93 protein-coding genes, 5 pseudogenes and 1 riboswitch (2 of these 99 cut by a window edge) are annotated in these 115,343 nt (G+C 38.8%); of the genes and pseudogenes, 68 read left to right on the forward strand and 30 right to left on the reverse strand.

Annotation, left to right across the window (positions count from 1 at the left end; genetic code table 11):
* Window positions 1-78: riboswitch (SAM riboswitch) on the forward strand; it begins 20 nt to the left of the window's first position.
* Between the two features lie 73 nt (window positions 79-151).
* The 7 genes from CZ382_RS18030 to CZ382_RS18060 all read left to right on the forward strand — a co-directional run bounded on the left by CZ382_RS18030 (window position 152) and on the right by CZ382_RS18060 (window position 8,150).
* Window positions 152-1,273, forward strand: a complete 1,122-nt coding sequence (locus CZ382_RS18030) for a 5-methyltetrahydropteroyltriglutamate--homocysteine S-methyltransferase (RefSeq protein WP_088052565.1) — start codon at window positions 152-154, stop codon at window positions 1,271-1,273.
* 483 nt (window positions 1,274-1,756) lie between these two features.
* On the forward strand, window positions 1,757-2,632 hold the full coding sequence (locus tag CZ382_RS18035; protein WP_088052566.1) for an Abi family protein: 876 nt from the start codon (window positions 1,757-1,759) through the stop codon (window positions 2,630-2,632).
* A 500-nt stretch (window positions 2,633-3,132) separates the two neighbouring features.
* Window positions 3,133-5,097, forward strand: a complete 1,965-nt coding sequence (locus CZ382_RS18040; RefSeq protein ID WP_088052567.1) for a BglG family transcription antiterminator — start codon at window positions 3,133-3,135, stop codon at window positions 5,095-5,097.
* A gap of 15 nt (window positions 5,098-5,112) precedes the next feature.
* Window positions 5,113-5,574, forward strand: a complete 462-nt coding sequence (locus CZ382_RS18045; RefSeq protein ID WP_088052568.1) for a PTS sugar transporter subunit IIA — start codon at window positions 5,113-5,115, stop codon at window positions 5,572-5,574.
* 15 nt (window positions 5,575-5,589) lie between these two features.
* Window positions 5,590-5,895, forward strand: a complete 306-nt coding sequence (locus tag CZ382_RS18050; protein ID WP_088052569.1) for a PTS fructose transporter subunit IIB — start codon at window positions 5,590-5,592, stop codon at window positions 5,893-5,895.
* 15 nt (window positions 5,896-5,910) lie between these two features.
* Window positions 5,911-6,924 carry a PTS fructose transporter subunit IIC gene (locus CZ382_RS18055; protein ID WP_088052570.1) on the forward strand — a complete coding sequence of 338 codons (1,014 nt, stop codon included), beginning with the start codon at window positions 5,911-5,913 and terminating at the stop codon, window positions 6,922-6,924.
* Window positions 6,925-6,959: 35 nt separating this feature from the next.
* Complete coding sequence (locus tag CZ382_RS18060; RefSeq protein ID WP_088052571.1) at window positions 6,960-8,150, forward strand: MalY/PatB family protein; 1,191 nt, start codon at window positions 6,960-6,962, stop codon at window positions 8,148-8,150.
* Between the two features lie 331 nt (window positions 8,151-8,481).
* Here the strand turns inward: CZ382_RS18060 and CZ382_RS18065 are convergent, their stop codons facing one another.
* Window positions 8,482-11,139, reverse strand: coding sequence for a M14 family zinc carboxypeptidase (locus CZ382_RS18065; protein ID WP_088052572.1), 2,658 nt, complete (start codon window positions 11,137-11,139; stop codon window positions 8,482-8,484).
* A gap of 632 nt (window positions 11,140-11,771) precedes the next feature.
* On the opposite strand from CZ382_RS18065, the gene CZ382_RS18070 reads away from it, so the two are divergent.
* On the forward strand, window positions 11,772-15,665 hold the full coding sequence (locus CZ382_RS18070) for a beta-N-acetylglucosaminidase domain-containing protein (RefSeq protein WP_088052573.1): 3,894 nt from the start codon (window positions 11,772-11,774) through the stop codon (window positions 15,663-15,665).
* A 48-nt stretch (window positions 15,666-15,713) separates the two neighbouring features.
* Here CZ382_RS18070 and CZ382_RS24885 read toward each other — a convergent pair.
* Together CZ382_RS24885 and CZ382_RS24890 are read right to left on the reverse strand one after the other, a co-directional pair.
* Window positions 15,714-15,863 (reverse strand): annotated as a pseudogene (locus CZ382_RS24885) (glycerate kinase); the annotation flags it as partial.
* Window positions 15,864-16,031: 168 nt separating this feature from the next.
* Window positions 16,032-16,163 (reverse strand): zinc ribbon-containing protein, encoded by a 132-nt coding sequence (locus tag CZ382_RS24890; RefSeq protein WP_088052574.1) that lies wholly within the window; start codon window positions 16,161-16,163, stop codon window positions 16,032-16,034.
* A gap of 626 nt (window positions 16,164-16,789) precedes the next feature.
* Here CZ382_RS24890 and CZ382_RS18085 point away from each other — a divergent pair.
* The 3 genes and pseudogenes from CZ382_RS18085 to CZ382_RS18095 all read left to right on the forward strand — a co-directional run.
* A pseudogene (locus CZ382_RS18085) lies at window positions 16,790-17,215 on the forward strand (carbohydrate ABC transporter permease); the annotation flags it as partial.
* A gap of 18 nt (window positions 17,216-17,233) precedes the next feature.
* Window positions 17,234-18,052: a PfkB family carbohydrate kinase gene (locus tag CZ382_RS18090; protein WP_088052575.1), complete on the forward strand. Its 819-nt coding sequence runs from the start codon at window positions 17,234-17,236 to the stop codon at window positions 18,050-18,052.
* 124 nt (window positions 18,053-18,176) lie between these two features.
* The gene (locus CZ382_RS18095) at window positions 18,177-18,926 is read left to right on the forward strand and encodes a GntR family transcriptional regulator (protein ID WP_088052576.1); all 750 of its coding nucleotides are present in this window, start codon (window positions 18,177-18,179) and stop codon (window positions 18,924-18,926) included.
* A gap of 233 nt (window positions 18,927-19,159) precedes the next feature.
* On the opposite strand, the pseudogene CZ382_RS24990 reads toward CZ382_RS18095, so the two are convergent.
* The 5 genes and pseudogenes from CZ382_RS24990 to CZ382_RS18125 form a co-directional block, all read right to left on the reverse strand.
* Window positions 19,160-20,651, reverse strand: a pseudogene (locus CZ382_RS24990) (IS1634 family transposase).
* Between the two features lie 276 nt (window positions 20,652-20,927).
* Window positions 20,928-22,526 (reverse strand): OPT/YSL family transporter, encoded by a 1,599-nt coding sequence (locus CZ382_RS18110; protein ID WP_088052579.1) that lies wholly within the window; start codon window positions 22,524-22,526, stop codon window positions 20,928-20,930.
* Between the two features lie 24 nt (window positions 22,527-22,550).
* On the reverse strand, window positions 22,551-23,321 hold the full coding sequence (locus tag CZ382_RS18115; RefSeq protein WP_088052580.1) for an IclR family transcriptional regulator: 771 nt from the start codon (window positions 23,319-23,321) through the stop codon (window positions 22,551-22,553).
* A 50-nt stretch (window positions 23,322-23,371) separates the two neighbouring features.
* Window positions 23,372-25,054 (reverse strand): hydantoinase B/oxoprolinase family protein, encoded by a 1,683-nt coding sequence (locus CZ382_RS18120; RefSeq protein ID WP_088052581.1) that lies wholly within the window; start codon window positions 25,052-25,054, stop codon window positions 23,372-23,374.
* Entirely contained in the window at window positions 25,044-27,104 is a 2,061-nt protein-coding gene (locus CZ382_RS18125) for a hydantoinase/oxoprolinase family protein (RefSeq protein ID WP_088052582.1), read from the reverse strand. The genes CZ382_RS18120 and CZ382_RS18125 overlap by 11 nt, the downstream gene beginning before the upstream one ends.
* 394 nt (window positions 27,105-27,498) lie before the next feature.
* Between CZ382_RS18125 and CZ382_RS18130 the strand changes: the two genes are divergently transcribed.
* Window positions 27,499-28,086 carry a DUF2961 domain-containing protein gene (locus tag CZ382_RS18130; RefSeq protein WP_088052583.1) on the forward strand — a complete coding sequence of 196 codons (588 nt, stop codon included), beginning with the start codon at window positions 27,499-27,501 and terminating at the stop codon, window positions 28,084-28,086.
* A gap of 604 nt (window positions 28,087-28,690) precedes the next feature.
* Here CZ382_RS18130 and CZ382_RS24680 read toward each other — a convergent pair.
* The gene (locus tag CZ382_RS24680) at window positions 28,691-30,430 is read right to left on the reverse strand and encodes an ABC transporter ATP-binding protein (protein ID WP_088052584.1); all 1,740 of its coding nucleotides are present in this window, start codon (window positions 30,428-30,430) and stop codon (window positions 28,691-28,693) included.
* A 200-nt stretch (window positions 30,431-30,630) separates the two neighbouring features.
* Here CZ382_RS24680 and CZ382_RS18140 point away from each other — a divergent pair, with 200 nt between their 5' ends.
* The 4 genes from CZ382_RS18140 to CZ382_RS18160 all read left to right on the forward strand — a co-directional run bounded on the left by CZ382_RS18140 (window position 30,631) and on the right by CZ382_RS18160 (window position 37,211).
* Window positions 30,631-32,007 (forward strand): ABC transporter permease, encoded by a 1,377-nt coding sequence (locus CZ382_RS18140; RefSeq protein ID WP_088053534.1) that lies wholly within the window; start codon window positions 30,631-30,633, stop codon window positions 32,005-32,007.
* 13 nt (window positions 32,008-32,020) lie between these two features.
* Entirely contained in the window at window positions 32,021-33,541 is a 1,521-nt protein-coding gene (locus CZ382_RS18145; protein WP_088052585.1) for an ABC transporter permease, read from the forward strand.
* Window positions 33,542-33,564: 23 nt separating this feature from the next.
* Entirely contained in the window at window positions 33,565-35,379 is a 1,815-nt protein-coding gene (locus CZ382_RS18150; protein WP_088052586.1) for an ABC transporter substrate-binding protein, read from the forward strand.
* A gap of 743 nt (window positions 35,380-36,122) precedes the next feature.
* On the forward strand, window positions 36,123-37,211 hold the full coding sequence (locus CZ382_RS18160; RefSeq protein ID WP_088052587.1) for a metallophosphoesterase family protein: 1,089 nt from the start codon (window positions 36,123-36,125) through the stop codon (window positions 37,209-37,211).
* A 244-nt stretch (window positions 37,212-37,455) separates the two neighbouring features.
* Here the strand turns inward: CZ382_RS18160 and tatC are convergent, their stop codons facing one another.
* Both tatC and tatA (CZ382_RS18170) read right to left on the reverse strand, forming a co-directional pair.
* Window positions 37,456-38,229 carry a twin-arginine translocase subunit TatC gene (gene tatC / locus CZ382_RS18165; RefSeq protein WP_088052588.1) on the reverse strand — a complete coding sequence of 258 codons (774 nt, stop codon included), beginning with the start codon at window positions 38,227-38,229 and terminating at the stop codon, window positions 37,456-37,458.
* A 172-nt stretch (window positions 38,230-38,401) separates the two neighbouring features.
* Window positions 38,402-38,602 (reverse strand): twin-arginine translocase TatA/TatE family subunit, encoded by a 201-nt coding sequence (tatA, locus tag CZ382_RS18170; RefSeq protein ID WP_088052589.1) that lies wholly within the window; start codon window positions 38,600-38,602, stop codon window positions 38,402-38,404.
* Window positions 38,603-38,789: 187 nt separating this feature from the next.
* Here tatA (CZ382_RS18170) and CZ382_RS18175 point away from each other — a divergent pair, with 187 nt between their 5' ends.
* From CZ382_RS18175 to CZ382_RS18235, 13 genes are all read left to right on the forward strand, one after another.
* Window positions 38,790-40,235, forward strand: coding sequence for an alkaline phosphatase PhoX (locus tag CZ382_RS18175; protein WP_088052590.1), 1,446 nt, complete (start codon window positions 38,790-38,792; stop codon window positions 40,233-40,235).
* A gap of 73 nt (window positions 40,236-40,308) precedes the next feature.
* On the forward strand, window positions 40,309-40,890 hold the full coding sequence (locus CZ382_RS18180; protein WP_088053535.1) for a TasA family protein: 582 nt from the start codon (window positions 40,309-40,311) through the stop codon (window positions 40,888-40,890).
* A 59-nt stretch (window positions 40,891-40,949) separates the two neighbouring features.
* Window positions 40,950-41,780 carry a TasA family protein gene (locus CZ382_RS18185; RefSeq protein ID WP_268811348.1) on the forward strand — a complete coding sequence of 277 codons (831 nt, stop codon included), beginning with the start codon at window positions 40,950-40,952 and terminating at the stop codon, window positions 41,778-41,780.
* Entirely contained in the window at window positions 41,777-42,349 is a 573-nt protein-coding gene (gene sipW, locus CZ382_RS18190; protein WP_088052592.1) for a signal peptidase I SipW, read from the forward strand. Before CZ382_RS18185 ends, sipW begins: the two co-directional genes overlap by 4 nt.
* A gap of 65 nt (window positions 42,350-42,414) precedes the next feature.
* Window positions 42,415-42,834 (forward strand): Fur family transcriptional regulator, encoded by a 420-nt coding sequence (locus CZ382_RS18195; RefSeq protein ID WP_088052593.1) that lies wholly within the window; start codon window positions 42,415-42,417, stop codon window positions 42,832-42,834.
* A gap of 858 nt (window positions 42,835-43,692) precedes the next feature.
* Window positions 43,693-45,390 (forward strand): alkaline phosphatase D family protein, encoded by a 1,698-nt coding sequence (locus CZ382_RS18200; RefSeq protein ID WP_407701332.1) that lies wholly within the window; start codon window positions 43,693-43,695, stop codon window positions 45,388-45,390.
* Between the two features lie 22 nt (window positions 45,391-45,412).
* Window positions 45,413-45,622 carry a twin-arginine translocase TatA/TatE family subunit gene (gene tatA / locus CZ382_RS18205; protein ID WP_088052595.1) on the forward strand — a complete coding sequence of 70 codons (210 nt, stop codon included), beginning with the start codon at window positions 45,413-45,415 and terminating at the stop codon, window positions 45,620-45,622.
* A 226-nt stretch (window positions 45,623-45,848) separates the two neighbouring features.
* Window positions 45,849-46,034 carry a hypothetical protein gene (locus CZ382_RS23995; protein ID WP_200809544.1) on the forward strand — a complete coding sequence of 62 codons (186 nt, stop codon included), beginning with the start codon at window positions 45,849-45,851 and terminating at the stop codon, window positions 46,032-46,034.
* A gap of 327 nt (window positions 46,035-46,361) precedes the next feature.
* Window positions 46,362-47,882: a BCCT family transporter gene (locus CZ382_RS18215; protein ID WP_088052596.1), complete on the forward strand. Its 1,521-nt coding sequence runs from the start codon at window positions 46,362-46,364 to the stop codon at window positions 47,880-47,882.
* A gap of 45 nt (window positions 47,883-47,927) precedes the next feature.
* On the forward strand, window positions 47,928-48,638 hold the full coding sequence (locus tag CZ382_RS18220) for a TetR/AcrR family transcriptional regulator (RefSeq protein WP_088052597.1): 711 nt from the start codon (window positions 47,928-47,930) through the stop codon (window positions 48,636-48,638).
* Window positions 48,639-48,717: 79 nt separating this feature from the next.
* Window positions 48,718-50,769 (forward strand): CocE/NonD family hydrolase, encoded by a 2,052-nt coding sequence (locus CZ382_RS18225; RefSeq protein WP_140392752.1) that lies wholly within the window; start codon window positions 48,718-48,720, stop codon window positions 50,767-50,769.
* Window positions 50,770-50,890: 121 nt separating this feature from the next.
* Window positions 50,891-52,090, forward strand: a complete 1,200-nt coding sequence (locus CZ382_RS18230; protein ID WP_088052598.1) for a M20 family metallopeptidase — start codon at window positions 50,891-50,893, stop codon at window positions 52,088-52,090.
* Window positions 52,091-52,218: 128 nt separating this feature from the next.
* Window positions 52,219-53,643, forward strand: coding sequence for a YfcC family protein (locus CZ382_RS18235; protein WP_088052599.1), 1,425 nt, complete (start codon window positions 52,219-52,221; stop codon window positions 53,641-53,643).
* A 327-nt stretch (window positions 53,644-53,970) separates the two neighbouring features.
* On the opposite strand, the gene CZ382_RS18240 is transcribed toward CZ382_RS18235, so the two are convergent.
* Complete coding sequence (locus CZ382_RS18240) at window positions 53,971-54,624, reverse strand: SDR family oxidoreductase (protein ID WP_088052600.1); 654 nt, start codon at window positions 54,622-54,624, stop codon at window positions 53,971-53,973.
* A 771-nt stretch (window positions 54,625-55,395) separates the two neighbouring features.
* Window positions 55,396-55,911, reverse strand: coding sequence for a GntR family transcriptional regulator (locus tag CZ382_RS18245; protein WP_088052601.1), 516 nt, complete (start codon window positions 55,909-55,911; stop codon window positions 55,396-55,398).
* Window positions 55,912-55,914: 3 nt separating this feature from the next.
* Between CZ382_RS18245 and CZ382_RS18250 the strand changes: the two are divergent.
* From CZ382_RS18250 to CZ382_RS18280, 7 genes and pseudogenes are all read left to right on the forward strand, one after another.
* Window positions 55,915-56,297 (forward strand): annotated as a pseudogene (locus CZ382_RS18250) (ATP-binding cassette domain-containing protein); the annotation flags it as partial.
* A gap of 225 nt (window positions 56,298-56,522) precedes the next feature.
* On the forward strand, window positions 56,523-57,929 hold the full coding sequence (locus CZ382_RS18255; RefSeq protein WP_088053537.1) for a sigma-54 interaction domain-containing protein: 1,407 nt from the start codon (window positions 56,523-56,525) through the stop codon (window positions 57,927-57,929).
* Window positions 57,930-58,075: 146 nt separating this feature from the next.
* On the forward strand, window positions 58,076-59,029 hold the full coding sequence (speB, locus tag CZ382_RS18260; RefSeq protein ID WP_088052602.1) for an agmatinase: 954 nt from the start codon (window positions 58,076-58,078) through the stop codon (window positions 59,027-59,029).
* A 76-nt stretch (window positions 59,030-59,105) separates the two neighbouring features.
* Window positions 59,106-60,584 (forward strand): aldehyde dehydrogenase family protein, encoded by a 1,479-nt coding sequence (locus CZ382_RS18265; RefSeq protein WP_088052603.1) that lies wholly within the window; start codon window positions 59,106-59,108, stop codon window positions 60,582-60,584.
* A gap of 3 nt (window positions 60,585-60,587) precedes the next feature.
* Complete coding sequence (locus CZ382_RS18270) at window positions 60,588-61,964, forward strand: purine-cytosine permease family protein (RefSeq protein ID WP_088052604.1); 1,377 nt, start codon at window positions 60,588-60,590, stop codon at window positions 61,962-61,964.
* Window positions 61,965-62,072: 108 nt separating this feature from the next.
* Entirely contained in the window at window positions 62,073-63,485 is a 1,413-nt protein-coding gene (locus CZ382_RS18275; RefSeq protein ID WP_088052605.1) for a sodium:solute symporter, read from the forward strand.
* A 92-nt stretch (window positions 63,486-63,577) separates the two neighbouring features.
* Window positions 63,578-63,925, forward strand: coding sequence for a cyclase family protein (locus tag CZ382_RS18280; protein WP_088052606.1), 348 nt, complete (start codon window positions 63,578-63,580; stop codon window positions 63,923-63,925).
* Window positions 63,926-64,031: 106 nt separating this feature from the next.
* Here the strand turns inward: CZ382_RS18280 and CZ382_RS18285 are convergent, their stop codons facing one another.
* Window positions 64,032-65,429 (reverse strand): FIMAH domain-containing protein, encoded by a 1,398-nt coding sequence (locus CZ382_RS18285; protein WP_235000473.1) that lies wholly within the window; start codon window positions 65,427-65,429, stop codon window positions 64,032-64,034.
* Window positions 65,430-66,334: 905 nt separating this feature from the next.
* Here CZ382_RS18285 and CZ382_RS18290 point away from each other — a divergent pair.
* From CZ382_RS18290 to CZ382_RS18310, 5 genes are all read left to right on the forward strand, one after another.
* Window positions 66,335-66,658: a DUF3870 domain-containing protein gene (locus CZ382_RS18290; protein ID WP_088052608.1), complete on the forward strand. Its 324-nt coding sequence runs from the start codon at window positions 66,335-66,337 to the stop codon at window positions 66,656-66,658.
* A 70-nt stretch (window positions 66,659-66,728) separates the two neighbouring features.
* Window positions 66,729-67,889, forward strand: a complete 1,161-nt coding sequence (locus CZ382_RS18295) for a DUF819 family protein (RefSeq protein ID WP_088052609.1) — start codon at window positions 66,729-66,731, stop codon at window positions 67,887-67,889.
* A gap of 38 nt (window positions 67,890-67,927) precedes the next feature.
* Window positions 67,928-68,989 carry an enolase C-terminal domain-like protein gene (locus CZ382_RS18300; protein ID WP_088052610.1) on the forward strand — a complete coding sequence of 354 codons (1,062 nt, stop codon included), beginning with the start codon at window positions 67,928-67,930 and terminating at the stop codon, window positions 68,987-68,989.
* 70 nt (window positions 68,990-69,059) lie between these two features.
* Window positions 69,060-70,220, forward strand: a complete 1,161-nt coding sequence (locus CZ382_RS18305; RefSeq protein WP_088052609.1) for a DUF819 family protein — start codon at window positions 69,060-69,062, stop codon at window positions 70,218-70,220.
* Window positions 70,221-70,258: 38 nt separating this feature from the next.
* Window positions 70,259-71,317 carry a dipeptide epimerase gene (locus tag CZ382_RS18310; protein ID WP_088052611.1) on the forward strand — a complete coding sequence of 353 codons (1,059 nt, stop codon included), beginning with the start codon at window positions 70,259-70,261 and terminating at the stop codon, window positions 71,315-71,317.
* A 672-nt stretch (window positions 71,318-71,989) separates the two neighbouring features.
* On the opposite strand, the gene CZ382_RS18315 is transcribed toward CZ382_RS18310, so the two are convergent.
* The 4 genes from CZ382_RS18315 to CZ382_RS18325 are packed head-to-tail and all read right to left on the reverse strand — an operon-like array spanning window position 71,990 to window position 74,331.
* Window positions 71,990-72,661: an aspartate/glutamate racemase family protein gene (locus CZ382_RS18315; protein WP_088052612.1), complete on the reverse strand. Its 672-nt coding sequence runs from the start codon at window positions 72,659-72,661 to the stop codon at window positions 71,990-71,992.
* Between the two features lies 1 nt (window position 72,662).
* Complete coding sequence (locus CZ382_RS18320; RefSeq protein ID WP_200809545.1) at window positions 72,663-73,757, reverse strand: TRAP transporter large permease subunit; 1,095 nt, start codon at window positions 73,755-73,757, stop codon at window positions 72,663-72,665.
* On the reverse strand, window positions 73,754-74,014 hold the full coding sequence (locus CZ382_RS24000; RefSeq protein ID WP_200809546.1) for a hypothetical protein: 261 nt from the start codon (window positions 74,012-74,014) through the stop codon (window positions 73,754-73,756). Before CZ382_RS24000 ends, CZ382_RS18320 begins: the two co-directional genes overlap by 4 nt.
* Window positions 74,015-74,043: 29 nt before the next feature.
* Entirely contained in the window at window positions 74,044-74,331 is a 288-nt protein-coding gene (locus tag CZ382_RS18325; RefSeq protein WP_088052613.1) for an FAD-dependent oxidoreductase, read from the reverse strand.
* A 417-nt stretch (window positions 74,332-74,748) separates the two neighbouring features.
* On the opposite strand from CZ382_RS18325, the gene CZ382_RS18330 reads away from it, so the two are divergent.
* From CZ382_RS18330 to rbsB, 14 genes are all read left to right on the forward strand, one after another.
* Window positions 74,749-75,471, forward strand: a complete 723-nt coding sequence (locus tag CZ382_RS18330; RefSeq protein ID WP_088052614.1) for a GntR family transcriptional regulator — start codon at window positions 74,749-74,751, stop codon at window positions 75,469-75,471.
* A gap of 92 nt (window positions 75,472-75,563) precedes the next feature.
* Complete coding sequence (locus CZ382_RS18335) at window positions 75,564-76,670, forward strand: NAD(P)/FAD-dependent oxidoreductase (RefSeq protein ID WP_088052615.1); 1,107 nt, start codon at window positions 75,564-75,566, stop codon at window positions 76,668-76,670.
* 114 nt (window positions 76,671-76,784) lie between these two features.
* Window positions 76,785-77,108, forward strand: a complete 324-nt coding sequence (locus CZ382_RS18340; protein WP_088052616.1) for a (2Fe-2S)-binding protein — start codon at window positions 76,785-76,787, stop codon at window positions 77,106-77,108.
* The gene (locus tag CZ382_RS18345; RefSeq protein ID WP_088052617.1) at window positions 77,098-78,210 is read left to right on the forward strand and encodes an NAD(P)/FAD-dependent oxidoreductase; all 1,113 of its coding nucleotides are present in this window, start codon (window positions 77,098-77,100) and stop codon (window positions 78,208-78,210) included. The genes CZ382_RS18340 and CZ382_RS18345 overlap by 11 nt, the downstream gene beginning before the upstream one ends.
* Window positions 78,211-78,543: a (2Fe-2S)-binding protein gene (locus CZ382_RS18350; RefSeq protein WP_088052618.1), complete on the forward strand. Its 333-nt coding sequence runs from the start codon at window positions 78,211-78,213 to the stop codon at window positions 78,541-78,543.
* Window positions 78,536-79,627, forward strand: a complete 1,092-nt coding sequence (locus tag CZ382_RS18355) for an NAD(P)/FAD-dependent oxidoreductase (RefSeq protein ID WP_088052619.1) — start codon at window positions 78,536-78,538, stop codon at window positions 79,625-79,627. Before CZ382_RS18350 ends, CZ382_RS18355 begins: the two co-directional genes overlap by 8 nt.
* A 68-nt stretch (window positions 79,628-79,695) precedes the next feature.
* A complete protein-coding gene (locus CZ382_RS18360) occupies window positions 79,696-81,129 on the forward strand; it encodes a sodium:solute symporter family protein (RefSeq protein ID WP_088052620.1) in 1,434 nt (477 codons plus the stop codon).
* 32 nt (window positions 81,130-81,161) lie between these two features.
* Window positions 81,162-82,292, forward strand: a complete 1,131-nt coding sequence (gene solA / locus CZ382_RS18365; RefSeq protein ID WP_088052621.1) for an N-methyl-L-tryptophan oxidase — start codon at window positions 81,162-81,164, stop codon at window positions 82,290-82,292.
* A gap of 368 nt (window positions 82,293-82,660) precedes the next feature.
* Window positions 82,661-83,656: a LacI family DNA-binding transcriptional regulator gene (locus tag CZ382_RS18370; RefSeq protein ID WP_088052622.1), complete on the forward strand. Its 996-nt coding sequence runs from the start codon at window positions 82,661-82,663 to the stop codon at window positions 83,654-83,656.
* Entirely contained in the window at window positions 83,653-84,546 is an 894-nt protein-coding gene (rbsK, locus tag CZ382_RS18375; RefSeq protein ID WP_088052623.1) for a ribokinase, read from the forward strand. Before CZ382_RS18370 ends, rbsK begins: the two co-directional genes overlap by 4 nt.
* Entirely contained in the window at window positions 84,543-84,938 is a 396-nt protein-coding gene (gene rbsD / locus CZ382_RS18380; RefSeq protein ID WP_088052624.1) for a D-ribose pyranase, read from the forward strand. Before rbsK ends, rbsD begins: the two co-directional genes overlap by 4 nt.
* An 18-nt stretch (window positions 84,939-84,956) precedes the next feature.
* Window positions 84,957-86,456: a sugar ABC transporter ATP-binding protein gene (locus CZ382_RS18385; RefSeq protein WP_088052625.1), complete on the forward strand. Its 1,500-nt coding sequence runs from the start codon at window positions 84,957-84,959 to the stop codon at window positions 86,454-86,456.
* A gap of 1 nt (window position 86,457) precedes the next feature.
* Window positions 86,458-87,396, forward strand: a complete 939-nt coding sequence (locus tag CZ382_RS18390; RefSeq protein WP_088052626.1) for an ABC transporter permease subunit — start codon at window positions 86,458-86,460, stop codon at window positions 87,394-87,396.
* Window positions 87,397-87,459: 63 nt separating this feature from the next.
* Entirely contained in the window at window positions 87,460-88,398 is a 939-nt protein-coding gene (gene rbsB / locus CZ382_RS18395; protein WP_088052627.1) for a ribose ABC transporter substrate-binding protein RbsB, read from the forward strand.
* 200 nt (window positions 88,399-88,598) lie between these two features.
* Here rbsB and CZ382_RS18400 read toward each other — a convergent pair whose 3' ends face one another.
* Window positions 88,599-89,381, reverse strand: coding sequence for a M20 family metallopeptidase (locus CZ382_RS18400; RefSeq protein ID WP_088052628.1), 783 nt, complete (start codon window positions 89,379-89,381; stop codon window positions 88,599-88,601).
* Window positions 89,382-89,449: 68 nt separating this feature from the next.
* On the opposite strand from CZ382_RS18400, the gene CZ382_RS18405 reads away from it, so the two are divergent.
* The 6 genes from CZ382_RS18405 to CZ382_RS24565 all read left to right on the forward strand — a co-directional run bounded on the left by CZ382_RS18405 (window position 89,450) and on the right by CZ382_RS24565 (window position 95,777).
* A complete protein-coding gene (locus CZ382_RS18405; protein WP_308777719.1) occupies window positions 89,450-90,301 on the forward strand; it encodes a DeoR/GlpR family DNA-binding transcription regulator in 852 nt (283 codons plus the stop codon).
* Window positions 90,302-90,562: 261 nt separating this feature from the next.
* Window positions 90,563-91,315, forward strand: coding sequence for an HAD family hydrolase (locus tag CZ382_RS18410; RefSeq protein ID WP_088052629.1), 753 nt, complete (start codon window positions 90,563-90,565; stop codon window positions 91,313-91,315).
* A 43-nt stretch (window positions 91,316-91,358) separates the two neighbouring features.
* Window positions 91,359-92,357, forward strand: a complete 999-nt coding sequence (locus tag CZ382_RS18415; RefSeq protein ID WP_088052630.1) for an ABC transporter substrate-binding protein — start codon at window positions 91,359-91,361, stop codon at window positions 92,355-92,357.
* A gap of 16 nt (window positions 92,358-92,373) precedes the next feature.
* Window positions 92,374-94,056 carry an ABC transporter permease gene (locus tag CZ382_RS18420; protein WP_088052631.1) on the forward strand — a complete coding sequence of 561 codons (1,683 nt, stop codon included), beginning with the start codon at window positions 92,374-92,376 and terminating at the stop codon, window positions 94,054-94,056.
* A 24-nt stretch (window positions 94,057-94,080) separates the two neighbouring features.
* A complete protein-coding gene (locus CZ382_RS18425; protein WP_088052632.1) occupies window positions 94,081-95,160 on the forward strand; it encodes an ABC transporter ATP-binding protein in 1,080 nt (359 codons plus the stop codon).
* Window positions 95,161-95,348: 188 nt separating this feature from the next.
* Window positions 95,349-95,777, forward strand: a complete 429-nt coding sequence (locus CZ382_RS24565) for a transposase (protein WP_268811333.1) — start codon at window positions 95,349-95,351, stop codon at window positions 95,775-95,777.
* Window positions 95,778-95,888: 111 nt separating this feature from the next.
* On the opposite strand, the gene argH is transcribed toward CZ382_RS24565, so the two are convergent.
* The 5 genes from argH to CZ382_RS18455 form a co-directional block, all read right to left on the reverse strand.
* Window positions 95,889-97,295, reverse strand: a complete 1,407-nt coding sequence (gene argH / locus CZ382_RS18435; protein WP_088052633.1) for an argininosuccinate lyase — start codon at window positions 97,293-97,295, stop codon at window positions 95,889-95,891.
* 39 nt (window positions 97,296-97,334) lie between these two features.
* Window positions 97,335-99,020 carry an ABC transporter permease gene (locus tag CZ382_RS18440; RefSeq protein ID WP_088052634.1) on the reverse strand — a complete coding sequence of 562 codons (1,686 nt, stop codon included), beginning with the start codon at window positions 99,018-99,020 and terminating at the stop codon, window positions 97,335-97,337.
* Window positions 99,021-99,027: 7 nt separating this feature from the next.
* The gene (locus CZ382_RS18445) at window positions 99,028-100,125 is read right to left on the reverse strand and encodes an ABC transporter ATP-binding protein (RefSeq protein WP_088052635.1); all 1,098 of its coding nucleotides are present in this window, start codon (window positions 100,123-100,125) and stop codon (window positions 99,028-99,030) included.
* A gap of 99 nt (window positions 100,126-100,224) precedes the next feature.
* Window positions 100,225-101,310 (reverse strand): extracellular solute-binding protein, encoded by a 1,086-nt coding sequence (locus CZ382_RS18450; RefSeq protein WP_088053539.1) that lies wholly within the window; start codon window positions 101,308-101,310, stop codon window positions 100,225-100,227.
* Window positions 101,311-101,335: 25 nt separating this feature from the next.
* Entirely contained in the window at window positions 101,336-102,499 is a 1,164-nt protein-coding gene (locus CZ382_RS18455) for an ROK family transcriptional regulator (RefSeq protein ID WP_088052636.1), read from the reverse strand.
* 386 nt (window positions 102,500-102,885) lie between these two features.
* On the opposite strand from CZ382_RS18455, the gene CZ382_RS18460 reads away from it, so the two are divergent.
* The gene (locus CZ382_RS18460; RefSeq protein WP_088052637.1) at window positions 102,886-105,672 is read left to right on the forward strand and encodes an FIMAH domain-containing protein; all 2,787 of its coding nucleotides are present in this window, start codon (window positions 102,886-102,888) and stop codon (window positions 105,670-105,672) included.
* 255 nt (window positions 105,673-105,927) lie between these two features.
* Here CZ382_RS18460 and CZ382_RS18465 read toward each other — a convergent pair.
* Window positions 105,928-106,916, reverse strand: a pseudogene (locus tag CZ382_RS18465) (aldehyde dehydrogenase family protein); the annotation flags it as partial.
* Between the two features lie 17 nt (window positions 106,917-106,933).
* On the opposite strand from CZ382_RS18465, the gene CZ382_RS18470 reads away from it, so the two are divergent.
* Window positions 106,934-107,881, forward strand: a complete 948-nt coding sequence (locus CZ382_RS18470) for an FAD-binding oxidoreductase (protein ID WP_088053540.1) — start codon at window positions 106,934-106,936, stop codon at window positions 107,879-107,881.
* Between the two features lie 150 nt (window positions 107,882-108,031).
* On the opposite strand, the gene CZ382_RS18475 is transcribed toward CZ382_RS18470, so the two are convergent.
* Genes CZ382_RS18475 through CZ382_RS18485 form a run of 3 tightly spaced genes read right to left on the reverse strand, consistent with a single transcriptional unit; the run spans window position 108,032 to window position 110,589 of the window.
* Entirely contained in the window at window positions 108,032-108,517 is a 486-nt protein-coding gene (locus tag CZ382_RS18475) for a hypothetical protein (protein WP_088052638.1), read from the reverse strand.
* Window positions 108,517-109,305 carry a DUF3100 domain-containing protein gene (locus CZ382_RS18480; RefSeq protein ID WP_230856143.1) on the reverse strand — a complete coding sequence of 263 codons (789 nt, stop codon included), beginning with the start codon at window positions 109,303-109,305 and terminating at the stop codon, window positions 108,517-108,519. Before CZ382_RS18480 ends, CZ382_RS18475 begins: the two co-directional genes overlap by 1 nt.
* A 24-nt stretch (window positions 109,306-109,329) precedes the next feature.
* The gene (locus CZ382_RS18485; RefSeq protein ID WP_088052640.1) at window positions 109,330-110,589 is read right to left on the reverse strand and encodes a M20/M25/M40 family metallo-hydrolase; all 1,260 of its coding nucleotides are present in this window, start codon (window positions 110,587-110,589) and stop codon (window positions 109,330-109,332) included.
* A gap of 607 nt (window positions 110,590-111,196) precedes the next feature.
* On the opposite strand from CZ382_RS18485, the gene CZ382_RS24900 reads away from it, so the two are divergent.
* The gene (locus tag CZ382_RS24900) at window positions 111,197-111,295 is read left to right on the forward strand and encodes a hypothetical protein (protein WP_371871311.1); all 99 of its coding nucleotides are present in this window, start codon (window positions 111,197-111,199) and stop codon (window positions 111,293-111,295) included.
* 77 nt (window positions 111,296-111,372) lie between these two features.
* Here the strand turns inward: CZ382_RS24900 and CZ382_RS18495 are convergent, their stop codons facing one another.
* Complete coding sequence (locus CZ382_RS18495) at window positions 111,373-112,269, reverse strand: AEC family transporter (protein ID WP_088052642.1); 897 nt, start codon at window positions 112,267-112,269, stop codon at window positions 111,373-111,375.
* 268 nt (window positions 112,270-112,537) lie between these two features.
* Here CZ382_RS18495 and CZ382_RS18500 point away from each other — a divergent pair, with 268 nt between their 5' ends.
* From CZ382_RS18500 to CZ382_RS18510, 4 genes are all read left to right on the forward strand, one after another.
* Entirely contained in the window at window positions 112,538-112,936 is a 399-nt protein-coding gene (locus CZ382_RS18500; RefSeq protein ID WP_230856142.1) for a sigma factor, read from the forward strand.
* Window positions 112,900-113,094, forward strand: coding sequence for a hypothetical protein (locus CZ382_RS24380; protein WP_230856141.1), 195 nt, complete (start codon window positions 112,900-112,902; stop codon window positions 113,092-113,094). The genes CZ382_RS18500 and CZ382_RS24380 overlap by 37 nt, the downstream gene beginning before the upstream one ends.
* A gap of 151 nt (window positions 113,095-113,245) precedes the next feature.
* Window positions 113,246-113,815, forward strand: coding sequence for a HipA domain-containing protein (locus CZ382_RS18505; RefSeq protein WP_088052643.1), 570 nt, complete (start codon window positions 113,246-113,248; stop codon window positions 113,813-113,815).
* A 292-nt stretch (window positions 113,816-114,107) separates the two neighbouring features.
* Window positions 114,108-114,872: an HIRAN domain-containing protein gene (locus CZ382_RS18510; protein WP_088052644.1), complete on the forward strand. Its 765-nt coding sequence runs from the start codon at window positions 114,108-114,110 to the stop codon at window positions 114,870-114,872.
* Between the two features lie 310 nt (window positions 114,873-115,182).
* Here CZ382_RS18510 and CZ382_RS18515 read toward each other — a convergent pair whose 3' ends face one another.
* Window positions 115,183-115,343, reverse strand: the 3' portion of a protein-coding gene (locus tag CZ382_RS18515; protein ID WP_088052645.1) for a hypothetical protein. It continues 112 nt past the right edge of the window; the window shows 161 of its 273 coding nt (coding positions 113-273); its start codon lies off the right edge, out of view; its stop codon occupies window positions 115,183-115,185.

Raw genomic sequence — 115,343 nt, forward strand, 5'->3', positions numbered from 1 at the left:
GGGACTGGCCCATTGAAGCCTCAGCAACGGACATTTGTACTGTGCTAATTCCAGAAGCGTAAAGCTTGAAGATAAGAAGAGCTGCCTATGAATTCTCAACCTCTTCTTATTTAGGAAGGGGTTATTTATATTTTAAAAGGAGTTGGAAGAAATGACGAAAATAGCGACAAAAGCACCGTTCCGAGCAGATGTTGTTGGAAGTTTTCTACGTCCTCAGGTACTTAAGGAAGCAAGGGATAACTATCAACAGGGAAAGATTTCTAGGGAAGATTTACGTTCAATAGAAGATGTAGAAATTGCTAAGCTAGTAGAGAAACAGAAGGAAGCAGGTCTCCAGGCAGTTACGGATGGGGAATTCCGGAGAAAATATTGGCATGCCGATTTCATTGGAGGCATTGAAGGAATTCGTACATTTGAAGTGGAGGTACCTGGTTTCTTTCAAGGAGAAATGAAAACTTTAACATCCTATACCGTAGAATCTGCATTAAGATTCCCTAAAGATCACCCATTTTTGGAAGACTTCCGTTATTTAAAGAGCATTGCAGGAGAACACTTAGCCAAAATAACGATTCCCGGTCCCAACATGATTTTCCATTCCGGTGTTGTGAGTAGCCAACCGTATCTGGATAATCCATCATACCCGACACTTGCAGCTGTGGCAAAAGATATTGCGAAGGTGTATCAAGATGCAATTCAAGCCTTTTATAATGCAGGCTGTCGTTATTTACAATTCGATGATACAAGCTGGGGAGCTTTTCTAGGTCAGAAATTCCGTGAGAAAATCGAAGCAAACGGGTGGAATATTCATGAGTTAATGAAAATGTTTGCCGACATAACGATTGAGGCGCTCGCCAACAAACCAGAAGATATGGTTATCACACTCCATGTTTGCCGAGGCAATTTCAAATCTTCGTGGTTATATGAAGGGGATTATGAAGCAATTTCCAAGCAATTATTTTCACGTGTTCCGGTAGACGCTTTCTTTTTGGAATTTGACGATGAACGTTCCGGTGATTTCACACCGCTCCGATATATTCAACATCAAAAGGTTGTTTTAGGGTTGATTACTTCTAAAGCAGCGGAATTGGAAGATCCGGAAAAGATAAAAGAGCGGGTGGCCCAAGCGACGGAATATGTCGATCTTGATCAGCTTTGCCTCAGTCCCCAATGTGGATTTGCTTCGACTGAAGAGGGAAATCTTATTACGGAAGAGGAGCAGTGGGCGAAGGTACGTCATGTTGTGGAACTTGCACGTGAAATTTGGGATGTATAATTTTGAGCTATGGTGTCAGACCCCACTACTTTTGCTGAGTAGTGGGGTCTGTTGAATTTGAAGAGAAAAAGGTTGAGCTAGATGATGCTGTACAGTGAGAGTGGGAAGAAATGACTAGTTTATGGAATTGTTGTATTTAGTCTAACTGTAGAACGTTTCTAGAACATATCTCACCTCATCATATGTAAAGGTATGGTATAAAGTTTATAGCTCGCGGCGAATTAAGTTCAATTGGCCTTTTTCTACTCGACTAACTGGGAATTTAGTTGAGTAAGTTGCGGATGACGTTTTTCCAATTAAACGTTGTTAGGCCTTATTCATTCAAGCAGTAAAACCATGAAAAACCAGTCAATGTAAAGAATAAATTGGTTAGCGCCCATTGACATTAACCCGTATATAAGCTATATTAAAGCTAACAGAACCCACCACGCCTCTGACTTAAGCGGACCACGGTGGGTCTTTTGACTTTTAGGGGGAAATTAGATGGAAAAAGATAGCCCTATAAAAATGCCCACTACATTTTCCGAACAAATTGAATTATTAAAGTCGAGGAATCTGAATATTGAGGATGCTGAATTTGCAGAAAGGGCCTTAAAGCGAATTAATTATTATAGACTATCCGCATATATGCTAACCCTTAAAACAGATAATGAGTTTATTGAAGGGGCAACCTTTAAGCAATTATTAACGATATATGAGGTAGATCGCAAATTAAGACAATTATTAATGGAGACTTTGGAGAATATTGAAATTGCATTCAGAACACATATTGCTTATCTGATAGCTCATAAATACGGTACACTTGGCTATGAAAATCAAGCAAATTTCTTAGATGAAACTTGGCATGCCCAGTTTCTTTCTGAACTTGAAAGAGCTTTTGCTGCAAGAAGAAAAAGTGAATTATTCATCGAACATCACTACCACAAATACTCTGGTAAATTTCCAATTTGGGTAGCAACAGAAGTCACTTCTTTTGGCACGCTATCGAAGTTATATAAGAACTTGAAAGTAAATGATAAAAAAGAAATCGCCAAAACCTATTATAACGTACCATATACATATATTGAAAGTTGGCTACGAACCTTATCAAATGTTAGAAATGCATGTGCCCACTTTGGTAGGTTATATAATAAGGATCTTACTTTTAGACCAATGCTATTTAATAATGAAAAGAAGCTCATAAGTAATAAAAAGGTCTTTGCTGCAATTTATGTTGCAAAAAGATTACTGACAAAACAGGAGGTTGATCGTTTACTAACAGCACTAGAAGCCTTAATCGATGAGTACGAAGAACAAATAGATCTATCTTGCCTCGGTTTTAAAAGTAACTGGAAGCAGTTGCTCAGAGGCCGGAAGTGATAGTATGAATGGTGGTACATTCAGCTATGATATCGCAAGGAGAAAATTCGACGTTTATGCTCGTTACGTAAGCGTCAAATAATCCCCATCTAATAATTTTACAGGTGGGGATTATTTGACGCTTACATTTAAAAAGTTGTTTATAGTCAGTATAAATCCTATTTACATCACATTCATCTGCTTTCCCCTGGGTTCCTTCTTGTTTTAAATCAGAAACAGCAATAATTCTAGCCTTCTAATTATTGCGGCATCAGCCAATATGTGTACTGGGCAAAGGTAAGAAATCAGAACGAGGAGCTCCTTAACAAATCCATTTACCTCCTTTACCCAGTATGATTTTATATATATGAATCAAAAATATAATCCTTCGCTTCCTATCTCCGTTTTTAAAAGTACTCAGCAAAAATTTCCGGACAAGTCATTTCCTCTACCTAGGGGAAAAACTCTCCCTGTGAAACTTTCGACCCATTAATTAAAATTAACGTAAGGGGGTATAAAAATTGTCTTTATATTTATCCGACAGAATGGAAGAAATTATTAAAATACTCTCTTCAACAAATGGTTTCACCACAAGCAGGAAAATTGCTGAAAAACTGGGGGTGACATCAAGAACAATACGAGAAGATATCAAGATAATTAATGGCAAAATAAATGGTTTCCAAACAAAAATCATATCCAAAAAAAGTAAAGGCTATAAAATTATTGCCGAGTCCCACGAACAGCTCTTTGAATTGCTGCATGAGGTTGATTCAGAAAATCTTCTGTTCGATGTCAATTCCGTCACACCTGAGGATAGGGTGCGATTTATTATGAAAAAGCTTTTATATTCCAATGAAAGCATAAAGATAGAATCATTTATGGAAGAATTATATGTAAGCGATTCAACAATTAAAAATGATCTTATAAAAGTGAAAGAAGTTTTAAAGAAATACAACATCAAAATTGTTAAAGACAACAATGGAATGCGAGCTAAAGGAAATGAGGTAAATAAACGATTTTGCATTTCTGATTACTTCATCTATAGTGAGGAAATCGACAATCGTTTAATCATTAAACTTGTCAATAGTTTTGGCTATCATTTCTCTGATGATGATATCAATAGAGTAAAAGAAATCATTCTTCAAGAATTAAGCGAAAATGATATCGAAATCACAGATGATACATTAAACAAAATCGCTATCCATATAATCATTGCCATTGGAAGGATTAAAAGCGGCCAACCTGTCAGCACCCTCAGCAACATGAATTATCTTAAAAATGAAAGTGAGTACGGAATAGCAAAAAAGATTAACAAATCGATTGAATCCTTGTACAAAATTGCGTTTCCTGAGCAGGAAACAGCCTATACCACCCTGCATTTAGTTGGTAATCGACTAGGTCAAAAAGGAAAAACTCCGGTGCCTGATATAAAGTTGTTTTTAGGCGACGATATCTTCCAATTATCGGTGGATATCATTGAACAAACCAGAATTGGCTTGAAAGGAGTGAATATCAGCGAGGATGAGGAACTGATTTACAGTCTCGGTTTACATCTGAAGCAATTGGTAACGAGACTTACTTTTAATATGAATATCAGGAACCCGTTGGTTGACGAAATAAAAATCAAATATCCCCTGGCTTTTGAAACAGGAGTCATTGCAGCCCACTGTGTAGAGAAAGAAACAGGTTTTCGTGTGAATGAGAATGAAATCGGTTTTTTAGCTTTGCATTTTGGCGCGGCGATTGAAAGGCAACGGTTAAAGCCAACATCCAAGAAAAAGATCGCATTGGTATGTGCCTCAGGTATGGCAACATCGGAACTGCTGCTGACGAAGTTATCTCATGCTTTGGATAACAGCTATAACCTTATCGGCGCTTATGCCCTGCATCAGCTGGAGGAACTTTTAAAACAAAATCCCGATCTTATTCTGACGACTGTAACAATTGAAAAAGAACTCGATATACCTGTTGTTCATGTTCCCTCCATTTTAGATGACAACGATGTATCAGCAATCCAAAGGTCCTTGGAAAAAGTCCATGATAATAAGAAAATCATTAGTCAGTTTTTCAGTAAAGAATTATTTTTTCCAGGTTTAAAAATGAAGACAAAAGAGGAAACACTGGCATTTCTGACGAGAGCAATGATACAGCAGGGGTATATAGACTCAAGAATCGAAAAGTCCATCATGGAACGTGAGCGGATCGCTTCAACCTCTATTGGAAACATGGTTGCGATTCCACATCCGTTGAATACGGTCTCCAACCAATCTTTCATATGTACAGCAATATTGGATAGGCCATTAAAATGGTCTGACAATGAAGAGGTTGAATTGGTCATGATCATCCTGTTGGAAAAAAGATTGCAGGAAAAGTTTCAAGAGATTTTCGCATCATTGTATGAGATTATCCAGTCATCCGAAAATGTCCAGAGCTTGTGCAAGAAAAGAAATTTTGATGAATTTCTGGAATTCATTGACTCAATTTAGTAAGGAGAATCATCTATGAATTATTCAGAATTAATAAATGAACATCTGATTGACCTAAATGTTAAGGCGAAAACTAAAGAAGATGCATTAAGAGAAGTTGCTAATATCGCTTTTAATGCCGGCCGTGTGGAAAGTGCAGAAGCCTATTTGAATGGAATGATGGAAAGAGAAAACACATCAACAACCGGATTCGGTGGAAGGATTGCGATTCCGCATGCCAAAATTGATGAAGTTATCAAACCTACCATCAGTGTAGTAAAGCTAGAAGAAGCCGTAGATTGGCAGGCAATGGATGATAGGCCTGTACAGTTATTGATTGCATTGGCTGTCCCGACGAAGCAGGAAGGAACCGTTCATCTGCAATTATTGGCAAAGTTATCTGAGAACCTCATGGAAGATGAATTCACAGGTGCCTTACTGTCAGCTGATACAGAAAATGAAATATATCAAACAATCACTAGTATTTTCAACGAATAAAGGAGAGATTGAATCATGAACATTATAGCAGTAACAGCATGCCCAGCTGGAGTGGCTCATACGTATATGGCCAAAAAAGGATTAGAAAAAGCGGCTAAGAAATTTGGACATAAAATCAAAGTAGAAACCCAAGGATCAATGGGAATTGAAAATGAAATCAAAACGAAAGATCTGGAAAAAGCCGATTTAGTCATTTTAGCAGTCGATACAAAAATTGAAAAAGCAAACAGGTTTGATAATAAAACTATACACGAAGTTCCCGTTGCAGCAGCAGTCAAAAATGCGGCAAAGGTAATTGAGGACGCGGTAGCTAAACTATAAGATATTGGAGTGAAAATGATGTGGAACGAAGCAAAAAAACATCTGATGACAGGCGTTTCTTACATGATTCCTATCGTCGTTGCAGGTGGTATATTACTTTCACTGGGAGTAATCATTGGCGAAGAAACTTCGGTAGGTGAACAATTCGTTAACTATGGGGTATGGACTTTAGGGTTGATGGTCCCCATGATCGCCGGTTATATTTCCTATTCCATTGCTGATAGACCAGGTATCGCCGTTGGTTTAGCAAGTGGTGTATTTGCAGCTGAACTGGGTACTGGCTATATTGGTGGTATTTTAGTCGGTTTCTTTGCAGGCTGGATCACGAACCTATTAAAAAAAATACCGATGCATCCAAATATTGCCGTTATCAAACCTATCATGGTCATACCTGTACTCGGTATTGGAGCATCCGCCATTTTCATGTGGCTGATATCCATACCATTAGCACCAGCAATGACAGGTCTGGAAAATTGGCTGAATTCCTTAGACGGCAATAATCTGTTAATCTTAGGATTCATTATTGGTGCCATGATGGCATTCGATATGGGTGGTCCAGTAAATAAAATAGCTTTGGCATTCTGTTATGCTACACTTTCTGAAGGAATCTACGCCCCGATGGCAGCATGCTGGATTGGTATTATGGCAGCGCCACTGGGATTATCTTTAGCAACACTGATTTTCCCTAAAAAATTCTCTAAATCAGAGAAGGGTAACGCGATTCCAGCAGCATTAATGGGCTCATTGGGAATTACGGAAGGGGCTATTCCCTATGCTGTCGCTACACCATTAAAAGTCATTCCAGTCATTACAATCGGGTCCGGAATTGGCGGAGGCCTTGCATTAATGTTGGGGGCAGAATCCCCAATCCCTGCTGCAATCGGAATCTGGGGTTTGCCATTTGTTAACGGTCCATTTATGCTGTTAATCGGACTTCTTGTCGCTGTCGTTATTATTGCAATTACAGTTGGATTTTTACGTAAAGAGAGTGACGTAGATGATTCAGAAGATGCGGAATTATCATTTTAATAAATAAAACCCATCATTCCAAGGGAGGTGTTTCCTTGCGTATAAATTTTGATAAAGTAATTAATAGAAAAGAAACTTATTGCACGCAGTGGGATTTTACCGAAGACCGCTTTGGCAAAAGTGATGTTCTCCCATTTTCCATATCGGATATGGATTTCCAAAGCCCGCCAGAAATATTACGAGCAATTGCCGAGCATGTGAAACACGGAATATTTGGGTATACGAGATGGAATCATGATGCATATAAGTCAGCCATTGCACATTGGTACAAATCACGTTTTTCAACGGATATATCCGATGAGTGGATTGTTTACAGTCCGAGTGTCATTTATTCCATTTCTACGTTAATCGTAATTTTAACAAACGAAACAGACCAGGTCATTTTACAGACTCCCGGCTACGATGCCTTTTTCAAACAGCTATCCGCATCGGGCAGAGAAATGGTCCAAAACCCATTGATCTATAAAAATAGTTCTTATTCAATCGATTTTGATTTATTGGAAAGGCAGTTATCCAACCCAAAAGCGAAAATTCTGCTTTTCTGCAACCCGCATAATCCGACTGGTAGGGTATGGAGTCATCGGGAATTACAAAATATCGTGGATTTGTGTGAGAAGCATCATGTAAAAATCATTTCTGATGATATTCATATGGATATTGTCTATCAAAACCACAGATATACACCGATTACGGACATAACTGGCAATCCGGATAATGTATTTATCTGCACATCTGCTAGTAAAACATTTAATACACCAAGTTTGGGCGGTTCCTATGCATTCATTCCTGATGAAAAGGTGAGAGATCAGTTTTTGGCAATTATGAAGCAACGGGATGGCTTATCAAGTGCAACGATATTTGGAGTACTTTCCATTATTGAAGGGTACAATCATGCTGCCTATTGGGTAGATGAACTAGTTGCTTACTTATATGACAATATGAAGCTTGTATCTTCTTTCATACAGGAAGAGCTTCCGAATATGACATTTAAGATTCCAGAGTCTACTTATCTTGCTTGGATTGATTGCTCTAAACTGCATCCATCGGACGATGAAATTCAGGATTTTTTGGTGAATATCGGTAATGTGGGCATTATGTCAGGCGGTGTTTATCATGTAAGCGAGGGGAAATTCCTGCGCATGAATCTTGGCTGTCCACGAGATAAATTGGTGGATGGATTGGAAAGATTGAAGAAATCTGTTCAGAAAATAGAATTGTTGCTTTAATTATAGTTTGATCAAAATACCCCAAATCAACATTTACTAGGGAGAAAACGGGAATTTTGCCTTCTTGTCATCAGGCTTTTATGGTTTTCTGCCTTAAGCAAGACTTGATGGCAGTTCCCTTTTTTTTCCATCACCTAATAAGCCAGCTTTTATTGAAGGGGAGTTTTTAAAACGATTACTTCTTCGATTTCTATGAATAGTGATCAAACTGGTGAGCATAAAACGAAGGGGATATCAGGACTTTGTTTCCAGCTAACAAACATAGAAAAATAGCAGGGAATATATTTTTAAAATACCCCGCTATTTTTTTCAATTTCTGATGATATAAGAACTACGAAGCTATTCCAGTCTCTTTCGTTTCCCACCTATCAATCAAATCATCCGCGTAAAAAGTCAGAATCTCAAACGTTCTTCTCGAAATCAGTTCATTTTCCTTCTGGTGGTTAAGCAGCTGCTTAAAGCCATTTAGATGTTTAACAACCTTTTCACTGCTTCCTTGCTTTTCGAATTGCCCTATAGCGGCCAAATGAATGTTTAGAGCATGGGCAGCTGGTTCACTTTTAATTGCTTCCGCGTCTTTAAAATGCTGAACAAGTGCCTTTATATCATCTGCTCCTTCCACTTTGGTGACAGCTTGCTCGTAAACTGCATTGGAAAATAGCCTGTACAGGTGGTCTGAGTAGTTGCGGAATCCTGCCCGTAACCCTACTAAGAGAACATTCTTTGCGTTATCTTTAACTATAACGGCTTTGCCAGCGGCTTGTTCGTGGTCTTTCCAAAAACCGGCCTTGAAAAAGTCTTCATTTGCAAAGGAAGCTACAATTGTCTCATCGTCAATGTCTGTGTACCAGACGGGATCATAAACGAAGCCTGTTCCATTTGCGGAATAACCAGCCGTCAGTAAATTATCTTTATTGTATTGGACATGGACAATCGCATTGCTGTAACTGCTGTCTGATCCTTGGATACTAACATCCGTTAACTCTAATGTTTTGGCGACCTCGGCAGCACCTTTGCCAACCGCAACATATTTGCCTCGGCTTGAAACGAATTCGTTCATATTTTGTTTAAAATCATCATATTGACCTTTATTTTTTAAAGAGTCCAGCAATTTTTTTGAGCCGCTGTAAACAAGGACATCGATATCAGATAAGCCTTCTTCTGCCACGGAATCAGGTGTGATTTTTGTAACCTTAAACCCGAGCCTTTCAAGCGCAAGTTTCGCACCGCCTTCTTCCAGGACAGCGATGTTCAAGTTCAGCAATGGCTTGGCACTTTCCGGAAGTTGGCTTGTTTCTACGCGAAGGCCGGACTTTTTAACAGCTTTCCGTAAAATATTTCCCTTTTGATTTTTTACATAGAAATTACCTTCGTCCCCTTGATAAACGGTTATATCCTGCTGAAGTAAATCATTTATAAGCGCTATTGCCTGTACAGAACTGTTTGGAATTAGGTAAGGTCCTTTGCCAGATAGTTCTCCTTCGTGTGAAATATGTTTTACACTTTTGGTATTGGTAACTTTTTCGTCTACACCTATTGCGTCAAATCCCCATAAGTCAGGTAAGCCTGAAACTGCGATGTCATACATAGAAGCCGTTATGTCACTTACATCTTCCCCTTCCCATAGCATCATGTTAGCCATTCCCGCTTTGGGCTGGTTCATATTAACGATGAAGGTGCCTGCATCATATTCTTCTCCGCCTGCAGTAAACGGTTCCCTGGCCTGCTCAACTTTTACACCGTTTTTCAGTAAATGATTAACAGCCTTTATCGTAACGGTAGGATCAGTTTCGTCTACTGGCAGCAGATACGTTTCCGGGTACAAATCTTCATCATCTCCAGGGTGTATAAAATTAACACCGCGCTTAAATATCTCAATCTGGTCGTACAGCATTCCAGCTTTATTCTCTGCCGCAAATTTTAGTGCGCCCATGACAGCGTTAACGTGCCACGTAACCCCATCTTCTGTATTATTTGGTGCTTCAAGTGTATAACTGTACGTACCGTTATACATGGCATATTGCGTTGTGAAAATGGGCGGGTATCCATCCCAGCCGGATTCCATATCACGGTATGGAATAGTAACCTGATCCAGATTTTTATAGTAATCAGATTCATAGTCTTCCTTATTTGAAATCACTTCATCTTCCATTGCAATTGCATGATCCAGTGCCCATTTAATGAATAAGTCAAACTCATAATTTGGGTTATAAGGATCTGTCGTCGGTTCAATCAAATTGACATATCCGTGCAGATCCATAAAGACCATTGGATTCCATCTCGTCATTAAATTAACTAAGGCTTTCGCTTCGGGTTGTGTCTGAACTAGGAAATCCCGATTTATATCCAATCCATTACTATTTTGTCTTGTGCCGTTAATCCGTCCATCAGGATTTGACACAACATTGAAAACTAATATGGTGTTGCTTAAAATGTCTTCTGCCACTTGATCATCTGCAAAGGCAAAATACTCCACTAACTGCAATACGGCATCGGTTCCAACATACTCATCGCCATGTATCGAGCCGTTCATTAAAATTGGTACTTTGAAATCAGGATGGTTTTCAATCCATTCCTGTGCCTCAGCAGGATTTTCAATCATCTTCTTTTTAATAGTTTTCCAATTTCCATACCTGCCATTACCTAAACTTGGATCACTAATAGTCACGGAATAGAGGTTATGCCCTCCCGCAGATTTGCCAATAACGTTGACTTGGACCCGATTACTGTTGTTTTCTATCTCACGTAATATTTCGGGGATTTCACGATATGGCGTATGTTCATAATCCTCATCGTTGGCCAATAACTTGGCATTGAAATTTAGCAGCTGATGTGGAAATTCGTTAAAAGGTATTCGATCATAGTCCTCGTTATTCGTTTGAAATGTTTCATGCTGGGCAAATGCCTGGTTGTCCATGTTGTCCGGACTGAGAAGGCCAATTAAAACCATAAGCAGAAAAAAGAGACCGCTACGCAGTACGATTCGCACAAATATCTCCTCCTTGAGTTTGCTGAATTTATCTAAAATAAACTCTATTACTAGTAATTATAGGAACTAGATTTATATAGTTCAATGATAAATATGAAAATTTAAAATTTTGGTAATGAAGGAGTGTCCCAATAGTCATGCTTTTGTACAGGAACGGGAATTTAGACTCAAGACTGGCGAGATACTTCCGTGTGTATTTATTACTGTTTTTTGAATCCGTTTTCATTTACTATTGACTTCAAAAGGTGTAGTGATAGAATATAATTGTTGGAATATTGGAACACATGTTACTGATGCGATCAGGCATGGTGATAATTGAAATGGATTAAAGGAACTTAACCCATTGTTTATCACCATGCCTTTTATTTTTCCGAATTTGACAAACCTCTATTGAAATTACAGGCTAAAACTATTAGGAAAAGCGGGTGTCAACAGCCATATGCTTAACTGCCCACCTATGGGAAGATAAATAACCTTCGCTGCATGAACTTTGAATTTAGTGCTCCATACTCCAACAAATAGCAAGATAATCTACTGTTTTGCAAATCAAGGAGGTGTAAATGAAACCGTTATCAAGCAAGTTTTTCTAATTACCTACTTATATAAAGGCAGGAAAGGAAGGGATAAAGAATATGAAAAAACGATTATTGTTCTGTTTAATGATTATCACTACCATGGTATTTAGCACAGTCTCAAGTGTGTTCGTGCCAGTTGCAAGTGCAGCAGGTAAAAGCCCTGCAAAGGATTACGAAATTTATCCGATTCCCCATAGCATTGAGTATGGTAAGGGCATGACTTCCCTAAGGAAAGGGGTTCAAGTTATTTATGACGATACAATTGATGACGTTACAAAAAGAAAAGTTGAAAAAGTATTTACGAATAATGGTTTAGAGGCACCAACTGTTGTTACAGAACCATCAAAGGATAAAATTAATTTGCTTATTGGCACAAAAGGTTCAAATGGTCCAGTTGACAAATTTGCAGTTAAACATGTTGACAGTCAAGGAATGGATTTTGACCAAATAGATGCCTACCAATTAGAAATTAAAGACAACAACATTACGATTTTAGGAAAGGATACGGATGCAAGCTTTTACGGCTTAGTTACACTAGAGGCAATCCTCGCACAAAGTCCGCAAAAAGTAATTCGCAATTTGAGTATTGAAGATTTTGCGAATACGGAAATTAGAGGTTTTATTGAAGGGTACTATGGGATTCCCTGGAGCAATGAAGATCGAATATCCCTAATGAAATTTGGTGGCAACTATAAAATGAATTCATATATATTTGCACCAAAGGATGATCCTTACCATAGGGAAAAGTGGGATAAATTATATCCCGAGGAAGAGTTAGCAGGGATACAAAAAATGGCACAAGTCGGGAATGAAACAAAAACGCGTTTTGTTTGGACGATCTCCCCATTGGGTGAAGTGGCTGACCTTGCACGAAGGGAAGGCGAAGATGCAGCCATGGCGGTCCTTGATGAAAATACAGAAAAACTTCTTGCAAAGTTTGAACAATTATACGATGCGGGTGTGCGCCAATTCGGTGTATTGGGTGACGATGTTGGAAGCCTGCCACTTGATTATGTCGTCCAATTAATGAATTCTGTTTCGGAATGGGCAGAGGAAAAGGGGGATGTGTATGACCTTGTCTATTGTCCAGCGAGCTATAACTCTGGATGGGCCTGGAATCCGGAAGAGTTAAATGCATATGAAGAAGGGTTTGACGAGGATATTAAGATCTTCTGGACGGGATCAACTACTTGTGCGCCAGTTGTCCAAAGTACAATTGATGTATTTAAAAATAAAAGTAATAATGGAGTGGAAAGAAGAGACCCGCTATTTTGGCTGAACTGGCCGGTAAACGATGTGGATATGTCAAGGGTCTTCCTTGGTAAAGGAGAAATGCTTCAGCCCGGCATCGAAAATCTTGCTGGTGTTGTGACAAATCCAATGCAAGAAGCTGAGGCATCAAAAATTGCTCTTTTCGCCATCGCAGACTACACATGGAACACCGTTGACTTTAATCCGCAAAAAAGCTGGGATGACAGCTTTAAGTATATTGAATCAGATGCTGCAGAAGAATTGCATGAACTAGCCAAACACATGTCTGATGCGGACCCTGATGGTTTAGAACTGGCTGAAAGTGAAAATATTAAAGAATTATTAAATTCGATAACGGAAAAAGTGAATAATGGGGAGTCATTAGACGAAATTGCCCAAGAAGCAATTGCCGAATTCCAAAAAATAGCTGACGCAGCAAATGGATTTTTAGCGAAAACAAAGAACGATAAACTAAGAGAAGAACTGGCACCATTTGTCAAAGCGTTGCGTGATATGGTGCTGGCAAATATTGAATTTATGAAGACAGCTCTTGCAATTGAAGAAGGAGATAAAGAAGAAGCATGGAACACGGTTTCAAAAGCATCGTCGCTACGGAAGCAAAGCTTGAATTACGACAGGCCATTATTAAAAGGAACAATGAAGGCAAAGCCTGCCCAAAAGAGGCTACAGCCGTTCACGGATAACTTGGAGAAGAAAGTCTTCCAAAATATTGAAAAACTTTTGGGTGTAGATGTAAAACAATCTAAAGCTAGCATGTTTACTAATGTAGATGATTATAAAGAACTGTCTGTAACGGAGGAGCCTGCCGTTACATCGATTGATACTAAAGCTGAAGTGGAATTGGACAGAAATGAGTATATTGGGTTAAAACTAAGCCGGATAAAGGATCTGTCCAACATTGAGGCAACGATAAAGGATGGACTATCCATACAGACCTCAGTAAACGGAATAGAATGGGAAACAGTCAAAGATTTAAACAGACCTTCTGATGCTAGATATGTTAGATTGATAAACAAAACATCCGATACTATTCATTTTACGTTAGATACATTTAAGGTTGCATCTAACGAGGTAAAACCGAAAACAGTGGAGGGTAGAAATGTGAAGCTTTATAAGTCCTCTCCATTAAATGTTTTAGACGGTGACTTATCAACACATACTTGGTTTGGAGAAGCCCAAACGAAAGGGCAGTTTATTACGTATAATCTAGGACAAAAAATAAACCTTGAAAGCTTAAAAGTTTATGTTAAAGAGGATGAGCATGACTTCCCGCGTCATGCAGTTATTGAATCTTCACTGGATGGTAAGGAATGGCATACGGCGATGACTCTCGGAAATCAAGATGGTCCGAATAAGGGAGAAGAGAGTGATAAAGACCGTATTGAGGATATTTTTAATAAAATTGAAGGCACCTATCGTACAAAGGAAGTAAAGGATATTGACCAAGAGGCTAGATTTTTACGATTTAAAGTAACTCGAACGAAACAGGGAACAGGCAACTGGCTTCGAATGCAGGAAATTCAAATTAATGATGGCGAGTTTTTACCGGAATTCAATGGCCCGACAATAGAGGATAAAAATGTGGAGCTTCACAAATCATCATTACCATTAAATGTTTTAGACGGTGATTTATCAACATATACCTGGTTTGCAAAACGACAAACGAAAGGGCAGTTTATTACGTATAATCTAGGACAAAAAATTAACCTTGATCGCTTAAAAGTTTATGTTAAAGAGGATGAGCATGACTTCCCGCGTCATGCAGTTATTGAATCGTCACTGGATGGCAAGGAATGGCATACGGCGATGACTCTCGGAAATCAAGATGGTCCGAATAAGGGAGAAGAGAGCGATGAAGACCGTATTGAGGACATTTTTAATAAACTTGAAGACACCTATCGTACAAAAGAAGTAAAAGATATCGATCAAGAGGCTAGATTTTTACGATTTAAAGTAACTCGAACGAAACAAGGAACAGGCAATTGGCTTAGAATGCAAGAAATTCAAATTAACGGCGATGAGTTTTTACGGGAAGTTAATGATCCAACAATAACAACAACTTCAGTCGTTAATATAGGAAACAGCATTGGCAATATCGCTGATGGAAAACTTAACACCAAGTTCAAGCCTGCCGATGGAAAAGCTGGTGAGGTACTATATCATGTTGGTGAAGCAGGAACAAGCGTAACCAGCATCACACTTATGGAAGACCCATCTAATGTTTCCAATAGCAAGGTTTCGGTTCGAACATTAAATGGCTGGAAAGAACTTGGAACTGTAGACTCAGGGTATACATTCTTTGATACAACGAACATTGATTCCATTTTAGATTTGAAAATTGAATGGGAAGATGAAAATGCACCTGCACTTTATGAGGTTAAAATTGACAAGGTGGAGGACAGTGGAAATGTTGAATCGACGATCATGACAATGACATCATTGGTGAAGCAATACGCGGAAGATGGCAAAATTGAAAATGATCGCGATGTACGTTTGCTGCAAACACATTTGATTTCAATCGATCACTTTGTGAAGGAGGGTGTATTAGAAAAAGCAGTTAAACACATGAATGGATTTAAACAATTGGTTAACAACTACCAGGAAAATGGCCAAATGGATAAGGGAGCTGCAACAACATTGATAAAACATGCCGATAACCTTATCAAAAAATGGCAATAGAATTGTAGCAGGAATCCCTCTGATAGCTTGTTGGGGGGGAGTTCTGCTTTATTGGTGTTTAAAACTATTATAGTTGTGTTTAAAAACTACACTAGCAAAATGTTGGAGGCTATCATCAAGTTGTTTTACAATGTTTTTTGATGCTCCTTTTAGGGGAGTGAGGACATATGCTGCTCCTTCTTTTCCGTGAAGATAATTATTAACATGGCAGCCACTTTAAATGTACATTCTTTATATTTTTATTTTGGCAGAGGCTCTAAAGCATTACCGCAGGTTCCATATTTTGTTGTTGATCATTTGATGTTAGATAAAATATTTGATTTGATAGTGATGAAAATTCAATTGATACTTTATAAACCTCTAGATCTATCTGAATTCTGTCCCATCACACTTGGGACATGGTGGTAAATGGTCTGAGTTATCATCAGGATGAACAGTTTCTCCACAATTTTTGCATTGATTAGTTCCAATACCTGGTTTTTCACCTGTAGTTGGCATAAATATCACCTCCTTTTCTAACTATATTCGATATTAATCATGCAAATTCCTGTTAATTTTGTAGGAACTTTTTATTAATGTCGAAAATTGGTTACTGTTACAGTAGGAGATGTCATTATTGTACTAAAACGGTATAATGAGATTTTCAAAAAATATTGATTACGGCCACCGAAACACTATACCGCCCCTTATCCAACTGTTGAGTATTGCCATTGAAATGATCCACTAATGACATAATTTAGTGCGGCTACCATTGAAATATCCGGGGCTTTTGACTTATTACTTAAAATACAGTGAACGGTTTTTACACGGAGAAGTGGTTATGGTAGGCTTTCTTGCTAGGCAAGCTTATAGCTGCCTTTTTTGTCTAAAGCCATAAACATCGACTCCGTTTCAAGACCTCATACATAAAAAGCAAATTCACTACAATGTTAATAAACTCCGGATTTATTGGGTAAATTTGGTTTATGAATGAATGGATCTAAAACATGGCAAAGGTGGATCGCAAGGATCCGAATATTCTTAGGGTCGCTTTTGTGGTGTTCGTATATTTTCAGTAATGAAAAAAATCGTATACATGTATGGCGTTTGTCTAGTTTGATAATAAGTTCTACAATACTCGTCCTGATACCAGGCTGGCATTGATTTTGCCTTATATTGCCTTTCGGCTGCCAATATGTGTGCTGTTATTGAGGTCATACTTTTTAGGAATACCTAGAGAGTTGAATGAATCAGCCTTGATGGACGGATGCAGCGAGTTTGGGATATATCTTAGAATCTATCTTCCCATGTCATTGCCGATATTAATTACCACAGTAGTATTGACTGCATTTTATGCATGGAATGAGTTTTTGTTTGCCACTGTATTCATTGATACAGAATCACTAAAAACAATTCCATCTGGGTTGATGAATTTCAGAGATGCCCTGCAAACAGATTGGGGCATACTTCTTGCAGGAATGGTCATTGCTTCCCTGCCTATGATAATTTTACTTATTGTACTTCAAAAATATTTGGTTCGAGGTTTATCAGAAGGATCTGTAAAAGGGTAATGGAAAGGATGATCAAAATTGAACATTATAACAATAGGAGATAATGTAGTTGATTGCTATTTAGATAGAGACGAATATTTTCCAGGCGGAAACGCGGTTAATGTAGCGGTTAATTGTAAAAGATCTGGTGCAGAAAAGGTTGGCTATATTGGCGTGTTTGCAACCGACGATAAAGCAGACCATCTAAAATATGCACTAGGCCTGGAGGGGGTAAATTATAACCTGTCACGGGTTGTTAAGGGAGTCAGCGGACAGCCCAAAGTGAATTTGACGAATGATGGAGACAGGGTATTTGTAAGTAGTCCCCAAAATACAGTTCAGCACAAAGTGAAACTGAGACTGGTAGAGGAAGACTATGAATATATTGACCAATTCGATATCTGCCATACGAGTTGTTATTCCTTTCTGGAAGAGGAGCTACCGAAGCTTTCCAGGCATATTAAAGTCTCATTTGATTTCTCGGAGAATTATAATTGGGAGTATCTCGAAAAGGTGTGCCCACATATTTCCATTGGGTTTTTCTCAGGTGCTAGTCTAACAGACGCCGAAATAGAATCTTTAATCAAAAAACTTTCAGAGTATGACCTGGAAACCATTGGAATTACCAGAGGGAGTAAACCAGCAATCTTCATCCATAATGGAAATCGGTACTTACAGGAAGTGGATAATGTGGAGGTCATTGATACAATGGGTGCTGGAGACAGTTTCATAGGCGGATTTTTAACTGATTATTTTACAAATAAAGATATAAAGAAAGCATTGCAATTTGCTGCAAAAAGATCCGGTGTCACTTGTGGTTTTTATGGAGGATTTGGATATCCGAAAGAAATGAAATGATGGTGGCTTCCTTTTCGATTAAAGGATAATAATTCTAGGAATAATAATCAATTCTGTTATAATTATTACAGATTCATCATGATAGTTAATCATATTATCTATTAAGAAAAGGTAGCGTGGAAAAATGGCAAATTTTAAAGAAGTAAATAAAGAAAATTCTATCTTTTTGTATGAACAAATCAAGCTCGGGATCAGAGATATGATCGAAAGGGAAGAAATCAAAAAGGGAGACAGGCTCCCAATTGAAAAGGAATTGTGCGATCAATTTAATGCCAGCAGAATAACCGTAAGGAGAGCAGTAAAGGAACTTGAAAGTGAAGGAATCATTGAAGTGATTCACGGTAAAGGAACCTTCGTGAAAGGCCTCAGACGTCCTATTCACATCCTTGATTTGAAGGGATTTACAGAAGGTCTGTCTTCCTCAGAAAATCACTTCACCAAAGAAGTTATAAGGAAAGAAATCATAACAGCAGACGAATTTTTAATGGAAAAGTTTAATCGGGACAGCCCTTTTGAAGTCGTGAAGCTGGTAAGAGTCATCAAAGATGACCACGATGTTTTCAGTGTTGATTTCGCATACCTGCCTTATGATGTCTATCCAAATATTTTACCGAAGATAGAGGATAATGTTTCTACATTCAGAATCATTCACGATGATTATGGGGTGAAGTTTAAAAATGCAAAAAAGGATATTGAAGTCTCTCTCCCTACTATGGAAATAAGTAAACTTTTTGATATTTCGAATTCCGATCCGGTTATAAAGGTAAATAAGGTTATTAATGATAATAATGATATTCCAGTGCATTATTCGGAGTATTATTTGTTGGGGAGCAGGGTTAGTTTTTATATTGATGTTGATGTGGAGGATGAGTGATTTTTGTAGGAATAGCGGTAGCTATTCCTGTTTTTTGGTTTTTAGTTTTCAAGGGCAACTTTGCCCTTGAAATGTATTAACCCAGATTCCCCGCAAACACATTAAAGCCATACTTTTCCACCATGCAAATGTCATAAAAACAATTCCAAGTTGTTTTTATGACATTTTTTTACAATACATGACAAACCTCGTAGTATTCGACACAAAACAGACAAAGGATGTTCATGCACTTGTTACTTGCTCAGTTTTTCGACAGCATTTTTGCTATTTGGCTGTGTAAAAACAGCATCGTACATTCCCAATAATCCTAAAATTCGTTTCACCCTTGCTTTTGCGTTTTCCGGTAATACTCTTATTATTTCCCATCCTGTTTGAAATGAACGATATCAACCGTGTCCAGAATCTCTAATACGGATTCTCCTGTTGGGCGAAAGCTGTTTCTGCTGCCCCCCATCAAGTCAAGTGGCTCGTCTTCCATTTCCATGCTTTAGCGGATGAGACATTCGAACACGCTGTACACCATCACGCTTAACATCATGACATAGGCAAAAGCTTCTTCACGCTTAGGCTTTTCCAGGAAGTCTCTGCCGATAAAATAGGGGTTTTTCAAAAATCGGAATCGGTTTTCTACTGTTTGCTGCTCCTTGTAGGCTTTTAGCAACTACTCCACATCCGGCGTCTCCAGTTTATTCATATTGTTTGTTATCAGGATAAAGGTCGATGGCTTTTCACGTAGTTGTTCCAATTGTTCGTCGGATGGTGGATGAATGACCAGTTTTACGGTATAGACCGTCACTGATGGTGGCGTGGTTTCGCCTTTTTTGGGACGTCCCCGTTTTTTTCCGTTTTCCTGCCCTTGTTTCTGAAGCAACATATCTTTCTATCATATGAGCGCCGCGGTGAAATTCGGACAGGGCAAGCTTTGCATCACGTTCACAGGAAAAGTCCTTTTTCTCCAGTTTTTCTTTGTCTTTTTCCCACTTCTGTTTTTCTTTTTCGATTTGGGATGTGATACTTTTTTTGTTTTCGTCCGTCCCACTTATTGGAGTGAACAATGACAAATAGATACGTCTTTCCATCCAGTTTGTCTTTTGCCAACGCTTCCGGGGAAAACCAGTCCGTTATGGTCTTCGAAAAGTGGCCATTTCATTTTTGTCGTCCTGGTTTCCATCCAGAGTTTCTCCATATACCGAAGTTCCCTGACCCGTTGTTCCCATTCCGAACTTTATTTGCGGCAGATCCGGCCGGTGATCTTTGGAATAACCGCGCATAATTTTAAGAAGATGATCGCTTCCTTGTCCTGTCCTGTGTACACAAACGAGGTGGTATCAATATGAAGTCTGTCTAAACTCAAAGCTGATATAGCTTCCTGCACACCTTGAACCGCCTGGATATAAACTTTTTTCAGGTCAGTATGGTAAAGAGCGTCCAGTGCCCGTCCTAATGCATCATCATTAAAATCATGGGCTCTATTTCTGAACCAAATAATAATTCCACATCCTGCCCCTCGTAGAACTCTTCTATTTTGTAAAGTGCCTTTCGACTCGTCAATTGATTGATCATGATTACTCCAATGCAGGTGCCAAGATATATTGCAATCTTCCTTTTTTACGTGAGATAGTTCATCGATCCGCTTGATTAGCCCTCAATTAACTGACGAATAATGGGTGCAACTCCTACATGGCATACTTGAAAATCGGGAATTTGCGGGGCTGTGTTGTTCAATGTCATCACCTCATTGGACTTGTACCTTTACCCTTCGACAATTTTAGCAACGAAGTCCTGCAAAAAAGATTATAAGTTGTAGGGTGGGCGGGGAATATGGGTAATGAAGATGGTGACGGCGAATTATTGACTTCTTTTCCTAGGGAATTTCAGATATTGTAATTGAAAAGGCACTAAATAACCCCTGCCTATTGATTTTACTATAGAGGCGGGGGTTATTTAATAACGATGTTTAACAATAATAATGAGTTTTCTGAATTAAATGATCCCTATATTCTATTTACCCACTTTAATAATCGAATTTAAGAAACTATAAATCGCGTCTCCTGCAATGACTCCTGCAGCCATAATCGTCATATTTTGTTCATGTTGGGGAGCTTTCTTAAGTACAATTATTCTGATAATGATACCTACTAAAACAGCCCACCCAGCAAGCGGATTGATTAATAACAAGCCTGTACTAAACAAAATCCCCAGCTGTTTTCCCGATCCTCCAATAAGTTGTAAAATTGCTCCTGGTATAGCCCATATGATCAAATGCAGAGCAATACTATTAGATACACCTAATTGGATTGCAGCCGCATATACATGATTAATAGGTGGAATTAAACCTTGGGAGAAATAATGATTAAAGGTAAGCAGCACGATGATGGCGGCAACAGAAAATCCAACCATTGCAACTAACAATTGATGTTTCCGCCCTTCTTTTTCAAATGCTGGATCCTCGCCGTTTCCCCTCAAGATAAACCCGGTTTTCAAATCGTAACCCATATCAGCAAATGCTACTCCTGTACATGCGCTAAACCCTGCCAGCATGGCCAACGCTTCAGTCGGAAAGCCGATTAATATTCCAATGATTAGTGTGATTAATGCAACTGCAAAAGCTGGAAACCAGCCTGCATGCATGGCAGCAATACCGACAATTAGTTCATGGGCAAATGCTGCCGCCGCTGCAAATAAGGCAAAACCAATGATCATAAAAAGCGACATATTTGTGTACAAGCCGCCTATGATAGCCATAATAATGGAAACAATCACGTACGCTATAAAACCGTAGCCGAACCCTTGGCCAATCTCCCTTGTATTTTTTGCATACGCTTTTTCCTCATTTTTGACCTTTTTGTTCTTATTAAATATAATGAACAAAACTTGAAACAGTGCTACAATGCCTGCACCAATCATAAATCCGTGCGGTATATAATAATCATCTAAATTAACGCCTATGATTGATGGAGAATATGAGCTAGCCAATAAACCCAAACCAAACATCGAAAGTGCCCAAATATTTCCGATGAAAGCGACACCGAATGCCGACATCGGTATTTTTAATATCGAGCCTATTATTCCAACGCCGATTCCTGTCAGAAGATATTTGGCTCTTTTTCCGCCCTCATCACCAGCTTTAATGGCTTCTGCAGTAGCAATACCAGGGGGCCAAGCTTCTTTTGCCGGGAAAACCTTCGTGTCAAAAAACTTATACAATAACAACGCATCAACAAACATCGCCATGATGACGCCAATGAAAAGTGGAATAATTAATTGAGTCATTCCCAACACATATGGGATACCGATTGGGAGAATTAAACTGCTTGCGGCCCCAAAGGTTGCTGCAGAGATAGAAGTTTGCACTAAATTTTGGGAATGAATCGATTTGAATTTGACTAACTGTTGCAACGGTATTCGGGACAAAATCATGGCAAAAACAGCACCTACAATCGATGTGTTTGCTGAAATCCCCAATGATGTAATTAACTGAACTCCGATTATTGCACCGATTACCGCTAAGAAAATGATTACGGTTAATATTGCAGGATCCTTAATAGATGGATGTTCTATTTCTGGGTGTTTAACATCTATGAATTCTTTTTCTTCCATCGCTGAACCTCCCTAATTTCATGGTTATTTATATACATCATCAACACCTAATAATTGAATAGATTGCTCAATTTCCGTTTTCCCCTTCAGAAGCCTGTCTAAAAATAGACTCTTTTTATCTGGAGTTATCCGGTAAATGGGCCCCGCAATGGTTAACGACCCGAGAATTTTCTCATCCTTTCCAAAGATGGGCACCCCGATACCGAAAACATCCTCTGAAAATTCCCCTTCTGAGTAACACCATCCCTGTTGTTTGATTTCTTCCAGACTGCTTAAAATTTCCTCTTTTTCTACCAAGGTCCGATCCGTAAATTTATTCGTTCCATTATTTATAATTTCCTTTTGTTCTGCCGGAAGCAGGAATGCCATGATTACTTTACATGAAGCTCCAACATAGAGAGGGGTTTGATACCCAATGGATACGGCAAATTTAATTTGCTGGGGACTTTCCGAAATTTCCACGGTTGTACCAGCAAAACCATCTCTCCATGTCAAAAATACAGATTCATTTGTCTCATTACTAAGCGATTTCATGATAGGAACAACAAAGTCGGATAAATTGACTTTTTGCTGAACAGCTGATAGTAAGTCAAGCATCTTTGATCCAAGTTCATACTTCTTTGTCACGTTATCCTGTACCAAAAATCCTTTACTCTCATAAGTTTTTAATATCCGATATAGGACGGTATGATTCATATCCATTTCCTTGGCAAGTTCTCTTAATCCCCATGTAATATGTTGTTTTGTAAACTTACTTAATACATCTAATGCGATTCCCAAAGTTTTCAAAGTCATCTATGCCACCACTTTTCAAGGATGTTCAAAAGGTTAAACATCCTTTTTTATCAATCATCGTTTAACCTTACATCAAATAGTTTCTCTGCCTCTTCTTCGCTAAAAAATTCATTTTTGACATCCAGTTTCACTTTTCCTTTATCTCTTAACTTAGGATCACCATAGCCTCCTCCTGAAGGTGTGACCAATTGAGCAACGTCGCCTTTATTCAACTCCATTCTTGTCGACACTCCAAATGGGCCAACAATTTCTCCGTCTTTTCGATAAACCTTTATCAGGCTGGATGCCCCGTCATTCCCACCGTTCATCCCCCATGGTTTAAATGAAAATCTTCCGTAACTTGCCGATAGATGTTGCTTATCACTTAAAATTTCGTACGATCGAACGACACCTTTACCACCAATAAATTCACCAGCGCCACTACTGTCATCCCGGAAGCTGTATTCTTTTACTCTGACACCATACTTTATTTCTGCTACCTCGATAGGAACATTATATGTTTCACCGTCTCCCATACAGAATTGTCCACCTTGACCGTCGTGATTATCACCTGCTCCCCAACCACCTACAGAAGGCTCTACAATAAGGAAATCATCGTTCGTATCTGGATGCACCCCTGACAATGTTACTGAACATACGGATAACAAATGACCTGCGGAAAGCCGATCCGGTAAAGATGGGGCAAGTGCTTTCCAAATCAATTCTGCTCCGCCAAGTCTAGCTTCAAAATTCATAGATACGGGAGCAGGTCTTTCCGCCGAAACAATGGATTGCTTATCAGTGATAATTCGTAGTGGTTTAAACAAACCTTCCGTAATATTGAACTTTGGCCGAAGAATGGCTAAAAACATGACCCTAACACTAGCAACTAACCCGTAATAGGAGCAGTTTACTGGATTGGTTACTTGTGGATGAGATCCCCGATAATCACAAATAAATTCATCATCTGTGATGGTTACTTTTACTTTGATGTTATAAGGCCCACCTTTTTTTGGATCCCCTTCAATAAAGTCTTCCGCTTCAAAAGAACCTCTGGGCAAAAGCGCTAATTCTTTGAGTGCGTATGTTTCAGAACTTTTTATTAAGTTATCAATAACATCCGTAACCGTGTCCGATCCATAACTGTTGCATAATTCGACAAATCGTTTCGCGCCCGTTCTTAATGCTGCAACTTGGGCCCACATATCGCCAATTGATAATTTGGGCAGCCTTACATTTGTGGAAATAATTTTTTCAACCGCTTTATTTAACTTTCCTTTTTCAAATAATTTAACACCGGGCAGCTGGATTCCTTCTTGATATATCTCAGTAGCATCATTCGTAAAAGAACCGGGATCCTTCCCGCCAACTTCCGTCCAATGCCCCTTATTGGCTGAAAAAGCAACTATCTTCCCATCAGAAAAAATCGGCATCACCAAGCCAACATCTGAGAGGTGAGAACCCCCACCAGTATAAGGATCATTAATAATAATGATATCTCCCTCATACAAATCATCTTTGTGATCGGCAATTACCGACTTAACCATTGGACTTAACATGCCAATAAACGAGGTAACCCCATTTCCCTGGCTGACTAAATTCCCCTGTGCATCCGTTAAACCACACGCATAATCCAGTACTTCATAAATAATCGGGCTCATTGATGTCCTTGCCAAGGCAGCAAACATTTCGTCACCAATCGATAATAATGAATCTTTTATTACCTCGTTTACAAATGGGCTATTATTGTTCATAAACTTTTTCCACCTCAATCTCAATAATAATATTTCCGAATGCATCGATTTCTGCTTTTTGATTATCCAAAATTAACGTTGAAGACGTACTTTCCTCGATAATTGCCGGTCCCATTACAACATGCGATGGATCTAACAAATTTCTGCTGTGAATTGGAATCTCTACCCATCCTTGATCCCTAAAATACACATTCCTATATTCTAGAGTAGTTTCTTCTAATGTAGCTCCGGTTTCTTCTAATTTGCGCAATTTATGTTTTTCCACTTGGCCGAAACCTGTTAAGTGAAGGTTTACTATTTCTACTTCTGCATCTGGCAGTATAAATGTATAACTTTGTTCATGTAACTCATGAAATTTATTTTTTAAGTTTTTTATAAAATTAGCATCCCACGCATCATTCGTAATTGGAACCTTTACCGTATGCTCTTGACCTTCATAACGAAGGTCAACAAATTTATTAAAAATAACTCTCTCATTTTGAATGTTTTCTTCAGTGTATTGTTCTAAGGCTTCTTGCTCCATCTTATTCCATAGATTATTAATTTCATTGAATTCAATTCTATTTAATTTCTGTAAATAGGTTTGAATATAATCATGACGAATGTCAGTCATAAGCATGCCCCAAGCTGAAAAGACGGAAGCTGAAAACGGTACGATAACTTTTTTCATACCCAAGTTCCTTGCAAGTTCAGCTGCATGCATCGGCCCCCCGCCACCAAAGGCAATCATTGTGAATTCGGAAGGGTTATATCCTTTCCTTACCGAGATGAGCTTTAGCGCATTTAACATATTGGAATTTGCCATCTCGATAATACCTAATGCTGCCTCCTCTGTTGTCGTAGTAAATTTATCGGCAACCACTTCTTTAATCGCGTTATTAACTGGTTGTTTATTTACCTGGTAATCAAAGTTTTTCTCGGAAAGTCTACCAACTAATAAATTTGCATCGGTTGTAGTTGGCTGTTCTCCTCCTTGTCCATAACATACCGGACCAGGATTCGAACCAGCGGATTGTGGGCCAACTTTTAAAGAACCCAATTCGTCAATCCAGGCAATTGATCCACCACCATTTCCAATTTCCACAATATCTACTACTGGAGCCTTAATCGGATATCCCGCACCTTTTTCCGACCTTTCTATATAATAATCAGTCGTAACCCGAACTTCACCATTATTGATTAATGAACATTTTGCAGTTGTACCACCGATATCAAAAGCAATAATATTACTCTCTCCTATCATTTCTCCTAATACAGCTGCACCATAAATTCCGGCAACTGGTCCTGATTCTACCAAATTTATCGGATAGTCCTTTGCACTTTCGAAAGTAGTTACTCCCCCATTGGATTGCATGATATATTTAATGCCATCATAATGATGATCACTCAATCTATTTGATAGATTATTAATATACGTGTTCAATATTGGCTTCACATATGAATTTAAAACGGCAGTATTCGTCCGTTCATATTCCCTCCACTCTTTAGTTATTTCACTTGATGCACTAACAGGTATGCCCGGCCAAATTGCTTGCACAATCCTGACTACCTCTTGTTCATGAATGGGGTTTTTATAAGCATGTAATAAACAAACTGCTATCGCCTCAACCTTTTCCTGTTTGAAATAATCTACAATATCGATGACATCTTGCTTATTTAGCGGCTGAAGAACCTCCCCTTTGTAATCCATTCTTTCCTCTACTTCTTTTCTTAAATATCGCTCAACAAAAGGCTTTGGTTTTTCATATTTAAAATTATATAAGTCTGGTCTATTGCCCCGAGCTATTTCTAATACATCTCTGATTCCTTTTGTTGTAATTAGTCCAACTTTTGCCCCCTTTCTCTCTGTAAGTGTATTGATAACAACGGTAGACCCATGGAAAAACATATCAATAGATTCAAAACTTATACCGCTCTTGTCAATGACATCAATGATACCGTTTTCAAAATTTGGTGGAGTGGAATGCGCTTTATCAAATCCCATATTTCCTTCATTATCAATATAAATAAGATCGGTAAAAGTACCGCCAATATCTGTAGCGACTCTCATCTATATCATACTCCCTTCAATAAGTTGGTTCTATATTAGAAACAGTGGTTCATTTTTTTATATTCTACACATTATCATATATTTAAAAAATTTACAAACACGGTTAGTTCCTAAAAGGTTGGTTCGTTAAAAAATGCTTTAAAAAAATCTGACAGCCTCATTTGCTATGTTAAAGTGCAGCGATACCATATTTACTCTTTAAAGTGTATGTTTGTAATCATCTTCCGCAGCTTATACAATTTCCTTGTCCTGTTGGCACTAAGGCGTCGACATTAGGGCAAAGGTTCATCATCTTGGGAAGCATATACAAGCTCTTCTATTAAGAAATTCATATTATTTTTATACAAAAAGTTAAACGTTTAAATTCACAACTAAAGCTTAAGGTAGTGACAGTATGAAGATGAAAATAATGAAAATAACATTAAACGATGTGAGTAAATATTGCGGTTTATCGACTGCCACAGTTTCGCACGGTCACTATGTTGGTACCTACTTAGCGCTTACGGCTCTGGAACGTTATTGGTGGGGAGAGGGAGAATTTAAATTCTTTATTGATGACGATCACCATTATCCAACGATTTGCGGAACAGGTACGGAGGATTATTTTGGTGGTGCTTGGGCATTTCACAAGAAGCAGTCGGACGGGACGATAACATCATCTACTTATAATACACCATTCTTGGGGTATGCATTTCAGTCTACAAAGGACCATACAAGGGATAACTTTCCCAAAAAGGATGCTATTCCTACCCATGGATTCGGAAATGATGCGCTTCCAATGCATGGACTATATAGATGGCATATACCTGACCCAATACGTTTCAATAAAAATCTAAAGGTTGTGTTGCAACAAATTGGTAATGATGATATCAAACTATATGAACGTTCGGACGATGTATCTTCAGTAGCATATTGGTACCAAGTGGAGCCTCACCAACCTTTTCCAACTTTCCCAGATGTGCAAGCGCGTAGACCGATATAGTTGGTAGTAGGATTAGTGGAGCTTGTTATAACCTTCACCATATCGGGCTATTGGATTATGTAGTGCTGTTCTTTGGATTAGGAGGCCAAACTATTGATTCGGTATGATTGTAACAGTTGAACCGGATATCTACGTGAAATGCATAGGGGGATTTAGGCTTTCTGTTACAGTCTTAGTAACGGAAGGCGGCCTGGTAGCCCTCATTGATTAATAATACATTAAACGCCCTTACAAACTGCCAGGGCGTTTCTTTGAAAATCCTATCTATAAAATAGTTTATTTGATTGATTAGAAGGATTTATATTTAGATGTCTATTAATTATATCTCGATATAATTCACCCTTAGTATGAGTCAACTTTAGCCTTTTTATCTAAACCTATATTCCACACCCACTTGAAGGCATTTCATTTTTTGATCCGCTCATGAGGCGGAGATATCTTCAGTTATTCAACTGTTTAGGGTTCGCTGAATAAATAAAGTCTCCTATTATCCCAAAGAATTTAAGCGTCTTTGTCGAATAAATATGTAATGGAAACACCAATTAGCCGATACCTGGGCTCTCCTTGTTCCACCAAGGCAGGAATGGAGTCACCTCAGATAGGACTACTTGCACGGCATAGCTACCCAGTGCCCCTCAGAAACCTCATTAAGTTCGGAATTCTCAACATCAAATTTAAATTCTTTGGTCGGTTCGGTCAACAAGGTTCTTTTTTTCTTTGATTCAATTTTTGGATCGGGGATGGGAATCGCAGATAGCAATGATTTCGTATAATCATGCTGCGGGTTGCTGTATAGTTCTTCGCTTTCAGCAAGTTCTACAATTTTCCCCGCATACATTACAGCCACTCGATCACTAATATGCTTTACCATAGATAGATCATGGGCAATGAACAGATAGGTTAGCCCAAGACGCTGCTGCAAATCCTCCAATAACTTTACAATTTGAGCCTGAATGGACACATCAAGTGCAGATAAGGGTTCGTCACAGACGATAAACTTCGGTTCCACAGCTAGTGCACGTGCAATACCTATACGCTGACGCTGTCCACCTGAGAATTCATGTGGGTAACGGAAGGCATGTGATGATTCTAGTCCGACCATATCAAGCAGTTCTTCAACTCTCTTCTTCCTAGCCTCCTTACTCTTGCTCAATTTATGTATATCTAACGCTTGACCAATAATATCGATCACCCTAAATCGGGGATTAAGCGAAGAATAAGGGTCCTGAAAGATCATTTGCATATGGCGGCGCATTGCTTTCATTTCTCTTTTGGATAACCGGTTTACAGGGACTCCCTGATATAAAATACTGCCATCTGTAGGTTCATTAAGACGTAAAACGGAACGACCTGTCGTTGATTTGCCAGAACCTGATTCCCCAACTAGACCAAGTGTTTCCCCATGTTGAATATGGAAACTAATATTATCTACTGCTTTTAGGACATCTCCTTTACCTAAAATAAAGTGTTGCTTGAGTGATTTGACAGCAAGTAAAGGTCTACTTGGATCCATTTTAGTCTGAATAAGTGGTGCCTTCTTCGGTTTTTTCTTTTCATTTAAACGTGGCAGCGCATGTAAAAGCTTTAAAGTGTACGGATGCTCGGGGTCGGTAAGTATTGCTTCCGTTTTCCCAGTCTCTACAATCTCTCCTTCTTTCATTACAACAACCCGGTCACACATACCAGCAACCACCCCAAGGTCATGTGTAATTAAAATAATTGATGTACCAAAGCGCTCTTGTATATTCTTCATCAGTGCTAAAATTTGTGCTTGAATTGTTACATCCAGTGCAGTTGTGGGTTCATCTGCGATCAGTAACGCAGGTCGGCAGGAAAGTGCAATAGCAATCACAACGCGTTGCCGCATTCCTCCCGAAAATTCATGGGGGTATTGGTTATAACGACGTTCACTGTCCTTGATACCAACTAGCTCCAGAAGTTCAATGGTTTGTTCCTTGGCCTGTTTCTTCGATAATTGTTGATGCTTTATTAAACTTTCAGCTATTTGGTTGCCAATTCGTATCCTTGGATTAAGCGAAGTCATTGGATCCTGAAATATCATACCGATATCTCTCCCACGTATCGATTCCATCTCTTTTTCTGTTTTATTGGCAAGATTTTCTCCAAGAAAAGTAATTTCTCCATCTTTTATATAAGAAGGTGGTGAGGGGAGCAGGCGCATGATCGCCCGGGCAGTAACACTCTTGCCACTTCCAGATTCTCCTACTATACCAAGAGTTTCTCCATTATTCAGATCAAAACTAACACCTTTTACGGCTTCAAATTCATCATCTCTAGTTTGAAAGGATACATTTAAATTATTAACTTGCAATATAGGTTCCAACTGTTTCACCTGCCATATCCATCATTAAAAATACTATTGTAGAATCCTGAGTATTGACATCGGATTAGTAATATTATAAAGTTTACTATATAACTAGGGTTTTTGCAAATTTAATGGAAATAAAGGGGGTACATTTTGTGGAGGGTGGTGACGTCAAAACTGCTGATCTACCAGGGTTGATTCCATATACGTATGGAAAGATGCAACACAGGCATACATATCAATTTATCCTGTTTATTTTGGGCTTGCCAGTTTATTTATATGTGTTTGTCATCTATTTATTCCGAAAGAAAAATGATGCGTATTTTTCTATACGTGAAGAAATAAAACAATCCTTGCTTTCATCAGAATATAGTGAAAGAATGAAGCTGGAATTTAAGGATGAGCTAGTACAGAAACGGAAATTTTTTAATACTGATATAAGTGAAAAGCAAATAGATAATCAAGTGGAGAAGTGGACAGCTGAGTATTTTGACAAAACACTTGCTGAAAAGACAACAAAAAAATTAAAAGAACAAGGAAGAGAAAGGGTAACATTTGCTGGCACCTTTCAACAGCTTTTATTAAAACGACTGTTTTTATATTTATCGTTTATTCCGGGACTGCTTATGTATAGCTTCATTCTTTTATATAGTAACCCTTACATCAAATATTTGGTTGAACGACTGTTCATGACGATATTTGTTGTGGTCGGTGTTGTATTTTTTGTGTTTACTATTTTGTACTTATCACCGTTTGATCCGGCGGCTAATATTCTTGGAGAAACGGCAACAAAAGATCAGATTGCAGCGTTTAATCATTTGCATGGGCTTGATCAACCTTATTTTATTCAATTGTGGGAAGCGATGAAAGGAATTGCCACGTTTGATCTTGGACTGTCCTTTGAAGGAAAAGAGGATGTAGCGGCAAGTATTGCTAACCGGTTTCCTGTAACCTTTAAATTAACTGTAATCTCATTAATTATGGCAGTATTGGTTGCTATCCCAATTGGAATCATTTCAGCGATGAAACGTAACTCATTTTTGGACTATACATTCATGTTTATTGCGTTGATAGGATTGTCTATTCCAAATTTCTGGCAAGGCCTTTTATTCATATTAGGCTTCTCAATCAAACTGAAATGGTTGCCAGCTACGTTTAATCCGGAGAGCTGGTTATCCATGATTATGCCTGTCATTGTACTTGGCACAGCACTTACGGCATCTGTTGCAAGGATGACGCGTTCATCGATGCTTGAAGTGATTAACGAAGATTATATTATAACTGCTAAATCAAAAGGACTAAGTCAGTCACAGGTTTTACGTAAGCACGCGATCGGTAATGCAATGATACCGATTATTACGGTGATTGGTTTGTTATTTGGTGGAATGCTAGGCGGGGCGGCGGTTACAGAGAAAGTGTTTAATATAAGCGGTATAGGCAGTTACATCGTTGACAAGCAATTTATTCCCGACATCCCAGCGATCATGGGAGGTGTTGTCTATGTTGCGATTACAATTTCTTTAGTCAATGTGATTATTGATATTATGTATGCATTTTTTGACCCGCGTATCCGCTCAAAGATGAAACAATATTAAAGCAGGTGCAGCAATGTTAAATATTAAAGGGAAAGTTCACGAGAATAAAAACGAACATGAACATGCATTGAAGTTATATGTTGAATATACACAGGCCAATTTCACTTGTATCCTGTCGCTGATTGTTACCATTGTTTTGTTATTGGCCAGTATCGATATAACTAGTCTTACTATAAAACCTTATTTGTTTATAGCTTTTGTCGCGTATGCAATATTTACAGGGATGCAAATTGTTATTACACAAAAGATAAAAAAAGACCTGTTAATGTTGGGGGAAATACAAAAACATACAAGAAAATGGGGGTATATTCAACTCTTCAGTATATTAACAGGAAATATTTTTATAGTTATTTTTGCCCTTAATTTAATAAAAATGAAACAGACACCGGAATACACCTTTGCTGTATATATGGTGCTTACACAGATAGCGATAATCGCCATTTCAGCGCTGAATGTCTTTAAGCCTTATGTTGCGAATCTATTTCCTATAGCCATGATTGTTCTATTTATCATTACACTATTTCAGATAGCTGTTCTTTTCATTGTTGCGAGATACGCAAACGGACATACAGTGGATCAACGAATGATATTTATTGTGATTCCGCTTTTTATCATTTCTGTTACTGGGAATTTCTTTGCCTTATTACTGGGATGCAGTTTGCTTATTAAAATCCGCAACAACTATAGGCCGGGTACAGGTAAGTGGAATGGGATTTGGGAAAAAATATCCCAAAATATGACGGCGATGTTAGGTATGCTTTTTATCATCGTAGCGTTTTCCATATCAATTTGCAGCTATTTCACGTTTGACTATGATATGGCGGTTGAAAATAATTACAGTGCGATTCTTCAGTCACCAAGTCCGGCTTATCCGCTTGGTACGGATAATTTTGGTAGAGATGTATTTTCAAGAATTGTATTTGGTGCACGAATATCGCTTGTTGTGGGCATAGCATCGACTGCAATCCCAGCAGTTATCGGGGGGATATTTGGGGCATTAGCAGGCTATTATAGTCAGCGAACAGACAATATAATAATGCGGTTACTTGACGTACTGTATGCCATCCCTGGTCTGCTGTTGGCGATCGCAATCATTGCTGCTTTTGGGGCAAACACGATTAATTTAATCCTTGCACTTAGTGTTGGTTCTATCCCTACCTATGCAAGAACGATGCGGGCAAATGTATTGATGGTGTCGAATTATGAGTTTGTGGATTCTGCTCGTGCGCTTGGTTCAAGTGATTTATCGATTATTTTTAAATATATTGTTCCAAATTCACTGGCGCCAATGATTGTTAAGGCAACACTCACAATTGGTGGAGCTGTTATTGCAACAAGCAGTCTCAGCTATCTTGGGCTTGGTGTAGAACCACATATTCCGGAATGGGGAAACATTTTAAAACTGGGTAGTGAATACCTGGAGTCTAATTCCTATCTGGCAATCTTTCCAGGCTTTGCTATTATTGCGCTTGTATTGTCATTTAATTTTTTAGGAGATGCATTGCGGGATGCACTTGATCCGAAAATGGATTAAATAAATATCAGGGGGAGTTCAGATTGAAGAAAAGACTATTACTTGTATTGTTTAGCTTGATTTTGTTATTGACTGCTTGTATAGAAACAAAATCAGAAGTTTCTAAAGAAAAAGATGCCGACTCGGATAAAAATTCAGACGGGTCAAATCCGGAAATCGAAATACTTGGAATGAGCAGTTCAGAAGATGATATAAATATTGTTCGTGACCAGCTGATTAAAAATGGCTTTGATGTAAAACTGAATCTACAGCCGGATTATGGCAGTTTTAAAGCGCAGCAAGACGCTGGAAATTTTGACGTTGCATTATCAAGTTGGACAACAGTAACGGGAAATCCGGATTATGCGGTCCGGTCTCTATTTAAAACCGGTGGTGACTATAGTATTCTTGCTGATGACGAAATTGACAAACTGATTGATCAAGCAGGTATCGAAACACCTGAAGAATACGTGGAAACGTATAAGCAGTTAGAGCAGAAGCTTGTATTTGATAAAGCATATATCGTTCCACTTTATGGTTCCTTTAAAACGCAAGGCATTAACACGGACATATTGGATAAGGATTCTATTAGACTCTCAAAATCCCGTGCACTTGCCTGGGAAACAATTGATTTCAAGGATAAATCAAAACGGGATAAAGATCCACTTATGCTATCACAGGAAAGTTCAACGCTAACATCACTGGATCCGATTAAAGGAAATGACGGTTCCATCAATACGATTAATACAAATATGTATGTACGTATTGTAAATCTGACGGATGATGATGAAGTTACTTCAGACGGATCACTCAGTTATAATTTCGGCATAGCGGAAGGTAACTCTGACTATTACTTTTTATTAAGGGATGATATTAATTTTGCTGAAATCAAGGATGGCAAGGCAGTAGATACAGGGGAACGCGTTGGTGCCGATGATGTAATTTTCTCCTTAAACAGGGCAAAAGACAAAAATTCTGTTCCCGATCATCGAACATATACGTTACATGAACATATTAAAGATGTCGAAGTAGTAACAGATCTTGATGCACTGGAAGCTGTTACGATATCTGGTGGGGACGATACGATAAAAGCAGCACTAGAAAAAGGGCTGGATACAGATATTAGTGAACTTGTTTCCGATAAGAACAAAGCGAATAATGAAGCAGGAAAATATCAAGTTATAAAACTGACAACAACGGAACCATTTCCACAAGTACTAAACTATTTGGCACATCAATCTGCAGGCATTGTATCCAAAAAACAAGTGGAAAGTATTAATACGTACGATGTTGATTCCTACGATGTAAACAAAGATATTGCTTATGGTGACCAGGATACAGTAACAGAAGGTGACAAGTACAATAATACGTTGTATGCAAGCGGTCCATACATTTTATCTTCCAAAGATAATTATGAAGCAACCTTTTATAAAAATCCCGCTTACATGAAAGATACAGAACATGAACCGAAAATTTCTACTGTTAAAGTCCGCTTTATCAAAGATGCGGATAGTACACTTTCTGCATTGCGCAACAGTGAAATTTATTTATACTATGGTGTTCCGGAAACCAAATACGATGTTGTTGATAAGGATGATAAATTAACGAGACAAAGTATTGAAAGCAATGCAGTAACCTACTTATTATTCAATACGGAAAACAGGGAAGTAGCTGAAAGTGAAAATTTGCGAAAAGCTGTTTTGTACTCGATTAATCAAGATGAGTTTCTTGACTTCTATCATGGTAACAAATTAAAGGCTTCTTCAACGGTTAGTCCGCTTGTAGATACTGGAAATGAACTGAAATCTGATCCGGAAAAGGTGAAAAAATACCTAAAGAAGTATAAAGATAACAAGTAAGCAATAAGAGATTATTTTAAGAGACTGTCCCAGAATGATTGCTGTTGGGGCAGTCTCTGTGTTTCCGGTTTTCGAAATTATAGAGTGACCGGGCTTAGGTGGAGTAGGGATTAAGGTTGAGATTCTAACTGCTGTTATTTTGACAATGTGTTGTTTAACAGGGACAGAAAAATTACCCATGAATATTGCGGTATCGAGTAAGTACAGTCCAAACATTCCGCAACACATTTATAAAGATTGTAAAAGACAGCCTACTCGGCGGTGACTATGGAGATGCTGACCGGGATCTAGCACCAGTTTTGATATTCTTAGTAAGTGAGGCTTCCAATTTTATTACCAGTCAACTAAAATAGGAATCGTTGTCGTACTCCTTAATGTTTCTTGCGACAAACATTTATCGAACTGAGCTCATTCCACCTACTGGGGCTGTCTAGTAACCCTAAATCTAAAGCCAAAATCAGAGACCAAAGCTGCATTGTACGCAGCAATGTTTCAGTCTGTGAATGGTTGTTAATATAGAGAATAATACTCATTAATATATTAACACTGCTAGTAGTCGGGTTTACATTCTAATTGATTAGTAGTACCATCCTGACGACTGAACCCCCATATATGCATTTTCAGTGCATAAAATATTTAAATCTTTATTCTTTACAATATTCATACATCTTATTAACTTACACTTAATGTTCTATTAGTAATATTATAATTGACTGATTAAAAAAGATATTGGGGGATTTTATATGAGAGTGACTAAATTAATGCTTATTGCAGTTATTTTAATTGCAGTGATGAATGGGTTTAACAGCTCAGCCGTAGCAGAACCAAACGACAATATGAAGCTTCAATTTAATTCCGATGGAAAGTTTAAAATTGTACAGTTTAACGATATGCAAGATGACGAGAATATCGACCCTAGAACTGTAAAACTAATGGAAAAAGTACTTGATGACGAAAAGCCCGATCTAGTTGTGTTGAATGGGGACAGTATAAATGGTGATATGGAAACATCTAGAGAGGTCATGAAGGCTATCAACAATATTGCTCAGCCAATGGAAGAAAGAGGGGTGAAGTGGGTCGTCACTTTCGGTAACCACGACGCGGATCATACATCGAAGACCGGCCTTGATGAGGAAGATATGCTAGATATATATATGTCCTACAAATATAATCTGAACAAGCCGGAAGCGAAGGATATCACTGGGACTGGTAACACAAATCTGTTAATCCAGGATTCCAAGGGAAAGAATGCAGCATTCAATATTTGGTTGTTTGACAGCGGGAGATATGCTCCAGAGGAAATCGCCGGACAAGATTTTGAAGGGTACCCAAATTGGGACTGGCTCCGTTTTGATCAAATAAAATGGTACTACGAGACTTCGCAAAAGTTAGAACACCAAACTGGCCATAAAGTCCCATCACTCGCATTTATGCATATTCCTCTTCAAGAGTTTGAATATATGTGGTACGCGAGCCCAAGTGAAAGAACAGAAGAGAGCCATGCCAAAGCTGTCGAGAAGCATGATATCACAGGAGAAAAGAACGAATGCGTGTGCTCTGGTCCGTTTAACAGTGGCATGTTTGCTGCTATGCTAGAAAGGGGTGACGTGGAAGGCGTCTTTTCTGGCCATGACCATGTGAATACTTATGACGGCAACTATTATGGAATCAAGTTGGGATATGCGGGAAGCACAGGATTCGGCACCTATGGTTTGGGGGAGAATGAAGATCACAGATTGCGCGGCGCAAGGGTATTTAATCTCCAAGAAGACAAAAGAGATGTTTTGGTTGAAACCCACATGGTTTTTGCAAAAGATTATGGCATTCAATAAGAGAAAACTGATTAAAATGAACACGTCTATCAGGGGCATTACTCCAGCAAAGAGACATTTGTTGGAGTAATGTCCCTCTTTTTAAGGGCGACAAGACAACTATTTAAAGAAATGACTCTTTTTGTAAAATTTCACCATAACTTTCTTTATTTTAGAATAGTCCCCAAACGTAAAGAAAAAGTGCTTCCCCCAATGATTAAGATGGAATAATTTGGCGGTACTCGAAACTGCTAAAACAAAAATGTTAAACAGCATTCTCCTGCCTCATAAATTCCTCATACTTCTTTAGCTTTTTCCGATACACAACTTTAGATAATTGGATACTAACTTCATAAAGCAAAATAAACGGGAAAGAGACTAGAAGCGGCATCAGTAAGTCTGGTGGTGTCAACATGGTACTAATGATGATTAAGGCCAAATAGGCAAACTTCCTTATTCTACTCATGTAATCTGGCGTAATGATTCCAAGGGTAGTTAAGAACATTGCTGCGATTGGAAGTTCAAACAGCAGTGCAAATGGGATGATAGTCTGGAATAAAAATTTAAAATAACGATCCACCGTAATCAAGACATCAAACATTCCCTCCGATAACGTAAGGATAAATGGGAATACGAATTGAACGAAAATTTCATAACCAAATACCAATCCGATTATAAATAAGACAAAAATAAAAGGTATGTAAGATAGTGAAACTCTTCTTTCATATGAAGTTAATCCGGGTCTAATAAATGCCCAGGTTTGGTATGCTAAAACCGGAATTGTTCCAGTGATTGCTACCACACCTGCCATTTGAAAATAAATCCAAATGATTTCTGTCGGGCTGATCACCATTAAGTCAATATCTATATCATTTATAAAAAAAGTATAGATGTCTTTTACAAATGCAAAACCTAGCATGAAAAATAAGAAAAACAGGACTAGTGTAGCAATAATTCGATTTCTTAACTCTGTTAAATGCCCTGTTAAATTCATTTCTTTATTATTTTTGCTTTTTTTCCACTTTATTAGAAAACCCATTTTCAATCCCCCTTCATTCTTGGAAAAGCTTGGCTTCTCACCATTAGCGGAGCAACAGCTTATTCTTCTTCATAAAATTACTTTGCAAAAAGACGAACGAATGCGATTTTTTTAAAAAGCAGAATAAGGAAGATGCAGGGTCTCCCCCGCACCTTCATCTTTTTTCCGAACGTTACTTACTTTTACCCGTTTCTACTGTTTTTTCGCTTTCATCCTTTTCATCTTCTTTTGTCAAGTCCTGGGCTGCTTGTTTGAATTCATTTAATGTTTGACCGGTTGCTTTGCCGATTTCAGGGAGTTTCTTCGGTCCAAAAATAACTAAAGCAATAATCAAAATTATAATTAACCCTGGAATTCCTATACTTGATAACATATATCCCACCCTCTTTTCCTTACTTATTAACGCCATTCTAACATGCTATTTTTTAAAAATATGCATGATTGAAGATAATTTACCGAAATTTTACGATAGCTTACCAATAACTTAAAAAATGATTGTTAACCTAGTAATTGAAGACACCAAAGAAGGAAAATCATACATACTAAAAAAGGAGGAAATCATGTTGAGCAATCATTTGAACATGGACAGGCGTCATTTTTTGAAGGTTGGTGGAGTAACAGCAGCAACACTGGCATTGGGAACAACCGGTCTTTTAGCACTGGGGGAGAATGGAAATAAAGCACTCGCAGCAACCAGATCGCGAGGTTCGTTTGGCGGATATGGGCCACTTGTTAAAGATTCTGGAGGTATTTTGAATCTTCCGAAAGGATTCCAGTACCGAATTATTTCAGAAGAAGGTGGGAGGCTTTCCGATGGTCGTCCGATTCCCGCATTATTTGACGGAATGGCAGCATTTAAAGGAAAGCATAATTCTACTATTCTTGTCCGTAACCACGAATTAACGAGCCAAACAAATAATCCTGTAATCGGCCGAAATCCATACGACAAGAAAAATACTGGTGGAACAACCGCGCTTATCGTAGGTCCCGATCTTAAACTGCATGAAGAATATGTTACATCTTCCGGTACGATTCGAAACTGTGCTGGTGGAGGAACCCCTTGGGGAACATGGCTAACTTGTGAAGAAACTAGAAATACTGGACATGGTTATGTATTTGAAGTTGATCCACTGGATCCTGAAAATGACTTGTCTAAAACACCTATCAGAGAAATGGGAGCATTTTCTCATGAGGCTGTAGACGTAGATCCCGCAACTGGCATTGTCTATATGACAGAAGACGATGGTCCAGAAAGTTATTTCTATCGTTATATTCCAAATGATCCTAGCGGAAAAATTGGTTCCTTGCAAAAAGGTGGAAAATTACAAGCTGCTGCCGTAGAGGAAATGAGTTCGAATGAAATGAGCAACTTCTATAGCAACAAGAAATTTGGCATTGTATGGAAAGACCTTGATCCCGAGAAACCTACCTTGGATGCACGGAATAAAGGATGTATTCAATTTTCCCGATTGGAAGGCTGTCACTTTGTGGATGGTGTATTCTGGTTCTCTGACACAGATGCAGGGGATAAGAATTTGGGAAGAATCTATCGCTATATTCCAGCTACGAATACGTTAGAGATTTTCTATGAATCTACTGAAACGAATGATTTAGAAGCCCCAGATAATATTACGATTACGCCATGGGGTGATTTATGGATTGTAGAAGATGGTGGAGGTTCAGACCGCATTATCGGCTTAACCCCAGAAGGAACAACTTATATCTTTGCAGAAAACATACTAAATGATTCCGAATTGGCTGGTCCAACATTTTCCCCAGATGGAAAAACATTATTCGTAAATATACAAACACCCGGTATAACACTGGCTATTCAGGGACCTTTCTCACATAGGAATGCGGCTAGAAGTCGTTTAATGGGGCATGCAGCACCTCCGGAAAGTTATGCACCAAAGGTCTCAGACAAATTAACTGCATTTGCCGAAGCTCAAGGGATGTCTCGTTTAGAAGCAGCTGCTTTTCATCGTCATGGTATGCCAATTTTATAGAATAGAAGCCGGTATATACGTGCTAGAATTGTTCGACATTTAAATAATAAAAAAGAAGGGGAGATTTTTCATGATGAGTTTTAAGAAAAAATTAGGTTATGCCTTATCATCCGCAGCTCTTGGATTAGTTTTAGTAACAGGAGGGACATTTGCCTATTTTAGCGATACGGCAGAAACCCAAAATACCTTTGCTGCGGGCACATTGGATTTATCATTAGACCCTGAAGTAATTATAGATGTGGAAAATCTGATACCAGGAGATTCGGAGTTTCGTACTTTCTATTTAGAAAACAATGGAACAGTCGATATCAAGGAAGTGATACTGAGAACCAGCTATGAGGTGGAAGATGCTAAAGGTGATAACACGGATGACTTTGGAAAGCATATTCGGGTAAACTTCCTTGAAAATGCAGATAAATCCGAGGACTATGGATACAACGATATCATTTTTTCTACCACTTTATATGATTTACAAAATATGAGTCCAGATGCGGTAGAAAAGAATATTGTTGGTATTGGAGGAGAGCAAAGTGGATTACCGGCCGGTACCAATGACACGATGTTTGTTGCATTTGAATTTGTAGAAACGGAAGAGGATCAAAATCAATTCCAAGGTGACAAGCTAAAACTTGATTGGTCGTTCGAGGCTAGATAGTAGTAATCAAATAGAATCAAAGGAGAGAGATGATTTCTCTCTCCTTTACATACTTAATCATGTTTTGGGAGGGAAGGAAAATTAGTATCAAAAGAAAGTTGGTAATGGGTATCGCTGGGATGATAGTTGGGCTGAGTTTAATTGTTGAGGGGTCCTATGCCTATTTTACAGATACTCATGCAACAGACAGTTTTATTACCAATGGTACATTAAATCTGGAAGTAGATAAGGAGACACTTATGCAAATTGAGAATATGGTTCCCGGGGATACCGTTGAGGGTCGGATAGAGCTCTCCAACAATGGAAGTATCGATATGGAAAAAGTATTACTGCATTCCACCTATGAAGTAGTCGATAAAGGGGAGCCAAACCAGGAAGATGATTTAGGTGAACATATTCGTGTGAAGCTTATCCACCATGATAAGGAAGGAGAAAAAGTTTTATTTCAGCAAAGGCTATCCCAGCTGACTAATAACCCCGAGCAAATGATAAATGCTTTTCCTAGCGGTAGTGGGAAGGAATCATTTACAGTTCAATTTACATTCGTTGACAATGGCGGAAATCAAAATCACTTCCAAGCAGACAAACTAAAAGTTAAATGGAATTTTGAGGCCGTCCAAAGAGATGGTAAGACGTCTTCCGCATCAAGTACGCACGCTTCTTTTCATGACAAAACCAGTATAGATGGGAACCTGGCCATTGGAACATGGAATCAGGAAAAATCAATTAAAACGGATGAACAAAGCAACCAGCAAGTAGAGAAAGATGGTCAAGATACATTGGAAAGCTCTGAGAAAGCAAATGTTGAGGATAAGGAGCAGGAAGCAACTAACGCGGAAAGCAAGCAGAACTCGGAAGAAAATAGCTCTGGGGAGGCTGGGGAAAATTGAAACCACTATTAAAATGGGGAAATCGGATTTTAACAGTCCTTATCATCCTATTTATCGTAAGTGTTGCAGCTCTCGTTCTTTCTAATAAGCTGACGAATCAGGAGTCCGGAATATTTGGATATCAATTAAAAACGGTGTTATCCGGGTCGATGGAACCTGGTATTCAAACGGGATCGATTATTGCCATAAAATCAGTGGATGAAGAGGAAAGTAAAAAATTTCAAGCAGGTGACGTTATTACGTTCCAGGATGAGGACAAAAAATTAATCAGCCATCGGATTGCAGATGTTACGATGACAGATAGCGGAGTGAAGTACACTACCAAAGGGGATAATAACGATGCAGCCGACATTGAACCGGTATTGCCTAATAATGTGGTTGGAGAATATCAAGGACTTACCGTCCCATACGTCGGTTATCTGATTCATTTTGCCCAGTCTCCAAATGGAATTCTTCTGTTGATGATCGTCCCGGGTGTCATCCTGTTAGGTTATTCTGCATTCACCATTTGGAGTATGCTAAGAAAATTGGAAAATAAGAATCAAAGCAATTCATTAGAAATGAAATAGCTTAGCGCGCATCACACGTTGACCTGTATTAACAGCTAAAATCGGATTAAAGGGGATGGAAATCAATGGGTAAAATGATGAAAGAAACGATGACAACATTGAAAGAATCAGGTATTCGGGTAACCTCGCAGAGACTGGCCATTATTGAGTATTTATCCAATACAGTGAATCATCCTAGTGCGTATCAGATATACAGCTCCATAAAAAAACACTTTCCCAATTTAAGCATTGCCACTGTTTACAACAATTTACGTTTTTTGGTGAAAAAAGGAGCCATCAAAGAATTATATGTAAACGGCTCTAGCTGGTATGATTATAATACATCTGATCATTATCATCTAGTATGTCAGTCCTGCGGGAAAATTGAAGATATGGATTATCCGTTATTCTATGAAATTGAAGATTTCGCAGAGGATTTTTACGGGTATATCATCCAGACACATAGTCTCCAGTTATATGGATTATGTAAAGCATGTCAGAAATAAATAGAAATGCATCCGTTTGAGTAGATCATAGAGACAGTAGAAATTTAGGAAATTATTGTTAATATAGAAGAATAAACTTCCGGAGGGATTTTTAGATAAGGAATAATTGAAAGTCAAACTGAATGAAAAAAGTTGTGTTTAATAAAAGAAACGGTTTAAAAGGTGCATAAACTTTTTAGCAGATTTATCTTATGTAAATTTTTGCTGCGAGTTAATATTGTTAGGAAAGGGGTTTTTTGATCTGATCAACAAGCTCTTTTCTTGTTTCTTCTGAACTGGCGTTTCATTAATTCGAGCTAAATATACCAAGAATGTTAACTGTATATAAAAAGCACCAATTTTTCCATTAGAGGCTAGATATTTTTATAATATGCATTGTGCAACGATTTTAAAAGGGTATTCAAGTAATGTTAAGGGATATTAGCTTAGTTGTGCTAAGGAAATCACATCATTTCGAATAGGGATTATTAGCTTTTGTCCAGCATGGTGTAAATTATCCCCAAGTTCATTAAGGATTTATAGCAAAACTAAAATGTTATATTTTCGTTAATCCGATGTTAATAAAACCAGGAATTAAAGACCAAGATTAAAGAACGAGCCATTAAAAATAACATAATTACTTAGATCCAAAACTCCATTTAAGGTTAAAGTTAATGTAACTCCTTCGATTATCCCGTTACATATTACCTGCCTTTTCCATCAGGATATTTTGCCTCCTTTACAAACTTAACAATGAATTAATAACCACATTATATAATTAGAATAGATTTAAATAAATAGGGATAAGGAAAGGAGCAAAATCATATGTCAAGGGAAAAATCACTGGAAGACTTGATTCAACAATTAAACGAGGAAACCATGCAAAAAAATGTCGATAGACGGGGATTTATTCAAGGGGCTGGAAAAATTGCTGGTGTTTCATTAGGAATGGTAATTGCTCAATCAATGGGCGGAATTAAGGTTGATGCGGAAGCAAAATTTAGTGACTATCCATTCTCGCTTGGTGTTGCCTCTGGAGACCCACTTCCTGACAGTGTCGTTTTGTGGACAAGGCTAGCTCCAAAACCTCTCGAAGGCGGAGGCGCCCCTGCACGTAATATTCCTGTACAGTGGGAGCTAGCAAAGGATGAAAGCTTTCACCATATTGTTCAGCGTGGAACGGCAATCGCAAGGCCGGAATTGGCCCACTCTATTCATGTAGAAGTTGAACGTTTACAGTCCAATACGGTCTACTTTTATCGTTTTAATGCTGGAGGTGAATCTAGTCAAGTTGGCAGAACGAAAACACTTCCAGCCTATGGATCAAGTGTATCTAGTCTTACCTTTGCCTTTGCCTCCTGCCAGCAATATGAACATGGTTACTATACTGCCTATAAACATTTGGCTAAAGAAGACCTTGATCTCGTTTTCCATCTCGGAGACTATATATACGAATATGGTCCAAATGAATATGTATCCGGTTCAGGTAACGTAAGAACTCACAGCGGGCCGGAAATCAAGACGCTAACGGATTATCGCAATCGGCATGCCCAATATCGAACCGACGAAGATCTGCAATCTGCTCATGCTGCGTTTCCGTGGGTGGTGACCTGGGATGATCATGAGGTGGAAAACAATTATGCAGATGTAATTCCGGAAAAAGATCAATCTGTAGGAGAATTTATTGAGCGGCGAATCGCTGCCTATCAAGCATATTACGAACATATGCCTCTGAGAAGATCGTCTATGCCGCACGGGGCTGATATGCAGTTATATCGCAGCTTCTCTTATGGTGATCTAGCAAATTTCTTTGTATTGGATACACGCCAGTACCGATCCGATCAAGCAAATGGCGACACTAGTTCGCCGCAAACACCAGAATCACTGGATCCATCTCGTACCCTACTGGGTGAAAAACAAGAGGCTTGGTTAAAGGAGAACCTAAGCAACTCCAAGACAAAATGGAATGTACTGGCACAGCAAATATTCTTCGCAAAACAGAACTTTGGAAAAAGCGAGGATGAGCCGTTATACAGCATGGACGGCTGGGACGGTTATACGCCTGCCCGTGAGCGGATTACGGACCTCTGTGCCAGTAAAGAAATGAATAATTTGATCGTTCTGACGGGTGACGTTCATGCGAGCTGGGCATCTAATCTTTTGGCTGATTTTAATGATCAAAACTCTCGTCTACTGGGGGCAGAATTTGTCGGAACATCGATTACATCTGGTGGAAATGGAGCGGATAAACGCGCGGATACCGATCGAATCCTGGAGCAGAATCCACATATCAAATTTTTTAATGACTATCGTGGCTATGTTCGTTGCCGTGTCACACCTTCACAATGGAAGGCGGACTATCGCGTTGTCCCTTTTGTTACAAAACCAGGGGCAGCTATTTCTACAAGGGCATCTTTTATATACGAGAAGGATCAAGAAGGGTTGAAAGAATTGGCTGCTTCTATTGTTCCGTTAGGTAAGCAACGATCCAATGAGGTCGAAGAGGATCGATATCGAGCACACAACCGTGCACATGAAAAGCAGCGTAAGAAGGTAAGGGAAAAACAACTGAATTAATATTAGAAAGGGTGGTAGGCTAATGCTCTCAAACATTGGGATTCCAGGATTAATTTTAATACTTGTTCTTGCCCTGATTATTTTTGGTCCATCCAAGCTACCTGAAGTCGGCCGGGCATTCGGTAAAACGTTGAAGGAATTTAAAAATGCTTCACAGAATTTGATGTCAGGGGATAACGGGAATGAACGAGAGGTAACGGAAAAGGACAGTTCATCTTCTTTGGAGAAATAACAGGCTGATCAGAGGATAGAATGAGGGGACAAGAGACCCTAACGACCTATTTTTAGAGACAGGAGAGGAGAATAACCATAAAAAGACTTTTACGGGGTTAGTCTTGAGTACTATTATGGTAGTTTCACTAACTGGTAATGTTTTTGCGAAGAAGTAGACCTAAAAGTAATATCCTATAACATTCACCATTGAGCAGGATTAGATGGTAAATTGGATTTAAAAAGAATTGCCAAGGTTACAAAGGATGCTGGTGGCTGACGTTATTGGAATTCAGGAAGTTGACCGCTTTTATGGTGACAGAAGCGATTTTCAAGATCAAATAAAAAAGTTAGCAGAATTACTCAGCAGAAAAAAGCTTGCAGAGAAAAACACCATATTCTCTACAAGCTTTTTCCATTATGTCAATTTCTAAAATCTCCCTTGCTGCATTGGTAACATGAATAAGGTTTGCTTAAACTCTATTTATTAGTACTGGCACTTGAATCCTCATCTTTAATATCTCGTTATATCATAATTTTTAAAGTTTTTTCCCTATCCTTCCCTTTATGCATACTTTCCTTCAAATATTTTTTGACAAATCCAATCATTATGTTAATATGAACATGTTCATATAAAGAACTTGTTCATATTGTACGAGGGGCACAGGTAATAAAAAATACAAGAAAAAAATACAGGGTATGCCCTTTTAAAAATAAGATTTTTAATTTATTAAACCAAACAGGAGGTATGCAAAAAAGATATGAATCCTAAAATTGATAAATCTATCTTTTGGCCATCACTTTTATTAGTGGTTGTCGTAACTATTTTTTTAATAATCTTTCGGGATACTGCTGGTCCGGTAGTATCCAACATGATGACAGAAATTACCTTTCGTCTAGATTGGGCATTTGAATTTTTAACTATCGGTTTATTCATTATTTTAATCTGGCTGATGGTTGGCCGGTACAGCAGAGTAAAACTTGGTGATTCAGATGATAAACCTGAGTTTTCCCGGTTTAGCTGGGGAGGTATGCTTTTCTGTGCAAGTATGGGAACAAGTATTATGTTTTGGTCAATTGTAGAACCACTCTACTATTATACTGGTCCTCCATTTGGTATCAAGGGTGGCTCGACCGAAGCCGCTGATTATGCAGTAAGCTATGGTTTGTTTCATTGGGGAATTTCTGCATGGGCTTTATATGCATTACCCGCTGTCGTGATGGCGTATAGCTTTTTTGTTCGTAAAGACCATTCTTTGAAAATAAGTGCTGCATGTCGCGGGGTGCTAGGTAAACATGCAGATGGATTTTTAGGAAAAGCTATTGATGTTTTAGTTATTTGGAGTATGATCGGTGGGCTTGGTACGTCGCTAGGTCTTGGGGTTCCGATGATTTCTGCAGTGGTTAGTGATCTTTTTGGCATTGAACCATCGTTATGGTTAAATGTCGTTATTATTATCATCTGGACGTTTATTTTTAGTTCAAGTGCATATTTAGGACTATATAAAGGAATCCGAAAATTAAGTGACTGGAACGTCTACATGGCATTAGGCTTGGCATTATTCGTTATAATCGTTGGGCCAACATTATTTATTCTCTCTTATTTCACAAATAGTTTGGGGTTGATGCTGGATGATTTCCTGCGGATGAGTCTGTACACGGATCCAATTGCAAAAAGTGGATTCCCGCAAACCTGGACTGTTTTCTATTGGGCATGGTTTGCCGCAACGGCTCCGTTTATCGGTATTTTCGTTGCCCGGATTTCTAGAGGGAGAAGTATTCGGGAATTGGTATTTAATGTGTTAATGTGGGGCTCCCTTGGCAGTTGGTTATATTTTGGAGTGTTTGGTGGATATGCAATGGATCTTGAGTTAAGTGGCAAACTAAGCTTAACTGAAATTTTAACAGAACAAAGTGAACAAGCTGTCATTGTTGCCGTGTTAAATTCACTGCCGCTACCAATGGTTGTTTCTATATTCTTTGTTATCCTTGGCTTTATTTTTCTCGCGACATCAATTGATTCAGCAAGCTATGTTATTGCCAGTGTTGCAACTCAAAAATTAGGTCCGACTACCGAACCTGCACGCTGGCACCGTCTATTATGGGGTGTGCTTCTATCGGCACTGGCCATTAGCTTAACTATTGTCGGGGGTCTTGATGTAGTACAAACCTCATCAGTACTCGTGTCTGTACCTGTTCTGATTATGTATGTGCTTATGGGACTATCATTGATAAAATGGTTAAAGAAAAATGAGCATCTGCATGTCTATGTTAAGAAATAATAGGTGGATTAACATGTGGATGTTCATAGTTAGGAAGTGACTGAATTGAGTTCTGGAAGAAAGGAAATACAACGAGCACGTATGTGGCGCTATTTTTTGGATGCTGCAACGGAAGTGATTGAAAAAGAAGGCATCAATCATGTTACCATTCGAAAAATAGCAGAAAAGGCAGGATATACAAGTTCTACCGCCTATAATTATTTTAGAGACTTATCCCACTTGAAATTTTTTGCGGCAATGCGATTTACGAAGGGGTATACGGATGAATTGCCTGTGTACCTTGAAAAAGGGAAGAACACCGTTGAAAAATGGCTCTATTCCTGGGAATGCTTCTGCAGGCATTCATTTGAACAACCTAAAATTTATTCCGTTATTTTTATGGATAACTTAGGGTCTGTACCGGAAGAATTGCTGGATGATTATTACAAAATTTATCGGGATGACCTAATTGGTTTGCCTGAACAAATCAAGTTGATTATTATGGAGCACAGTTTTTCAAAGCGTAGTGCCTTGTATATCGAAAATGCAGTAGACGAAGGATTGATCGAGAAAAAAGATATTGATTTTATCGCTGATACAACGTTAATGATTTGGAAAGGCATGATGAATACGGTGATGAATCAACGTCGGAAATATACGACAGAAGAGGCGATTAAGCGGACACTTTATTATGTATATGAAAGTGTCATAAGGGTAGTAAATCCTGATAAGAGAGAGGAAATTGAGTTTCTGCCAGGGAGAAAAATTGAAGATTAAATCCTGGAGTGATAGTAACGTGTGAGAGAAAAGTGTTGCCTAAGAATTAGATAAGAATGATATATAGGAGGTTAATGACTTGGTATTTAATGTTAAAGATTCCAAGGAGCGAAAGATTAAAACAGAATTTCCGAGAGAAATAGCGAAGATGGATCATGTATGGATTCCTATGTCTGATGGCGCAAAATTAGCTGCAACGATTTGGCTTCCAAAAGATGCGGAAGAACATCCGGTACCTGCTATACTGGAATATATCCCATATCGGAAAAATGATTTTACAGCGCTTCGGGATTCCATTAGACATCCATATTTTGCTGGGCATGGGTATGCCAGTATTCGTGTAGATATAAGGGGTTCAGGTGATTCAGACGGTATTTTATTGGATGAATATTTAAAACAGGAACAAGATGATGCATTAGAAATACTTGACTGGATAGCAAAACAGCCGTGGTCAACCGGGAACGTAGGAATGATCGGAAAATCATGGGGCGGTTTTAATAGTCTGCAGGTTGCAGCAAGACAACACCCAGCATTGAAAACAATCATTACATTGTGTTCCACCGATGACCGTTATGCAGATGACGTCCATTATAAGGGTGGCAACCTTTTAGCATCAGATATGCTTTGGTGGGCTTCCACTATGTTTGTGTATAATGCAAGACCACAAGACCCGGAAGTTGTAGGAGAAAGCTGGCGGGACAACTGGTTGGACCGGCTGGAGAACACACCTCCATTTGTAGAAGAATGGACTCGGCACCAGCTGAGGGATGCGTACTGGAAGCATGGGTCAATTTGTGAGGATTACGCTAAGATTCAGATCCCTGTATTTGCTGTAAGTGGCTGGCAAGATGGCTATACCAATGCAGTGTTTCGTTTACTGGAAAATTTACCGAATGAAAGTAAAGGGTTAATTGGACCATGGGCGCATGAATATCCTGAAGTAGCAATACCCGAGCCTGCAATCGGTTTCTTACAGGAATGTCTTCGTTGGTGGGATCAATGGTTAAAAGGAAAAGATACGGGGATCATGGATGAGCCTAAACTAATTTCATGGATACAGGACAGTGAATTGCCCGCAGTAAGCTATGATGAAAGACCTGGCAAATGGGTTGCTGACTGGTCGTGGCCATCGAGAAATATAAATGAAAAAAACCTTTATTTAGCAGAAAAAAAACTAACCAATGAAGTAATGGCTGGGGAAGAAACGGTTATTCCTAGCGTACAAGAACATGGATTTTATGCAGGAGTTTTCTGTCCATTTGGTCAACCAGGCGATCTTGCCGCTGATCAACGTTTGGAAAATGGTAAATCTGTTGTATTTACATCAGAACCTTTACAGGAAACGATGGAGTTGTTAGGGCATCCCATCTTTCATGGTGAACTGTCATCAGATCAGGAAAATGCATTGTTAGCAGTGAGGTTATGTGACAAAGCACCAACCGGCGAATCAACTTTAATTAGCTGGGGAATGTTAAATTTGAATCATCACTACTCACATGAACGGGCAGAACCACTGAAACCGGGGGAAAAATACAAGGTCACAGTGCAGCTTGATGCATTGGGACAACAAATACCAAAGGGTCACCGGTTAGAATTAGCAGTATCACCAACATACTGGCCTCAGGCATGGCCGTCTCCAAAACCAGTTACATTAAAATTGTATTCGGGTAAAGACACGAATATCTCATTACCAGTAAGAATACCACAAGCTAAAGATGCAGAATATGGCCATTTCGAAAACCCTGAAACAGCCAAGGTAATGGATAAAGAAATTATTAGGGAAGAAAATAGAACAAGACACGTATCACATGACCTAGTTAATGGAATTTGGAAATTAGAAGATTTCTCAGATGAAGGCGAGAGAAAATTGCATGCAAATGGCCTGCAGTATGGCAGTATCAATAAAAATACGTTTACGATTAAGGAAAATGATCCACTATCTGCAAAGGTGACGTGTGAATGGGAATTGAATGTCGGACGTGACGACTGGCAGACAAAACTAAAAAGCTATAGCGAAATGACGAGTGATGAAACAGCATTTTATCTAGTCAACACGATTAGTGCTTTTGAAAATGAGGAAAAAATTTTTACTAAAACATGGAGGAAGGAGATACCTAGGGAGTTTGTGTGAAGAAGCGCCAACGTTTTTGAGGTTTAATGTTAAGAGGAAAATGGGTATGGGTCAATTTCTTAAGAACAAGACAATATATTGTAGGGAAAAAATAAACACTCGTCGCATGTTTTATTGAATTATGGTACACTTCATAAATATAATTATTCTGAATTGGAGGCATCATTTCGTGTCACTTACAAAAGATTTTAATAGTATAAAAAACGAACTTGTAAAAATTAGTCATCAACTATATGAAAATCCAGAGCTTGGAGATGAAGAATATGAATCTATGAAGTTACTAGTAGATTATCTTCGTTCTTATGATTTTGAAGTTGAAACAGGGATAGTAGACCGACCTACAGCTTTTAAAGCGGAATTTACAGGAGAGAAACCTGGTCCAACGGTTGCTTACTTGGCAGAATATGATGCCTTACCGGGGATTGGTCACGGATGTGGACACAATTTGATAGCAACGATGGCGGTTGGGGCTGGAGTTGTTCTTCGTAAACATGTACAAGAAATAGGTGGAAAGGTAATTGTGCTTGGTACACCAGCTGAAGAAACAAGCGGCGCGAAAGTACCGATGAGTGAACAAGGGACATTCAACGACATTGATGTAGCTATGATGGTACACCCTGCGGACATTTCTTCGGAGAGTGGCGCTATGCTTGCCATGGATGCTATTCAATTTTCATTTACCGGGAAAGCGTCCCATGCAGCGGCCTCGCCTGAAGAAGGAATTAATGCACTGGATGGTGTCATCCAACTGTTTAACGGGGTTAATGCATTACGTGAACATGTACCATCGGATATCCGTATTCATGGCATTATTTCCGAAGGTGGTCAAGCGGCAAACATTGTCCCGGAAAAAGCAGTTGCTCAATTTTATGTTCGGGCAAACAAACGTGAAGTTTTAGATGAAGTTGTCAAAAAAGTAGAAAATATCGCGCATGGAGCAGCAGCAATGACAGGAGCTGCGGTTGACATTACCAATTTCGAATTAAGTTATGATAATATGATTACAAACAAAGCGTTATCGGAAACATTTACCAAAAACTTAAAAATACACAGTCAACAGCCCGTTTATACTGCTGTAAAACCTTCAGGATCCGCAGATATGGGAAATGTAAGCCACGTTGTCCCGGCGATACATCCATATGTAGGATTGAATGAGCCAGGCCTTGTCTTTCATACAAAGGAGTTTGCGGATAAGACAATCACAGAAGATGGGGAGGCAGCTATTGCTGAAGGTGTATTAGCGTTAGCACAAACTGGCTATGATGTGATGACCGACCGGAAATTGTTGACTACTATCAAAACGGAATTTGACAACAAATAAGTTCAAGATTTTTTCGTCATGGACAGACAGTGAAATTTCTGCTTAAAAAGAGCTTTTTGCAGTGAATCACTGCCTGTTTTGTTTTAACACATTGCAATAAAATTTTACTTACAAGAGGAGAGGGTAAGGTGAGTGAGGAGTCGGTTTTAAAGGATACAGAGCCAACTAAACCGAAAAAGAAATTTGAATTTCCCCATGTTTTCGCGATCTTATTTGCTCTTATTATTATTACGGCGGTACTATCCTATGTGATCCCTGCTGGAGAGTATGAACGTGAAGTAAATGAAGCAGGGGAAACCGTTGTGGTAGATGGAACTTACCATACGGTTGATTCGAATCCTGTTGGTTTTTTGGGTATTTTCGAAGCGGTGCATAAAGGAATGGTCGAAGGTGCTGGAATTATCTTTTTCATATTCATTGTGGGTGGAGCATTTGGTATTCTTAACGCTACAAAAGCAATTGAAGCAGGATTTGCCAGTATTTCCGCTAGAATGGCGGGGAAAGAGATTTATTTGATCCCGGTTGTGATGGTTTTATTTGCATTGGGAGGCGGAACATTTGGTATGTCAGAGGAAACTATTCCATTTATTTTAATTCTGGTGCCTTTAGCAATAAAAATGGGATTTGATTCCCTTGTCGGTGCAGGAATGGTGATTGTTGGCTCCTGTGCTGGATTTACCGCAGCATTTATGAATCCTTTTACGGTAGGCGTGGCGCAGGGAATAGCAGAATTACCACTTTTTTCTGGAATGGGCTTTCGGTTTATTGTTTGGTTTATTTTTGTAGCCATTAGTATTGCTTACGTCATGATTTACGCGAATAAGGTTAGGAAGCGTCCAGAAATAAGTATGATGTATCAGGTGGACCAGCAAAGGGACGTCGATCTTTCCATACAAAAACAACAACAAAAACTAAACTTACGACAGTCTCTTATTATCGGAGCGTTAATTTTAACCATTATTGGACTTGCAATTGGTGTGACATTTTTTGATTGGTACATCATGGAAATTGCTGGATTATTTTTATTAATGGGGGTTATTGTCGGCTTTATAGGTAAATTACGGGTTAATCAAATTGCTGAAGCATTTGTCAAAGGCAGTGAGGATTTGGTTGTTGGAGGATTAGTTGTTGGGCTGGCATATGGTATTCTGGTCGTGTTAGAGGACAGCAATACCATTGACTCGATTCTGTTTTTTGTTTCCAATTTAGTCGGTCAATTACCAACGTCTTTCTCAGCAATGGGGATGTATATTACCCAAAGTCTGTTAAATTTTATCGTTCCATCCGGAAGTGGTCAAGCTGCTTTAACGATGCCTATTATGACCCCGCTAGCTGATTTGACCGGAGTTAGCAGGCAAACAGCTGTCTTTGCCTTCCAATTAGGTGACGGAATATCCAATGCTATCACGCCAACTGCCGGGGTTCTTATGGCTTCACTGGCCATCGCTAAAATTCCTTGGGTTAAATGGCTCAAATGGTTCTGGCCGTTAATTGTCATTCATTATGTAGTTGGTGCTGTATTAGTAACGTTTGCGCATTTGTTTGTATGGTGAGAGAAGTAGTTTTGAGGTAAGTTTTTGATGGGATGATAACAAGAGGTAAAGTCGATTACCTGGATTGTTGTTATGGAGTTTATGATCTGCAGCGTGTCTAAAATTGTGTGGGGATGGACCGGATTGGTTGAGGAGCTATACCGCCGGTTGGCAAAAGATGAGTCGCACTCCCATGAGAAGCCGATCTATTATCTATTCATTATAGCATATTTAGGTTCATCATAAGTTTATTTGTAACATCATTATTTTGGTTTTGGATAAAGTCGCTTATTTACTAGAAATGCAACTCCCAATCAAGTAGAAACCAGGAGTTGCATTTTCTCATAATTAGTTCAATGAATCTAACGCTTCCTTAATAGGCTTCGTTCCAGACACCACCTGAAACTCTTTTCCAATCGTTGTATCATTTTCCAAGCTGGCAGCGATGACACTTGCAATATCCTCTCTCGGAACTTCGCCTCTTTCAACATCGGACCCTAGCTCGACTTGACCGGTCCCTTTATCGTTCGTTAACAAGCCAGGATGGATAATCGTATAATCTAAATCGGAGTTCTTCAACCATTCATCTGCATAATGTTTTGCTGCAACATATGGTGCAAACGATGAAGCAGCTTCCTGTATTGCTTCACGGCTTGTATCAAACGAACTAATCATAATAAACCGTTTCACATCAGCAACTTTTGCCGCTTCAATAGTTTTTACTGCACCATCCAAATCTACCATAATGGTTTTATCTTTACCCGTATGCCCACCAGAACCTGCTGTGAATACGATCGCATCAACGCCTTCTGCTGCGTTGGCAATCGCATCGATGTCTTGTTCCAGGTCTACGATACTAATTTCCGCACCAAGATCTTCAAAAAAGGAAGCCTGCTCCTTGTTACGGATCATTGCTTTCGCTTCGAGGTTATCGTTTTTCTGAATCAATGAAACAAGATGTTTTCCAATTTTACCATTAGCTCCTACGACAAGAATCTTCATTTTCTTCATCCTTTCTGTGTTAATGGAATAAGGCTTTTAGCTAAGGGGGGCCGTTTTTTCAAGCGATGGCCTTTAGGCAGTAAACGATATTTAAAATATTCGATTATTTCCTACAAGGGCTCGATCCTATTTGCATATGCGCATTGGAAGCGCAGGGTAATCCATGCGGTAACGGTCAATAACCTTCACTCTGATCTTATCTCATTGTTTCCTAATCGGCCTTTTTAGCATGAATATCAATGCAAATAGGAAAAACGTTGATGACCAACAGCAGTCGCTATGATTACCTTGAATTTTCACTCAAGTCCTCTTTTCCTTCACCGTCCGATTGGATCCATAGTAACCCTATAATCCCTCCTTGGCATGCTATCTTAACTGATAGGATTCGTTTATGTGTTCCATTTATACATTTTCACTCATTGTATATAACTAAACAACTATTCTGCTTTTAGTTCTTTCCAAAGGTCATATTAGGAAAGCTCCTGATTGAACAACCTAAATGGTGATTCTTATCCTATTGTGGATCGTAAAAAATCAGCCGGAGAAGATATTATGGCTAAAATAGCAAGGAAATAAACTTTTAGTAGCCAAGTCAAATTTTTATATTCGTATCCAGACAAATTCATTGGATTTTTAGATATAATTTAAGGGGCTCCTCATTTGAAAATACTAAGCGAGTATAACAAAAAAATACTCCCTTTCCCTTTTACAGCAGAAATTCAAGAAGGTTAGGCCACTTAAGTCACATCAAGGAAAACGTATTACTATTACTTATCCCTTATTAAATATCCCACTTAAATCCTTATATCCTTTATCAATATCCAAGCTATTAATTGCATTATCATAGTGGTTTGTCAGGCATAATTTTAGTTCATCACGTTTCTTTTGTTTAAGTAAATGTACAATGTCCAAGTGTTCTTTATAACCATATGGTTCTGCTGATGAATCTTCGAAAAATATATCAAATAAGATTAAATAGATTGATGTTTGGTTAATTAGCTTTTCAACGAAATCAATCAAAAATTTATTACCGCACTTCTTCGTATAAATCATGTGGAAATCTTGGTTTGCTTTTAAATAGGCCATAATATTTTTGGCATGTAAAGCCTCTTTTTCCTCCACAATACATTTTGCCATTTCCGCGAAGTCATTCTCGTCTAAACGATCAATGGACTGTTCTGCTGCCATAATCTCCAAGTTTTTACGCAGATCATAAGCTTGGAGAATTTCATCTCTTGTTGGATTTTTAATGGAAGCTCCTATTATAATTAAAAAATAGATGGTCATAAAGCGAAGAAATTATTAACAAGGGTTGGATTAGCTGATCGAATGGAACATTATCCTGCACAACTCTCGGGCGGGCAACAACAAACAGATGCTATCGCGAGGGCATTGTCAATGGAACCAATGGTAATGCTTTATGATGAACCCACCTCTGCGCTTAATCCGGAACTTGTTCGAGAGGTTCTTCTAGTTATGAAAGAATTGGCTAAAGAAGGTATGACAATGGTAGTTGTAACGCACGAAAAAGAATTTGCTAAAGATTTTGCTGATCGGGATATTTTATGGACGACGGCTTAATTGTAGAAGATGGTAGCTCGGAGAAAATGTTTAATAATCCTGATAAGGGGCGTACTCGGCGGTTTCTTCATGATGTTAGTGGGAAGGTGTAATGATTGGAAAAACGCTATAATCGAACGGGATGTTTGAGTATAGTGTTTTTTAAGAATTTAGCTAGGTTCAATAATACATTATGAAATTTGGGTGTATAACGCAATAATTAAATCTAAAAAAGTCTCTTATTTCTATTAATTTTTAGAATATTTTATTTCTATCCTCGTGTTATACTAGTTGAAATACTCTTTTTATTATACATGGATGAAGGTGATATTGATATGATGAAGTCAGAATTGGAACTCCTAAAAATTGAATTAGAAGGCATTCTGGAAGTTTCCAACGATAATATTGTTGTAACAGATGGGGATGGAGTGGTATTACGGGTTAGTTCTAACTGCACCTCCATATATGGAAGTGATCAGCGAGATTTGATTGGGAAAACAGTATTTCAATTGGAGAATGAGAAAATTTTTTATCCATCAGTAACAGCGAGGGTTTTAAAGGAAAAAAAAGAAGTCCAGGTTATGCAAAAAACCCCAACCTCAAAAGTGGTTATGGCAACTGGTATTCCAGTATTCAGTCAAAAGAGGGAAATCGTTCGGATTATCAGCTTCTCCCATGATTTAACAGAAATTCAACAGTTGAAAGAAGACTACCAACAATTGCGTGCAAAAATGTTACGATATGAAACGGAAATTGAGGAATTACGGGAAAAAGAAGCAAAGACGGATCAAATTGTGGTAAAAAGTAAAACAATGGAGGAAATTGACAAGTTGATTCAACATATTGCATCATCAGATGCCGCTGTTGTATTACTTGGCGAGTCTGGAGTTGGCAAAAACGTATTTGCCCGCAGGTTACATGAAGGAAGTCAGCGTAACAAGGCGGCGTTTATCGAAGTCAACTGTGGCGCGATCCCTGAAAACTTGTTCGAATCAGAAATATTTGGCTATGTACCTGGTGCTTTTACTGGTGCGGATAGAAAAGGCAAGGCGGGGATGATTGAACTCGCTGATCAGGGCACATTATTTTTAGATGAAATTGCGGAGCTTCCTTTAGCCATACAAGTAAAGCTTTTGAAAGTTTTACAAGAAAAGAAGGTTTCCCGCATTGGTGGTTATCAAGTTAAGAATATTGATTTTCGGCTGATTGCTGCAACGAATCAGGATCTGGAGGAATTAGTGAAGCAAGGGAAATTCAGAAAAGATTTGTTTTACCGATTGAATGTTATTCCAATCACGATCCCGCCATTACGGGAAAGAAACGATGATATTTATCAATTAATGCGGCATTACTTAATAATTTTTAACCAAAAATATCAGACAGATAAATCTTTTCATTCTACTACAATAGATGCGTTTCAACATCACCAATGGCCAGGTAATGTTCGAGAGCTTGAAAACTTGATTGAGCGTTTAGTCGTTACGTCTACTGAAACGATAATTTATCCGTCAGATCTGCCATTTGTCAAAGAGGCTAACGTTTACCATCATACCAATGAATGGACTCTTGAAAACTTTGAACGGCAAGGGCTAACATTGCAGGATGCTTTGGAAGAAGTGGAAAAGAATTGGCTGAAACGGGCTTACCGCCAATATAAAACGACGTATGAAATGGCTAAATATCTTGGTATTAGTCAGCCTACCGTTGTACGGCGGCTCAAAAAATATCAGATTAATTCAAGATGAATCAAATCATTCATTTTGAATCGAAGAAGGTCATTTTAATTCAAAAATAAATCAAAGGTATGATTGCAATCCGTTAAAATGGGGCGCTGAAAATTGGCATATATATTGCATTTTATTAACTGAACATTTAATAAAGGAGGAATACTATGTACCAACCAAAAGATTCATCCAAATCACCTCGTTTCACAGGCCCTCGTACATTTATGCGGTTAGAACATATTGAAACAACACAAAATGTTGATTTCGTTGTAATGGGCGTTCCATTTGACACGGCAGCATCTAACCGGACAGGACAACGATACGGACCGCAGCATATCCGTGATTTCTCGGTATTACTCCGTCCATATAACCCTGATCAAGATATTAACATTTTTGATTATTGTTCTGGTGTAGATTATGGGGATATTGATGTCATCCCGGGTAATATTCATCAAACGTACGATAATATTGTCAATGCGCTTGAGCATGTTCTGGACAAAGAGATCATTCCGGTGATAATGGGTGGGGATCATTCGATTTCACTTGGTCACTTGCGCGCATTTGCTAAAAAATATGGACCAATTGCACTTGTTCATTTTGATTCACATGGTGATACGTGGGACAACTATTTTGGTGAAAAATATATGCATGGAACCCCTTTCCGACGCGCGGTGGAAGAGGGATTAATTGATGTTGATCATTCGATCCAAGTCGGAATGCGCGGTCCACTTTATGGTCCGGAAGATATTGAGGATGCGAGAGATCTTGGCTATGAGGTTATTCCGATGAAAGAAGTTAGAAAAATTGGTTATGACAAGGTAATGGAGCGAATCCATGCTCGTGCAGCAGATAGACCAGTATTTGTTACGTATGACATTGATTTCCTTGACCCTGCATATGCGCCAGGAACTGGGACACCAGAGGTAGGTGGGCCGACAAGTTATGAAGGGTTAGAATATGTCAGAGGATTGGATGGACTTGATATTAAAGGTTTTGATTTGGTTGAAGTTTTACCAACCTATGATAGTGGTGAGATTACTGCAGTTGCAGCATCTTCGATTATCTTTGAAATGATTAGTTTAATAGCGATGAAAAAACGGGCGTTACAGGAAGGGAGTTAGGAGTGAAAAGGTAAGAACTTCTTGTTACCACGGTTTCTCCCTCATTTATCAATTTTAACAGGAAAGGAGTGAAGTAATGCGGCGTGATAATCAACAATTGCTAATAAATGGGCAATGGGAAGCAGGTGAAGGGAAAAAGAGAAAAATTATTAACCCTGCAGATGAAAGTGTAATCATTGAAATAGCCGAGGCCACTGATCATCAAGCAAATAACGCAGTTAATGCTGCAAGAAAAGCTTTTGATGAAACAGATTGGTCCGTTTATCCAGGCAAGCGTGTAAAGGTTTTATTAAAGGTCGCAGAATTACTTGAAAACAGCTTGCATGAGGTTGCCCGGCTTGAGACGTTAAATACTGGAAAACCAATCCGAGAATCCCGGATGGATGTAGAGGATTCCATCACTTGTCTCAAGTATTATGCAGGACTTGTAGATTCAGTGTCGCCAAGAGAGATCGAAATGGAGGATGGATCCGCAAGTGAGGTTATTCATGAACCTGTTGGTGTTTGTTCTCTAATATTACCATGGAATTTTCCGTTACTACTTGGAATGTGGAAGATTGCTCCGGCACTTGCAGCAGGTAATACGGTGGTTTTTAAACCATCGGAAGTAACGCCATTGTCCATAATTCGATTTGCGGAACTATTAGAGGAAGCGGGAGTTCCCGACGGTGTCTTTAACGTGATTTTAGGTGAAGGTGCCACTGTGGGTGAAGCCATTACTGCTAACCGGGATGTTGATAAAGTGTCGTTTACTGGCAGTGTTGAGACAGGTAGAAAAATCAATGAAATTTGTGCAAGATCATTCAAACGTGTTTCACTAGAGCTTGGTGGGAAATCACCATTATTAATTTTGCAAGATGCAGATATTGAAAAAGCAGTTGCCTGGATAATGTTTGGAGGATTCTTTAATCAAGGTGAAGTGTGTGTGGCAGCTTCTCGAATACTCATTCATGAATCCATCTATCAACCAGTAGTTAGACTTTTAACAGAGAAGGTAAACAAAATTAAAATAGGTAATCCATTAGACGAAACAACAGAAATGGGACCGATCGTTAGTGGAAATCATTTAGGGGAAATTAAAGGTTATCTGACCCTAGGTGTTGAGGATGGGGCTACGTTAATTGGTGGTCAACAAATTGGAGTTCAGGGCTTCTATCTTCAACCGGCAATTTTTATTGATGTAGATCAACATATGCGAATTGTTCAGGAAGAAATATTTGGACCTGTCATAACAGTACAATCGTTTCAGGATGAAGAAGAAGCGATTGGATTTGCCAACGGAACAAATTACGGCTTGGCAGCTGGGATTATTAGTGAAGATGTGGATCATGCTTTTACTGTTGCTTCCCGAATTAAGGCCGGTACGATTTGGATTAACAATTACCATATTCCTTATGCGGAAGCACCTTGGGGAGGATACAAACAGAGTGGAATTGGAAGGGAGCTGGGGCCGCAGGGGCTGGATTCTTATAGGGAAGTCAAGCATGTCAATAAGATCAGTCAACTTAAAGCACCTGGTTGGTATGGATTTGAAAATGATAGGAAGGAGGGATAATACATGGCAGATTTTACGGAGTCGTTAGGGCAAGATAATTTGAATCCACTGTCCGAGGATAAGCGAACGATGAATTTCTTTTCTACCTTTTCTATTTGGGTAGGGGCCCAGGTTGTAGTAACTACTGTTTTAACCGGTATGTTACTCGTACCCGATTTAACATATGGCGCGGCGATCTTAATAATCATAGCAGGAACACTTGTCGGTGCCGTTCCACTTGTTTTGATGGGGAATATAGGAACGCGCAGTGGATTACCGACCATGATCCTAACTCGTGGAGCTTTCGGCCATCGGGGGTCAGTTTTACCATCTGTTGCAAATGTTATTACTTTAATTGGCTGGAGCTGGGTTCAAGCGTATTTAGGTGGTTTAAGTCTTAATTATGCCGTAACGTATTTAACGGGGTATAGTAATATTAACCTATTTGTCGTTCTGACGGAAAGTATTATAGTGATGATTGCAATCTTCGGCCATAAGGGGATTGAAAAAACAGAGAATATTATCGCTAGTACTATGCTTGTATTGTCAGTGATTGTTTTTGCGTTTATGTTTATTAAATTCGATATCGGAAATTTGGTTAGCATGGCTGCAAGTAAAAATCCCAAAATTACTGCAGTAGCTGCGTTTGATATGGTTGTAGCAACTGCGTTTTCTCAAGTGGCTATTTGTTGTGACTTTAACCGTTTTTGTAAATCGGAAAAAACAGCTGTCTCAGGAACGTATGTAGGTTATCTATTTGCATCATTAGTCGCTTTCGGTCTTGGGGTAACGGTGGCTGGATTTTCCATATTAGGTGGAGTAACGAAGACTTATGATCCAACCATTTTGATTGGTGGGGTTAATCCAGTACTTGGGTTTGCAGCGGGGATCGTTATTTTTCTCTCGGTTGTTTCTACAAATGCAATGGTTTTATACGCAGCTACCATGTCATACTTAGCAATATTTTCGAGACATCGTTTTTGGAAGGTAGCATTAACGATGGGAATTATATGTGTATTGGGCGCCCTTGCAAAAGAAATGTTAATTAATCATTTCCAAGACTTTTTATTAATGATTGGGACTTTATTTATTCCAATTACCGCTATTGTATTGGTCGATTACTATATTATCAAACATAAGCATTATGACGCCGAAGAAATTATTTCAGGCGAAAATAAACAATACTGGTATTCAAAAGGTGTAAACTACATCGGTTATGTATCTTATACTATTGGTGCTGCCTTTGCTTATTATTTTTCTTATGTGCAACCGCTTCCTACCGGATCTACGTTATGGACGTTTTTGATAACATGTTTTGTTTACTGGGGATTGATGAAAATGTTTAGCCGAACAAATATATCCTATTCCAGAATGAAGAAAAACAAAAATGTAGGTGCTTAAAACGTCTAGCTAGAATCGAATATATATGAAAAGGTGTCAAGTCAATTTTTAGGTTATTCATTAATTACCATATATTTTTAAAAATAAAACGACGAAAGTGGGAATATGATGACTTCGCTTGATTTGGTTATTATCATTGTTTATTTTGCTGTCCTCATTATTGTTGGGATAATCGGTACTATAAAAGCAAAAACATCTGAAATCTATATTTTGGCTGGACGTAATCTAGGAGTTTTTATGTTATTTGGTTGTTTGACGGCAGTTTTTCTTGGTGGATCTTCAACAATTGGTTCGGCGCAGCTCGGTTATGAATCTGGTTTTTCCGGCATATGGTTTGTATTTTCAATGGGGTTAGGCATAACTCTGTTTGGTTTATTACTTCTTAAACGAGTGACAGGTTATAATTTAATGACTATTAGTGGATTACTGGGAAAACTTTTCAATGTGGAATCGAAGTTGATTGGGGCTGTTGTAGCAGCAATTTATGCCTTGATGGTAAGTGTAACCCAAGTAATTGCAATTGGTGCGCTTTTGAGTGCCATTTTTGATTGGGGGCTCATCTCCTCAATGTTAATTGGAGGAGGGGTTGTGTTTTTCTATACGATCCTTGGTGGTATGTGGTCCGTTTCTATGACCGATATTATCCAATTTTTAATCATGACGATTGGTATATTTTTGATCATGCTCCCGATCAGCTTAATGAAAGTAGGCGGTTTTGGAGAATTGACAGAACAACTCCCAAGCTCTTATTTTGACTTCTCGGCAATTGGTTTTAAGGAAATCATACAATATTTATTAACATTTACATTGGGGATGATGGTTGGACAGGATATTTGGCAACGATATTTTACCGCGAAAAATCTTAAAACTGCTCGTACTGGTGGGGTGCTTGTGGGAGTCTATAGCTTATTATATGCTATGGCAATGATTATCATTGGTATGTGCGCTCTAATTCTCCTTCCGAATATTGGAAACACACAAAATGTATTTACAGGTATGGCATTTGAAACACTACCTTCAGGATTACTTGGAATTGTCTTTGCTGCCGTGGCTGCAGCGATTATGTCAACTGCATCAGGGACACTATTAGCTTCTTCTACTTTAATTTCAAAAGATATATTAAAGGATCACTTTTTTAAAGATATATCTGATCGTCAATTTTTATTGTTATCACGTGTTACTACATTAATAATAGGAATTATTGCAATTGTGATTGCATTGTGGATACAAGAGTTACTCGCTGCTATTGACGTTGCATATGCAATATTAGCGGGGGCAATTTTTATTCCGATTGTGTTTGGTCTATTCTGGAAACGAGCAACAGCAAAAGCTGCTTTTTATTCCATTACGATTAGTGCCTTGGTTGTTATTGGTGGTCTTGCTATTGAGGGGCTATCTTCTAGTAATCCGATCCTTTATGGGATTGGTGTTAATATTATAGTGATGATTGTTGTATCATTAACGGATCGATCCAGTAAAGAAAAGGCGCAAACAAAGGATATAATGGATGTTAACGGGTAAAGGCTGTACACTGTATATGTAATTTAAAGGTAGATAGTTGAAATTCACCATTAGTTAGCGTACTTGGTTTAAAAGAAAAGTAGGTTGGTAGAATGAAAATTGATAAAATAGTTGATTTATCAATAGTTATAAACAACGAAACTCCCGTATATCCCGGAAATCCAAAGCCAAATATTTTCCCGGCCGCAACGATTTCCACGGACGGTTACAATGTTACCAAATTCGAAATTGGTACACACACTGGGACTCATGTTGACGCGCCATATCATATTAATCAGGGTGGGAATCTTATAGATGAAATTCCGTTAAAACAGTTTATTGACGAGGGTATACTCATTAACGTCACAAATAAAGAGCCATGTTCTAGGATCACTTTGAGTGATGTAAAAGGGTTTATACCTTTATTACGCTTTTGGGTTCCTTTTTTTCCTTTTATATAACAAAGAACCGCATTGCCGCATTTCGACAATTACATTTTTAAAGATCCTACTGTGGCAGTTATTGTCCTGCCACAGTAGGCATCTTGTATTTCAAGTTTCGAAACCGTTACCACTTCTCAATTAAATAATCAGCATCATCCTTGAGCCTGTTATAAGCATTATCTGCAATCAATCCTTTTTCTTTCTGATGATCAAGTAGCAACTTAAAGATCTTCATGTGTTTAACAATCTTTTCCGACAAACCTTTTTCCTCGTAAATACTCACAGCAGTCAAATGGGTCGATAAGGAACGGGCAACATCGTCGCTATCGAACTCCCCCTCTTTTTTGAAGCGCTCGACAAGTGTTTTCATATCGGATGCACTTTCGGTCCAATACTTGGGCAGGCTAAAGAAGTCATCACCATTGAGATTGTTGATAGAATCATCCGCCATCCGAGTGGCAATACCCCACAGCCCGTTCTCTACGCGATCTATTAGCTCCTGATCGTAACCATATCTAGGCTGTTGGCCAGGCATCTCGAACAGGACGGTCGCTGTCCCATTAAGAGCAAACGAAGACCTAGCTTGACCAGGTAAATCGCGCTCCTCTGGGTGTAAATAACGGGCCACACCGGGCTCCTCATCATCTGAGAATTCTTTTACACCAAGAGCAGCAGCCAACGCATAGCGTATGGATTTTTCTTGATCCAATTCTGGCCAATCATCGTACTTCGGACTGTTGTCTGGTCCCAGTGGCGGATAGTCTATTGCAATCGTGACATCCTCACCAGTTTTGTTGGTCTTCGGGGTACCCATGTGATGAAGGTCTACGAAGGCTTCCACCTTACCAAACTCAGCTTTTAGATCCAGATACAGCTCTCTGAGTATGCGGGATTCGTTCGTCAGGAAAAAACCGGGCTCAGCACTCGAACCGGGGAGATCTTCCAACACAGGTTCATAGCTCAGATCCGGGTTAAAATCCCGGTTGATATCAAAGCCGCCGTTTCTTTCACTATAGTTCCAAGCGGGCTCAGCACCTTCGAGATGTGGGTAGGTCGCAATGACGTCATCCCACGGGAAGACGTTCTGCCGTTGCGTTATCTCAGCACCGTCAACATTGAGCCGTGGCACGGCAACTATTGTAACCTCCTCACGAACCGCCTGAGCACGGGAGCTATCGCTAGTTCCAAGAATCTCGAGCATTTGCATAAGTGCCTCTGGACCACTCTTCTCGTTACCGTGTATATTACCATTGATCAGCAATACTTTATTACCCGTACCTACACGAGCTGCATAGATTTCACGGCCTTGTTGTGAGTACCCGGTGACGTCGACCTCGACCTTGCCTGAACTGGTCTTCTCAATTTGGTCTAGCCTTTGACCCAGCTCCTCGTGGCTCATGAAATCGTCGTCCACTTTCTCACTTTTTCCACTGGCTTGGATCTCCAGTCCGGTAATCGGGTTCAGCAATAACAATAAAATCGTAACGAAAGGTACAACTTTTTTCCAAATATTTTTTCTCATAGTAACCTCCTTGTTTTTGGGCACAACTAACCTGTTTCTATTCATTTTACTGGTATAATGAAAAAGTGCTTATCCTCACTAAAAATGCCTCCTTGTAATGTATTTGGACTGATGGCTCTAAATAGTAGGGTTATTAAATTTTCCGTATGCACCTTGGAATAAAAATATATATTAACAAGGGACGAGCCCTTGGGAAGTCTTACCTTACATTCAATACTTCTAGCAATATGTTCTTTTTTGGATTTTTCCAGTATCCTTGATTGCTCTAATTGGGTTACTCTAGGTTGGAAATGAAAGCCGGTTTAAGAAAAACTAGGGGGAAATTACATGTACGAGAACTTAGGATAATTGTGAATAAATTAACATATGTCAAGATTTTTAATCTTAAATAGATTATTATATGATAAAGTGAATATCGAACTTATTTGAAAGATTTAATGTAAAATCGTTCCTACTTATTACAGCCATTATAGGCATTAAGCTAATATAGTTCAATAGAAAAATGTGAATACTATTAATTTTGGTAATAAAGGAACGAAACTATAGTCACGTTTTTTAAAAGGTAAATTAATACATAGGAAATTTGACTTAAAAGGTTAGCGAAAAGGGAAGACGGATTTATTCTAGAAGGCTTTATTTCAAGTAAACCCATGTAATAATGTATGGAATATTCCCATTTTCTTTTTATAAATAATTCTGTCTTGGCTGGACAATAGAACCAAAATAAATAATATGAATACTATTTACAATAATTTCTAAAACGTCAATCTACTATTGACTGATAGTTACCGAAATGCTATATTATTACTATACCTACTTGTAAGCGCTCGCACGATACAAGCCACTACAAGTTTCCCTTGCCGGTCACTTGTATCGTCTGCAATGACGTGAAGGAGATTTAGTAATTGTATAATCAGAAAACGATCTACGTAATCGGGGATGCAAAGTCACCACAGAATAATCCGATTACCAAGAAGTATAGTCAATTTTTTCTGGCATTGGTGATTGACGTTACCAGTGATGAAATTGTTGATAGCGAATGTTCTTCAACCATCCAGTTGACGAATCAGTTTGTCCGTTCCTTGTTTATAGGACGGAAGGTAGACGATGACAAGGTGGAAGAGGATATTCGCAAACGGTATCTGGGCTCTTCGCAAAAAGCGCTGATTGTTGCATTCTATGATGCAAAAAATAAATATGAGCAAGCAAAAGCTGCTTTGACTAAATAAACCTAGTCAAAATCCAGCCTGACGATTATTTGTTGGGCTGGATTTTTATTTACCAGAGGGAGGAACCGAAATGATAACAGATGGTTTTATGTATATCGCTGTCCTGGTGGCACTGGCTGCCGTGATGGTAGGAGTTGAAAATAAGTTTAGCTCCAATCGCTTTTTTAAATTTATTCCGGGGATTGTTCTGATTTATATTGGGGCAGCATTTTTACAGACAATTGGCTTATTTGATAATGATGCTACGGAACCGGCGTATACCAGTGTGAAAGGGGCTTTGCTTCCGGCGATGTTGATGATCATGCTGTTGAAATGTGACATCCGCAGTATTATCAAACTTGGACCACGGATGATTGGCGGTTACCTTGTAGCGGTTCTCAGCATCATGCTTGGATTTGTCATTGTCTATGCTATTTTCAAACACTTTTATGTTACGGATACGTGGCGTGCGTTTGGTGCGCTTGCTGGAAGCTGGACTGGCGGATCGGCTAATATGGTTGCTTTGCAGGATATTCTTAAGGTTCCGGAAAATATCTTTGGCTATGCCCTAATGATGGATACGATTAATTATGGAGTATGGGTGATGTTCATGTTCTGGCTCGTTCCATTTGCAGGTGCTTTTAATCGTTGGACAAAAGCAGATACGTCCTTTATAGACAATGAACTGGAAGAAGATGCAGCAGTACAGGAAAATGATCAAGGATTACAATTTAAACATATCATGTATCTTCTTGGAATTGGGCTACTTGTTTCTGCATTGGCAACATTTGCAGGTGATCATTTGCCGGAATTGGGAGATGTATTTAGTGCCACAACCTGGACAATCTTGATTGCTTCAGTAATTGGCCTGATTCTTGGCCAGACACCGGTATCTCGGATTCCTGGGGCACTGGATGTTTCCAATGTAATGCTTTATATTATCGTGGCGCTTATTGCTTCTCAATCTGACTTTTCTCAGATTGCTCAAGCACCTATTTATCTCGTTTCCGGTTTTCTGATTATGCTGTTTCACTTGGTTATCATGCTGCTGCTTGGGAAGTTGTTTAAATATGATTTATTCACACTTGGGATTGCCAGTCTTGCCAATATTGGCGGCATGGCCTCAGCACCGATGCTTGCGGCTGCATATAGTCGGACCTTGATTCCAGTTGGTGTCATCATGGCCTTAATTGGCTCGTTTCTGGGCACCTATTTCGGCATGCTGGTCGGGAAAATTCTTGGAATCATGTAAAGTGAAAATCTATATTCTTAGCAAGAGGGGGAATTTGTATGCTAATCCGAGATTTGCAAGTTGAACATCGAAACATACCATTACGAACGCCATTTAAAACGGCGCTAAGGACGGCAACCGAAATCGAGAGCATTGAGGTGACCATTCAATTAGAGAACGGGATCACCGGTAAGGGTGCAGCAGCGCCGACCTGGGTGATTACTGGGGATTCGACGGAAAGTATTCAGGCCGCATTATTAGGTCCTATCAAGGAGGCTTTGGCCGGAAAAGATATTTACCATTTTCAGTCATTACTTGATGCGTTCCAAAGATGTTGCATTGGCAATACAAGTGCCAAGGCAGCAGCAGACATTGCGCTTTATGATGCTTATAGCAAATTGCTCCATGTCCCGCTATATAACTTGCTGGGCGGCAACAAATCGCTGAACACATCAATGACGGTAGGAGTAGATGCACCAGATAAGATGGCAGCGGATGCGAAGAAATGTGTGAAGGATGGGTTTAGCCGCTTGAAAATTAAGGTCGGAGCTCAGCCAGAATTGGATCTTGCCCGTATCTCCGCAATTCGCGAAGCAGTACCGGCAGAAGTAACGCTCCGGCTGGATGCCAACCAAGGGTGGAAGCCAAAACAGGCGGTTCAGCTGATTAATCAAATGGAAGCCATGGATGCTGGGATCGAATTCATTGAACAACCCATTTCAGCACGGGATCTGGATGGATTAAAGTTTGTGACCGACCATGTCAACATTCCGATCATGGCGGATGAAAGCTTATTTTCTCCTAAAGATGCACTTCAGTTAGTAAGTGGGCACTACGTGGATCTATTAAATATCAAATTGATGAAATGCGGAGGAATTGCCAACGCCTGGAAAATTGCCAGTATGGCTGAAATNGAAATTGTTGATAGCGAATGTTCTTCAACCATCCAGTTGACGAATCAGTTTGTCCGTTCCTTGTTTATAGGACGGAAGGTAGACGATGACAAGGTGGAAGAGGATATTCGCAAACGGTATCTGGGCTCTTCGCAAAAAGCGCTGATTGTTGCATTCTATGATGCAAAAAATAAATATGAGCAAGCAAAAGCTGCTTTGACTAAATAAACCTAGTCAAAATCCAGCCTGACGATTATTTGTTGGGCTGGATTTTTATTTACCAGAGGGAGGAACCGAAATGATAACAGATGGTTTTATGTATATCGCTGTCCTGGTGGCACTGGCTGCCGTGATGGTAGGAGTTGAAAATAAGTTTAGCTCCAATCGCTTTTTTAAATTTATTCCGGGGATTGTTCTGATTTATATTGGGGCAGCATTTTTACAGACAATTGGCTTATTTGATAATGATGCTACGGAACCGGCGTATACCAGTGTGAAAGGGGCTTTGCTTCCGGCGATGTTGATGATCATGCTGTTGAAATGTGACATCCGCAGTATTATCAAACTTGGACCACGGATGATTGGCGGTTACCTTGTAGCGGTTCTCAGCATCATGCTTGGATTTGTCATTGTCTATGCTATTTTCAAACACTTTTATGTTACGGATACGTGGCGTGCGTTTGGTGCGCTTGCTGGAAGCTGGACTGGCGGATCGGCTAATATGGTTGCTTTGCAGGATATTCTTAAGGTTCCGGAAAATATCTTTGGCTATGCCCTAATGATGGATACGATTAATTATGGAGTATGGGTGATGTTCATGTTCTGGCTCGTTCCATTTGCAGGTGCTTTTAATCGTTGGACAAAAGCAGATACGTCCTTTATAGACAATGAACTGGAAGAAGATGCAGCAGTACAGGAAAATGATCAAGGATTACAATTTAAACATATCATGTATCTTCTTGGAATTGGGCTACTTGTTTCTGCATTGGCAACATTTGCAGGTGATCATTTGCCGGAATTGGGAGATGTATTTAGTGCCACAACCTGGACAATCTTGATTGCTTCAGTAATTGGCCTGATTCTTGGCCAGACACCGGTATCTCGGATTCCTGGGGCACTGGATGTTTCCAATGTAATGCTTTATATTATCGTGGCGCTTATTGCTTCTCAATCTGACTTTTCTCAGATTGCTCAAGCACCTATTTATCTCGTTTCCGGTTTTCTGATTATGCTGTTTCACTTGGTTATCATGCTGCTGCTTGGGAAGTTGTTTAAATATGATTTATTCACACTTGGGATTGCCAGTCTTGCCAATATTGGCGGCATGGCCTCAGCACCGATGCTTGCGGCTGCATATAGTCGGACCTTGATTCCAGTTGGTGTCATCATGGCCTTAATTGGCTCGTTTCTGGGCACCTATTTCGGCATGCTGGTCGGGAAAATTCTTGGAATCATGTAAAGTGAAAATCTATATTCTTAGCAAGAGGGGGAATTTGTATGCTAATCCGAGATTTGCAAGTTGAACATCGAAACATACCATTACGAACGCCATTTAAAACGGCGCTAAGGACGGCAACCGAAATCGAGAGCATTGAGGTGACCATTCAATTAGAGAACGGGATCACCGGTAAGGGTGCAGCAGCGCCGACCTGGGTGATTACTGGGGATTCGACGGAAAGTATTCAGGCCGCATTATTAGGTCCTATCAAGGAGGCTTTGGCCGGAAAAGATATTTACCATTTTCAGTCATTACTTGATGCGTTCCAAAGATGTTGCATTGGCAATACAAGTGCCAAGGCAGCAGCAGACATTGCGCTTTATGATGCTTATAGCAAATTGCTCCATGTCCCGCTATATAACTTGCTGGGCGGCAACAAATCGCTGAACACATCAATGACGGTAGGAGTAGATGCACCAGATAAGATGGCAGCGGATGCGAAGAAATGTGTGAAGGATGGGTTTAGCCGCTTGAAAATTAAGGTCGGAGCTCAGCCAGAATTGGATCTTGCCCGTATCTCCGCAATTCGCGAAGCAGTACCGGCAGAAGTAACGCTCCGGCTGGATGCCAACCAAGGGTGGAAGCCAAAACAGGCGGTTCAGCTGATTAATCAAATGGAAGCCATGGATGCTGGGATCGAATTCATTGAACAACCCATTTCAGCACGGGATCTGGATGGATTAAAGTTTGTGACCGACCATGTCAACATTCCGATCATGGCGGATGAAAGCTTATTTTCTCCTAAAGATGCACTTCAGTTAGTAAGTGGGCACTACGTGGATCTATTAAATATCAAATTGATGAAATGCGGAGGAATTGCCAACGCCTGGAAAATTGCCAGTATGGCTGAAATCAGTGGCGTTGCTTGCATGATTGGCAGCATGATGGAACCGGCACATTCGGTTGGAGCAGCCGCCCATTTTGCAGCCGCACATCCAAATGTCATCTACTTTGATTTGGATGCACCATTATGGCTGAGCGAAAAACCAGACGTCATCGCTTATGAAGGTGAGGAACTCCGCCTCTCCGGAAGACCTGGTATTGGGCAGCTTGGATAGGGGGAAGAGTCGGTAAGTGAAAATATCCGAGAACCAGATATAGGTGACTGATATAATTTAATAAAGATTTGTTGAGGTCAAAGGCCTGCTAATGCAGGTCTCTTTTTTATGCTCAATAAGAGCGAAAGTGGTTATGTAAAACATTATTTTTTAATTAATTGCTCCATCATAAAGCATATTATTCCCTGGCTGATCAAAAGTATTTGTATAATAAGGATAATTGATCTGGAATAAAGATAAAAAAATCTAATTATCGTAAATTTATTCCAATTTTAAAGCTATTAGTTCTGATTAGTCACTCTACTAGAACTAACAGCCTTTTTGGTGCTGCTATTTAGTAATGAAAAGGGAGAGGTAAGACGAAGATTGTTAAACAATTATTCATACCTTTATATCAATAGGTAAAGCAATATATTTAAAAAATTACTTTATGAGAATGGGTCAGGATATCAGCTATCATCTGAGAAGAAACTGCTATAAGCTACTCAATTTAGTGTTAGTAATTTACCGTAAAAAGGTTAGTGTTTGAACTTGTGAGCGATTTTCTCCTTCAGCGCCAGAGTGATATAGGGACATTCGTAACCCAAATTGAAGCAAAGTATATTTCTAAATTTGTTACATTGAAAAAGGAAGTATGGGAAATGGATCATCACCCGCATAAAATATCTTAAGCTATAAAATTGATCCAACCACATACCTGCTCAACGTCAATATATCAAATATCGGCAGATCCGTTACTTCTCTTAAAGCACTTCTATATGGAGGCATATTGGTGCACTCTAAAATAATACTCCTTACATCCGGATGGTTATCTATAAGTCTCGTAACAGCTTGCCTCATTTCCACCGAAACCTTTTCCATGTCCAAGGTATCTGTCTCATTAACAATTGCTTCCGTGAATGCTGGCATATGATCCATTCCTTCGATGACAACAGGTGTATGGTGAGCATTTACTCCTTCCAAATGTTTTTTCGTCAGACTAGACTTTCTTGCTGTTAGTACACCAACCTTTCCGCCGGTTAGCATATATACCAGTGGGATTTGCATTAAACTAGAAGAATAAAAAGGGACATGCAACTTGCTTTGGATCTCCTGCTGGAAAAGGGAAAGGAAACCACAGCTTGTTGTAATTACCTTAACCCCTTTATCCTGCAATTGCCTTGCTGATTGAACGAAAGGTTCGATTAGTGCAGAATCCTCCATTTTCACGACCCGTTCTATCGTTGCTTTTTTTACGATCTTGAATTCTACTGAAAATGGGAAGGTTTCTGGATTTCCAATATCTCCTTTTGGACGGTGAAAATTAGTATCTAGCATTAAAATTCCCAATATTGGTGTATGCATGTTAGATGAACCACACAATCAATCCGATAGCTAAAAAGTATAATGAGTTCGGAAGTGCCAGCATCATAACCTTTAAAGGATCCACCTTTTTGTTTAATATTCCGCCAATCAAGCCACAGACGACAAACGCTGTTAACCCTACCGGTGGCATATTTTGCCCAGCTGCGGCAATATGGGATGCACCTAAGGCGATTAATGTAGAGTCCACGTTCATATTTTCTAGAATGGGGGCTAGAAATGTAACAATTACGGATTGGGAAGTTGTTTGGGATCCAGTAAGCATACCAACAACGACCATTGACAAAGCTCCACCCAGTTTCACCATGGAGGAAGCCAGCCCTTCCGTCATGAGGGCAACTTTATCAATCAATCCTGATGCATAAAAAACACCAACCATAGCGCCTGCGCATAATTGTATTTGGACTGTCTGATTTACTTTTCTTAACCCATTTTTGAGCACTGCTTTTGTTTCCTTGCGAACAGCGGGAAATAAACAACTTATCAAAAAGGCTATAATAATTGCGCTTACAACATGAAAGGTTATGCCCTGTAAAATTTTAATTTCTTTCAAGGGTTGCAAAACAAAGGCAAAAATAGTGATCTCTGTAAAAATATTATAGTCAAACAGTGTGTTGGCCAAAACAATAGCAATTAAAACTAACAGCGGAATCAGTGTTTTCCATCTTTCTCTCAAAATTTGTATAACCGATTTTTCTGGAATTAAATTTGGGGGCAACTTTTTTCCTCGTACAAAACGAAACGATTCCAGGATTGCAATTATTCCACCGATAGTTACAGTTATATAAGCTAGTTTGATAACGGGGTCCGGATCAATACCGACCAGGGAAGCGGATAGAAAAATACCTTGTGTAATTGGTGGCATAATAGAGCCAATGGAAGCACCAAGCAAAATAATCATGCCAATCTGTTCAGGCTTCAATTTTAATTCGGTTAATGAATTGATGACGAGGAATCCAATAACGGTAGCTGCGGCAATTGCATCCCCAAGGAGAGAACCTGCCAGAATTAACGTAATAAATATTGCGACTATCAATCCTTTTGACGAATTTCCGAACGCTGCTCGAAGGCTGTTCAATGTAGTATCAATGGTACCCAACTGGCCTGAAATTCAGCATACAAACTTCCAAACACAGACAGCATGATAACCCAGGACAGGCGGTCAATACCGTCTATAAAAGCAAAAAGTGTTTCACTTGGATTTAGTCCCGATATCACTGCAGATGAGAGAGCGGCGACAATAAGAGCAATTCTTATTTCCCCGCCAATCTTTGGTATTTGTTTAACCACGGCAATAACAAACAATAACGCCAATGGTACAATAATTTCTATCATACATACCAACCCCTTGTTTTTTTGAATAACTAAACTGCTTGCAAACGATCCAGACGTAATTGTTCGAGTAAATCCTTATATTGCGACTGGTTCCCTGCTATACTTGCAACCAAAAATCCGGTAATCGTAGCAAGTGCAATTCCACTCCCTTCATGACCTGCAGCAATAATGAATCCTTTAACTTCCTGGGATTTGCTAATAAATGGTAGCCCATCACCGGTAAAAGGTCTAAAATCTACCATCAACCGAATAATTCGGATGTTCTTTAAAGCTGGGGCTATATGACTTGCGTGTGCAACAATAGCGGAAAGTTTCATCTTAATATTATTAATAATCTGATTAATTTATGATCCCCCTTATAAAAAAATAAAGTAACTACTTGATTGCATAAAAATACCTGCCAGGATTGAATACAGCACGAATGAAAATATTGTATTGCCTTAATCTTGATCATTAGTTTTCAATCTTGGGTGGCAAAATGCTTTCAAGGTTTTTAATTACTTCATCAACAGCACATTTTTTAAGAGTGAAAGAGATAAGTTCTGTTTTTAAAGGGAGAGATTTAGAGCGCTTCTCGAAATTAATTTCCTATTACAAACAATCAAAACTAACAGAAATTAACCATTGACATTACAACCACTAGGTTATATACTACTCTAAATTAACTCATTATTTCAAAGCTTATAACATTATAATATTATAATAAAAATACTCGTAATCAAAGGGAGAACAACATGAAGATTGATAAAGAATTATCGGTACCTTTATACCAACAGGTGAAACAATACTTGAATGATAAAATCACCTCAGGGGAATGGGGGGTGGGATATCAATTACCATCAGAGAAAGAATTGGCTACTCAATTTGGTGTCAGTAATATTACCGTAAAAAGGGCGGTACTTGAATTGGCAAACGCTGGCTTCCTGCAACGCCAAAGTGGTAAGGGAACATTTGTAACGCAAATAGAAGAAAAAGATATTTCGAAGTTTGTTTCTTTAAAAAATGAAGCATGGGAAACACATCATCACCCACATAAAACGTTAAGTTATAAAACGGAGAAAGCTGGTGGCAAGCTAGCGAAATTATTGGAAATAAACGAGGAAGAACAAGTATATAAAATTCACCGTGTTAAAATACAAAATAATCAACCGGTTGCAATTGAATATTCCTTTATTCCACAAGCATCATTTCCGAACTTACATCGTACAGATATTGAAGATGATTTATTGTATAACATTTTTCAGAAAAAATACGGTGTTGAATTAGGTAAAGCGAAAATTTACTTTTCAACCATTTTAGCGGATGAATATGAAGCAAACATATTGAATATCCCACAAGGTGAACAGTTATTTGTATTTGAACGTTATACTTCTGCAAAAAATAATCATATCATTGAGTACTCCAGATTTATTGTCAAACAGGACCAATCAAAATATTTTCTTGAGATTCAGCTTTAAATAACATGTAAATCGTTACTTAAAATGAAAGGCATATCACTGTAGGAAAGTTACAATATAATACTTACAACATTTTGGAGAGGTGACATAATATGAAAATCATTGTTGTAGGCAGTGGCGTTGTAGGAGCTAGCTCTGCTTACCAATTAGTAAAGAGTGGTCACGAAGTTATCCTGATTGATAAGGAACATAAGGGTGCTGCAACGGCTGCTGGAGCTGGAATTGTTTGTCCCTGGGTATCGAGTGTAAAGGATGACGATTGGTATCGGATCGCCAAAGGTGGTGCACAGTTTTACCCTAGACTAATTGACCAATTAAAAAATGATGGCGAAGAAAATGTCGGTTATAAAAAGGTAGGCGCGCTATGTATAAGTTCAGATCCGGATGAGTTACATACAATTGAAAAAGAAATCAACGATAAGTATGAAAATGCACCAGAAATTGGTGATGTCCAGCGGTTAACTGCTAAAGAAGCATGTGAATTATTTCCACCTTTAAATGCGCAACTGGAGGCTATTTTTATTTCTGGCGCAGCACGAGTGGATGGCAAATTACTAAGAGACGCCATGATCCGGGCTGCAAAAAAACATGGAGCAAAAGTGCTGCATGGTGAAGCATCTCTGATAAAAGAACAGGATGTAGTTACTGGTGTGAAGTTCCATCATGAAACAATTCATGCAGATACTGTACTTATAGCAGCAGGCGCATGGGCATCAGCATTATTGGAACCCATTGGCATTGATGTTAAAGTGGAGCCACAGCGAGGGCAAATCGCACATATTAAATTACCAGATGCGGATACTTCCAATTGGCCGGTAGTATTGCCAGAAAGCAGCCATTATATGTTAGCGTTTGATGATTCACGGGTTGTTGCCGGTGCTACGAGAGAAACGGGTTCCGGTTTTGACTATCAAGCGACTGTTGGTGGGATTAATGAAGTTTTAACAAATGCTTTAACTGTTGCACCAGGTCTTGCAAACGGAACAATCCAAGAAGTCAGAATCGGGTTTCGCCCAATGGGTCCAGATGTTTTGCCTTTATTAGGAACGTTTGACAGTGTGAAAAGGGTTGTAGTCGCAACAGGCTTAGGTGCATCTGGTTTAACGATGGGGCCTTATGTTGGCGCATTAGCTGCATCGATAGCTGAGGGAAAAAAAGTAGATGTAGATTTAACAGCATATCGTCCTGAGCGTGGATAGTGGTTATGTGCTTGCCGCTACTGGTTAATTATTAAATTAATAGAGTAGTGTGAAAAAGATTTCTACTACAATGATTATAATATTATAACATTATATTATTAAGGGGCGCTTATAATGGGAACATCACCTAATTCGATTTCAGAAAATTATCTTGAGGGGGAAATATCTTTTTATTTTAATGGAAAGTTGTTAAAGGCGAAGCAGGGACAAACAATAGCAGCCGCGCTTATGGCAAACGGTATAAAAAAATTGGGAGTTAGCAGGAAGCTGCAGCAACCACGAGGATTATTTTGTGCAAATGGCAGATGCTGCAGCTGCTTTGTTTCCGTAAATGAATTGGATCATGTACTTAGCTGTATGACGTTAGTCGAGGAAGGGGCAAACATATACTCAAATGACGGTGATCCCGATGTAAGGAGGAAAGCAAATGGAAACTGATTTACTAATCGTGGGCGGCGGACCAGCAGGATTACATGCAGCACATGTCGCAGCTTCCAATGGCATCAAGACAATAATTGTTGATGAATCGTTTTCTTTAGGCGGGCAATTAAGACAGCAAACACAGCAACTAAACAATCTTCCTAAACAGTTCGGGGACCAAACGGGTACAGCGCTTGCACAGACTCTAATAGAAAGACTTACGAATTTAGACGTAACTGTTTTATTGAAACACACGATGATTGGAACGTATAAAGATGGAAGGGTTGGTGTATCGAATGGCCAGAACACGATTCCGATCGCGGCTAAAAAAGTAATTGTCGCAACAGGTGCTGCTGAAGAAGCGTTCGTTTTCCCCGGCTGGACATTGCCCGGGGTCATGACTGCAGGTGCCGCGCAAATATTGATGAACCGTGAACATGTTATCCCAGGGAAAAATGCCCTCGTTATCGGTTCTAATGATTTTGCATTAGAAGTTGGAAAGCAACTTGTTGAGAATGGTGTTTGTTTACAAGGGATAGTTGATAATGAAGTACAGCTAGTTGGAAATAAAGCGGAAACGGTTCACTTTTTAAAAGAAGCTGGTGTCCCTGTTTATCTGGATAGCTTTGTCAAACATGTCTCTGGTTCAGGTGAGGTTGAAAAGGTCATCATCAGCCACAACAACACCGAAGAGGAAATGGATATTGACTTGATTTGCATTGGCAAAGGCTTAACCCCGATTTTGGAGCCGTTTGAAATATTAAATTGTAATTTTACTTATGGAAAGGAGCTTGGAGGCTGGCTGCCGCAGTATTCAACCATGATGGAAACAAGCACACCATCTATTTATGTTGCTGGAAATGCAACTGGGATCACTAATATGGGTCCCATTTTACTAACAGCGGAGGTTGCTGCAGTTAGTGTTGCTGAGAAATTAAATGGCTTAAGTAAGGAAGAAGCCAACGTAAAAAGAGAACTGTTGTGGCAGGAACTTTATCGCCTAGAATCTGCTGAATCCAAAAATGTTTTCCATGCGAGAGTTAATTTGATGCGGTCTTTTCAAGATAATGTGGATGCACAATTAACACAGCTCTTTAATATGGCCGTAGGGGGTTTTTAAATGGATGATTCAACCATCGTTTGTAAATGTGAGGAAATCAATCTTGCTGAAATTGAAACGGCGATCAAATCAGGTGCCCATACGTTTGACGATATTAAAAGGTTGACAAGGTGCGGTATGGGCCCATGCCAGGCAAAAGTTTGTACCAATTTAGTACGGCAAATCATTAGTGAGTCGCTAGATAAGCCATTAAGTGACATTAGACCTCCCAAAATGAGAATGCCGTTAAAACCAACACGAATTTCTGCATTAGTTGGTAATGAAGAATCGTCAAGTGTGATTTCTGTTTTCAATGAATCAGCTCCAAAAGAAGGTGATGAAGATCATGACTAAGCGATATGATGTGGTAATTATCGGAAGTGGTGTAGTGGGCAGCAGTATCGCTTTTCATTTATCAGAAAGCAGGCAAAAAGAGATATTGGTTATTGATAAAGATTATCCGTTATCTGGAACATCAGGGTCCACCCAGGCTTGGGTTTGGGTACATAATAAAATGCCATCCTGGTACGGGGAGCTAAGTATGTTAAGTGCCGAATTATATCCCTTTCTTGAACGGAAAATTGGCGATGTAGAATATAAGCGTACCGGCGGAATCGCTCCATTTTTTAGCGAATCGGATAGGGATAGTGCACGACGACTTGCCGAAAAGCAAGCTGAGGTTGGAATCGAAATTGACGTATTAAACCGTGACCAAGTATTAGAGAAGGAGCCTGCATTGTCCCCAAATATTGCCGGCGCAACCTTTAGTAAGATTGATGGCAATGTTAACCCGTTTCGCTTGGTAGAACTTTATATAAAAGCAGCTAAAAAAAATCATGTCCAGTTTTCTTTTTACAATCCCGTCATCGCTATTAAAAGAAACAAAGGGATGTTTAAAGTTATCACAAAAAATGATGTTTTTATGGCAAAACAAGTGATCATGGCTGCGGGTCCTTGGACAAAGGAAGTTGGGAAGCTTTTGGGAGTAGATATCCCTGTAAAACAAGTCCGTGGCCAAATTCTGGTTACAGAACCATTGGCACCCTTAATCAAGCATACAATAGGAGGGATGCGTCAAGCTGACAATGGAGAAGTACTGATTGGATATTCAAAAGAGGAGGTTGGATACGACAGGCGGACCACGTTGGATGTCATTCAGGATACAGCAAAAATGGCAGTCGAATATTTACCGGATCTGGCGAAAGCAAATATCGTTCGATGCTTTGCGGGTGTTCGAGTAATTCCAAATGACGGGCTTCCCATTTTGGGACCTGTCCCAACAATAGATAACGCTTATATTGCTGTGATGCATAGTGGAATTACGCTTTCTCCCATCGTTGGAACAGTAATGACCGAGCTTCTCATGCATGGGGAAACGTCAATTGATTTAAAAAAGTTGAGACTTGATCGTTTTAATGAATCTAACTCGTATGTTTGAAGGTACAAACAACTTGGCTCTTACACACCAGGACAGCTGAAAAAATTAAGAATATAAGGGGGCAAATAATGAATGCTGCTTTCGTAATTTTGTTGTGTTCTATTGTGGTCTTGTCAGGTGCAGCAATTTTCTCGATTTGGATTGGCAGAAGAAATAAAAGCAGTGAAAACTGGTCTGTAGGAGGAAGGTCTTTACCAATATACGTAGTAGCGGGAACCCAATTTGCCACAGGGGTTGGCGGTGGTGTTTTAGTTGCCCATATCGGAATTGGTTATAGTGCGGGATGGTCAGCTGTAACGTATAATGTCTTGTATTCCATCGGGATCATACTGCTAGTACTGCTTGCCAATTGGTTAAAAGAACAAAAATTTACGACGATGCCGGAGATTTTTAAAAAGTTATACGGTGAACATAAAATAATGATGAGCATCGTTACTTTCTTGGCAATTGTTGTGCCATTTGGCTGGTTGTGTACGCAATTAGTTGCCTTTGGGAGTTTATTTACAGAAATTACAGGAATCAACTTCACACTATTAATCTTATTTTTTGCGGCGATCAGTTTACTATTTGTATTACCTGGTGGATTGGCATCTGTAGCTTGGACGGATTTTATATTTGGCTGCCTCATGATCATAATGACGGTAATTAGTGGTTTTTATATACTTGATCTTGCTGGTGGATGGTCTGAAATAACATCCAAAGTACCTGGAAATATGGTTAACCTTCCGGAAGGGCTTGGTGCTGTAGGAACAACGACGATTGTTTTCTGGATACTGGCCATTTTCCCTGGGGCATTGACAAATCAAATGTCCTACCAGCGTATTTATGCTGCTAGTAGTCCAAGTGTTGCCAAGAAAGGGTTTATTATAGCTGCAATAGTAGGAGTCATAAGTGGTATTTGGGCATCCTTTATGGGGATTGCTGTTTATTCAATGAATCCTGATTTAACGGATCCGGAAATGGCTTCAGGATGGTTCCTGACCCAGATTCCGCTTTGGTTTATGGCACTCTACGGATCGTTTATTATCGCGACAATCATGTCAACTGTAAGTAGTGCTGTCCAATCTGTTGTTGTCAATATAACGACCGATATTTATCAATCTTATGTTAATCCAAATGCAAGTGACCGTAAGTTATTAACATTATCTCGGCTCATGTCGGTTGTCGTAATTGCACTAGCGGTTGTATTAGCATTATATTATCCAAAAGCGCTCGGGTGGCTTGTTGCAACATATGCTTACTCTGCATCAGGGTTGTTGGTGCCAATTTTCGGAGGGTTTATTTTAAGAAAATCCAATCGATTAAGCGCCAAGAGTGCGATAGGAAGTATGGCCTTGGGAGTATTAAGTGCAGCAGTTGCCCAAATCGTTGGTACAGAGATTCCATACGTTGCGTTCGGTATTTTGGGATCTTTAGTTGGTTTTATCGTATTTACCTATATGTTTGATGATAAGAGCAAGTCTAAAGAAATCGTAACAGATAAAGAAGAAGTGCAAATATAATTAACTGAATAAACAAAAAATGGGGTGTGCATATGGATGCTGATGTGGCAGTAATTGGTGTAGGTGCAATGGGTAGCATGGCGCTTTGGCAGCTTGCCAAGAGAGGTGTATCCGTTTTAGGTTTTGAACAATTTGGTATTGGTAATGATCGTTCAGCTGTTGGAGGAGAATCACGACTGTTTCGAACGGCATATATGGAGGGAAAGCAATATGTTCCATTACTACAGGAAGCTCGGCAATTATGGAAACAATTAGAGAAGGAGACAGGAAATAATTTGCTAACGCTTAATGGCGGTTTAATGATTGGTGACCCAAATATGAAGGCCTTAAAAAACGTTCTGCAATCTATTAAGGAATTTCAATTGGATCACGAAATTATTCAGGGGAATGAAGCGGCTAAAAGATACCCGCAATTTAAATTATTTTCCGAGGAAGTTATGGTCCTGGATAAAAATGCAGGATTTATCAGACCAGAACTAGCTGTTATTTCAGCTGCTCATCAGGCTGAAGCGAACGGAGCGGTAATTCACAGGTATTCAAGGGTTGAAGAAATCGTTCCTGATGACACTGGCGTTAAGGTTGTGGCCGATGGAAAGACATACCGTGCGGGAAAAGTATTGGTTACAACCGGAGCCTGGACGAAGAAGTTGTTACCAAAACTGGAAACGAATATAGAGGCGAGACGACTAGTGTTAACGTGGTTTCCTGCAAAAAATATCAATGATTTTACGCCGGAAAACTTTCCGATATTCGCTAGAATGAGGAAGAATTTCAGATTAACGGGGGCACCAACTTTGGATGGGACAATGGTAAAGGCTTCCAACACAAAGAATCCAGTCAATGTGCCAGATCCGGGTAATCTAAATCGGGATGTTTTATTAGATGAAATAAAGGAAGTTAGTGAGGCAGTAAAGGAATTAATGCCTGGACTAATTCCAGATCCAGTTCGAGCAAGTGTTTATATGGATGGTTATACAAGGGATGATCATTCGATTATCGGCAAAATTCCGGAGATGGATCATACGTTTTTAGTGAGCGGATTCTCAGGACATGGTTTTAAAATGGCGCCTGTTATTGGCTCAATTGCCGCGGATCTTATTGTTGATGGGGAGACGAATCATGGGATTGAGCATTTGGATGTAGGGAGGAGGTTGGTCTACTGATAGAAGGCAGGGAAGGACGTATGTAGTAATTAAAATTATAAAACAATCCATGGATATTGTTACTGAAGCTGTGGATTGTTGCTGTCATATCGGAGTAAATCACATAGGACCCGCTCAACGGGTCCTATGTGATTGATAATACAAGATTTTAGGTGATTTCGATGTTTTCTGCCATGGATTAAGGTAATTTAAATTGGATTGGAGCTTATTTTAAAAATTAATTGACAAACAATTGAAAGCGGTTTATTATAAACGTGTAACGGGTTACATATTAACGAAGACATTGTGATTGCGTTTTATTTTTATATAACATGTAACCCGTTACACATCAGCAAAAAACTCAATAAACAATGAAAGGTATTTGAAATATGGTCACGATTAGAGATGTTGCACGCTTTGCAGGTGTATCCATTGCTACGGTATCTCGAGTAATTAATAACAAAGGATACGTAAACTCAGATACCAGAATACGCGTTGTACAAGCTATTAATCAATTGAAATATAGGCCAAACGATGTCGCAAGAAGTTTATTTAAAGGAAAATCTAAAATGATTGCCTTATTTGTACCAGATATTATGAACCCTTTTTTCCCTGAATTGGCCAGGGCAGTAGAGGATGTATGTAATGTTCATCATTATACGTTTGTGCTTTGCAATACGGATAATTCGATTGAAAAAGAGCTTACTTATCTAAATGCATTACAACAGAAATCGGTAGATGGAATCATTATTGTTTCAAGTACATTAAAAAAAGAGCATATAGAGGAAGTGACTGTTCCAATAATCGCTTTGGATCGGACGTTTGGTGTGGAATTATCTACAGTAAAGGTTAATAATCGTGAGGGTGCAAGGGAAGCGACTGAATATTTGAAATTGCTAGGCTGCCAATGTATCGCACATATTTCAGGACCTAAAAACGCAAGCAATACAGAAGAGCGTAAACAAGGCTATCTGGATGTGGTGAAAAATGATGATTGGTTCTCTTGCAATTATATTGTCTCAGGTAACTATAACCTTCAAGTAGCCAAAGGTGTGATTACTAAGTTATTGGAGCGGCATCCGGAGATTGATGGTCTTTTTGTTGCTAATGATGTAATGGGTGTAGGAGCAATAAAGGCAGCAGAAGAGTTAGGTATAAACGTTCCAAACAACTTATCTATTATTGGATTTGATGGCATTTCATTAGGCGAAACAACAAGTCCAACATTAACAACGATAGCTCAACCAATTTACAAAATGGGATCACGAGCGGCAGAAATGCTAATTGAACTAATAATTAATAATGATTCTCAAAAAAAAACAGAGGAGTTTTCTGTTCAGCTGGTTGAAAGACAATCAACCAGACCAAGGGGGAGAGAAGAATGAGCAACAAACCAACTATTTGTGTAATTGGAAGTATCAACATGGACTTAACGATTAATACAAATAAAATGCCTGCACAAGGTGAAACGGTTCTCGGTAAAAATTTTGCGCAATATCCGGGTGGAAAAGGTGCAAATCAAGCAGTTTCAGCAGCTAGACTTGGGGCAAATGTTCATATGATTGGGGCAGTCGGTTCAGACGCTTTTGGGGATACGCTACTTTCTCATCTGGCATCAGAGCAGATAAATGTTGAAGGTATTAAAGTTTCTGAATATCCAACAGGGGTTGCAACGATCATTTTATCCGAAAATGATAATCGCATTATCGTTTCACCTGGTTCTAATGAGCTGGTTTCACCAGATTTGGTAGAAACGCATAAACAAATGATTAAAAATAGTAATGTTGTATTAATCCAACTTGAGATACCGATTGAGACAGTAAAATATGCCGTGAAAGTAGCGCATGAATTCGAGGTGCCAGTTGTCTTGAATCCGGCTCCATATCAGAGGTTGTCAAAAGATTTATTTAACAATGTCACCTATCTGACGCCAAATGAAATTGAGTTAAAAGAAATGCAAAATGATACAGACATCGATTCCATAAAAGAAAAACTAATCATTACGAAAGGTGATAAAGGTGTTCAATATTATAGTAAGCACACCCTGAGTAATGTATCGGGATTTCAGGTTGAAGTGAAAGATACAACGGGAGCTGGTGACACGTTTAATGGTGCATTTGCCATGCAGCTTGCAAACGATGCATCCATTCATGAATCTGTCTTGTTTGCGAATGCAGCCGCTGCACTCTCGATAACGAAAGCAGGAGCCCAAAAAGGCATGCCAACGAATGAAGAGGTAGAAAAGTTTATGAAAGAAAGGGGAGTTTTACATTGAAAAAGTTCGGTATGTTGAATCGGGATATATCTTCCTTGCTGTCAAGACTAGGGCATACAGATAAAATTCTCATTGCCGATTGTGGGCTTCCTGTTCCCGATGAGACGCTTTGTATTGATTTATCATTGAGACTTGGTATACCAAGTTTTGAAACAGTACTAAATGTGATCGCGGAAGATATGCAAATTGAAAAGATGATCTTGGCAAACGAAATTAAAACAGAAAATAGTGTACTAGATAAAAAATTATTAGAGGGGTACCCCACTATTCCTGTTGAATATATAATGCATGAAGAGCTAAAAAAACGCATCGAGGAAATGAAAGCGGTTATTCGGACTGGTGAGGCAACCCCTTATGCAAATGTAATAGTACAATCGGGCGTCATTTTTTAAAGAGGGTGGTGAGTTAAATTGGCTGTAACACCTATTATAGAAATGGACAACATTAGCAAGTCATTTTCCGGTAACCAAGTGTTAAAAGGTGTCAACTTTGATGTCAGAAAAGGTGAAATTCATGCCTTGATGGGAGAAAACGGTGCTGGAAAGTCTACTTTAGTTAAGGTATTAACCGGAATCCATTCACGGGATAATGGGATCATTAAGGTTAAGGGGGAAGAAGCTCATTTTACAAACCCCAAACATGCCGAGAAACAAGGCATTATCGTTATTCACCAGGAGTTGAATATTATTCCTCATTTGACTGTGGCTCAGAATATGTTTCTGGGAAAAGAGATAACGTATGGCAAGTCCGGCATTTTAAATACAAAAAAGATGAATGAATTAACAAAGAAAAGCTTGCATGAATTAGGAGTTAGAAATATTAAACCTGATGATTTAGCTGGGGAGTTATCAGTTGGAAAACAACAAATGGTGGAAATCGCCCGTGCATTAGCAACCGATGCAGAAGTCATTATAATGGACGAACCAACAGCTGCTTTAACGGATCGGGAAATTGAAAGTTTATTTAAAGTAATTCAATCCTTAAAGCAACAAGGCGTTAGTTTTGTCTACATCTCTCATAGAATGGAAGAAATCTTTGAAATTTGTGATAGAATCACTGTTTTGCGTGATGGACAGTATATTGGAACGGAGAATATAGCAGATACTTCATTTGAAAAAGTTGTAAAAATGATGGTAGGTCGCGAACTTGGTGATCGTTTTCCCGCAAAAAATAATCCAATTGGCGATGTTATTTTTCAAGTGGAAAACTTGTCATCAAAAGGGGTCTTTCATAATATAAGTTTTGTTGTTAAAGAGGGAGAAATACTAGGTGTCGCGGGATTAATGGGTGCCGGACGAACGGAAGTGATGGAAACAATATTTGGTTATCGTAAAAAGGAAAGCGGCACAGTAAAATTGAAAGGAAAAGTCCTAAATACAAGTCATCCAGGTAATTTGATTCATGCCGGAATAGGCTTTATTACGGAGGATCGAAAAGGTAAGGGGTTAGTTCTTCATTCAACTATTCGCGAAAACATATCACTGACAAACTTCAAAACGATTTCCAATGGCGGGGTAATCGTCAATTCTAAAGAAAAAAGGTTAGTAGATGATTTGATCGAACAGCTACATGTAAAAACAACCGGAAGAGAGCAAGTTGTCCAATCACTTAGTGGTGGTAATCAACAAAAAGTTGTTATTTCAAAATGGTTGGGGATTAATCCTAAAGTTCTTATTTTAGATGAACCAACTAGAGGAGTCGATATTGGTGCCAAAAAAGAAATTTATACAATCATGAATGAACTAACAAAAAATGGAGTTGCCATTATTATGATTTCCTCCGAATTGCCTGAGGTTTTAGGAGTAAGTGATCGTATTATGGTTATGCATGAAGGGAAAATTTCCGCCTTTCTTAACCGTAATGAAGCTACACAGGAGAAAATTATGACTGCAGCGACGGGAGGGAATTAAGATGAAGAATTATATAAAAAATAACCTTTCTATTATTGGTCCGTTAGTAGGTTTAATTATCTTTTCTATCATATTAGGTTTTATGAGTAATAATTTCTTAACGTTGAATAATATATTGAATTTATTTAGACAGGTATCGGTAAACGCTCTTATTGCCTTTGGTATGACATTTGTTATCTTAACGGCTGGAATCGACCTGTCTGTTGGGTCCACTCTAGCATTGGGAAGTGCGCTTACTGCAGGTTTATTAACGAGTGGAATGGATCCTTTATTGGCAGTACTGATTGGGCTGCTGATTGGACTTGCTTTAGGAGCAATTAATGGACTGATTATTGCCAAGGGAAAAGTAGCTCCTTTTATCGCTACCCTTGCAACCATGACGATTTATCGCGGAGCAACTTTGGTCTATACAGACGGGAAACCGATCACTGGTCTATCTGATAGTTTTACATTTGAAATGATTGGTGGAGGTTATGTATTCGGGATACCGTTTCCAGTAATTTTAATGTTTATTGCATTCATTATCTTGTATTTTGTGCTGCGAAAAACTGTTTTTGGCAGACAGGTTTATGCAATAGGTGGAAACGAGGAAGCTGCAAAATTATCCGGAATTAAGGCTGACCGCGTAAAAATTTGGGTTTACTCACTTACAGGTATGCTATCTGTATTAGCAGGTATTATCATTTCAAGCCGATTAAATTCGGCACAGCCAACAGCAGGAACAACGTATGAATTGGATGCAATTGCTGCTGTTGTTATCGGCGGAACAAGTTTAGCTGGAGGAAAAGGTAAGATTGTTGGTACCTTAATAGGTGCCCTTATTATAGGCGTTATTGATAATGGATTGAACTTATTAAATGTATCATCATTTTACCAACAAATAGTGAAAGGCGGTATTATTCTACTAGCAGTCTTGCTTGACCGTAGTTCAGATAAATAAATTTATAACAAGATGTTTTATCTATCATCTTGATAAAAATAAAAATTTGAGGAGGCAAAAGAAATGAAAAAAAGGTTTAAAATGATAGGTGTAGTTACAGTACTTTTGGTCGTTTTGGCAGCATGTTCAACAAAAGATCCGGGTACTGGTGATTCAGAAGATGCTGAAAAAGGTTCAGGCAACGGTACAATAAAAATTGGATTATCTATCTCGACACTTAACAATCCATTTTTTGTAACATTACGTGATGGTGCAGAAAAAGCAGCAAACGAAAAAGGCTTTGAACTTGTTACATCGGATGCACAAGATGATCCTTCCACACAGCTGAGTGATATAGAAGATTTATTACAGCAAGATATTGATGCTCTTTTGGTAAATCCAGTTGACTCAGAGGCCATTGTATCTGCGGTTGAATTGGCAAACAATGCAGATATCCCTGTCATTACAGTTGATAGAAGTTCTGAGGGAGGCGAAGTTGCAGCTCATATCGCTTCCGATAACGTAGAAGGCGGAGAAATGGTTGGGGAATTTATTGCGGAACAGCTAGGTGAAGAAGGTAAGGTAGTCGAATTGGAAGGTATACCGGGAGCTTCGGCAACCCGAGAACGAGGACAAGGTTTCCATGAAATTGTAGACGATATGGATGGTATAGAAATAGTAGCCAACCAGACTGCAAATTTTGATCGAACAGAAGGATTATCAGTAATGGAAAATATTATTCAAAGTGCAGATCAGATTGATGCTGTTTTTGCACACAATGATGAAATGGCACTTGGGGCGTTGGAAGCATTAGAAGCAAAAGGTGTGTCCGACGTAATTGTAGTGGGATTTGATGCTACCGATGATGCGGTGGAAGCTGTTGAGGGAGGACGAATGGATGCAACAATTGCTCAAAAACCAGAATTAATTGGTGAATCTGCCATCGAAACCGCTGAAAAAGTAGTTAAGGGGGAAAAAGTTGAAGAATTTATCCCTGTTGAGCTGGAATTGATAACTAAATAAAAGAATTAAGCAATATTCTTAAAAGGATGATGGAGAGAAACCCTGTTCGGAGTACCGCCCGCACGGCTCGGCGGGGGAGCACAATAATGGAAAGGCTCCCTCCTACTCGTCAGGGATTAGACTGTCCCAATAGCTCTATTTGCTGACAGTCTAAATTTTCCATCATACTCGTTGATATCAACACTTAGGCTCAAATACAATCATCCCCTAAACCCTACGCCAAAATCAACAAGAATATCCTTATACGTTTCCACCGAATCCAAAACAACATATTCATCATTCCCATGCCAATGATCCCCAGACGGCCCAAATTCAATGGCCGGAATCCCGAACCTCGAAAAATACCTCGTATCTGCGAAGCCATGTTGACCAAAAACATGAACGTCTTCTATCAATGCCTTTTGTTTAATAATTGGCAGTAGTTTTTGTATATATGGATTATCAATTGTGTTCATGACAGGATCTCCATACAAGTTTATAGCAATGTTACAATCGGTTATACTTTTTATCTGCTTAAGAATCTCATCCTTGTTTTGCGTTGGTAAAAACCTTATATCCATGGAAAGGACACAAGAATCAGGAACCTTATTATATACATCGCCACCATGTATTTTAGACAGATTTATAGATGGTTTCTGGAAAAAATCAGTTGATTCCTGGGCAAAAGGTAATTCTAACAGCCTCTCATACAAGTAAAGTGCACGTAAAATCGCATTTTCACCCTCCCAAGGTTTGCTGGCATGTGCAGACTTCCCCTTTAATGTAATATCCATTTGCAGGACACCTTTTGCTTGAAGGCCGATTCCTAATTGTGTCGGTTCGGAGCAAATGACAAATTCTCCTACATATCCGGATTCCGTTAAATAGGCCGCACAATTTTTACCCTCCTTAGGGGATGCCTGGTACCCGTATAATTCAGATAATTTTAGTTTGATTATAACAGCTATTTTTCTTCCATTCTTACATATAGTGGAAATAAACAATTCCTAAATCTGCTTTCTCTTTTGTGAAAACTTTCCACAAAAATTCCCATTAGGGATGAAAAATATGAATGAATGGTATACAATATGTAATAAAGTTGCATTTGATTGTATTTACTTGCTATCGTATACAACATAATTATTTTACCGAAGAGGTGTCGATGTTGTTTGCAAAAGAAAGACATAAAGAAATAGTAAAGATAGTTAGAAAAGATAAATCCGTCAAGGTATCTCAATTAATGAAATATTTTAATGTATCATTCGAGACGATACGACGGGATTTGGAATTCCTGGAAAAAGAAGGACTTCTAACGCGTGTTCATGGGGGCGCTGTGCTTGAGGAAGTGAACAACAGAGAGTTATCGTTTACTGTACGCGAATCTAAGTATTTAAAGGAAAAACAGGAAATTGCCAAAAAAGCGACGGATTTTGTGGTTGAAGGACAATCGATCGCAATGGATGTAAGTACAACCAACACAGAATTTGCCAAAAAATTGAAGGAAAAGTTTACACGTTTAACGGTTCTTACCAATTCAATGACGATAGCAAATGAACTCTCCGAAATGCCTGACTACACGATAATTTTCGCTGGAGGCATTTTGCGAAATCAAGAGCTTTGTACTGTTGGTGATTTTACAGAAGACTTTATTACTCAATTTCACATTGATACCTTTTTTATGAGTATTAGTGGGCTCTCCCTCACAAAAGGTTTAACTGATTACGGAGCAGGGGAGTTACAGGTGAAAAAGAAGATGATGGATATTGCCCAGCATAGAATTGTGTTGGCCGACAGTAGTAAATTTGATGTCGTCTCCCTGTTAAAGGTATGTGAGTTTAACCAAATTAACCGCATTATTACGGACTCCAAAATAAATGAAAATGTACTCGAGAAATACCGAAATACAGGGATTGAAGTATTATAAAATTTCAAACATAGCCCATTTACGACAGTATAACTAAATAAATTCAAGTATTTTTCAGCTTAGGCGCTCCACCTAAGCTTTTTTAATGGTTTATCAAGTGAAACACGGAAATATACATTTTGACATAAATGAGATTTACTTTATAATATTCAAGTATAAACACATAAACACAACTAAATACAACAACATAAACAAATAAATGCCTGTATTTACAATTTCGAATGGAGCTGTTGTGTTTGAGAAAGGGGGTTAATCATTATCATGAGTGTTGTCATTATAAATGGAAATAGGTATGAAATAGACGGCATTTTATTTGATAAAGATGGAACGATTATCGATTTCACGTTATGGATACGGTGGGCAGAGACCTTCATCGATCTGATTGACGACCAAGCTACCGTTTCATATAACAAAAGTTTACTAGCACATTTTTTGGGATTTTCCTACGAGAACCACACATGGGATCCAAAAGGTCCTCTAGCTATTGGTTCTTTGCAAGACTTGCTAACCATTCTAACCTTGGGACTTTATCAACAAGGTGTTCCTTGGAATCAAGCGTATCAAGTGGTAAATGACGCCCATCAGGTGTTAGAGGAAACATTTGCAATTCATGAGCATGTCAAACCTGTTAATGGACTAGTCCGGTTTTTGGAACAGGCAGAAAAACTTGCAATCAAAATGGGGGTAGTCACATCGGATAATTATGGAAAGGCTGTACAACATTTGAATGCATTAGGGATTACAAACTTTTTTTCAGCCATCGTTGGGCATGATCTTGTCTACCGAGGGAAGCCGTATCCTGAAATGGTCTATTACGCTTGTAAGCAGCTAGACATTGCTCCTGAAAAAACGTTAATCATCGGTGATTCCAATGGTGACATGATACTTGGCAAAAAGAGTGGAGTTTTGGCTAGTATTGGGATTGTTTCGGCACCTAACATGCAAAAGGTACATTTGTTGGATGCTGATTCTATTATAAACGATTATCAAGCTATTACGTTGAAAGAAAAATAAAAAGTGAGGCTATTCTTAAATTAAAAGGAGAGGTTTATCAAATATGAAGAAATATCTGTTACCATTTTTGTTTCTCGCATTGGGTTTGATTATTTCTGCATGCGGCGGTTCGGGGAATGCAAAGGATTCGAAAGGTGAAATTGATGTTTACACCCATAATGACTCAGAGGAAATGCAAGACCTTGTAAAGGGGTTAAAAGATGAAACAGGTATTGATGTCAATGTATTGCGATTATCCAGTGGAGAAGGATGGAGCCGAATGAAATCGGAAGCTCCTGATTTTGGAGCGGATATGCAATGGGGGATGTTACATAGCATTGCATTAAAAGCGGAGAAAGAAGATTTTTTGGAACCATATGACTCACCTACTTGGGAAGATGTTCCGGATGAGTTTAAAGATGAAGATGGCAAATGGTATGGATGGTCTTATTGGTTTAATTTGTTGGCAATCAACACAGATATTCTGGAAGAGAAAGGTTTGGACAAGCCAGAATCATGGGAGGACTTGCTGGATCCTCAGTATAAAGGAGAAATTGTATTACCGGATCCCGGCACCTCGGGAACAGCCTATTTGTTTGTGTCAACTATTATGCAAATTATGGGTGAAGATGAGGGTTGGGACTATTTAGAAAAATTGGATGAGAACGTGGGACAATATGTCAAATCAGGCGACGCACCGGCGCAAATGGTTGCCCAGGGAGAGTACGCAATCGGTATAACATGGGATCAGGCTGTTTATAACCGGATTGATGAAGGCTACCCATTGGAAGCTGTTATACCCGAAGAGGGAGTAGGCTATGACCTTGATGTCGTTTGGATGTACAAAGACACAGAAAACCGGGAACTGGTAGAAGAAGTGATTGATTATATCGGTTCCGAAGAAGGCATGAAAAAATCCGCAGAGCATCGTTCGATGGTAACAAAGCCGGGTATAAAAGGGACAGCTGAAAACATAGAAGATTACCTGATTGATTATGATGCGGTCTGGGCTGAAGAAAATCGTGATCGAATCATGAAGGAATGGCGAGATGAATTTTCATAAAAAGGAGGAGTTATGAGTGGAGGCTACACAGCCGGTAAAAAATCAGCTTAAACCGTCCTCCACGATATGGGGACGGTTCTGGGCTGAACCGTGGTTTGCAATTGTCACGATTGTACTTGTTGTTGCAATCATATTATTTATTGTTGCTCCAGTATTAGCTGTTTTGTTAAAAAGTTTTGGAATTGGAACGGGTCAACTAACATTTGATTATTATAAAGATTTTTTTCAGGCGTCCTATTATTGGGATGCTTTGCTGAATAGCGTATTATCCGCGATGATCTCAACTATTATCGTGTTGTTTTTAAGTATTAATATCGCGCTTTACGTAACACGCTCGAAAAGTTTTTTGTCCAAGTCTTTTCAGGGGATTTCATTACTGCCATTGGTTGCACCACCATTTATATTTTCACTATCATTGATTATTTTATTTGGTAGAAGCGGTATTGTGACTGATTATATTAGTCACTTATTTGGTGGGGAATTTAGCATTTATGGTTTTTGGGGAGTAGTATTAGCGCAAATAATTGGATATTTCCCAATTGGGTATATGCTTATTGAAAGTACCATGCGAAACATGAATGCCGATTTGGAATATGCCTCACAGGACCTTGGAGCGAACCAATGGAAGACAATCGGTAGTATCACGTTACCTTTAGCGAAGTCCGGGATCATTAAAGCAGGTTTGCTTGTTTTTGTGATGGCATTGGCGGATTTTTCCAACCCTCTTATTATTGGCGGGGGAACTCGATTTTTAGCTTCGGAAGCTTACTTGCTTGTTGTAGGACAGCATAACTTGGAGTTGGCTGCCGTGCTTGGAGTGTTCCTGATCATACCAAGTCTATTGATTTTTATTTTCCAAACTTATTTTCTAAAAGATAGTAGTGTTGGGACGATTAGTGGTGAATCTGGCTCGTATAGTGTACCACTTTCCAAGTCGGTTAAATTCTCTGTTGGAACTATTAGTACAATATTTACAGCCTTTATATTACTAATGTTCATCATGGTCGTACTGGGAGCGTTCGTGAAAATTATCGGAATAAACAATACATTTACGCTGGAACATTTTAATAATGAAACAGGCTGGGATTCTCTTTATACAAGTTTATTCGTTTCATTCGTCAGTGCAATACTGGCAGCAGGAATAGGGATTTTGCAAGGTTTCTTATTTGCGAGAAAACCGATACCGGGCAAGAAACTATTGGAATTTTTAACCTTGTTCGGTTTGGCAGTTCCGGGAACGGTCATGGGTATTGGTTATGTATTAATTTTCAATGGGCCACCTTTCTTCTTGACAGGAACGGTCATGATCCTTGTGTTGAACATGACTTTCAGGAAAATCGGTGTAGGACTGGAAGCAGCAATCAGTAAAATGCATCAGATTGACATCTCGATGGAAGAAGCTTCGAATGATCTTGGGGCTGGACCATATAAAACATTCTGGAAGGTTATCGTGCCATTGATGGTTCCGCCATTTGCTGCAGGTTTTATATATGCCCTTATGACTGCAATGGTTTCTATAAGTTCCGTTGTCTTTTTAATATCACCAAATACCAATCTTGTGGCTATTTATATTCTGAATTTAGCTGAACAGGCTAAAATTGGTTTGGCATCTGCCATGTCGTTCATCATGATAGTGATTGTACTGGCTTGTCTTGGTTTATTGAAATTTGTTGAAAAAAAGACAGGAGTTCGTATCTGATTCGTAATATGGGAGGGTTTCTACATGTCAGAAAACAACTTTCTTGAATTAAAAAATGTATGCAAATACTTTGGGGATGTAAAAGCCGTAGATAATATTTCTATCTCGATTAAGCGAGGTGAACTTATTTCATTTATTGGTCCTAGTGGTTGTGGGAAAACAACACTTTTAAGAACGATAGGCGGATTCAATAAACAAGATGCGGGTGAAATTATTTTGGATAATGAAAAGATTGATACATTGCCACCCGAAAAACGGTCAACGGGTATGGTATTTCAAAATTATGCTCTTTTTCCTCATATGACGGTTTATGATAATGTAGCTTATGGATTGAAGCAATTGAAAGTTTCCAAGAAAGAACAGCATAATCGAATTATGACGGCGCTATCCCAGGTGGAACTGGATGATTATGGGGATCGAAAACCAAAAGAATTAAGTGGAGGCCAGCAACAGCGAGTAGCAATTGCACGCTGTCTTGTTCTACAGCCTAAAGTATTATTGCTGGATGAACCATTATCCAATCTCGATGCTAATTTACGGATTGCACTTCGTAAGGAAATACGTAAAATAAAAGACAAATTGGATTTAACTGTCATTTTTGTCACACACGATCAGGAGGAAGCTTTAAGCATTTCAGACCGTATTGCGGTTCTAAATGGAGGAATTATTCATCAGCTTGACAAATCCGATAAAATTTACAACTATCCAAGCAACAAATTTGTTTCTACTTTTGTAGGACAAGCAAACTTTTTTACCGGGTATTTACAAGAGAGTGAAAAAGGTCATTATTTTGATACGGGAACCATACACTTTCCGGTTGAAAAATTGAAAAGAGAACACGGTGAAGATTTGAAAATCGGAGAAAAAACTACGGTGCTTGTTCGACCAGAGCGGATAAAAATCAATGCATCCAGTTCGTTAAAAGGAACGATAACCAATATTATTTATAATGGAAATTTCACGCGATATTTTGTTGACGTTGAAAATTACGAATTGAAAGTTGATGTGTTTAATACACATGACAGCAAAAAATACAAAACAGATGATAAGATTGGTATCGAGCTTCCGACGTCACCGCATATTATTAGGGAATCCATGAAATAAGGGAATGCCTATGATCGTTCAAGTAAATATACGCTGGTACTACCGGAGGATAATTAATTAACTCCAGATTAAGCCCCATGCTATGCGTGGGAGAAGAGAAACGGAAGTACCTTTACGTATGATAAAAAAGTCCTCCTCTGTCTGACAAAGGTTTCGCAGCCATTGCCAGACAGAGGAGGACATCCATTATGGATAGATCAAGTTTATCACATACAAAGTGGAATTGCATGTACCATATTGTATTTATTCCTAAATATAGACGGAGAACAATGTATGGAAAACTCAGAGAAGATGTTCGGGAAATAATTTGGACTTCACACCAAAATAAAAAGAACAGGGATCAGTATGGCGTCATGCATCGCTCGCAACTAAACCCGTTCCTTTATCCGGGTTTTCATAGATTTTCTGGAAACTATTTGATTAACATTTGCCTAATTTCATTCCTTTTAGCGAAGAGCCAATTTCCTTATACGTTCCCACCGAATCCAAAACAACATATTCATCATTCCCATGCCAATGATCCTCAGATGGCCCAAATTCAATGGCCGGAATACCGAACCTCGAAAAATACCTCGTATCGGCGAATCCATGTTTTCCAAAAACATGAACTTTTTTAAATGAATCCCCCTTTTCTTTAAAATAAAGTGTTTTTTAGCTCGAAAAATTTTACTGCTTAAAATATGTTTAATCTTTAATCTAGTAATTTGTCAAATTCTCTTTCCAGTCATTCATAAGGTACCCTTCCTCTTCTTAATCATTCCTTTAACTGTTTCAGGGTTTGTACCCCCAGTAATATTTCTTCTTTCCACAAAACAGATTGGATCAGTAATTTCCTGCCAGTCTTTAGCTGTTAATGCAACATCTCCTAACCAATCATTTATTTCGTGAAGACTTATTTGATACAGCTGTTTATTTTCTTTATCCGCTTTTTTAGCAACAACACTTGCTTTTTGATGTGCCTTTCGAAATGAAATTTGATAGTCACGTGCTAATACATCAGCGAGTTCGGTAATGGTTATCATATTTTCCCTAGCTTGCTGGTAGGCGCGTTCTTTATCAAAATCCATTGTTAAAATAACTGCACGCATTAGCTTTAACACGCGGTTCCCTTTGTTAAAACCAGTATATAAATGTGGCTGTAAATCATCTTCCGTATCATTAATATCCCCGTAAGGAGTATTGTGGATCATATGAACCACTGCCATTCCTTCAGCCGCTGCACTACTAGCGATTGAGCGAGAATGCTCAATTGATACCGGGTTCCTTTTTTGGGGCATAATACTACTTATTTGTACATAGGCATCAGACACTTTAATTAATCCTACTTCTTTTGAAGCCATCCGTAAAAACTCTTGAATCCAGCGACCCATATTTGTCATTAGGCTAATTAGTGCTTGTGCAGATTCTATTAAGTAATCCCCGGCACCAATAGCATCATAGGAGTTTTCTATTAAACCATTAAATTCAAGCAATTCTACCATTCGTTCTCTATTGATGGGGAATCCAGTTGTTGTTATTGCTGCAGCCCCCATAGGAGATTGATTGACAGTTTGGTATGCCTGTTTTACTCGGTTAACATCACGTTGGAGATTATCGTAAACAGCGACTAAATAATGACCAAATGTTGTCGGTTGGGCAGGCTGTGTATGTGTATGGGCAGGCATGACGGAATACACATGGTTTTCTGCCTGATCAAGTATCGCCTCACTTAATTTTTCGGCATTTTTGATTGTATCTTGTAAATAATTCCGTAACACAATTCGATACATTGCTTCTCCCATATCATTTCTGCTTTTTGCAATGTGCATTTTTCCGGCCAATTCATCTCCAATTCTATTCCCAATTTGAGATTCTATCAGGAAGAATAGATCTTCATATTCTGCTGAATATGTGATACTTTGACGGTCAAGATTTTCTACTTCGTCTATACCTGCTAATATTCTACGTGTTTCTTCTTCTGTTAAAATACCTTGTTCTCCAAGCATGGTGGTGTGTGCTGTATGGATCTTAAACATCGCATCAAATAGATATTCCTTTTGATCATAAAATACAGGCATTAACAATTCATCAATATACGTTTTACCTGGAAATGTGTTACCGTCTACTTCTTCAAATTGTTCCTTTAACGTACGCATTCAAAAAGCACCTCGATATTAAAAATTGTATTGCTTTTTCTATAACGTATTTTCCGATTTGACTCCGAAGAATCTATAAGCGATATACATGACAATTGCTATTAGACCGACTTGAATCATTCCATATGCGGCAGCTTGACCCATATTAAACATACGAAGCTGGTTCATAATTTCAATAGATATCGGCCGATTGCTCAATGTGTATAATAATACGGATGTTGGAAACTCTCCGATTGCCTGAACAAAAGCAAGCAAAGTACCGCTTAAAACGCCAGGCATGATGATTGGGATAACTACCCGTCTGAATGTATAAAACCATTTTGCTCCCAAATTTTGAGCTGCTTCTTCCAACGAATCATCCATTTGTTCTAATACAGCATTTGTAGACCGTACAACTAATGGAATGAAGCGAACAAAGTAAGCTAACGGCAAAATCCAAAATGTACCAACAAGAATGTGTCCAAATGAGAACGGTGTAGGTTTATTAAACGCTAAGATAAGATTCATACCAACGACTGTAGCTGGTAAGGCCCACGGGATCATTACCAGGATATCCAGTAAATTTTTTCCTATAAAGCTACGTTTGACAAGTGCATAGGATGTGATAATGCCAAATATAAACACACCTGCACAGGCGAGACATGTCATAATTAAACTATTTCTTACAGGCTCCCAAATGGTAGTGTTGTCAAATAACAAGCTGTAATTCTCAAAACTGAATGCTTGTGGATATGTCTGCCAAGTCCAAGCTCCTTCTGGTACAAGTGACAGCATAAGTAGTGTGACATGCGGCAGTAACAAAATGATTACGGCTATAATCCCAATCGTCACCATGATCCATTTTAAAATAGGATTGCGCACCTCACTTCGGTGGACACCGATCCCTTTGCTTGCCATCCGATAGTCCTTTCTGTTTTGATACCAGCGCATAAACAGTAAGAAGGAAATGGAAACAGCTGACAAAATAATGGATTGTGTAGCAGCCATTTCTAAATCACCATTGATTTTAGAAAAGTATATTTGCAAACTTAATACTCTAAATCCACCAGCTAATAAAAAAGGTGCACTAAAGGAAGCCATGGATACCATAAATACCAATAAAGACGCTGCAACTAATCCAGGAGTTAGCAGGGGAAATGTTACTTTCCAAAACACTTTAAATTTGTTAGATCCAAGATTGTATGCTGCTTCCTCTAATGAAGGATCTATATTATTTAATGCAGATGCTGTTGTCATATAAAAATAAGGGTACATCGTGTAAGCATGTACTACTAATATCCCTGAAATCCCCCCGATACTAAACGGCACTTTTGATAGGTTAAATAAATCTTTAATAGCATTAGGCACCAAACCAGCTTCTCCGTATAAAAACATAAATGCCATAACACCGACTAGAGAAGGCAGGACAATTGGCATAATAGCTATATTAGAAAAAAATTGACGTCCAGGAAAATCGTAACGGTTAAAGACATATGCTAATGGGATACCAATTAAAGCACTAAAGAAAACGGACAAAAGGGAAATATATACCGAGTTCCATAATGCCTCGAAATTCGCTGCTGCTTTTGCCCCAAAGAAATCCTGATAGTTTGCTAATGAAAACAAACCATTTTTCTTGAAGCTTTCAATCAACGTTGCGATTGAAGGGTAGAGTACGTATCCAGCTAACACCAACACAACCGGAATCAAGAGGATTATCGTTTTTCGCTTATTTGCGTTTAACATCCACTGATCACCCCTTTTCACCTGGAATTACTCTTATTTGGTCTTCGGGAAATTGTATATTTACTTCGGTCCCTTCATTCAGATATGTACTAGGGCCTTTATTTAAATTGGTAGTCTTGATAGTAATTTGATCATTCATTTTTACATAGGTATGAACCGCTTCTCCAGTAAATTGGACAAGTGATACGCTACCAGTAAATACGTTATTGCCATCTAGCTTATTTGTATCGATTTTAACAGCTTCTGGACGAACCGACATATAGAGTTTATCTTCATTCGTATAGCTGGCTATGTTTAATTCGGTATTGTGCACGAAAATGGATTGATCCATATCTGGTGTGTAAAATACGGATTTTGTGTCTTTATGTTCTTTAAAACTTACTGGTAAAAGATTCGTTTCACCTATAAATTTAGCAACAAAGTCATTTACCGGTTTATTGTAAATTTCCGTTGGTGTACCGACTTGATGACATTTCCCAATATTAAATACAGCTATTCGATCACTCATCGTTAACGCTTCTACTTGATCATGTGTTACATAGATTGTTGTGATACCATATTCCCGTTGTAATCTTAAAATCTCTGTTCGCATTTCTTCTCGTAATTTAGCATCTAAATTACTTAGCGGTTCGTCTAATAATAGAATATCCGGCTCAATTACAAGGGCACGTGCCAAAGCTACACGTTGCTGCTGACCACCACTTAATTGACTAACTTGACGACCAATATACTGGTCTAAACGCACTTTTTTTAGGACATCTCCAACTTTTTTCTTTATTTCGGTCTTGCTAATCTTTCTTACCTTTAATCCAAAGGCAACATTCTCAAATACAGTCATGTGAGGAAATAAGGCATAGTTTTGGAAAACCATCCCGGTATTTCTTTTTTCCGGTGCAACTCTAGTCATATCTTTATCATTGAATTTCACTTTACCCTCAGTTGGATAGTAGAAACCAGCAATCATTCTCAGAGTGGTGGTTTTTCCACATCCGCTTGGGCCGAGGAAAGTAAAAAATTCACCCTCTTTGATAAGTAAATCTAAACCTTTAACTGCTGTCACATCACCAAATCTTTTTGTAATTTCGGATAAATTAACAGTTGACATGAAACAACAACCCCGCTTTCTTTGAAAAAGAAGCTTATCACCCTATGCAGGGTGATATAGCATTCTTCTAATTACTCTGTAAAAACATTGTATAGTACCCTAACTTTCATCACTTTTATCTTTGTCTGTACTCTTGATGTGATTATCCCAGTAGTCCATCCATTCATCTGATTTTTCTTCAACCAATTCCCAATCCATATCCATTGGTTTTATATCCGTTTCCTCAATCCAAGCAGGGAGATTCTCAATATCGTCACGAGTTGGGATCCGATAGTATTCTTCTGCTAATAATTTAGCAGCCTCTGGCGTATTAACGAACTCATAAAATGCTTCTGCTGCTTTTGGATGTGGTGCGTCCTTTATAATTGCGATACCTTCAGTAAGTACGGGAGTGCCGCTTTCTGGAATTTTATAACCAAATGGGTAGCCCTTTTCTTCTGCTAGTTGTACAGTATCCGGCATATTCCAAACTGATAAGGTACCAACCCCTTTTGCGACTTGGTTGTACATAATTTCCGGGTTAGCGGAATATTCTTTTGTATTGCTATCAAGCTTTTTCAACCACTCGTAGCCTTCCTTGGGATCCTCTGAATCTTTATACGTATCGTAAATTATTCCGGAAAAAATGGTGCGCATCCCACCAGAAGCCAGTGGGTATCTAATAATAATGTCATCTTTCCATTTTGGGTCTAGCAGGTCATCCCAATCGCTAGGAGCCTCTTCTTCAGAGATTTCCTTCGTGTTGTATAAAATTACCTGTGGTGTTATCGATGTTCCCGACCACATCCAATCAGGATCGTGGTACAGATCATCTAAAGAATCGGCGTAGGATGGTTTATATTCCTGTAATAGACCTTCGTCTTTTGCCTGGTTAAAGTTAACTTGGGGAGCCCCCCACCAGACATCTGCTTGTGTATTGTTTTCTTCAGAACGAACCCGGTCTAATATTTCTTGCGACCCCATGTCAAGAAATTCCATTTTGATGCCATACTCCTCTTCAAATTGCTTTTGGAAGTCACTCAAAATATCTGTCCCATGTGGAGAATAAACGACTACCTTTTCTTCTAAATCATTCTTCTCGCCACCTGATGAAGAAGCTTCTTCGTCACCGGAACCACCGGCCATACAACCAGATAGAGTGATACCAGTTACAAACAATAATAAAATTAACCAATTGCTTTTCATGTTTTTCACTAAATTTTCCCCCTTGTTAAATATTAAATAATGTGTCATGCTCTTTTAAAAATAATGCTGCTGCACCGACGATCCCTGCTTCCTTTCCAAAAGTTGTCTGTTGTACCTCGCATGTTCTTGGCGTATACCGTTTCATAATGTCTATAACCTGCTCTTGTATAATAGAAAATGAACCACTGACACCACCCCCTAAAATGATTAACTCTGGATCAAATAAAGATACATAGTTAGCGAGTCCAATTGCTAGATTTTCTAAGGCTAGATTAATTACTTCTATGGCATCTTTATGATTTTGTTTGTAAAAAGCAAAAGCCTCTTTAGCTGTAACATCTTTTCCAATTTTATCCGATAACTGCTTCCCTATCGAGGAACCACTTGAAATGCTTTCTAAAAATCCATAACCTTCATAAACGGGATGAAAATCTTTTGCATGAACACGGTTAGTTACTAAATAACCAATTTCACCAGCACTATAATTACTTCCTCGGTATAAACTTCCATTTATCATAATGCCGCTGCCAATACCTGTACCTATTGCAATATATATTAAATTAGATTTGTCTTTCCCAATTCCTTTCCAATGCTCTCCTAATACACTTATATTTACATCGTTATCTACTTCAATTGGTAAATCAAAAATTTCCTTTAGCCTTTCTTTTATTGGGAAGTGTTTCCATCTTAAAGCAGGAGCTTCTAACACAATCCCCTCGGCTACATTTGTCACACCGGGTGTTCCAACACCTACACCAAGTATTTTTTTATCATCAATTTTAAGTTGATCTTTCATCGACTCTGCACTTCGTTTTATTTCTTTAAATAAATTTTTGCCTAAGTGTTGTTGCGTGGGAAAATTACGATAGGCGCAGACATCACCATTCAAATCAGTAATTCCTGAACGAACATTCGTACCGCCAATATCAATACCTATAATGTATGATTGCTTTGAATTGAACATTAGGTTAACAGGCTTTCTTCCTCCTACATTAGCTGCTTGACCATTACCAGATTCATATATAAGATCGTCTTCCAGTAACTGGTTAACGAGTGTGGAGACAGTTGGTTTACTGAGTGAAAGTCTTTTTGATATGTCAGCACGGGTTATAGCTTTACCTTCTTTAATACACTGTAAAATAAGCTTTTTATTGATTGTTTTTATGTAAGCTGCATTTCCCTTTTGCATTAAACAAACTCCTTAAATAAAATTCTTTTTCATATTATTTTGTCCTCTGGTGATTGGAATAATATCTGCGGTAAAAATTTCAACTAGTAGTTAGTAAACTTTACTTACTAATTTGATTCTTAAAAATTATTATACAAAAATAACTTATAAATTGTAAAGGTTTACTTTCAAATAATTATATTTATTCAGGAGATAAGCAGGTTATACGAGAAGTTAAATAAATAGTATTTTCGTACTATTTACATTGTTTTGTTAAAATGATAAAGTTTACCGTAATCTATGTGTTGCCAGATTATGTTAGTTAGTAATGCTAACTAACTAAAAATTGGAGAAAGGAGTTAGTTTTATCAAGGCAAATATGAACAAAAAATGAAAGGGGTTACAAGGTGAAAAAATATTTACCATTACTTTTATCACTACTGTTGCTAACCGCTTTACTACCATTTCAGGGGTTGGCGAAGGAAAAGGATGATCCGGACGTTGAATTGTGGAATGCAGTAAATCCTCTTAATACTACAGTAACTTTTTTAAATACTGGGGCGCATCCCGATGATGAACGCAGTGATTTACTAGCATATTTATCCAGAGGATTAGGTGTTAAAACTTCCAGCCTTATCGCAAATAGAGGAGAGGGTGGTCAAAACGAAATAGGGAATGAACTTGGTAATGCGCTTGGGATTATTCGATCTAACGAAATGATCGAAGCCGCTAAAATTACTGGTGTAAAGGCATATCATTTAAGTGAAACCACTTCAGATCCTATTTATGACTTTGGATTTTCGAAATCACCTGAAGAGACATTAGAAAAATGGGGTGAAGATTTAACATATGAACGACTCATCCGTTTTATAAGAAGCTATCAACCAGATGTGGTTATGCCTTCTTTTCGAAATGTACCTAGCCAACACGGGCACCATAGAACCATGGCAATATTGAGTCAGCGTGCATTTGAAGATGCGACTGATCCAACCGTCTTCCCTGAGCAAATTGAAGAGGAGGGATTATCAGCTTGGCAGGTGAAGAAACTCTATTTACCAGCTGAATCAGGAGATACTGCAACAACCTCCGTTGAAATTGGTGACTATAATCCTATCTATGAAATGTCCTATCCTCAACTTGGAGAAAAATCCAGGTATATGCATAAGAGTCAGGGTATGGGTAAAGATGTACCCGTTGAGCCTAGGGAATTTAACTTGGAATTACAAAAATCAATTTATCCAAATAAAGAGGATGATGATATTTTCGCAAATATTCCATATGACTTCAGTGAGTGGGCAACAGTTGTTTCTGAAGATGATATTAGCGCCAATTTAGAGAACTTACAAAAAGACTTGAATGAAATTGTTAATTTATATCCCGACCGCGAAGCGATATTACCGAATTCTCAAGAAGCTTTGCGCAATGTACAGAAGCTGACTGATAAAGTTGAAAAAGGGGATATAGATGCTTCTGTAAAAAACGATCTACTCCATAAGCTTGAGCTGAAGGAAGAGCAACTTCAAAAAGTTAGCTTAATAGCATCAGGGCTAGATGTAAAAACAACCCTTGATTCAGAAGTAGTAACCCAAGGTGAAAGTACTAAAATTAAAATGACAATTACCAACAATGGAAAGCAAGCAATACATCAAATTGATGCTTCTCTACTTACCTCAGAAGAATGGACAGTTGATAGCGGGGATGGATCAGATATTAAAAAACTGGAACCAAATGAATCAAGAGATATAACATTTACTGTTCATGTTCCAAAGGATGCAGCGTACTATCAACCGTATGGTGAATCATCTGTTCAATCAGGCATAACATTTAAAGAAGAAGGAATAGAGACAACAAACATACTGGAATTAGATGAAACGTTCGCTGTGTTGCCGGCTCTCTCAGTATCAACAGAACCAGAAGATATTGTGGTAAATACGGCTGATCTGAAAAGTGAGTACACTGTTAACGTAAAGGTAAAAAATTATTACAAAGGTGAAAAAAATGCATCCGTTTCGTTAAATTTACCTGAAGGATGGACAAGTGTTCCAGAAAAAGCAGATGTTAATTTCAAAGATCGTTTAGATGAACAAAAGACACAATTTAAAATTACCCCTCCTGAGAACATAGAGAAAGGAGAATTTTCAGCTGAAGCAATCGTTGAATCTGATGGTAAGGAATATGATACAACCGTTCAGGAAATAAGCTATGATCATATTAAAGACTCCTATTTCCAATATCCGTCAACAATGGATGGTGTTGCGTTTGAATTGTTAAAACCGGATTCATTAAAAATCGGTTATATTGAAAGTGGTTTTGATGAAGTAGCTGATTATTTATTGGATGTGGGTTTTGATGTAACGAAATTAAATGAAGCGGATTTGCAATCAGGTGACTTGAGTCAATACGATACCATTGTAACAGGCATTAGAGCAAATTTATCACGACCAGACTTAATAAAAAATAATCAGCGTTTACTTGAGTATGCTGAAAATGGGGGACATGTCGTTGTCCAATATCATAAACCAGGGGATAATTGGGATACAAATAAAACTCCACCTTATTCATTAGAAATAGGTATGCCATCAATTGAATGGCGAGTTACTGATGAGGATGCGCAAGTCACAATGACGCAGCCTGATCATAAATTATTTAACTTTCCAAACAAAATAACAGACAATGACTGGAATGGCTGGGTACAAGAAAGAGGGCTGTATTTCCCTATGAACTGGGATGATCGATATGAAACGTTTGTAAGTATGGCAGATCCAGGAGAAGATCCGTTTGATAGTGGTATTTTGATGACAAATTATGGTGAAGGAACCTATCTATATACGAGTTTAGTATTCTATCGTCAAATTGCTAATCAAGTACCTGGTGGGTACCGAATCTTTACAAATCTGTTAAGTTATGGCGCAGAAGAAGATGCTAAAGAAATTAGTGCAGCTAAAATGAGAACATTAGTAGAGCGTCTAGCAAATGAAGGTGAATTTGATAGTGAGAATGATGTTCATTTATTAACAACCCACTTGACTGCTGTAAGCCATTACGAAAATAAAGAACAAGCTGAGAAAGTTGTTAAACATATGACTAGCTTTAAACAATTAATTAACCAAATGTTAGAGAATAAATCGATTTCTGAGAAAGCTTTCAGTGATTTAGATAAAGAAGCGGATAATTTGATTGAGAAGTGGCAGTAGAATGATATACTCTCCCTTGTATGTTACAAGGGGGATTCTTTCGATTAAAACTTATAAAAGATCTAATATCTTAAACAATATACAAGGGTTAGCTAGGCTGTACAGCCAATGCTGAATCTGATACATGTACAGGAACCTTGACCATAAGCATAAAAAACACATATCGATCTCACTGTCTTTCAAAACGCTTAAATGATAAAATATGCCAGGCACTAGGTCGATTTAGACCTCAGTACCTGGCGCCTGTTTTTCTTGTTACTGTTTATTATTGTTGTATTGCATGTAGACGACTTGGGTGACGAGAAAGTCTTCCAACCCGTGTTTGCCATCTGTTCCTCCAAGACCTGATTTGCGTATGCCAGCGTGATAGCCCTGTACGGCTTCGAAGTTTTCACGGTTAACGTAGGTCTCACCAAATTTAAGTTCATTGACAACACGCATCGCTTCGTTCATATCATCGGTATAGACGGAGGAAGACAGACCGTAAACCGTGTCGTTACCTTTATCAATAGCTTCATCCAATGTTTTGAACGTTGCAATCGGAATAACCGGGCCGAAAATTTCCTCTTGCATAATAGTTGAATCATGATCCACGTTGGTCAGAACTGTTGGCTTGTAAAAGTAGCCTTTTTCCAGATCTGCCGGTTCTCCACCGGCAACAACCTTTGCACCATTTTCTTTTGCTTTGTTCACCATATCTTCTACGGTTTTCAGGCGGTCATGGCTGATCAGCGGGCCGACGTCAGCGTTTCTATTTTCCCGCGGATTATCAATGGTTTTGCTTTCAAAGCTTTCCTTCAACTTATCGACAAATGTATCTGCAATATCTTCATGGACATAGACACGTTCTGCATTTGTGCAGGCCTGTCCATTATTAGCGAGTCGTGATGTAACGATATTTTCGACAGCCAGATCCAAATCAGCATTTTTGGTTACAATTGCTGGTGCTTTGCCGCCGAGTTCGAGATTTACCCTTTTGTAATATTCTGGGCCGCTGCTTCCATCACTTTCGTACCGGCCGGGATACTTCCCGTCATCGTCACCATAGCAACTTTCTCATGTTTTGCCAATGCATTTCCGGCTTCTGACCCCGTACCGGTTACTACGTTGTAGACTCCTTTAGGGATGTCTTTCATGCTATCGATAATTTTAGTGAATGCCATGGCGGTGTTTGGTGTTTTTTGGCTTGGCTTCAATACGATTGTGCAGCCGGAAATAAGTGCGGTGGCAACTTTTCTTGCAAGATGCTTCTATTGGCGGAATGGTCGCTACAAATGCCAGTGGAACAACAGCTGTCCGTTATGGCTCAATGCGGGATCAATTGCTGGATTTAGAAGTTGTTTTAGCGGATGGTACAGTGATTCACACGGGAACACGTGCTAAGAAGTCATCGTCGGGGTATCATTTAACGGGATTATTCGCTGGATCTGAAGGAACGCTTGGGATCATAACTGAAATAACAATGCGATTGCACGGGATCCCTGAATATACAATGATGGCCCGATGTACGTTTGACACACCTGAGCTTTGTGCGGTAGCGGCACAAAACATTTTACTTGGTGGTATTCAGGTAATGCGAATGGAATTAATTGATGCAACAAGCATTGCCGAAGTAAATCGACAAAACGGTTATGATTTTCCGGATAAGCATTCGTTGTTTCTTGAGTTTGCTGGTGCAAGGGCTGCGATCGAAGAAGAAGTAAAACTTACAGCTGTATTAATGAATGATCTAGGTTGCGAAAATTGGGAGGTAGCCAGTGATCCGACAAAGCAAAAGGAGATCTGGAAGGCAAGGCACGAATTATCTTTTGCCTATCAACACATAAATGGGCTTGATGAAACGGGTTCTGATGTTTGTGTACCAATTTCACGTTTACCTGAACTTGTTGCATATGCACGCCAACTTATTGATGAAAGTGGTTTAAAAGGTGGAATCTGGGGGCATGTTGGAGATGGAAACTTTCATACACTCGTTTTATTTGATCCGAAAGCAAAGGGGCAACGAGAAAAGGCAGAATATACAAATGAAGCACTTGCGATTCGTGCAATCGAGGTTGGTGGAACATGCACTGGTGAACACGGGGTTGGACTTGGGAAAATAAAATTCCAAGAAGCTGAACACGGGGCTGCTCTTGAGATGATGAAAAATACAAAACGAATGTATGACCCACAGGGGATTTTGAATCCGGGGAAGATTTTCTTCATGTAATTATTTTTTCATTAAAAATTTCTTCCTCATGAAGGGAGAAGGGTGCGATTTCGCAAGTAGATTTCACAGCTTTTGCTCGAGTTCCATTTTTACCCTCCAGTGCACCCATAACAATTCTGAATAGTTCGGGTGCCTGGTGCGAATATAACTCTACTTCTCGGCCAAATACAATCCCAACTGAGCGAGTACTGCACTGCCAACATAGGTTCCAGTAAATACAAACGCTGCTACAATTGCTACTTTCCAGGATGTCTTTCGCAAATCTACTAGACGGTTTGCGACAGATATTCCGGCAAATGTCAGGATTGGCGTTGTGATGGAAAGGAAATCAACTGCCTGAATAGCCCGAACAAAAAAGTCAGAGATTAAGCACAGAACGAGAGAAGTGATCGACACCCATCCCAATATTGGAAAATCCCGAATGATTTTAACGGAAGAGCGCTGCATCAAATCCGAGATGATTATACCGATAAATGAAAAGAGCCACAATACTCCAAGTCCGACTACGGTCATCCACGTAACTGGTGTGGAATGCGCATCTTTTAAAAACTTAATTTCTTGTGTAAACAATATTAATCCTACACTCAGAAGGAGAATAAGTGCATATTTAAGATATTTTCTTCGTTTGGAATTCATTATTTGTCACCCTTAACTAATTTCTTATACATGAATTGCTGCAGAGGTGCTGCTAAAAATACCATTGTAAATGTTCCGATAAAACTGGTAAGTAACTGGCTTGCGGATGCGTATGCCAAAATTGTGCTTTCCATTTCCGGCATGCGGGCAACCAATGTAGCGGAGGCTGCGCTCATCATACTTCCTGAGCCAACTCCGGACCCCATCGCTAAAGCTTCTACCCGAAATCCTAAATCCAGTAATATTGGTGCGAATATACTGAAAAAGATGGCACCGAATAATGTTCCGATAATATAGATGGAAAGAACACCTCTTCCTTCTTTAGATTCGAGTGTATATTTTTCGGAAATATACGCTAGTTCCCCTTCACGTCCAATTCCTAATGTAGCTCCGATAGCTTCCCGTCTTAACCCAAGCATAATTGCAATAGGTAAACCAACAATGACTGTTCCAAGATTACCTAATTCCTGGATCAGGAAAACCCAGCCAACTTGTAAAATATCCCGAATTTGCGGGGCGACATCTGCTCCGTATCTTGCCATTAGAGGAAGCATAATAAAAATCAGATATTTTCCGGCAAAATTAATATTCCTCTCGCTATACACCTTTTTCCAGAAACCTTTTCGGAATAGTTTGAATCCAAGTACCATGGTGATGACAATTGCGAAAACCAACGGGAGCAGACCGATCGTAAACGGCCCCGCTGGAATGCTTTGAAACCCAATCATCTCCGATATCGTAATAATAGCTAGTACAAAGATAATTAAATAAGTAAAATTTTTGTTCATGGTCAACCTCATTCCTAAAGTTTTTTAGTCAACAATGGAGTTAATTAATGTAAGATATTCGTCATATGTTCTTCTGTAAAGTTTCGACGTGTCGATAGCTCCGTTCATTTTCTCAAGTGTTTGAGATAGGAATCTTGGGAAAATTTCATAGATAAATTCCGGATCAACATCAATAAAGTCATCACCGTGAATTGTTCCCGTAAAACCGCTATAGCCGATTTGAATACACGGCATCATAAAGGAAAGATCACCAATATCACCTGCTGCACTAATGAAGTTATTATTCAAAATAACAGCAATCTCATCGCTTTCTTTAAATGATTCCATAACAAATGTAGATAGATATCTATCTTGTACAAATGGCAAATATCCCATTTGTGTATGGCATTCGACGTCACCCTGTAACGCCAGCGCGCTTCCTTTTGCTGCATCGTCTAGTTTGATGGCTGCCTCTTTTAGGTAATCTACTGTCCTTGTTCGTAAATCCGTACCTACTGTGATTCGGTTTGGAATCACATTGGTGGACATATCGGAATCCATTACAATCGGATTGATCCGAACATGTTCTGCTTCCGCAAGCTGCTGTCTGCTTAAGCCAACGGCGGTATTAAATAGGGTGGACATGCTATAGGCATTTTTGGCAGGAAAAGGATCAAATCCTGCATGGGTCGCTTTCCCTTTAAATGTATATTTTTTATACAGGAATCCAGCCAGGTCACAATTAATTTCAATTGTTCGTTCGGAAAATTCACCACCAATTGCATGCACACAGATGCCTAAATCAATGTCGTCAAAGACCCCAAGTTTCATCGCTTCTGGTTTGCCGCCATAATGGGTAATTTTGCCCTTTTGGATCAGTGTATCACGATAAGTTAAGTCCAAATATTCCTCTGCTGGAATAAAGATGAAGCTTATTTTGTAGTCCCAATGTTTGTAGGCGCCCGATGTGAAGAGATAATGATACAATGCCAGGGCAATCGCAGTTTGGGTATAGTGCCCGCAGTTATGTGCTGCACCCGTGTTTTTGTCTGCGTACATATGGCTTGGAGCATAAACCGCATCCAATTCGGCGATAAAGGCAATATTCAATTCTTTCGTCTTATCGCCTAAACTCGTTTTCAGGCCGGTTAAACTAAATTCCTCAAGTTGAATGTTCGGGTTTACATCTTTTAAGTAATCGATAACCTTTTGTTTCGTTTGGTTTTCTTTATATCCCAGCTCAGGATGATGATAAATATCCTGGGCAATTTCTTTAATAGATTCATATTGGTTTTTAAAATGCAATGATAAGACCTCCAAGTAATGTCACAATTTGTCGATGAATTACGGTTTTATATTAGCATTCACGTGGAAAAGCGTCAATAGCAAATCCGAATTATACAATGTATTTACTCGAAAATGTTCGTTAATAATCCGAGGAAGACTATGTTATTCAACTGTCTTATATGCCTCCGCTTACGGTTCTAATCAAAGACGTTTTTTCGTGGGGATTTCCTTTTTGATATATTTCCTGGGTAATAGCAAAAAATCCTTCCTGGCATAAAAATTATATCCATATGTCTATTATCCTTTATCCAGTAAGAAACGAAATAGAGAGAGCATATGCTGAGATTAGGATAAGTAACTTGGTTTTCAATTTACTAGGGTATGTTATATTTACTAATATTCCGGGTAGGACGGAGGTGCGGTAGAGGTTGGATTTCCTAAATATAAACCTTCGCATGGGGATCATGGTTCAATGGTCTTTTAATTACACGAAAAAGATGATTGTAGCGTTTGGGATGAACTGAGCCTTTTAAACAGGCTGGCGGACATTAGATTCCTGAAAAACAACCTTTGCTCGGCTCCTGGAGACTTTCCGGCCCTTTTTTCCAATAAGGGATATGCTAGATTGTCTTTTCTTACCAATTTGTTTAAAAGTAAATATATAATTGGAAAATCCGTCATGATCCATCAAAACCCGGATGATTATCGCTCAAAACTGTCTTGAAATGTGGGAAAATCATACCAGGAACCCTGACAATTTAGAATCATCCAAGTTCCTGAAACGAAATAGTTTAGTGCCACTCACACAACAATATTCAATAAAATACTTAATGTGACAATACTAACCAATGTGGAAATCAACGTTATACTCGATACCAATTCCGGCTCCGTATCGAACTCAATCGCGTACATGGTTGTTGTGGCAGCAGTTGGCATTGCTGAAATTATAATTAATACCGACGCGATAATGGGATCGACATCCACCAGCCAAACAAATAAAGCTGCAATAACGGGTGCAATGATCATTTTTAACGTAACGGCAGATGCCACAACCTGCCAGTTTAGCTTCAACCCTGTTATCGAACCAAGCTGCATGCCTAACATTATCATCATGACTGGTATAGCGGCATCTCCAACCATTGATAGAGTGGAATGAATTGCTTCCGGTACCCCAATTGAACCATAGTGAAATAGAAATGCTAGAATTGCTGCATATGTCGTTGGCATTTTCATCACGTTTGCGAGCGCCCGCTTCATTCCGCTAGTGCTTCTGGATGCATAATAGATACCGAAGAAATTATTCTGTAATGCTTGGATAACCATGATGAAAATAGCATATGGTACTGCAGCATTTCCTACACTGAATAATACAACAGGTAATCCGTAGTTCCCCGAATTCATAAAACCGGTTGCTAGAATCGACGCACTTTCCGTACTAGTTTTCCATTTGAAAACCTTCGACAGTATTTTATTGAACACGACCATAACATAAAATAGGATAAACATATAAACAAGTACAACTAAAAATCCGCTATCAAATTTAGCATCATATAAGGTGATAAACACCAACGCAGGTGACAGAATGTATAAAGATACTGCGGATACCGATTTTACATCAAGCACTCGAATCCGCTGCAAAATAAAACCTGACGCAAAAACAGCCATAATTGGCAAAATAACCTCAAGAAAAAACCCCATTGCAAACATCTCCGTTTAATAGAACTAGAGAATAGTGTAACATAAGGTTTGTTTGAATGCTGTTTGGATCACTTAACGGACGGTAGAGCTCTAATTAGCTTTTATGAATGATTCTTCGTTATAACAATCGAATTCGCAATGGAATTTGGTGGTGATGAATTTTTTGAAATATTATCCCTTAACATGCCACCAAACTATCCAAGCCAACGATTATAGTAGTGACCATGATATTAATGTAAAAGTGCTAGCCCTTTAGAAAGAGGAAGCAATGGATACTAATATCACGTTTGAGAAGATTTTTAGACAAAATGAGCGTAGAATTCATGACCAGATTCATACATTGAACATTCATAATCCACACAATGAATATTTTCAGGAAGGTCTTTGCGCAATGTGGCATGCCTATGAGAAGTATCAACCGGATAAAGGTCCAATGGCTACATACTTCAATTTTATGATCCGTAATCGTTTGATTGACCTGTTTCGAAAACAGACAAGGGACAATGCTAACACAAAGCATGCTATCAAGGAACAAAAGACACAAATAGACGATGGCAATCATTTCCGTCACAAGGAAACATCCTACCCTTTAGTGAGTTTTCCGGATTTAATGTTGGAAGACCCCTATGTATGGCAGAACTTGAAATCAGAGTTGACAGAAAATTAATGGAAGTGGGTGCGGTTTTATATCATGACGACATGGTAGTACGTGACATTGCGATCCAGGAAAACACAACCGTTAAAGCGGTGAAAAGCTGGGGTAAGCAGGTCCGTGTTAAACTGCGGGATGAAGAGTTTCGGAAACGTGTCGGGTTGGATGTTTAGGGTATGAGGAATCCTCTATTTAATTGTTTAACGGCGGAAAAGAGGAAAGGCAATCAATGATATTTCGACAGTCTAATAATTTAGACTATACTATAAGTACGACTATTTAAATGAGGGTTTACTAAAAGGATTATTGAAGGGGAGAACACGAATGAAGGATGTCTCTGAATGGATCTTTACCGGGTATGGAGAGAATAGTACATTAGAGAAGCTTGAGCTTTTATCCCCTGATCAAGTACCTTATATTATAAAGTTTCCCAGACATTTTGATGGTAAGAGAACCAATTGGGAAGATGTCAACGAAGTAATAGCTGCCGAAATCGCCAAAATACTTGAAATTAAAGTTGTTGACGCAGAAATTGCTTATCGGGATGGTCGGAGAGGCTGTCTTATGAAACATTTTCGTTATCAGTGGGGTGCGGAGTATGGGGAAACAGCATCATCCTTGTTAAGTGCCGAGTTTGAAGATGAATTTGATGATCTACAGAATTCTAATTTAAAGAATGAACAATTAATGTATAAGTTTTTTTCATTATTTAAGGAATTTTCACTTTTTCATTTTTTTAAAAAAGACTTTGTGTTTATGAATTTATTTGATATTCTAATTGGTAATCAGGATCGTCATGCCCATAATTGGCAAGTATTATATATAGACGATAAACCTATTTTTGGCCCTTTATATGATAATGGAGCTTCGTTAGGCTGGCAATTGTCTAGGTGAAAATTGAAAGTAAGATGAATAAATTCTACAAAGAAACAAGAGTAAAAATTGGCATCAATAATAAGGAAAGTCCTAGAATTAAAGCGCGTTAAGTGCTTCATTATTTATCAATACATTACAATATGGAGTGTATGGAGTTTACCGATAAACTAAAGCATTTTGATATCGAACGTTTTGAACGCTATTTGGCGACATTCCCCTTGATTTCAACAATTAGAAAGAAATTTATTCAGAAACTAATTAGTTTTAGAATCAATAAGATAGTTCACTTTTTTTGAGGGAGGAAAGTAGTATGCATGCTATAAAGTCACTTTTGGTAGTGTGGAAAAATACAAAGGATAATCTTTATTACCATGTTGGTACATTAAATTATGATGGACAAAAATATACATTTGAATATACGTTCAAAAGTAATTCACCGCGAACTGTTACTGAAGCAATTCGCAGAGGCTATCGTTTACACCCAGCTTTTCCATTGCTCCAAAAAACGTATCAATCGGAAGAGTTATTTCCTGCTTTTGATCGGCGTATTCCTGATAATACCCGTATCGGTTTTGAAAATATCTTAGACGAATTTGGTTTACCCGCTACTGCGGACAGGATGGATATCTTGAGAGAAACTAGGGGGATGCTCTCACAGGATCCGTATTCTTTTGAAGAACCACTTCGTCTGAATGGAGAAGAGTTACGCTCGAATTTTTATGTGAATGGAATCCGGCATCAAGGCCACATATCGGAGAATTGGTACGATTATGTTCGTGAAGGAGATTCCTTAATTCCGGAATTAGAAGAGGATAATAAATTTGATTCATACGCCGTTAAGGTTATGACTAGTTCCGGGGTTCATATCGGTTGTATTCCAGGCATATATGCACAAGCTGTTCATTCCTTATTGAAACAGAGAATCTCTGTTGAATTAACTGTTCAACAATTACGTCCACAATTTGCTTCACAGTGGTGGGTACGAGTAAGGTTGGAAGCAACAATTGAACTTGAGAATACGGATGAACGATATCGGCACAATTTGGAAGGTTTTATTTTTCAGGAAAGTGCTTGAGTCGGTTCGCCATACCTATCAATTAAGATTAACCTGCAATATTATAATGGATTGGAAATCTCGTTAACTAAAACAAAATGATTATGTGCGAGTATTACGTAAGAGCAAACGTAATACTCGTTTTTTTAATCAACTTATAAATCTATGTAGCTGGATTTGTTTTCCGAATCAGGGAAGCGGTAGCAAATTTATTTCATAAGCAGTGATGAGTTACATGATCCCCGCCCAATTTAGCGGGGATTCGTGTATGCTTTATATAAGATTGGGGCTTAATACCTTACCGTGTTCATCACGTTTTGCCGTCATCCTGCTATTCATCGTTATCTCCATCCTCTTCACCCTTTCCTTCCTCATCTTCCTCAACATCTTCCAAATCAAGCCAGGAAAGCATTTCGCGTACAACTGTATTTATTTTTTCATCCACCATATCATTACCATATTTTTTCTTTGCGCGTTCAATGTTCTGAACAA

This window comes from Virgibacillus dakarensis, from assembly GCF_900155625.1.
GTDB lineage: Bacteria > Bacillota > Bacilli > Bacillales > Amphibacillaceae > Lentibacillus_C > Lentibacillus_C populi.

Bases quoted from the DNA above. Each gene is read 5' to 3' on its own strand.
- CZ382_RS18280 (WP_088052606.1), top strand. From the start codon at position 63,578: ATGAAAATTGATAAAATAGTTGATTTATCAATAGTTATAAACAACGAA.
- CZ382_RS18355 (WP_088052619.1), top strand. From the start codon at position 78,536: ATGACTAAGCGATATGATGTGGTAATTATCGGAAGTGGTGTAGTGGGC.
- CZ382_RS18475 (WP_088052638.1), bottom strand. From the start codon at position 108,517: ATGAATTCCAAACGAAGAAAATATCTTAAATATGCACTTATTCTCCTT.
- CZ382_RS18095 (WP_088052576.1), top strand. From the start codon at position 18,177: ATGGCAAATTTTAAAGAAGTAAATAAAGAAAATTCTATCTTTTTGTAT.
- CZ382_RS18200 (WP_407701332.1), top strand. From the start codon at position 43,693: ATGCAAAAAAATGTCGATAGACGGGGATTTATTCAAGGGGCTGGAAAA.
- CZ382_RS18345 (WP_088052617.1), top strand. From the start codon at position 77,098: ATGGAAACTGATTTACTAATCGTGGGCGGCGGACCAGCAGGATTACAT.
- CZ382_RS18340 (WP_088052616.1), top strand. From the start codon at position 76,785: ATGGGAACATCACCTAATTCGATTTCAGAAAATTATCTTGAGGGGGAA.
- CZ382_RS18230 (WP_088052598.1), top strand. From the start codon at position 50,891: ATGGTACACTTCATAAATATAATTATTCTGAATTGGAGGCATCATTTC.
- CZ382_RS18245 (WP_088052601.1), bottom strand. From the start codon at position 55,911: ATGACCATCTATTTTTTAATTATAATAGGAGCTTCCATTAAAAATCCA.
- CZ382_RS18445 (WP_088052635.1), bottom strand. From the start codon at position 100,125: ATGTCAACTGTTAATTTATCCGAAATTACAAAAAGATTTGGTGATGTG.
- CZ382_RS18330 (WP_088052614.1), top strand. From the start codon at position 74,749: ATGAAGATTGATAAAGAATTATCGGTACCTTTATACCAACAGGTGAAA.
- CZ382_RS18370 (WP_088052622.1), top strand. From the start codon at position 82,661: ATGGTCACGATTAGAGATGTTGCACGCTTTGCAGGTGTATCCATTGCT.
- CZ382_RS18455 (WP_088052636.1), bottom strand. From the start codon at position 102,499: ATGCAAAAGGGAAATGCAGCTTACATAAAAACAATCAATAAAAAGCTT.
- CZ382_RS18500 (WP_230856142.1), top strand. From the start codon at position 112,538: ATGGATACTAATATCACGTTTGAGAAGATTTTTAGACAAAATGAGCGT.
- CZ382_RS18110 (WP_088052579.1), bottom strand. From the start codon at position 22,526: ATGGAAGAAAAAGAATTCATAGATGTTAAACACCCAGAAATAGAACAT.
- CZ382_RS24890 (WP_088052574.1), bottom strand. From the start codon at position 16,163: ATGCCAACTACAGGTGAAAAACCAGGTATTGGAACTAATCAATGCAAA.
- CZ382_RS18055 (WP_088052570.1), top strand. From the start codon at position 5,911: ATGATGTGGAACGAAGCAAAAAAACATCTGATGACAGGCGTTTCTTAC.
- CZ382_RS18175 (WP_088052590.1), top strand. From the start codon at position 38,790: ATGTTGAGCAATCATTTGAACATGGACAGGCGTCATTTTTTGAAGGTT.
- CZ382_RS18470 (WP_088053540.1), top strand. From the start codon at position 106,934: ATGGTCGCTACAAATGCCAGTGGAACAACAGCTGTCCGTTATGGCTCA.
- tatA (WP_088052595.1), top strand. From the start codon at position 45,413: ATGCTCTCAAACATTGGGATTCCAGGATTAATTTTAATACTTGTTCTT.
- CZ382_RS18045 (WP_088052568.1), top strand. From the start codon at position 5,113: ATGAATTATTCAGAATTAATAAATGAACATCTGATTGACCTAAATGTT.
- CZ382_RS18350 (WP_088052618.1), top strand. From the start codon at position 78,211: ATGGATGATTCAACCATCGTTTGTAAATGTGAGGAAATCAATCTTGCT.
- CZ382_RS18425 (WP_088052632.1), top strand. From the start codon at position 94,081: ATGTCAGAAAACAACTTTCTTGAATTAAAAAATGTATGCAAATACTTT.
- CZ382_RS18415 (WP_088052630.1), top strand. From the start codon at position 91,359: ATGAAGAAATATCTGTTACCATTTTTGTTTCTCGCATTGGGTTTGATT.
- CZ382_RS18335 (WP_088052615.1), top strand. From the start codon at position 75,564: ATGAAAATCATTGTTGTAGGCAGTGGCGTTGTAGGAGCTAGCTCTGCT.
- CZ382_RS18160 (WP_088052587.1), top strand. From the start codon at position 36,123: ATGAGAGTGACTAAATTAATGCTTATTGCAGTTATTTTAATTGCAGTG.
- CZ382_RS18360 (WP_088052620.1), top strand. From the start codon at position 79,696: ATGAATGCTGCTTTCGTAATTTTGTTGTGTTCTATTGTGGTCTTGTCA.
- CZ382_RS18510 (WP_088052644.1), top strand. From the start codon at position 114,108: ATGCATGCTATAAAGTCACTTTTGGTAGTGTGGAAAAATACAAAGGAT.
- CZ382_RS18315 (WP_088052612.1), bottom strand. From the start codon at position 72,661: ATGCATACACCAATATTGGGAATTTTAATGCTAGATACTAATTTTCAC.
- CZ382_RS18050 (WP_088052569.1), top strand. From the start codon at position 5,590: ATGAACATTATAGCAGTAACAGCATGCCCAGCTGGAGTGGCTCATACG.
- CZ382_RS24380 (WP_230856141.1), top strand. From the start codon at position 112,900: ATGGCAGAACTTGAAATCAGAGTTGACAGAAAATTAATGGAAGTGGGT.
- CZ382_RS18070 (WP_088052573.1), top strand. From the start codon at position 11,772: ATGAAAAAACGATTATTGTTCTGTTTAATGATTATCACTACCATGGTA.
- CZ382_RS24565 (WP_268811333.1), top strand. From the start codon at position 95,349: ATGGATAGATCAAGTTTATCACATACAAAGTGGAATTGCATGTACCAT.
- speB (WP_088052602.1), top strand. From the start codon at position 58,076: ATGTACCAACCAAAAGATTCATCCAAATCACCTCGTTTCACAGGCCCT.
- CZ382_RS18180 (WP_088053535.1), top strand. From the start codon at position 40,309: ATGAGTTTTAAGAAAAAATTAGGTTATGCCTTATCATCCGCAGCTCTT.
- CZ382_RS18505 (WP_088052643.1), top strand. From the start codon at position 113,246: ATGAAGGATGTCTCTGAATGGATCTTTACCGGGTATGGAGAGAATAGT.
- tatA (WP_088052589.1), bottom strand. From the start codon at position 38,602: ATGTTATCAAGTATAGGAATTCCAGGGTTAATTATAATTTTGATTATT.
- CZ382_RS18275 (WP_088052605.1), top strand. From the start codon at position 62,073: ATGACTTCGCTTGATTTGGTTATTATCATTGTTTATTTTGCTGTCCTC.
- CZ382_RS18410 (WP_088052629.1), top strand. From the start codon at position 90,563: ATGAGTGTTGTCATTATAAATGGAAATAGGTATGAAATAGACGGCATT.
- CZ382_RS18310 (WP_088052611.1), top strand. From the start codon at position 70,259: ATGCTAATCCGAGATTTGCAAGTTGAACATCGAAACATACCATTACGA.
- CZ382_RS18450 (WP_088053539.1), bottom strand. From the start codon at position 101,310: ATGAAAAGCAATTGGTTAATTTTATTATTGTTTGTAACTGGTATCACT.
- CZ382_RS18305 (WP_088052609.1), top strand. From the start codon at position 69,060: ATGATAACAGATGGTTTTATGTATATCGCTGTCCTGGTGGCACTGGCT.
- CZ382_RS18125 (WP_088052582.1), bottom strand. From the start codon at position 27,104: ATGAGAGTCGCTACAGATATTGGCGGTACTTTTACCGATCTTATTTAT.
- CZ382_RS18215 (WP_088052596.1), top strand. From the start codon at position 46,362: ATGAATCCTAAAATTGATAAATCTATCTTTTGGCCATCACTTTTATTA.
- rbsB (WP_088052627.1), top strand. From the start codon at position 87,460: ATGAAAAAAAGGTTTAAAATGATAGGTGTAGTTACAGTACTTTTGGTC.
- CZ382_RS18495 (WP_088052642.1), bottom strand. From the start codon at position 112,269: ATGGGGTTTTTTCTTGAGGTTATTTTGCCAATTATGGCTGTTTTTGCG.
- CZ382_RS18035 (WP_088052566.1), top strand. From the start codon at position 1,757: ATGGAAAAAGATAGCCCTATAAAAATGCCCACTACATTTTCCGAACAA.
- CZ382_RS18140 (WP_088053534.1), top strand. From the start codon at position 30,631: ATGCAACACAGGCATACATATCAATTTATCCTGTTTATTTTGGGCTTG.
- CZ382_RS18285 (WP_235000473.1), bottom strand. From the start codon at position 65,429: ATGAGAAAAAATATTTGGAAAAAAGTTGTACCTTTCGTTACGATTTTA.
- CZ382_RS18295 (WP_088052609.1), top strand. From the start codon at position 66,729: ATGATAACAGATGGTTTTATGTATATCGCTGTCCTGGTGGCACTGGCT.
- CZ382_RS18145 (WP_088052585.1), top strand. From the start codon at position 32,021: ATGTTAAATATTAAAGGGAAAGTTCACGAGAATAAAAACGAACATGAA.
- CZ382_RS18130 (WP_088052583.1), top strand. From the start codon at position 27,499: ATGAAGATGAAAATAATGAAAATAACATTAAACGATGTGAGTAAATAT.
- CZ382_RS18185 (WP_268811348.1), top strand. From the start codon at position 40,950: ATGTTTTGGGAGGGAAGGAAAATTAGTATCAAAAGAAAGTTGGTAATG.
- CZ382_RS18255 (WP_088053537.1), top strand. From the start codon at position 56,523: ATGAAGTCAGAATTGGAACTCCTAAAAATTGAATTAGAAGGCATTCTG.
- CZ382_RS18270 (WP_088052604.1), top strand. From the start codon at position 60,588: ATGGCAGATTTTACGGAGTCGTTAGGGCAAGATAATTTGAATCCACTG.
- CZ382_RS18030 (WP_088052565.1), top strand. From the start codon at position 152: ATGACGAAAATAGCGACAAAAGCACCGTTCCGAGCAGATGTTGTTGGA.
- solA (WP_088052621.1), top strand. From the start codon at position 81,162: ATGGATGCTGATGTGGCAGTAATTGGTGTAGGTGCAATGGGTAGCATG.
- tatC (WP_088052588.1), bottom strand. From the start codon at position 38,229: ATGGGTTTTCTAATAAAGTGGAAAAAAAGCAAAAATAATAAAGAAATG.
- CZ382_RS18480 (WP_230856143.1), bottom strand. From the start codon at position 109,305: ATGAACAAAAATTTTACTTATTTAATTATCTTTGTACTAGCTATTATT.
- CZ382_RS18120 (WP_088052581.1), bottom strand. From the start codon at position 25,054: ATGAACAATAATAGCCCATTTGTAAACGAGGTAATAAAAGATTCATTA.
- CZ382_RS18405 (WP_308777719.1), top strand. From the start codon at position 89,450: ATGAATGGTATACAATATGTAATAAAGTTGCATTTGATTGTATTTACT.
- CZ382_RS18325 (WP_088052613.1), bottom strand. From the start codon at position 74,331: ATGAAACTTTCCGCTATTGTTGCACACGCAAGTCATATAGCCCCAGCT.
- CZ382_RS18195 (WP_088052593.1), top strand. From the start codon at position 42,415: ATGGGTAAAATGATGAAAGAAACGATGACAACATTGAAAGAATCAGGT.
- rbsK (WP_088052623.1), top strand. From the start codon at position 83,653: ATGAGCAACAAACCAACTATTTGTGTAATTGGAAGTATCAACATGGAC.
- CZ382_RS18115 (WP_088052580.1), bottom strand. From the start codon at position 23,321: ATGACTTTGAAAACTTTGGGAATCGCATTAGATGTATTAAGTAAGTTT.
- CZ382_RS18265 (WP_088052603.1), top strand. From the start codon at position 59,106: ATGCGGCGTGATAATCAACAATTGCTAATAAATGGGCAATGGGAAGCA.
- argH (WP_088052633.1), bottom strand. From the start codon at position 97,295: ATGCGTACGTTAAAGGAACAATTTGAAGAAGTAGACGGTAACACATTT.
- CZ382_RS18440 (WP_088052634.1), bottom strand. From the start codon at position 99,020: ATGTTAAACGCAAATAAGCGAAAAACGATAATCCTCTTGATTCCGGTT.
- CZ382_RS18390 (WP_088052626.1), top strand. From the start codon at position 86,458: ATGAAGAATTATATAAAAAATAACCTTTCTATTATTGGTCCGTTAGTA.
- CZ382_RS24000 (WP_200809546.1), bottom strand. From the start codon at position 74,014: ATGATAGAAATTATTGTACCATTGGCGTTATTGTTTGTTATTGCCGTG.
- CZ382_RS18240 (WP_088052600.1), bottom strand. From the start codon at position 54,624: ATGAAGATTCTTGTCGTAGGAGCTAATGGTAAAATTGGAAAACATCTT.